General features: G+C 34.0%; 98 protein-coding genes and 2 riboswitches (1 of these 100 running past the window's edge). Of the genes, 61 read left to right on the top strand and 37 right to left on the bottom strand.

Annotated elements, in window-relative coordinates; all coding sequences use genetic code 11:
• From ABD963_RS00490 to argH, 12 genes are all read left to right on the top strand, one after another.
• Positions 1–182 carry the 3' portion of a 3-keto-disaccharide hydrolase gene (locus tag ABD963_RS00490; RefSeq protein WP_345274977.1) on the top strand. It extends 553 nt beyond the left edge of the window, so only the last 182 of its 735 coding nucleotides appear in the window; its start codon lies beyond the left edge, outside the window; the stop codon is at positions 180–182.
• Between the two features lie 476 nt (positions 183–658).
• A complete protein-coding gene (locus ABD963_RS00485) occupies positions 659–1,276 on the top strand; it encodes a GNAT family N-acetyltransferase (protein ID WP_345274976.1) in 618 nt (205 codons plus the stop codon).
• 3 nt (positions 1,277–1,279) lie between these two features.
• The gene (locus ABD963_RS00480) at positions 1,280–2,467 is read left to right on the top strand and encodes an argininosuccinate synthase (protein WP_345274975.1); all 1,188 of its coding nucleotides are present in this window, start codon (positions 1,280–1,282) and stop codon (positions 2,465–2,467) included.
• Complete coding sequence (argC, locus tag ABD963_RS00475) at positions 2,460–3,437, top strand: N-acetyl-gamma-glutamyl-phosphate reductase (RefSeq protein WP_345274974.1); 978 nt, start codon at positions 2,460–2,462, stop codon at positions 3,435–3,437. Before ABD963_RS00480 ends, argC begins: the two co-directional genes overlap by 8 nt.
• 11 nt (positions 3,438–3,448) lie before the next feature.
• Positions 3,449–4,243 carry a pyrroline-5-carboxylate reductase gene (proC, locus tag ABD963_RS00470; protein WP_345274973.1) on the top strand — a complete coding sequence of 265 codons (795 nt, stop codon included), beginning with the start codon at positions 3,449–3,451 and terminating at the stop codon, positions 4,241–4,243.
• A gap of 1 nt (position 4,244) precedes the next feature.
• Positions 4,245–5,369, top strand: a complete 1,125-nt coding sequence (locus tag ABD963_RS00465; protein WP_345274972.1) for an aspartate aminotransferase family protein — start codon at positions 4,245–4,247, stop codon at positions 5,367–5,369.
• Between the two features lie 86 nt (positions 5,370–5,455).
• Positions 5,456–6,652 (top strand): glutamate-5-semialdehyde dehydrogenase, encoded by a 1,197-nt coding sequence (locus ABD963_RS00460; protein ID WP_345274971.1) that lies wholly within the window; start codon positions 5,456–5,458, stop codon positions 6,650–6,652.
• A 1-nt stretch (position 6,653) separates the two neighbouring features.
• On the top strand, positions 6,654–7,418 hold the full coding sequence (proB, locus tag ABD963_RS00455) for a glutamate 5-kinase (protein WP_345274970.1): 765 nt from the start codon (positions 6,654–6,656) through the stop codon (positions 7,416–7,418).
• A gap of 6 nt (positions 7,419–7,424) precedes the next feature.
• Entirely contained in the window at positions 7,425–8,363 is a 939-nt protein-coding gene (locus ABD963_RS00450; RefSeq protein ID WP_345274969.1) for an N-acetylornithine carbamoyltransferase, read from the top strand.
• On the top strand, positions 8,356–9,138 hold the full coding sequence (gene argB, locus ABD963_RS00445; protein ID WP_345274968.1) for an acetylglutamate kinase: 783 nt from the start codon (positions 8,356–8,358) through the stop codon (positions 9,136–9,138). Before ABD963_RS00450 ends, argB begins: the two co-directional genes overlap by 8 nt.
• Position 9,139: 1 nt before the next feature.
• Positions 9,140–10,207, top strand: a complete 1,068-nt coding sequence (locus tag ABD963_RS00440) for a M20 family metallo-hydrolase (protein ID WP_345275925.1) — start codon at positions 9,140–9,142, stop codon at positions 10,205–10,207.
• A 27-nt stretch (positions 10,208–10,234) separates the two neighbouring features.
• Positions 10,235–11,509 (top strand): argininosuccinate lyase, encoded by a 1,275-nt coding sequence (gene argH / locus ABD963_RS00435; protein ID WP_345274967.1) that lies wholly within the window; start codon positions 10,235–10,237, stop codon positions 11,507–11,509.
• A gap of 75 nt (positions 11,510–11,584) precedes the next feature.
• Here argH and leuB read toward each other — a convergent pair whose 3' ends face one another.
• Both leuB and ABD963_RS00425 read right to left on the bottom strand, forming a co-directional pair.
• The gene (gene leuB / locus ABD963_RS00430; RefSeq protein WP_345274966.1) at positions 11,585–12,703 is read right to left on the bottom strand and encodes a 3-isopropylmalate dehydrogenase; all 1,119 of its coding nucleotides are present in this window, start codon (positions 12,701–12,703) and stop codon (positions 11,585–11,587) included.
• A gap of 10 nt (positions 12,704–12,713) precedes the next feature.
• Positions 12,714–13,889, bottom strand: coding sequence for a 2-isopropylmalate synthase (locus ABD963_RS00425; RefSeq protein WP_345274965.1), 1,176 nt, complete (start codon positions 13,887–13,889; stop codon positions 12,714–12,716).
• Positions 13,890–14,037: 148 nt separating this feature from the next.
• Between ABD963_RS00425 and ABD963_RS00420 the strand changes: the two genes are divergently transcribed.
• From ABD963_RS00420 to ABD963_RS00325, 20 genes are all read left to right on the top strand, one after another.
• On the top strand, positions 14,038–15,588 hold the full coding sequence (locus ABD963_RS00420) for a hypothetical protein (protein ID WP_345274964.1): 1,551 nt from the start codon (positions 14,038–14,040) through the stop codon (positions 15,586–15,588).
• A gap of 90 nt (positions 15,589–15,678) precedes the next feature.
• A riboswitch (SAM riboswitch) is annotated at positions 15,679–15,796 on the top strand.
• A 120-nt stretch (positions 15,797–15,916) separates the two neighbouring features.
• Positions 15,917–17,194 (top strand): O-acetylhomoserine aminocarboxypropyltransferase/cysteine synthase family protein, encoded by a 1,278-nt coding sequence (locus tag ABD963_RS00415; RefSeq protein WP_345274963.1) that lies wholly within the window; start codon positions 15,917–15,919, stop codon positions 17,192–17,194.
• Between the two features lie 15 nt (positions 17,195–17,209).
• On the top strand, positions 17,210–20,611 hold the full coding sequence (thrA, locus tag ABD963_RS00410; protein ID WP_345274962.1) for a bifunctional aspartate kinase/homoserine dehydrogenase I: 3,402 nt from the start codon (positions 17,210–17,212) through the stop codon (positions 20,609–20,611).
• Between the two features lie 142 nt (positions 20,612–20,753).
• Positions 20,754–21,923 (top strand): trans-sulfuration enzyme family protein, encoded by a 1,170-nt coding sequence (locus ABD963_RS00405; RefSeq protein WP_345274961.1) that lies wholly within the window; start codon positions 20,754–20,756, stop codon positions 21,921–21,923.
• A gap of 125 nt (positions 21,924–22,048) precedes the next feature.
• Entirely contained in the window at positions 22,049–22,462 is a 414-nt protein-coding gene (locus ABD963_RS00400) for an RrF2 family transcriptional regulator (RefSeq protein WP_345274960.1), read from the top strand.
• A gap of 168 nt (positions 22,463–22,630) precedes the next feature.
• Entirely contained in the window at positions 22,631–22,909 is a 279-nt protein-coding gene (locus ABD963_RS00395) for a DUF2061 domain-containing protein (RefSeq protein ID WP_345274959.1), read from the top strand.
• 10 nt (positions 22,910–22,919) lie between these two features.
• A complete protein-coding gene (locus ABD963_RS00390; RefSeq protein ID WP_345274958.1) occupies positions 22,920–23,540 on the top strand; it encodes a phosphoadenosine phosphosulfate reductase domain-containing protein in 621 nt (206 codons plus the stop codon).
• A gap of 10 nt (positions 23,541–23,550) precedes the next feature.
• Positions 23,551–24,456 (top strand): sulfate adenylyltransferase subunit CysD, encoded by a 906-nt coding sequence (cysD, locus tag ABD963_RS00385; protein ID WP_345274957.1) that lies wholly within the window; start codon positions 23,551–23,553, stop codon positions 24,454–24,456.
• 49 nt (positions 24,457–24,505) lie between these two features.
• Positions 24,506–25,753 (top strand): sulfate adenylyltransferase subunit 1, encoded by a 1,248-nt coding sequence (locus ABD963_RS00380; protein WP_345274956.1) that lies wholly within the window; start codon positions 24,506–24,508, stop codon positions 25,751–25,753.
• A 6-nt stretch (positions 25,754–25,759) separates the two neighbouring features.
• The gene (locus tag ABD963_RS00375) at positions 25,760–27,862 is read left to right on the top strand and encodes a HEPN domain-containing protein (protein ID WP_345274955.1); all 2,103 of its coding nucleotides are present in this window, start codon (positions 25,760–25,762) and stop codon (positions 27,860–27,862) included.
• Between the two features lie 11 nt (positions 27,863–27,873).
• On the top strand, positions 27,874–28,635 hold the full coding sequence (gene cobA, locus ABD963_RS00370; RefSeq protein WP_345274954.1) for a uroporphyrinogen-III C-methyltransferase: 762 nt from the start codon (positions 27,874–27,876) through the stop codon (positions 28,633–28,635).
• 3 nt (positions 28,636–28,638) lie between these two features.
• Positions 28,639–29,223 (top strand): precorrin-2 dehydrogenase/sirohydrochlorin ferrochelatase family protein, encoded by a 585-nt coding sequence (locus ABD963_RS00365; protein ID WP_345274953.1) that lies wholly within the window; start codon positions 28,639–28,641, stop codon positions 29,221–29,223.
• Between the two features lies 1 nt (position 29,224).
• Positions 29,225–30,277, top strand: coding sequence for an NAD(P)/FAD-dependent oxidoreductase (locus tag ABD963_RS00360; protein ID WP_345274952.1), 1,053 nt, complete (start codon positions 29,225–29,227; stop codon positions 30,275–30,277).
• A 45-nt stretch (positions 30,278–30,322) separates the two neighbouring features.
• Positions 30,323–31,060 carry a serine O-acetyltransferase EpsC gene (epsC, locus tag ABD963_RS00355; RefSeq protein ID WP_345274951.1) on the top strand — a complete coding sequence of 246 codons (738 nt, stop codon included), beginning with the start codon at positions 30,323–30,325 and terminating at the stop codon, positions 31,058–31,060.
• Positions 31,050–31,940 (top strand): cysteine synthase CysM, encoded by an 891-nt coding sequence (gene cysM, locus ABD963_RS00350; protein ID WP_345274950.1) that lies wholly within the window; start codon positions 31,050–31,052, stop codon positions 31,938–31,940. The genes epsC and cysM overlap by 11 nt, the downstream gene beginning before the upstream one ends.
• A 46-nt stretch (positions 31,941–31,986) precedes the next feature.
• Positions 31,987–32,099, top strand: a riboswitch (SAM riboswitch).
• A gap of 49 nt (positions 32,100–32,148) precedes the next feature.
• Positions 32,149–33,153, top strand: coding sequence for a homocysteine S-methyltransferase family protein (locus ABD963_RS00345; protein ID WP_345274949.1), 1,005 nt, complete (start codon positions 32,149–32,151; stop codon positions 33,151–33,153).
• Entirely contained in the window at positions 33,153–35,828 is a 2,676-nt protein-coding gene (gene metH / locus ABD963_RS00340) for a methionine synthase (protein WP_345274948.1), read from the top strand. The genes ABD963_RS00345 and metH overlap by 1 nt, the downstream gene beginning before the upstream one ends.
• 122 nt (positions 35,829–35,950) lie before the next feature.
• Positions 35,951–36,907 carry a methylenetetrahydrofolate reductase [NAD(P)H] gene (metF, locus tag ABD963_RS00335; protein WP_345274947.1) on the top strand — a complete coding sequence of 319 codons (957 nt, stop codon included), beginning with the start codon at positions 35,951–35,953 and terminating at the stop codon, positions 36,905–36,907.
• Positions 36,908–36,940: 33 nt separating this feature from the next.
• Complete coding sequence (locus ABD963_RS00330) at positions 36,941–38,038, top strand: acyloxyacyl hydrolase (RefSeq protein WP_345274946.1); 1,098 nt, start codon at positions 36,941–36,943, stop codon at positions 38,036–38,038.
• Entirely contained in the window at positions 38,035–38,781 is a 747-nt protein-coding gene (locus ABD963_RS00325) for a head GIN domain-containing protein (protein ID WP_345274945.1), read from the top strand. The genes ABD963_RS00330 and ABD963_RS00325 overlap by 4 nt, the downstream gene beginning before the upstream one ends.
• Here the strand turns inward: ABD963_RS00325 and ABD963_RS00320 are convergent.
• From ABD963_RS00320 to gldA, 3 genes are all read right to left on the bottom strand, one after another.
• Positions 38,767–39,954 (bottom strand): acetate/propionate family kinase, encoded by a 1,188-nt coding sequence (locus tag ABD963_RS00320; RefSeq protein WP_345274944.1) that lies wholly within the window; start codon positions 39,952–39,954, stop codon positions 38,767–38,769. The genes ABD963_RS00325 and ABD963_RS00320 overlap by 15 nt on opposite strands.
• 93 nt (positions 39,955–40,047) lie before the next feature.
• Complete coding sequence (pta, locus tag ABD963_RS00315) at positions 40,048–42,135, bottom strand: phosphate acetyltransferase (protein ID WP_345274943.1); 2,088 nt, start codon at positions 42,133–42,135, stop codon at positions 40,048–40,050.
• Positions 42,136–42,316: 181 nt separating this feature from the next.
• On the bottom strand, positions 42,317–43,210 hold the full coding sequence (gldA, locus tag ABD963_RS00310; protein ID WP_345274942.1) for a gliding motility-associated ABC transporter ATP-binding subunit GldA: 894 nt from the start codon (positions 43,208–43,210) through the stop codon (positions 42,317–42,319).
• Positions 43,211–43,533: 323 nt separating this feature from the next.
• On the opposite strand from gldA, the gene ABD963_RS00305 reads away from it, so the two are divergent.
• The 4 genes from ABD963_RS00305 to ABD963_RS00290 are packed head-to-tail and all read left to right on the top strand — an operon-like array spanning position 43,534 to position 47,449.
• On the top strand, positions 43,534–44,361 hold the full coding sequence (locus tag ABD963_RS00305; protein WP_345274941.1) for a prephenate dehydratase: 828 nt from the start codon (positions 43,534–43,536) through the stop codon (positions 44,359–44,361).
• A complete protein-coding gene (locus tag ABD963_RS00300) occupies positions 44,358–45,503 on the top strand; it encodes a pyridoxal phosphate-dependent aminotransferase (RefSeq protein ID WP_345274940.1) in 1,146 nt (381 codons plus the stop codon). The genes ABD963_RS00305 and ABD963_RS00300 overlap by 4 nt, the downstream gene beginning before the upstream one ends.
• 1 nt (position 45,504) lies before the next feature.
• A complete protein-coding gene (locus ABD963_RS00295) occupies positions 45,505–46,356 on the top strand; it encodes a prephenate dehydrogenase (protein ID WP_345274939.1) in 852 nt (283 codons plus the stop codon).
• Between the two features lie 10 nt (positions 46,357–46,366).
• Positions 46,367–47,449 carry a chorismate mutase gene (locus ABD963_RS00290; RefSeq protein WP_345274938.1) on the top strand — a complete coding sequence of 361 codons (1,083 nt, stop codon included), beginning with the start codon at positions 46,367–46,369 and terminating at the stop codon, positions 47,447–47,449.
• 40 nt (positions 47,450–47,489) lie between these two features.
• Here ABD963_RS00290 and ABD963_RS00285 read toward each other — a convergent pair whose 3' ends face one another.
• Positions 47,490–47,942 carry a hypothetical protein gene (locus tag ABD963_RS00285; protein WP_345274937.1) on the bottom strand — a complete coding sequence of 151 codons (453 nt, stop codon included), beginning with the start codon at positions 47,940–47,942 and terminating at the stop codon, positions 47,490–47,492.
• A gap of 85 nt (positions 47,943–48,027) precedes the next feature.
• Here ABD963_RS00285 and rsgA point away from each other — a divergent pair, with 85 nt between their 5' ends.
• The 8 genes from rsgA (at position 48,028) to ctlX (ending at position 55,428) form a co-directional block, all read left to right on the top strand.
• The gene (rsgA, locus tag ABD963_RS00280) at positions 48,028–48,978 is read left to right on the top strand and encodes a ribosome small subunit-dependent GTPase A (RefSeq protein WP_345274936.1); all 951 of its coding nucleotides are present in this window, start codon (positions 48,028–48,030) and stop codon (positions 48,976–48,978) included.
• Positions 48,975–49,427, top strand: a complete 453-nt coding sequence (dtd, locus tag ABD963_RS00275; RefSeq protein WP_345274935.1) for a D-aminoacyl-tRNA deacylase — start codon at positions 48,975–48,977, stop codon at positions 49,425–49,427. Before rsgA ends, dtd begins: the two co-directional genes overlap by 4 nt.
• Positions 49,427–49,753, top strand: a complete 327-nt coding sequence (locus ABD963_RS00270; protein ID WP_345274934.1) for a nucleotide pyrophosphohydrolase — start codon at positions 49,427–49,429, stop codon at positions 49,751–49,753. The genes dtd and ABD963_RS00270 overlap by 1 nt, the downstream gene beginning before the upstream one ends.
• A 53-nt stretch (positions 49,754–49,806) precedes the next feature.
• Positions 49,807–51,030, top strand: coding sequence for a 3-phosphoshikimate 1-carboxyvinyltransferase (locus ABD963_RS00265; RefSeq protein WP_345274933.1), 1,224 nt, complete (start codon positions 49,807–49,809; stop codon positions 51,028–51,030).
• An 85-nt stretch (positions 51,031–51,115) separates the two neighbouring features.
• A complete protein-coding gene (queA, locus tag ABD963_RS00260; RefSeq protein ID WP_345274932.1) occupies positions 51,116–52,165 on the top strand; it encodes a tRNA preQ1(34) S-adenosylmethionine ribosyltransferase-isomerase QueA in 1,050 nt (349 codons plus the stop codon).
• Positions 52,166–52,388: 223 nt separating this feature from the next.
• Entirely contained in the window at positions 52,389–53,429 is a 1,041-nt protein-coding gene (rlmN, locus tag ABD963_RS00255; protein WP_345274931.1) for a dual-specificity RNA methyltransferase RlmN, read from the top strand.
• A gap of 9 nt (positions 53,430–53,438) precedes the next feature.
• Positions 53,439–54,416 carry a polyprenyl synthetase family protein gene (locus ABD963_RS00250; RefSeq protein WP_345274930.1) on the top strand — a complete coding sequence of 326 codons (978 nt, stop codon included), beginning with the start codon at positions 53,439–53,441 and terminating at the stop codon, positions 54,414–54,416.
• Between the two features lie 73 nt (positions 54,417–54,489).
• A complete protein-coding gene (gene ctlX, locus ABD963_RS00245; RefSeq protein ID WP_345274929.1) occupies positions 54,490–55,428 on the top strand; it encodes a citrulline utilization hydrolase CtlX in 939 nt (312 codons plus the stop codon).
• Between the two features lie 87 nt (positions 55,429–55,515).
• Here the strand turns inward: ctlX and ABD963_RS00240 are convergent, their stop codons facing one another.
• The gene (locus ABD963_RS00240) at positions 55,516–57,555 is read right to left on the bottom strand and encodes a tetratricopeptide repeat-containing sensor histidine kinase (protein ID WP_345274928.1); all 2,040 of its coding nucleotides are present in this window, start codon (positions 57,553–57,555) and stop codon (positions 55,516–55,518) included.
• A 453-nt stretch (positions 57,556–58,008) separates the two neighbouring features.
• On the opposite strand from ABD963_RS00240, the gene argS reads away from it, so the two are divergent.
• Positions 58,009–59,793: an arginine--tRNA ligase gene (gene argS, locus ABD963_RS00235; RefSeq protein ID WP_345274927.1), complete on the top strand. Its 1,785-nt coding sequence runs from the start codon at positions 58,009–58,011 to the stop codon at positions 59,791–59,793.
• Between the two features lie 9 nt (positions 59,794–59,802).
• On the opposite strand, the gene ABD963_RS00230 is transcribed toward argS, so the two are convergent.
• The 5 genes from ABD963_RS00230 to ABD963_RS00210 form a co-directional block, all read right to left on the bottom strand.
• Entirely contained in the window at positions 59,803–61,437 is a 1,635-nt protein-coding gene (locus tag ABD963_RS00230; RefSeq protein ID WP_345274926.1) for a DUF1501 domain-containing protein, read from the bottom strand.
• A gap of 12 nt (positions 61,438–61,449) precedes the next feature.
• Positions 61,450–63,090, bottom strand: a complete 1,641-nt coding sequence (locus ABD963_RS00225; protein ID WP_345274925.1) for a DUF1800 family protein — start codon at positions 63,088–63,090, stop codon at positions 61,450–61,452.
• Between the two features lie 102 nt (positions 63,091–63,192).
• Positions 63,193–65,511, bottom strand: coding sequence for a TonB-dependent receptor plug domain-containing protein (locus tag ABD963_RS00220; protein WP_345274924.1), 2,319 nt, complete (start codon positions 65,509–65,511; stop codon positions 63,193–63,195).
• The gene (locus tag ABD963_RS00215; RefSeq protein ID WP_345274923.1) at positions 65,504–66,403 is read right to left on the bottom strand and encodes a FecR family protein; all 900 of its coding nucleotides are present in this window, start codon (positions 66,401–66,403) and stop codon (positions 65,504–65,506) included. Before ABD963_RS00215 ends, ABD963_RS00220 begins: the two co-directional genes overlap by 8 nt.
• 173 nt (positions 66,404–66,576) lie before the next feature.
• Entirely contained in the window at positions 66,577–67,092 is a 516-nt protein-coding gene (locus ABD963_RS00210; protein ID WP_345274922.1) for an RNA polymerase sigma factor, read from the bottom strand.
• A 113-nt stretch (positions 67,093–67,205) separates the two neighbouring features.
• Here ABD963_RS00210 and ABD963_RS00205 point away from each other — a divergent pair, with 113 nt between their 5' ends.
• The 4 genes from ABD963_RS00205 to ABD963_RS00190 all read left to right on the top strand — a co-directional run bounded on the left by ABD963_RS00205 (position 67,206) and on the right by ABD963_RS00190 (position 73,443).
• Positions 67,206–68,948, top strand: coding sequence for a hypothetical protein (locus tag ABD963_RS00205; protein WP_345274921.1), 1,743 nt, complete (start codon positions 67,206–67,208; stop codon positions 68,946–68,948).
• 277 nt (positions 68,949–69,225) lie between these two features.
• Positions 69,226–70,554: a signal recognition particle protein gene (gene ffh, locus ABD963_RS00200; RefSeq protein ID WP_345274920.1), complete on the top strand. Its 1,329-nt coding sequence runs from the start codon at positions 69,226–69,228 to the stop codon at positions 70,552–70,554.
• Positions 70,555–70,594: 40 nt separating this feature from the next.
• On the top strand, positions 70,595–71,473 hold the full coding sequence (locus ABD963_RS00195) for a bifunctional 5,10-methylenetetrahydrofolate dehydrogenase/5,10-methenyltetrahydrofolate cyclohydrolase (RefSeq protein ID WP_345274919.1): 879 nt from the start codon (positions 70,595–70,597) through the stop codon (positions 71,471–71,473).
• Between the two features lie 230 nt (positions 71,474–71,703).
• Positions 71,704–73,443 carry an alpha/beta hydrolase-fold protein gene (locus ABD963_RS00190; protein WP_345274918.1) on the top strand — a complete coding sequence of 580 codons (1,740 nt, stop codon included), beginning with the start codon at positions 71,704–71,706 and terminating at the stop codon, positions 73,441–73,443.
• 2 nt (positions 73,444–73,445) lie between these two features.
• Here the strand turns inward: ABD963_RS00190 and ABD963_RS00185 are convergent, their stop codons facing one another.
• The 8 genes from ABD963_RS00185 to ABD963_RS00150 all read right to left on the bottom strand — a co-directional run bounded on the left by ABD963_RS00185 (position 73,446) and on the right by ABD963_RS00150 (position 79,785).
• The gene (locus ABD963_RS00185; protein ID WP_345274917.1) at positions 73,446–73,871 is read right to left on the bottom strand and encodes a VOC family protein; all 426 of its coding nucleotides are present in this window, start codon (positions 73,869–73,871) and stop codon (positions 73,446–73,448) included.
• Between the two features lie 4 nt (positions 73,872–73,875).
• Positions 73,876–74,631 carry a 23S rRNA pseudouridine(2604) synthase RluF gene (gene rluF, locus ABD963_RS00180; RefSeq protein WP_345274916.1) on the bottom strand — a complete coding sequence of 252 codons (756 nt, stop codon included), beginning with the start codon at positions 74,629–74,631 and terminating at the stop codon, positions 73,876–73,878.
• Between the two features lie 20 nt (positions 74,632–74,651).
• Positions 74,652–75,479: an alpha/beta fold hydrolase gene (locus ABD963_RS00175; protein ID WP_345274915.1), complete on the bottom strand. Its 828-nt coding sequence runs from the start codon at positions 75,477–75,479 to the stop codon at positions 74,652–74,654.
• A gap of 1 nt (position 75,480) precedes the next feature.
• Positions 75,481–75,849: a cupin domain-containing protein gene (locus ABD963_RS00170; RefSeq protein ID WP_345274914.1), complete on the bottom strand. Its 369-nt coding sequence runs from the start codon at positions 75,847–75,849 to the stop codon at positions 75,481–75,483.
• Positions 75,850–75,862: 13 nt separating this feature from the next.
• On the bottom strand, positions 75,863–76,846 hold the full coding sequence (locus tag ABD963_RS00165) for a YitT family protein (protein ID WP_345274913.1): 984 nt from the start codon (positions 76,844–76,846) through the stop codon (positions 75,863–75,865).
• Positions 76,847–76,855: 9 nt separating this feature from the next.
• On the bottom strand, positions 76,856–77,413 hold the full coding sequence (locus ABD963_RS00160; RefSeq protein WP_345274912.1) for a hypothetical protein: 558 nt from the start codon (positions 77,411–77,413) through the stop codon (positions 76,856–76,858).
• A 42-nt stretch (positions 77,414–77,455) separates the two neighbouring features.
• Positions 77,456–78,997 carry a helicase HerA-like domain-containing protein gene (locus tag ABD963_RS00155; RefSeq protein ID WP_345274911.1) on the bottom strand — a complete coding sequence of 514 codons (1,542 nt, stop codon included), beginning with the start codon at positions 78,995–78,997 and terminating at the stop codon, positions 77,456–77,458.
• 71 nt (positions 78,998–79,068) lie between these two features.
• Positions 79,069–79,785, bottom strand: coding sequence for a hypothetical protein (locus tag ABD963_RS00150; protein WP_345274910.1), 717 nt, complete (start codon positions 79,783–79,785; stop codon positions 79,069–79,071).
• A gap of 123 nt (positions 79,786–79,908) precedes the next feature.
• On the opposite strand from ABD963_RS00150, the gene ABD963_RS00145 reads away from it, so the two are divergent.
• Entirely contained in the window at positions 79,909–80,538 is a 630-nt protein-coding gene (locus ABD963_RS00145; RefSeq protein WP_345274909.1) for a 7-carboxy-7-deazaguanine synthase QueE, read from the top strand.
• A 49-nt stretch (positions 80,539–80,587) separates the two neighbouring features.
• Here ABD963_RS00145 and ABD963_RS00140 read toward each other — a convergent pair whose 3' ends face one another.
• The 5 genes from ABD963_RS00140 to ABD963_RS00120 all read right to left on the bottom strand — a co-directional run bounded on the left by ABD963_RS00140 (position 80,588) and on the right by ABD963_RS00120 (position 88,276).
• Positions 80,588–81,112, bottom strand: coding sequence for a DUF2911 domain-containing protein (locus ABD963_RS00140; protein ID WP_345274908.1), 525 nt, complete (start codon positions 81,110–81,112; stop codon positions 80,588–80,590).
• A 251-nt stretch (positions 81,113–81,363) separates the two neighbouring features.
• Positions 81,364–83,022, bottom strand: a complete 1,659-nt coding sequence (locus tag ABD963_RS00135) for a glycoside hydrolase family 183 protein (protein WP_345274907.1) — start codon at positions 83,020–83,022, stop codon at positions 81,364–81,366.
• 246 nt (positions 83,023–83,268) lie between these two features.
• Complete coding sequence (gene gatB/aspS, locus ABD963_RS00130; RefSeq protein ID WP_345274906.1) at positions 83,269–86,604, bottom strand: bifunctional amidotransferase subunit GatB/aspartate--tRNA ligase AspS; 3,336 nt, start codon at positions 86,602–86,604, stop codon at positions 83,269–83,271.
• Positions 86,604–88,004, bottom strand: coding sequence for an amidase family protein (locus tag ABD963_RS00125; RefSeq protein WP_345274905.1), 1,401 nt, complete (start codon positions 88,002–88,004; stop codon positions 86,604–86,606). The genes gatB/aspS and ABD963_RS00125 overlap by 1 nt, the downstream gene beginning before the upstream one ends.
• A gap of 2 nt (positions 88,005–88,006) precedes the next feature.
• The gene (locus ABD963_RS00120; RefSeq protein ID WP_345274904.1) at positions 88,007–88,276 is read right to left on the bottom strand and encodes an Asp-tRNA(Asn)/Glu-tRNA(Gln) amidotransferase subunit GatC; all 270 of its coding nucleotides are present in this window, start codon (positions 88,274–88,276) and stop codon (positions 88,007–88,009) included.
• A 607-nt stretch (positions 88,277–88,883) separates the two neighbouring features.
• Here ABD963_RS00120 and gyrB point away from each other — a divergent pair.
• The 6 genes from gyrB (at position 88,884) to dnaG (ending at position 99,061) form a co-directional block, all read left to right on the top strand.
• Positions 88,884–90,833, top strand: coding sequence for a DNA topoisomerase (ATP-hydrolyzing) subunit B (gene gyrB, locus ABD963_RS00115; RefSeq protein ID WP_345274903.1), 1,950 nt, complete (start codon positions 88,884–88,886; stop codon positions 90,831–90,833).
• Positions 90,834–90,987: 154 nt separating this feature from the next.
• Positions 90,988–92,004, top strand: a complete 1,017-nt coding sequence (locus ABD963_RS00110; protein ID WP_345274902.1) for a DUF6588 family protein — start codon at positions 90,988–90,990, stop codon at positions 92,002–92,004.
• Between the two features lie 189 nt (positions 92,005–92,193).
• Positions 92,194–93,120: a malate dehydrogenase gene (mdh, locus tag ABD963_RS00105; RefSeq protein ID WP_345274901.1), complete on the top strand. Its 927-nt coding sequence runs from the start codon at positions 92,194–92,196 to the stop codon at positions 93,118–93,120.
• A gap of 71 nt (positions 93,121–93,191) precedes the next feature.
• Positions 93,192–93,806 (top strand): hypothetical protein, encoded by a 615-nt coding sequence (locus tag ABD963_RS00100; protein ID WP_345274900.1) that lies wholly within the window; start codon positions 93,192–93,194, stop codon positions 93,804–93,806.
• A 144-nt stretch (positions 93,807–93,950) separates the two neighbouring features.
• Positions 93,951–96,944, top strand: a complete 2,994-nt coding sequence (gene secDF, locus ABD963_RS00095; protein ID WP_345274899.1) for a protein translocase subunit SecDF — start codon at positions 93,951–93,953, stop codon at positions 96,942–96,944.
• A 158-nt stretch (positions 96,945–97,102) separates the two neighbouring features.
• A complete protein-coding gene (gene dnaG, locus ABD963_RS00090; protein ID WP_345274898.1) occupies positions 97,103–99,061 on the top strand; it encodes a DNA primase in 1,959 nt (652 codons plus the stop codon).
• On the opposite strand, the gene ABD963_RS00085 is transcribed toward dnaG, so the two are convergent.
• On the bottom strand, positions 99,056–99,685 hold the full coding sequence (locus ABD963_RS00085; protein ID WP_345274897.1) for a response regulator: 630 nt from the start codon (positions 99,683–99,685) through the stop codon (positions 99,056–99,058). The genes dnaG and ABD963_RS00085 overlap by 6 nt on opposite strands.
• Before the next feature lie 98 nt (positions 99,686–99,783).
• Positions 99,784–100,572 carry an NAD(+) synthase gene (nadE, locus tag ABD963_RS00080; RefSeq protein WP_345274896.1) on the bottom strand — a complete coding sequence of 263 codons (789 nt, stop codon included), beginning with the start codon at positions 100,570–100,572 and terminating at the stop codon, positions 99,784–99,786.
• 92 nt (positions 100,573–100,664) lie between these two features.
• On the opposite strand from nadE, the gene gldB reads away from it, so the two are divergent.
• Positions 100,665–101,624: a gliding motility lipoprotein GldB gene (gldB, locus tag ABD963_RS00075; protein WP_345274895.1), complete on the top strand. Its 960-nt coding sequence runs from the start codon at positions 100,665–100,667 to the stop codon at positions 101,622–101,624.
• Entirely contained in the window at positions 101,624–101,959 is a 336-nt protein-coding gene (gene gldC / locus ABD963_RS00070; protein ID WP_345274894.1) for a gliding motility protein GldC, read from the top strand. Before gldB ends, gldC begins: the two co-directional genes overlap by 1 nt.
• A gap of 11 nt (positions 101,960–101,970) precedes the next feature.
• Here gldC and ABD963_RS00065 read toward each other — a convergent pair whose 3' ends face one another.
• From ABD963_RS00065 to rsfS, 6 genes are all read right to left on the bottom strand, one after another.
• Positions 101,971–102,237: an acyl-CoA-binding protein gene (locus ABD963_RS00065; RefSeq protein ID WP_345274893.1), complete on the bottom strand. Its 267-nt coding sequence runs from the start codon at positions 102,235–102,237 to the stop codon at positions 101,971–101,973.
• Positions 102,227–102,886, bottom strand: a complete 660-nt coding sequence (locus ABD963_RS00060) for a phosphatidylserine decarboxylase family protein (protein WP_345274892.1) — start codon at positions 102,884–102,886, stop codon at positions 102,227–102,229. Before ABD963_RS00060 ends, ABD963_RS00065 begins: the two co-directional genes overlap by 11 nt.
• Entirely contained in the window at positions 102,876–103,697 is an 822-nt protein-coding gene (locus tag ABD963_RS00055) for a phosphatidate cytidylyltransferase (protein ID WP_345274891.1), read from the bottom strand. Before ABD963_RS00055 ends, ABD963_RS00060 begins: the two co-directional genes overlap by 11 nt.
• A 1-nt stretch (position 103,698) precedes the next feature.
• Entirely contained in the window at positions 103,699–104,307 is a 609-nt protein-coding gene (locus ABD963_RS00050; RefSeq protein ID WP_345274890.1) for an LUD domain-containing protein, read from the bottom strand.
• A 116-nt stretch (positions 104,308–104,423) separates the two neighbouring features.
• The gene (gene ftsH, locus ABD963_RS00045; protein WP_345274889.1) at positions 104,424–106,367 is read right to left on the bottom strand and encodes an ATP-dependent zinc metalloprotease FtsH; all 1,944 of its coding nucleotides are present in this window, start codon (positions 106,365–106,367) and stop codon (positions 104,424–104,426) included.
• 9 nt (positions 106,368–106,376) lie between these two features.
• Positions 106,377–106,748, bottom strand: a complete 372-nt coding sequence (gene rsfS / locus ABD963_RS00040; RefSeq protein WP_345274888.1) for a ribosome silencing factor — start codon at positions 106,746–106,748, stop codon at positions 106,377–106,379.
• A gap of 93 nt (positions 106,749–106,841) precedes the next feature.
• Here rsfS and ABD963_RS00035 point away from each other — a divergent pair, with 93 nt between their 5' ends.
• Complete coding sequence (locus ABD963_RS00035) at positions 106,842–107,570, top strand: biotin--[acetyl-CoA-carboxylase] ligase (RefSeq protein ID WP_345274887.1); 729 nt, start codon at positions 106,842–106,844, stop codon at positions 107,568–107,570.
• Here ABD963_RS00035 and ABD963_RS00030 read toward each other — a convergent pair.
• Together ABD963_RS00030 and pyrE are read right to left on the bottom strand one after the other, a co-directional pair.
• Positions 107,567–107,962 (bottom strand): SRPBCC domain-containing protein, encoded by a 396-nt coding sequence (locus tag ABD963_RS00030; protein ID WP_345274886.1) that lies wholly within the window; start codon positions 107,960–107,962, stop codon positions 107,567–107,569. The two genes, ABD963_RS00035 and ABD963_RS00030, sit on opposite strands and share 4 nt — an antisense overlap.
• 20 nt (positions 107,963–107,982) lie before the next feature.
• Positions 107,983–108,627, bottom strand: coding sequence for an orotate phosphoribosyltransferase (gene pyrE, locus ABD963_RS00025; protein ID WP_345274885.1), 645 nt, complete (start codon positions 108,625–108,627; stop codon positions 107,983–107,985).
• 132 nt (positions 108,628–108,759) lie between these two features.
• Here pyrE and ABD963_RS00020 point away from each other — a divergent pair, with 132 nt between their 5' ends.
• Positions 108,760–109,341, top strand: a complete 582-nt coding sequence (locus ABD963_RS00020) for an NUDIX hydrolase (protein WP_345274884.1) — start codon at positions 108,760–108,762, stop codon at positions 109,339–109,341.
• A gap of 499 nt (positions 109,342–109,840) precedes the next feature.
• On the opposite strand, the gene ABD963_RS00015 is transcribed toward ABD963_RS00020, so the two are convergent.
• Together ABD963_RS00015 and ABD963_RS00010 are read right to left on the bottom strand one after the other, a co-directional pair.
• On the bottom strand, positions 109,841–112,270 hold the full coding sequence (locus tag ABD963_RS00015) for a ribonuclease HII (protein WP_345274883.1): 2,430 nt from the start codon (positions 112,268–112,270) through the stop codon (positions 109,841–109,843).
• A 32-nt stretch (positions 112,271–112,302) separates the two neighbouring features.
• Complete coding sequence (locus ABD963_RS00010) at positions 112,303–112,902, bottom strand: ribonuclease HII (RefSeq protein ID WP_345274882.1); 600 nt, start codon at positions 112,900–112,902, stop codon at positions 112,303–112,305.
• Between the two features lie 143 nt (positions 112,903–113,045).
• Between ABD963_RS00010 and ABD963_RS00005 the strand changes: the two genes are divergently transcribed.
• The gene (locus ABD963_RS00005; RefSeq protein WP_345274881.1) at positions 113,046–115,037 is read left to right on the top strand and encodes a putative porin; all 1,992 of its coding nucleotides are present in this window, start codon (positions 113,046–113,048) and stop codon (positions 115,035–115,037) included.
• Positions 115,038–115,343 lie beyond the last annotated feature (306 nt).

The following is a 115,343-nucleotide window of genomic DNA, read 5'->3' as shown; positions in this document are numbered from 1 at the left end:
TAAAACTTAATGGAACTAAAATTGTAAGTTTTCCTCTTCATGGGGAAGCTTGGGACACGATGGTTGAAAATTCCAAATTTAAAGGTTGGGAGCATTTCGGTAAACATCATACGGGACATATTGGCCTTCAGGACCATGGAGACAAAGTATGGTTTAGAAATATAAAAATTAAAAAGCTTTAAAAATTTTCGGCTCATATAGTTAAGTAAAAAAGGGGTTCAGCTATTGAGCTCCTTTTTTTATTCTAAATACCTTGCTAATTATTAGCATTATTTATAAAAAATATCTCCATTTTGTTAAATATTAATAATTTTTTAAAAAAAATATTGGTTTTTATCACATGTATAAAATAAAATTATAGCTTTACATTATGAAAAATTTAAATAAAATACGTTATGTGTTTCGCAGGTTGCCCGCTAGCAACCCCCGTAGCCGCTTTTAATCTTCTAAAGAAAGCATCAATAAACGTAATTTTAATTTTTCAAAGTGCCTAGAATTTTTTTCATATCATTTCAAAATTTAGTTAATTTAAATAATAGCCATAATCTCATGCGTCATAAATTTTCTCTTCGTCCTTAGTGGTGTGTTAACATTTATTGAATTAGGTGAGTCCAGTTCAGCCATCAAAAAAAATAATTATTACTTATAAAATTATGAAATGAAGGTAGTAATAGCCGATAAATCACATATAAAATACGCAGAAATTATTTGCGAAACCATTGCAGAATCTGCAGCGGTTAGAGGTACAGGAATTGCAAGAAGAACTCCAGAGTATATAGCTACAAAAATGGAAAATGGTAACGCTGTTATCGCTTTAGATGGCGATAAATTTGCTGGATTTTGTTATATAGAAAAATGGGGTCATGGTAAATTTGTAGCTAATTCAGGATTAATTGTTCACCCAGATTATAGAGGTGGTGGATTAGCTAGACAAATTAAACACAAAGTATTTGAGCATTCTAGAACCAAATTTCCAGATGCTAAAGTATTCAGTATCACCACTGGTTTAGCAGTAATGAAAATGAATACAGAATTAGGCTATAAACCAGTGCCATTCTCCGAATTAACAGATGATCCTACTTTTTGGGATGGTTGTCAAACCTGCAGAAACTATGATGTTTTAACACGAACAAACAGAAAAATGTGCCTTTGTACAGGTATGTTGTACGACCCAGAAAAGCAGGATAAAAAAGATACAAAAAAAGTAAAAGAGAAGGTTTTCAATAGGTTGAAACACATCAAAGAAGCCATGTTTTTAAAAAAAGATAAAAAGTAAAAAATGAAAAAATTAGTTATAGCTTATAGTGGCGGATTAGACACCTCGTATTGTGCAGTTAGCTTATCAAAAAAATATGAGGTACATGCTGTTAGTGTTAATACTGGGGGTTTTACGAAAGCTGAAATTGATAAAATTGAAACGAATGCTTATAAAATGGGTGTTTCAACCTATAAGAATATTGATGCAGTGGCAACTTTTTACAATAAAGTAGTTAAGTATTTAATATTTGGAAATGTACTTAAAAACAATACGTATCCTTTATCGGTAAGTGCAGAGCGTATCATTCAAGCTATTGAAATTATCGAATATGCAAAAAGTATTGATGCCGAATATATAGCTCACGGTAGTACGGGTGCCGGAAATGACCAAGTACGTTTTGATATGATTTTCCAAACATTGGCACCAAATATTAAAATTATCACACCCATTAGAGACGAAAAATTAACTAGGCAACAAGAGATAGATTACCTGAAAACAAATGGTATCGATATGTCTTGGGAAAAAGCTAAATATTCTGTCAATAAAGGGTTGTGGGGCACGAGTGTTGGAGGCTCTGAAACATTAACTTCGGATAAACCTTTACCAGAAGAAGCTTACCCTTCTCAGGTTAAGCATGCTGAAGAGGAAAAAGTTAAATTAACTTTTAAAAAAGGTGAACTAGTTGCAGTAAATGGTGTTGAAAATGAACCAGAAATCAATATTGAGACCCTAAATAATTTAGCTTCAGCATATGCCATAGGTAGAGATATTCATGTGGGCGACACCATTGTAGGCATAAAAGGTCGTGTTGGTTTTGAGGCACCGGCGGCATTAATCACCATTAAAGCACATCATCTTTTAGAGAAACATACCCTAACCAAATGGCAATTACAACATAAGGAATACATAGCCAGTTTTTACGGTATGCATTTGCATGAAGGGCAGTATTTGGATCCTGTAATGCGAAACATGGAAGCCTTTTTGCAAAGTAGCCAAGATAAAGTTTCTGGAGATGTAACAGTCACTTTAAAACCTTACCACTTTAGTTTGGATGGTATTTCATCAAAACACGATTTAATGAGTGCGAAGTTTGGAAGCTATGGTGAAGAAAATAAAGGTTGGACTGCAGATGAAGCAAAAGGGTTTATTAAAATTTTCGGAAACCAAAATAAAATATACCAACAAGTAAATTCAAATAGCGATGATTAAAGTTGGCATTATAGGTGGTGCAGGTTACACAGCAGGCGAATTGATAAGACTTTTGATTAACCACCCTGAAGCTAAAATAGATTTTGTTTACAGTACCAGTAACGCTGGGAACAAAATTAGTAAGGTGCATCAAGACTTGATAGGTAGTTTGGATTTAAAGTTTACCAATAAAGTAAATCAAGATGTTGATGTGCTGTTTTTGTGTTTAGGACATGGTAACTCGATTAAATTTTTGTCTGGTAATACCTTTTCAGATAACACCAATATCATTGATTTAGGGAACGACTTTAGACTAGAAAAAGATAAAGTTTTTAATGGGAAAACCTTTACCTACGGATTACCGGAATTGCATAAGGAATCCATAAAAAAAGCTAATTATATAGCTAATCCAGGTTGTTTTGCAACAGCTATTCAGTTGGCCTTGTTACCATTGGCTCATTCAAATTTATTGAAAAAAGATGTACATGTAAATGCCGTAACGGGGGCAACTGGGGCAGGAACTTCATTGTCTGAAACCTCTCATTTTCCTTGGCGTGATAATAATTTTTCATATTACAAACCTTTCACGCATCAGCATTTAGGGGAAATCAATCAATCGGTTAAGCATTTGCAAAAAAGCTATTCCTCAGAAATCCTTTTTATGCCCAATCGAGGTAATTTTTCAAGAGGTATTTTTGCAACGCTTTATACTGATTTTGATGGTTCTTTGGACCAAGCCAATTCTATTTACAAGGCATTTTACAAAGACGCTAAATTCACATTTGTTTCAGATGAAGTACTGCATTTAAAGCAAGTGGTAAACACCAATAATTGTTTAATTCATTTACATAAGCATCATGGTAAATTACTAATAACCAGTATTATTGATAATTTATTAAAAGGAGCGTCTGGTCAGGCTATTCAAAATATGAATTTAATGTTTGGTCTAGATGAAACAACAGGATTGCAATTAAAGGCAACATATTTTTAAAAACAAGGGAAATGAAAATAGCCATCATAGGAACCGGCAACTTAGGAAGTTCTATCGCCAAAGGACTCATAAAAAACAAGACATTTACATCATTGTATCTAACCGATAAAAATACATCGGCACTCAGTATGTTTAATGATGAAGAGTATGTCACCATCACTAACGATAATGTTTTGGCAGTTAAAGAATCTGATATTTTAATTTTTGCTTTACAGCCTAGGCATATTGAAAAGGTTTTAGAAACGGTTTCTCCAAGTATTATAGATCAACATGTTGTTATGTCGGTAGCAGCAGGTTTTGAGATCTCTAAAATTGAAAGCATCATTGGAAGTGATAAAAACATAATACGCGTTATGCCCAATACAGCCATTTCCATTGGAAAATCCATGACCTGTTTAGCAGCCAATACCAAGGGAGAGAGTAAGATGGATTTAGCCAAAAAAATATTTAATCAGTTGGGAACTACCATGGTAATTCCGGAAGAACACATCCAAGCGGCTACCGTAATTTGCGCTAGTGGTATTGCCTTTTGGATGCGCCTTGTACGTGCAACAACTCAAGGGGCTATCCAATTAGGTTTTGAAGCCCATGAAGCTCATCAATTGGCTACTCAAACGTGTTTTGGTGCTGCCAGTTTATTGATAGAATCTGGAAGACATCCAGAACAGGAAATAGACCGTGTAACCACGCCAAGTGGATGCACCATTGAAGGATTAAATGCTATGGAACATCAAGGTTTAAGCTCTGCTTTGATTCAAGGATTAGTGGCTTCTTTCGAGAAAATAAATCAAATTAAAAAAACTTAAAATGCCATTATTTGACGTTTATCCATTATATAATGTAACTCCAGTTTCTGGTAAAGATGTTCATGTTTACGACGAACTAGGTACAGAATATTTAGACCTTTATGGAGGTCATGCTGTAATTTCCATTGGGCATGCACATCCAAACTACGTAGAGGCGGTTACAAGTCAAGTTAAAGCTTTGGGTTTTTATTCCAATGCTATTCAAAACCCTTTACAGGTTGAGTTAGCTGATAAAATTGAATCGCTTTCTGGATGTCATGGTTTTGAATTATTCTTGTGCAATTCAGGTGCTGAAGCAAATGAAAATGCATTGAAATTAGCATCGTTTAAAACGGGAAAAGCGCGGGTTGTAGCTTTTAAAAATAGTTTTCATGGACGTACTTCGGCGGCGGTTGCTGTTACCGATAATCCTAATATTGTGGCACCCATCAATGCTCAACAAAAAGTTACTATTTTAGAGCTTAATGATATTTTAGGCGTAAAAGCAGAATTGGAGAAAGGCGATGTTTGTGCTGTAATTGTAGAGTTTATTCAAGGTGTTGGTGGGCTGGACCAAGGTACAAAGGACTTTTTTGAACAAGTATATGCGCTGTGTAAAGCAAACAACACCATGTTTGTTGCCGATGAGGTGCAAGCAGGCTACGGGCGTTCGGGCAAATTCTTTGCGTTTCAGCATTACAACGTAACCCCTGATATTATTTCCATTGCCAAAGGAATGGGTAATGGTTTTCCTATTGGCGGCATTTTAATTCATCCTGACATTGAAGCAAAACATGGTATGTTGGGGACTACATTCGGTGGTAATCATTTGGCCTGCGCTGCGGGTTTAGCGGTTTTAAATACCATTGAAGAAGAAAAATTAATGGATAACGTCAATGAAATGTCTGAATATTTCATTTCAAAAGCTAAAACCATTCCACAGATAAAAAATATCAAGGGTAGAGGTTTAATGCTAGGCTTGGAATTCGATTTTGAAGTGGGAGACCTCAGAAAAAAACTCATTTACGAGCATCATATTTTTACAGGTGGTGCTTCAAATAAGAAACTCATAAGGATTTTACCGCCATTAACCTTAAAAAAAGAACATATCGATCAGTTTTTTGATGCTTTAAAACAAGTACTCTAAAAGTTTAGGATAAAATTATAAATTCATAATCGGGTATGAACTTAATAGTTTGTTGAGTAACCATTATGTATATAACAACAAGAAAAATGAACACTTTACTATCTATTGAAAAACGAAATGCCGTGTTACTAAAAATGGCATCACTTTTACAAAAAGAAAGGAAAGCCATTATTGAAATTAATAAAAAGGATTTAGAAGCTTACAAAGGCGATGACATATCTATGTACGACCGATTGAAAGTTGATAATTCCAAAGTGGATGAGATGATAAAGTCTGTGACACATCTAGCATCACAAAACGATCCTATTGGTGTAGAACTTTTTAGTTTTAAACACGACAATGGTTTACAGGTTTACAACAAAACCTCTTCCTTTGGAACGGTATTAATCATTTATGAATCAAGACCCGATGTAACGGTAGAAGCTGCTGGAATTGCTTTTAAATCTGGTAATAAAATTTTGTTGAAGGGCGGTAAGGAATCTTTGTGCTCCAACTTAAAAATTGTGGAGTTATGGCACCAAGCTTTAAAAGAAGAAAATGCCTCAACTAGTTGGGTGGAATATTTGCAGTTTAACCGAACCGAAACCCAAGAATTTTTGGAAAACCCAACCCAAAAAGTAGATTTAATAGTGCCTCGTGGTGGTGAACAATTAATTGCTTTTGTAAAGCAGCATGCCAATTGCCCCGTAATAGTCAGTGGTCGTGGTAATAACTTTGTGTTTATTGAAAAAGAAGCCGATTTAGAGATGGCCTTGAAAGTGATTATCAATGCCAAAACAGCGAAAATTTCAGCGTGTAATGCCTTGGATAAAGTGTTGATTGATAAAAATCTTCCTAACAAAGAAGATTTTATAAACACGTTGATTTCAAATTTAAAAGCACATAATGTAGAAATTTTAGGAGATGAAACCATCTCTAAGAACTATTATATTGAAGCCATCAAATCCGATGACATTTGGTATGAAGAGTTTTTAGACTACAAAATTGTAGTTGGTGAAGTTGATTCAACTCAAGATGCCATCACAAAAATCAATAAATATTCAGGAGGGCATTCGGCATCCATCATTACAAAAAATGATACGGAGGCAAAATCCTTTATGGAAAATGTTGATTCTGCCGCAGTTTACCAAAATGCATCCACGCGATTTACCGACGGAAGTCAACTAGGTTTGGGTGGCGAATTGGCCATTAGTACTGATAAATTGCATCAACGGGGACCTATTGGGTTACAACATTTGGTAACCAATAAATGGTATGTTTATGGTAACGGACAAATAAGATAACATGCAAAGAAAAAAACGCATATTACTAAAAGTTGGCTCCAATACACTTACCAAGGAAACTGATAATATTTCCAGAGGTAAAATTGAAGATATTGCCAACCAAATAGCAAAACTTAAAGACACTTGCGAGTTTATTATTGTAAGTTCTGGTGCTATTGCGGTGGCAAAACAGTTTGTAAAGTTGGAAAGCAAGCAAGAAGATGTATTTGTTAAACAAGCCCTGGCTTCTATAGGTCAACCACACTTAATACGTATCTATCAAGAAATTTTTAGGGAGTACGGTTTATTGACTTCGCAGTGTTTATTGTCTTATTCCGATTTTGAAAAAGAGGAAAGTAAAACCAATATTGTAAATACCATTAATGTTTTGGTAAACAACAATTACATTCCTATAATTAATGAAAACGATACGGTGGCTACCGATGAAATAAAATTTGGTGATAATGATAAACTTGGAGCACTTACAGCATCACTTCTAAAAGCCGATTTATTCATTATTGCAACCAACACAAATGGTATTTATACCAAAGAATCTATGGAGAATGGTTTTCCAAGAACCATTGAAATTGTTGAAGATTTCAATACATTGAAAGAGCAAATAGTCAATTCTAAATCATCACATGGTAGCGGTGGTATGCAATCAAAAATAGAAGCAGCATCATTAGCAAAAAACGCCCATATTGAAACTTGGATTGTGAACGGTTTGGAAGATCATTTCATTTTAAATGCTTTTGAAAACAAACAACCCTACACTAGAATAAAATAGAAATAAATGGATCATTATATTTCAATAAACGATATAGATAATATTAATTCTTGGATTGAAGAAGCTAAGGAATTAAAGAAAAATCCACTGAAATATATTGAATTAGGAAGAAATAAAACCCTAGGGTTGTTATTTTTTAATTCAAGCTTACGTACCCGTTTGAGTACTCAAAAAGCCGCATTGAATTTAGGTATGAATCCTATTGTGATGAATGTTTCAGGAGATGCTTGGGGCATCGAGTTTGGTGATGGTACGGTTATGAACGGGAATACTGCAGAACATATTAAAGAAGCCGCCGCAGTGGTTTCGCAATATTGTGATATTATAGCGGTTAGGGCATTTCCAACCTTAAACGATAAAGCTAAAGACGAAAGTGAACAGGTATTGATGTCGTTCAAAAAATATGCTTCGGTGCCTATTGTTAATATGGAAAGTGCCACTGGTCACCCATTACAGGGGCTAACCGATGCGATTACCATTTCAGAACATGCAAAAACCAGAAAACCAAAAGTGGTTTTAAGTTGGGCACCACACATCAAGGCTTTACCGCATGCAGTTGCCAATAGTTTTACCCAAGCCATGCAAAAAATGGATGTTGAGTTTGTGATTACCAACCCTGAATGCTATAATTTGAACCCGGAGATAACCGGAAAAACGTCAATAATACACAATCAAGAAGAAGCATTTAAAAATGCCGATTTTGTTTATGTAAAAAACTGGAGCTCTTATGAAAGCTACGGGCAAATATTAAATACCGACCCCAATTGGATGATTACCAAAGAAAAATTGGGGAATGCCAAGTTTATGCATTGTTTACCTGTAAGACGTAATGTAATTGTTGAAGATGCGGTTCTAGACAGTGATAGTTCGATAGTTATTCAACAGGCCAATAATAGAACATTCGCAGCGCAATTGGTGTTGAAAAAAATATTAGAAAATGCTTAAAGAAAAACTTTCCATAGTAAAAATTGGAGGAAACATCATCGAAGATGATACCGCGTTGGATGATTTTCTTAAGTTGTTTTCAAATTTAGATGGCAAGAAAATTTTGGTGCATGGAGGTGGAAAGCGAGCTACTGCCATAGCTTCAAAATTGGGCATAGAATCCCATATGGTGAATGGCAGACGCATTACCGATGCCGAAACCTTAGAGGTAATAACGATGGTTTATGGTGGCTTGGTAAATAAAAATATAGTGGCAAAACTGCAAGCATTACACATTGATGCCATTGGTTTAACGGGTGCAGATGCCAATAGTATCCTTTCTGATAAACGACCAGTAAAAGATATCGATTTCGGTTTTGTGGGTGATGTAAAAGAAGTAGCTAACAAATCAATCAACAAATTGCTTGATGCTAATTTTATCCCTGTATTTTGTGCAATAACACATGATGGTAAAGGACAATTGTTAAACACTAACGCAGATACGGTTACTTCGCAATTAGCTATAGGGATGAGTGAAATTTACGAAACGTCCATTTATTATTGCTTTGAATTACATGGGGTTTTAAAAGATATTAAAAACAAAAATTCAGTTGTAAAGCACATCAATTCAAAACTATACAAGGAATTATTGGACGAGGGCATCATAGCTGATGGTATGTTGCCTAAATTAGAAAACTGTTTTGATGCGCTGAAAAATGGAGTAAAAACAATTAATATGGGAAATATATCCATGTTGACCCAAGAAAATGATAATTTTACCAGAATTACACTCTAAAATGACGCTAGAACAACTAACAAACGATGCTATTTCTCTATTAAAAAAATTAATAGAAACTCCCTCTTTTTCATCAGAAGAAGATAAAACAGCATCTATTATTGAAGCTTGGATGAAGCGTTATCTTATTGATTATAAACGCACTAAAAACAATGTATGGGCAGTAAATAAGCATTTTGATGAAAACAACCCCACATTACTTTTGAACTCCCATCACGATACCGTAAAACCAAATAGCGCTTATTCGAAAGACCCTTTTAAAGCAATTATTGAAGATGGTAAATTATATGGTTTAGGTAGTAATGATGCAGGAGGTTGTTTAGTATCATTAATAGCAACTTTCACATACTTTTATAATCAAGAAAACTTGAAATATAATCTGGTTTTGGTCGCTTCCGCAGAAGAGGAAAGTAGTGGCCCCAATGGTTTAAATAGCATGCTATCCATCATTCCCAAAATAGATGTTGCTATTGTGGGTGAGCCAACACTAATGAATTTAGCAGTTGCCGAAAAAGGGTTGGTGGTTTTTGATGCCAAAGTTGTAGGCACTCCAAGTCATGCGGCGCATCCTAACGATAATAATTGTATTTACAATACAATAAAAGTACTGCAATGGTTTAAGGATTTTAAGTTTGAAAAAACATCCGATGTTTTAGGCGATGTCAAGTTAACGGTTACACAGATTAAAGCTGGTACACAACACAATGCAGTTCCCGCCGATGTGGATTTGGTTATTGATGTTCGGGTGAATGATGCTTATACCAATGCTGAAATCGCAAAAATTTTACAAGAAAAATCGCCTTGCGACAGTATTACACCAAGAAGTTTACGTTTAAATTCATCGTCAATTCCTTTAAATCACGATTTGGTAAAAGCAGGAATAGCTATGGGAAGAGAAACCTATGGCTCGCCAACATTATCTGATCAAGCGGTTTTAACATGCTCTAGTTTAAAATTAGGACCTGGCAATAGCACACGTTCGCATTCAGCAGATGAATTTATATATCTCAATGAAATTGAAGAAGGCATAAAAATTTATGTTGAATTGTTAAACAGAGTCATTGTGTAAACGACTCTAAGCATAAACATTAAAGAAATGAAACTCTGGGACAAAGGTTTATCAATTGATAAAAAAATAGAACATTTTACCGTTGGAAACGATAGGGAAATTGATATTCACATAGCAAAATATGATATAATTGCTTCTAAAGCGCATGCTAAAATGCTTCAAAAAATTGGCATTTTGAGTACCAATGAATTGGTTGAGCTCTTAGGAGGATTAAAAGTTTTAGAAAAACAAATTGAAAATGGAACTTTTAGCATTGAAGAGCAATTTGAAGATGTACACTCTAAAATTGAATTTGAACTCATAAAATCCTTAGGAGAGGTAGGTAAAAAAATCCATACAGCCCGTTCTAGAAATGATCAAGTTTTAGTAGCACTTCACCTTTATTACAAAGACAATTTAAACATAGTAAAGTATAAAACAAGGACGTTATTCGATACGCTTTTAAATTTAGCAGAAACTCATAAAAATAAAGTTTTACCTGGTTATACACATTTACAAGTAGCCATGCCGTCATCATTTGGCCTATGGTTTTCAGCTTATGCAGAACTCATGATTGATGATGTTTATTTATTACATGCTGCATTAAAAACTGTCGACCAAAACCCGTTGGGATCGGCTGCAGGTTATGGTAGCTCGTTTCCAATCGACAGAGAATTGACAACTAAAGAAATGGGCTTTACAACATTAAAGTATAATGTGGTAGCTGCCCAAATGGGACGCGGTAAAAATGAACGAACTATAGCGGCAGCATTAGGTGGATTGAGTAATACTTTGGCTCGGTTTGCAATGGATGTGTGTTTATATATGAGCCAGAATTTTGGGTTCATTTCCTTCCCTGATGCGCTAACTACAGGAAGTAGCATCATGCCGCATAAAAAAAACCCAGATGTTTTTGAGTTAATTAGGGGGAAATCAAATAAAATTCAAGCCTTACAAACAGAAATGATTTTAATAACCAATAATTTGCCAAGTGGTTATCACCGAGATTTTCAATTGCTAAAAGAAAATATGGTTAGTGCCTTTGAAGATATGAAGGATATTTTGGATATTTTTAATTATTCTATTCAACAAATTATTGTCAATGATATCGACGTCCAAGACGATAAATATAAATATCTATTCACAGTTGATAATATAAACACCTTGGTTGAAAAAGGCATAAGTTTTAGAGAAGCTTATCAAAAAATTGGTGGTCAGGTTCAAGAAGGCTCCTATAAACCAGATACTTCAAAAAAACATACACATGTAGGCAGTATTCATAATTTGTGTTTGGATAAGATTCGATTAAAGTTTCCTGAATAAAAAAAGCACATTTCATAAATGCGCTTTTTTGCAAATCCGTTGTTCAATTTGTATTGGTGACTAACTCAAAAATAATTAAATAATAGTGGATTGTCCTAAATGTATGTTGGTAAAATTTAAGTTGGTTTCATCTGGATGATTTATAAAATCTTCAATGAAATCACCAACTTTAGTGGTGCTTATATTATCGTATTTATTGTTTAAATCAGGGGTGGTAATATGCAGTTTTAATGATTTGTCAACCCCCTCTCTAATTAAGGCAGCTTCATCGTCTAAGCCAAAATGATCTAGTAACATAGCTGCAGATAAAATAGACGCAATGGGATTAGCAATGCCCTTGTTAGTGGCTCGGGTATAAGCACCATGAATGGGTTCGAACATGGCGTGGTTTTTTCCTATTGATGCAGATGCCAATAAACCTATAGACCCAACAATAACACTGGCTTCTTCAGATAGGATATCACCAAACATATTTTCTGTTAAAATAACATCAAACTGTTTTGGGTTTATAATCAATTCCATGGCGGCCTTATCAACGTACATGTAATTAGTTTTTACATCTGGATATTGTGGTTCCATCTTTTGGATAACTCTGCGCCAAAGTCTTGAACTTTCCAAAACATTGGCCTTGTCAACTAGGGTGAGTTTTCGCTTTCTTGAATGGGCCGCTTTAAAAGCTAAGTGTGCAATGCGCTCAATTTCGTCTTGGGTGTACTCGCAAATATCAGATGCTTTTTTACCGTCATCACTTAATTTCTTTTCACCAAAATAAATGCCACTTGTAAGTTCTCTATAAATAAGAATATTGGTGTCTTTTATTTGACTTTTCTTTAAAGAAGACTTGTTAAGTATTTCTTCATAGGCAATTACTGGACGTATATTAGCAAATAAATCTAAAGTTTTACGTAACCCTAAAAGCCCCTGCTCAGGTCGAATTTTTGCGTCTGGGTTTAAATCGTAAGAAGTGTTGCCAATGGCTCCAAATAAAATAGCATCTGCTTTTTTGCAAATGCTAATGGTTTCTTCAGGTAAAGGATTTCCAGTTTTTTCAATGGCCGAAGCACCCACAAGCCCATAATTAAAAGTAAAAATATGGTTAAACTCCATAGCTATCGCTTTCAAGACCTTAACGGCTTGGGCTGTAACTTCAGGACCTATACCATCGCCTGGTAAAACGGCAATATTTAATTTCATTTTACTTTATTTAAGCAGAAGTAATTTCCTTATATACTTTACTGTTTTCTATTATTTGATGGATATCATTATCATCCACTTCTTTTTTATTATCGGCAAAATCTAAAAAGTTTGTGTAGATTTCATCCAATTGAAGTTTAGTCAATTCATATCCAATATTTTTTGCTCTGTAAGCCAATGCTGCACGGCCGCTTCTTGCTGTTAATACAATGGCAGATTCAGTAACACCAACATCTTTAGGGTCTATAATTTCGTATGTTTCACGGTTTTTAATCACACCATCTTGGTGGATTCCAGAACTATGGGCAAAAGCATTGGCCCCTACTATGGCTTTGTTAGGTTGCGTGTAAATACCCATGCTATCTGATACTAATTGACTCATACCATAAAGCATCTCAGATTTAATATTGGTATCTAAATTCAAATAAGGATGTTGTCTTAAAATCATGACCACTTCTTCTAAAGCTGTATTACCAGCACGTTCACCAATACCATTTATGGTACATTCAATTTGGCGAGCACCGTTTATAACACCTTCAATGGAGTTGGCAGTTGCCAGACCTAAATCGTTATGGCAATGGCATGATAAAATGGCTTTTTCTATACCTTTTACATTTTCTTTAAGGTATTTAATTTTGGCACCATATTCATGTGGTAAACAGTAACCAGTGGTATCTGGGATATTCAAAACGGTAGCACCAGCTTTAATAACCGCTTCACAAACTCTGGCTAAATAGTCATTGTCCGTTCTTCCAGCATCTTCAGCATAAAACTCAACATCCTCTACGAAAGATTTAGCATAAGTAACCGCTTTCACAGCGCGTTCAATAATAGCCTCTCTGTTAGATTTAAATTTGTGTTTTATGTGAGAATCTGAAGTTCCAATGCCTGTATGTATTCGTGCAGTTTTAGCATATTTTAATGCCTCTGCCGCTACTTTTATATCGTTTTCTACAGAGCGCGTTAAACCACAAACCGTTGCATGCTTCACGATTTTTGAAATTTCCTCAACCGATTTAAAATCTCCGGGACTTGATACCGGGAAACCGGCTTCTATAATATCAACGCCTAGATTATCGAGCTGTTCTGCAATAATTAATTTCTGTTCAGTATTCAACTTACAACCAGGTACTTGCTCGCCATCTCTCAGCGTTGTATCAAAAATTTGAACTTTATTATCAGACATTTATTAAAATATATTTTCTTATTGTATTACGAATGTATATTTTGGTTTCTTAAAAACAGAATTGAACACCAAATTATTACGATGTTTAACTCTAAAATAAGTGTATTAAATAACTGAAAATCAATATTTTAATATTGTTTTTGTAACTATGACGAAAGAACAAAAAGATAATTTGTTTGTGTTAGTAAAGTCATTGTCTAAATCTGAAAAGCGACAATTTAAGCTTTACGTAGGGAGATTAGGGGTAAATGAAGACTCCAAATTTCTCACATTGTTTAATATTCTTGATAAACTTTCAGTTTATGATGAAAGTGCTATCTTAAAAAAAGGTATTGTAAAGAAGCAACAATTATCAAATCTGAAAGCGCATTTATACAAACAAATTCTAATAAGCTTACGTTTAAACCCATCCCACCAAAACATCCGTATTCAAATTCGTGAACAATTAGATTTTGCTACTATTTTGTATCACAAAGGATTATACAAGCAAAGTTTGAAAATTCTGGATAAAGCTAAAAGTTTAGCTATTGCCAATGAAGAAAAAAATATTGCTTATGAAATTGTTGAATTGGAAAAGGTTATTGAATCTCAATACATTACAAGAAGCTTAAGTAATCGTGCAGACGAACTAACCATTCAAGCTAAAGAGTTGAGTTTACAAAACGTTTTAGCTAGTAAATTATCTAATTTATCGCTTCAATTGTATGGGTTATTTTTAAAGACTGGTTATGTAAAAAATGATGAAGAACATCAAGTAATAACAAAATATTTTAACGACAGGCTACCAAAATATGACATCAACAAATTAGGTTTTCGGGAAAAACTTTGGCTATACAAATCCTATTTGTGGTACAGTTTTTTAACGGTAGACTTTTTGTCTTGTTACAAATATGCATCAAAATGGGTTAGCTTATTTTACGAAAATAAAGATCAAATTATTTTAAATCCAGTTTTCTTTTTAAGAGGCAATCATTATCTGCTAGAAACACTATTCTACTTAAGGCAATATGAAAAATTTAAAGAAACATTGCTGCAACTGGAATCAATAACCAAAGAAAAATGGTTTCCTTTGGATGACAATAACGAAAGTCTAGCCTTTTTATACATTTTTAACAATAAGTTCAACCTTCACTTTATGGAAGGTAGCTTTAAAAAGGGGTTGCCGTTGATTGATGAAGTTTTGGAGCGCTTAAAAGACTATAAAGATCGTATTGACGAGCATCACATTATGGTATTCTATTACAAGATTGCCAGTATGTATTTTGGGGCTGGTGAGAATAAAAAATGTATCAAATATTTAGAAAAAATAATTAGTAACAAATCCCTTCAAATGCGAGAAGATTTGTTGTGTTTTTCCAGAATATTGAATCTGGTGGCTCACTATGAAGCGGGGCTTGATTACAACTTAGATGTCTTGATTAAGAGCACCTATAAGTTCTTGATTAAAATGGAAGATTTGTATGAAGTACAAAAAGAGTTTATCAAATTTTTAAGAGGTTTAGGCGAAATTTATCCACATGAAGTCAGGGACGAATTTATCAAACTTCACAAAAAATTAAAGGAATTTGAAGATGACCCTTACCAAAGCCGTGCTTTTTTATATTTAGATATTATCTCTTGGTTGGAGTCTAAAATTCAAAACAAACCCATAGATGTCATAATAAGACAAAAGTTTGAAGAAACCCAGGAAGGAAAATAGTTTTTTTAAAAATTTACAGCCAAAAATTTGGATTTTAACTTTTTCTAAACGAATATTTGCAATCACAAAGTTCAAAAACTTACTGAAATGTTATCAAGAAAGGTGGAGGGATTAGACCCTGTGAAGCCTTAGCAACCCTTTACCCGTAAAGAAGGTGCTAAATTCTACCCTGTTTCGAATTTATATTTGAAAAATTATGGATAGATAACCCAAAAATTACAAAATGTAATTTTAATAATTTCTTTTTAACATTTTTCTATTAAGTATGTCTTTTACAGGACATTTGACTTTTGATTTAATCAATTTATTAACTCAAAAAATTAGAAAAATGAGTACACATCAATTAGCAACTAACGCATTACATGCCGGACATGATTTTAAGGCCAATGGAGGAACACGCGCCGTTCCAATTTATCAAACCACATCCTATGTATTTAATAACTCGGATCATGCAGCCAATTTATTTTCATTACAAGAATTAGGTTTTATTTACACACGTTTAAACAATCCAACCAATCAAATTTTACAAGAACGTTTAGCAGCCATTGAAGGCGGTATTGGAGCTGTGGTTTTTGCATCGGGTACATCTGCTATTTCAACAGGATTGCTTACTTTATTGAAAGCAGGCGACCACATTGTAGCATCAAGTAGTTTGTATGGAGGAACATACAATTTATTAAAAGTCACATTACCAAGATTAGGTATAACAACTACCTTTGTAGATGCCGATAACCCAGATAATTTCGCCAAGGCAGTTCAAGATAATACCCGAGCATTTTTTGTGGAATCTCTTGGAAACCCAAAATTGGATGTTTTAGATTTAGAAGCCATTTCAGAACATTCAAAAGCTGCAGGCGTCCCTTTTATAGTGGACAACACAGTGGCAACCCCAGCTTTGTTGAACCCTATAAATCATGGGGCAAATATAGTCATCCATTCGTTGACAAAATATATTGGCGGACAAGGAAACTCATTAGGAGGTGCCATTATTGATGCCGGTACTTTTGATTGGTCAAATGGGAAATTTCCAGAATTTACAGAGCCTTCTGCAGGTTACCACGGATTGAAATATCACGAAACTTTAGGTGCCGCATCTTATACGTTTAAATTAATTTTAGAAGGTTTGCGCGATTTTGGAGGTGCTTTGAGTCCAACCAATGCTTTTAATATTATACAAGGCTTGGAAACTTTACCAGTTAGAATCCAGCAACATAGCAAAAACGCATTAGCTTTGGCAACATGGTTAGAGCAGCAAGATGAGGTAGCATGGGTAAATTATCCTGGTTTGGAAAGCAGTAAATATAAAGCATTAGCGAAAAAGTATTTACCTAACGGACAAAGCGGTATTGTTACCTTTGGGGCAAAAGGAGGTTTTGAAGCCGCCAAAGCGATTGCAGATAACACCAAATTATTTTCGTTGTTAGCCAATATTGGTGATACCAAATCATTAATTATTCATCCTGCAAGTACTACCCATCAACAATTAAATGAAGCTGAACAAGCATCTGCAGGTGTATCAAGGGATTTAATTCGTTTATCCGTTGGTATTGAGGATCTAGAGGATTTAAAAAATGATTTGAAAGAGGCTTTCAAAACCATAAAATAATTAGAAATTTTTCCATTGAAAGATAACTTGCAACATATCATCATTTACAATTTTAAAACCGAGGGTCAAGTTTTGATTCCTGAGATAAAACTCAGCTATCAAACCTTTGGTAAAGCATTGGGTTCAGCACCTATTGTGTTAGTGAATCACGCTTTAACAGGAAATAGCAACGTATCTGGTAAAGATGGTTGGTGGAAAGATTTAGTGGATGATGATAAAGTTATCGACACCAAACTTTACACTGTTTTGGCATTCAATATACCAGGGAATGGGTTTGATGGTTTCGTCATAGAAAATTATAAAGATTTTGTTGCCAGAGACATAGCCAAACTGTTTTTAATAGGGCTCAAAGAACTAAAAACAAGCAAATTGTATGCAGCAATTGGGGGTTCTTTAGGAGGTGGAATTTTATGGGAAATGGCGGTTTTAGAGCCCAATTTTACCCAGCATTTGATACCTGTCGCTACCGATTGGAAATCGACTGATTGGTTGATTGCCAATTGCCAAATTCAAGAACAGTTTCTATTAAATTCTAAAAATCCTGTGCATGATGCTCGTATGCATGCTATGTTGTGCTATCGCACACCAGAATCTTTTAAAGAGCGTTTTCAGCGCTCCAAAAATGAGGATTTAGAGATTTTTAACGTAGAGAGTTGGCTATTACACCATGGTAAAAAATTACAAGAAAGGTTTCAGTTGTCAGCCTATAAGTTGATGAATCAATTGTTAAAAACCATTGATGTTACCAAAGGACGTCCCGAAGCCTTTAAGGTGTTGGATAATATTGAGGCCAATATTCACATTATTGGTGTGGATTCCGATTTATTTTTTACCGCTGAGGAAAATAGGCAAACACATAAACAGTTAGCTTTGACCCATGCCAATGTAACATATAATGAAATCCAATCGGTACATGGGCACGATGCCTTTTTAATGGAGTATGAGCAATTAGAAAAAATTATAGAAGGCATTTTTGTGCCAAATTCTAAAAGAAAAAGAATGAAAGTATTAAAGTTTGGAGGAAAGTCTCTAGCGAATGGTGAAGGATTGGAAAAAGTCATTTCCATTATTGAAAACAAGGTAAAAACGGATGAAAAAATAACCGTAGTAGTTTCGGCACGGGGTAATGCTACAGACGAACTTGAGGATATTTTAAATAAAGCCCACAAAGGGAAAGATTATAAACAAGATTTTGAAGCTTTTAAAAATTATCAAGGTGAACCATTGCAGAATATTGATTTTTCGCAAGAATTTTCAACCCTAGAAAAACTGTTTGAAGGCGTTAGTTTGTTGCGCGATTATAGCAAAAAAACAAAAGACGAGATTTTAGCCCAAGGAGAATTGTTATCGGTGAAATTAATTTCAGAATTATTGAATCAAAGAAGCATCAAGGCTAAAGCAACAGATGCCAGACAACTCATTAAAACTGATGACAATTTTGGGAATGCAAAACCTATTTCGCAAATTTCAAAAGATAACATTAAAAAGTATTTCAAACAACATAACGCTGATACGGTTCATATTGTTACTGGGTTCATAGCCTCCAATTCTAATAATGAAACCACTACTTTAGGGCGCAATGGCAGTAACTACACAGCAGCTTTATTAGCTAATTATTTAGATGCTGAAGAGTTGCAAAACTATACGCATGTTAGTGGTCTTTATACTGCAAACCCAGATTTGGTGGAGGATGCTCAAAAAATTAGGGAACTCTCATTTAGTGAGGCCAACGAATTGGCCAATTTTGGCACCACGGTATTACACGCCAAAACCATCATTCCGTTAGTTGAGAAAAATATCAACTTACGTATTTTAAATACGTTCAATGCTGATGATGAGGGCACTTTGATTACAGCAAAACCAAACTCCAAAGAAGTAACCTCACTATCGGTTTTAGATAATGTAGCGTTGTTGAATTTAGAAGGTCGTGGTTTGCTTGGAAAAAGCGGGGTGGATGCTAGAATTTTTGGCGCGTTGGCCAATAAAGATATCAGTGTGAGTATCATTTCCCAAGGCTCATCAGAGCGAGGCATCGGGCTAATCATTGATGCCGACCAAGCCACCCAAGCGGTTATCGCTCTGGAACGTGAATTCGAAAAAGATTTCTATGCTCAGGATGTTAATAAAATTGATGTGGTTGATGATGTATCGGTCATTTCCATTATTGGGATAGAATTAAGTTCGTTCCATAAACCGTTTAACGCCCTCATTAAAAACCAAATTACACCGTTGTTATTCAATAATACGGTTACCGGAAGAAACGTGAGTTTGGTAGTTAAAAAGAGCCAATTACATAAAGCGATGAATGTGATTCATGGGGAGATTTTTGGAATTTCCAAAAAGATAAACATCGCTATTTTTGGTCATGGAGGTGTTGGTGGGGCATTAATCAATCAAATTTTAAAATCTAAAGATGAGATCGAAAAACGAAAAGGTATCAATTTGAATGTGTTTGCTATTGCCAATTCTAAACGCCTGCTTTTAAATAAAAAAGGCGTAACAACTAATTGGGCAACAGAGATAAAATCATCTGACTTTAAAAGTTCGGTGGAGGATATCATCATTTACGCCAAAACCCTTCATTTAGAAAATTTGATAGCGGTTGATAATACTTCAAGTAGTAATTTTCATGAAAATTACATCTCGTTGGTTGAAGCTGGTTTCGATTTGGTGTCATCCAATAAAATCGCCAATACCATTTCGCATGAGTTTTATAAATCGTTACGTATTCACCTAAAAGAACACAACAAGCAATATCTTTATGAAACAACGGTTGGCGCAGGTTTGCCGTTAATTGACACCATTAAATTATTGCATGAATCGGGAGAAAATATTACTCGAATTCGTGGCGTGTTTTCTGGAACGCTGAGTTATTTGTTCAACAATTTTTCGGTTCAGGATAAACCTTTCAGTACCATTGTTCAAGAAACCATTGATAAAGGATTTACCGAACCCGACCCAAGAGAGGATTTTTCAGGAAATGATGTGGCTAGAAAGTTGTTAATTTTAGCAAGAGAGTTAGATTTGCAAAATGAATTTGAGAATGTTTCCGTGCAAAATTTAATTCCTGAAGCCTATCAAAATATTTCTGTTGAAGAATTTTTAAGTCAATTAGATGTTTTAGATGCGAAATATCAACAAATTAAAGACAATCAAAAACCAGGTCATGTGTTGCGATATGTGGGAGATTTATCAGGCGATTTATCAAAAGACAAAGGAAATTTGGAAGTAAAATTGGTATCTATCCCAGAAGATAGTACTTTAGGTCATGTAAAAGGTAGTGATGCTATTTTTGAAATATTTACCGAGAGTTACGGCGAGCAACCTATCGTCATTCAAGGTGCTGGAGCGGGAGCAGAAGTTACCGCACGAGGTGTTTTTGGGGATATTTTAAGATTGTCAAAACATATAAATTAAAAAACTGTCATTCCTCCAAAGCAGGAATCCATTATTAAAATTAAATTGCCACCAATACACGAATTAAAATGAAGATAATGAGTGAATTCATGGCCAAATATAAATGTCAGGTTGAGCGCTGTCGAAACCTAAAAAATATAAAATGAGTAACAAAAAACAGTTTGAAACCGAAGCCATACGCACACAACTAGAACGTACTGATTTTTTAGAACACAGCACTCCGTTGTATTTAACCTCAAGTTTTGTGTTTGAAGATGCCGAGGACATGCGCGCCTCGTTTTCCGAAGAAAAAGAGCGTAATATTTACAGCCGTTTTACTAACCCCAATACCAGCGAGTTTGTAGAGAAAATTTGCAAAATGGAAGGAGGCGAAAGTGGTTATGCTTTCGCAACAGGAATGGCAGCGGTTTTTTCAACGTTTGCAGCCTTATTAAATAGTGGTGACCATATCGTTTCTGCCCGTTCGGTATTTGGCTCTACACATAGTATGTTCACCAAGTTTTTGCCCAAATGGAATATCACTACGAGTTATTTCGATATTAACAAACCTGAGAACATTGAAAGCTTTATAAAACCTGAAACCAAAATTTTATATGCCGAATCGCCCACCAACCCAGGTATTGACATCATCGATTTGCAATTGTTGGGAGACATTGCCAAAAAACATCATCTTATTTTAATTATTGATAACTGTTTTGCAACGCCTTATATACAGCAACCTATAAAATATGGTGCCCATTTGGTTATTCATTCGGCAACGAAACTTATCGACGGACAGGGGCGTGTTTTGGGTGGTGTAACCGTTGGGAATGCCGATTTAATACGTGAGATTTATTTGTTTTCACGCAATACAGGTCCTGCGATGTCGCCATTTAATGCTTGGGTACTTTCGAAAAGTTTGGAAACACTGGCGGTTCGGGTTGAAAAACATTGTGAAAACGCTCTAAAAGTAGCCGAGTTTTTAGAAAATCATCCGAAAGTAAATTGGGTAAAATACCCTTTTTTAAAATCGCATCCCCAGTACGAAGTTGCCAAAAAGCAAATGAAATTGGGTGGCAATATTGTTGCTTTTGAGGTTAAGGGAGGTATTGATGAAGGACGAAAATTTATCAATGCTATTAAGATGTGTTCGCTATCTGCTAACTTAGGCGATACCCGAACCATTGTAACGCATCCAGCATCCTCCACGCATCATAGTTTAGGCGAGGAAGCCCGATTGGAAGTTAACATTACCGATGGTTTAGTGCGCGTGTCTGTTGGTTTGGAACATGTAGATGATATTATTTCGGATTTGGAGCAGGCGTTGGGGTAGGCTATTTAGGATTTTTTTATTTGATTTCTTTAATAATTAACTCCTTAATATTCTTTTTGTTATATATAATTATCATTTTAATATTGGAATATTTATCCTTCTACTAAAATCCCTATCTTAGCAATATGCTATCCAAAAAAACTAAATACGGCTTAAAAGCGCTAACCTATATTGCCAGAAGCGAAAGCGATATACCGGTACAAGTAGGTGCAATTGCAAAACACGAGCAAATACCCCAAAAGTTTTTGGAAAGCATTTTACTCACGTTACGTAAATCGGGGTTTTTGGGTTCCAAAAAGGGAAAACACGGGGGCTATTATTTACGAAAAGACCCTAAAGATATTTTAATGACCGAAGTGATGCGCGTTTTAGAGGGCCCCATTGCCATGGTGCCTTGTGTGAGTTTAAACTTTTACGAAAAGTGCGACGACTGCCCTGATGAAGACGCGTGTAGCGTTCATAAACTTATGATTCAGGTTCGAGATAGCACTCTAAATGTGTTTAGAAATACAACGCTTGCCGATTTATCGAGTAAATAACTTTGAGAATTTATTAAAATAATCGCTAATTCTTGATTATTTTCTTTGTTTCAACTTAATAATTTTTCATTATTCTAAAAAATAGGTGATTGCCTTTTTTGTTTCATGATATGTTTTATATTTGTAATTCCTATTAAATCGATAGGATTAATATAAAATTTAATTAAAATGATTATTGATAGCGTTTTAAGCAGAAATACCAAAGAGGAAAAAGTTGTAGAAGTTAACAGTGGCACTGCGGATAATTCAACCGAAAAAGTAAAGCGCAGTCTTGCTAAAACAATCAGTTGGAGAATAGTAGGTACGTTAGACACCGTTTTAATTTCATGGCTAATTACAGGCACATTGTCTTTGGCATTTTCAATAGGGTTGGTTGAATTAGTTACCAAAATGGTGCTGTATTTCTTTCACGAACGCGCTTGGAACAATATAAAATGGGGAAGATAGAAACTGAATTATGATACCACAAAAGCAAGTAGACCAACTCAATAACCAATTTAAAGACAAAACGCCTTACGAAATCATCAAAAAGGCATTTGAACTAAGTAATAAAGCGGTTATAACAACTAATTTTCGCCCATATGAAGCAGCTATTTTACAAGCTGTAAGTTCGGTTAATGCAAACATTCCTGTTATTTGGTGCGATACGGGCTACAATACCCCGCAAACCTATCGTCATGCAGAACAGGTAATTAAAGATTTAAACTTGAATATTTTTTTATATGTGCCGAATCAAACCACCGCACATCGCGATGTGGTTTTAGGCATACCTAGTATAGATGCACCTGAACATGCATTATTTACCGAACAAGTAAAATTGGAACCTTTTAGAAGGGCCATGGAAGAGCACCAACCTAAAGTTTGGTTTACCAACTTACGTCAAGGTCAAACGGCTTTTAGAGACAGTATTGGGATTTTTAGCGTTAGTAAAGATGGTGTCTTAAAAGTGAGCCCTTTTTACTATTGGTCTGATTCTGATTTGGATAATTACCTAATTGAAAACAACCTGCCCAACGAATTTAAATATTTCGATCCAACAAAAGCATTAGAAAATAGAGAGTGTGGTTTACACGCTTAAAAAAATGATTATGAACAAAGATACATCACATATCAATTCACTAGAAAACGAAGCCATATATATTATCAGGGAAGTAGCAGCACAATTTGAAAAACCGGTGTTGTTATTTTCAGGAGGAAAAGATTCCATCACGTTGGTACGATTGGCAGTAAAGGCCTTTTATCCCGCAAAAGTACCATTTCCTTTAATGCATATTGATACAGGGCATAATTTCCCTGAAACTATAGAATTTAGAGATCGTTTGGTAAAGGAACTCGGTTTGGAATTAATTGTTAGAAACGTACAAGATTCCATTGACGAAGGCAAAGTAAAGGAAGAATCGGGTAGGTATGCTAGCAGGAATATGCTGCAAACCACTACGCTTTTAGACGCTATTGAAGAATTTAAATTCGATGCTTGTATAGGAGGTGCACGTCGTGATGAAGAAAAAGCCAGAGCCAAGGAACGTATTTTCTCTGTTCGAGATGATTTTGGACAATGGGATGAAAAAAACCAACGTCCGGAATTGTTCGATATGTTAAACGGACAAATTGAACATGGTCAAAACGTACGTGTTTTCCCAATTTCAAACTGGACAGAACTGGATGTGTGGTCTTACATAGAAAGAGAAAACATCGAAATTCCTTCCATTTATTTTGCGCATACCAGAGCTACTTTCTTACGCGATGGTTTGATTTGGTCTGCAGATGATGAGGTGGTTTATAGAGACGAACATGAAGCCGTTGAAGAACGTTTAGTGCGTTTTAGAACCGTTGGCGATATGAGTTGTACAGCAGCAGTTTTGTCTGATGCCACAACCATTTCCAAAGTGGTAGAGGAAATTAGGGAAAGTACTATTTCTGAGCGTGGTGCCAGAATAGACGACAAACGCTCAGAAGCAGCCATGGAGAAACGGAAACAACAAGGTTATTTCTAGAATCATTTATTAATTAAAAAAAACCTCTCAAAAGAGGTCATTATATAAAATGGAAGTATTAAAAATTGCAACAGCAGGAAGTGTAGATGATGGTAAAAGCACCTTAATAGGGCGCATTCTTTATGATACTAAATCATTAACTACCGATAAATTGGAAGCTATTGAAAAAACCAGTAAACAACGTGGTTACGACTATTTGGATTTTTCATTGGCAACCGATGGATTGGTAGCCGAAAGAGAACAAGGTATTACTATTGATGTGGCCCATATTTACTTTTCAACCCAAAAGAAAAGTTACATTATTGCCGACACACCTGGTCATATAGAATATACAAGAAACATGGTTACAGGTGCTTCAACATCGCAAGCAGCCATTATTTTAATTGATGCCAGAAAAGGAGTTATTGAGCAAACCAATCGTCATTTTTTCATCAATAATTTATTGAGAATTAAAGACATCGTAGTAGCTATCAATAAAATGGATTTGGTTAATTATTCCGAAGAGACTTATAACAAAATCAAAGCTGATTTTTCAGAATTGATGAGTAAAAGAGATTATCAAGATCAAAAAATAACCTTTATACCTGTTAGTGCCTTAAAAGGCGATAATGTCGTGAATAGGTCGAAAAATATGCCTTGGTACACAGGTGAATCTTTGCTAGAACATCTAGAACAATTGGATAAAAAGGATATTTATAATATTGGAACACCGCGTTTCCCAGTGCAGTATGTAATTCGTCCAAAAACAGAAGACTTCCATGATTTTAGAGGCTATGCAGGAAAAGTGTATGGAGGTGAGTTAAGTGTGGGTGATGACATTATGGTATTACCCTCAAAAACAAAATCTAAAATTAAAGAGATTTATTTCTACGACCAGAAATATCAAACGGCTTCCAGAAGGTCGTCAGTAACCATAACATTGGAGGATGATATTAACGTGAGTCGTGGTGATATGATTGTAAAGGAAAACGATTTACCAACCATAGATAAACAATTTACGGCTAATATATGTTGGATGGATTCAGATGAATTGAAACCTGGAGGTAAATATGTGGTCCAGCACGGTATCAATAAGGTGTTGGCAAAAGTGGATAAAATCCATTATAAAATTCATCCAGATTATTCGGGTACCGATACCAATGTTACAGGATTGGGGATGAATGATATTGCTTCTGTAACCTTCAAGTTAAATAAACCAATCTTCTATGATCAATTTAAAAACCATAGAACCAATGGATCATTCATTTTAATAGACACACAAAACAATAACACGGTAGGAGCTGGTTTTATTCAATAAAAAAAGATGCAGAGTTTTAGAACAGAAATAGAAAACCCAATTGTTGAAAGAGATATTATTGAATTAGCCAATAAAATTGAACTGTTCAATAATGGGAAAATAGATGAGGAAAAATTTCGAAGCTTACGTTTAGCACGCGGTGTTTACGGCCAGCGTCAAGAGGGCGTGCAAATGATACGTATCAAATTGCCTTACGGAAAAGTAAAAAGCAATCAGTTACGAAGAATTGCTGAGGTTTCCGATGAATATTCCAGAGGAAGATTACACATAACCACACGTCAAGATATACAAATTCATTACGTCGATTTAAACAGAACTCCAGAACTTTGGGCGGAATTGGAACGTGATGACGTCACGCTTCGTGAAGCTTGTGGTAATACTGTGCGCAACATCACAGCATCAGAGCTTGCAGGAATTGATGTTAACGAACCATTTGATGTGTCGCCCTATGCCGATGCGATGTTTCGTTTTTTCTTGAGAAATCCTATATGCCAAGAGATGGGACGAAAATTTAAAGTGTCATTTTCTTCTTCAGATGATGATACAGGCTTATCATATATGCATGATTTAGGGTTTATAGCTAAAATTAAAAATGGTGTTCGTGGTTTCAAAGTGATGATTGGTGGTGGATTGGGCTCGCAACCTCGACATGCTGATGTGTTATATGAGTTTTTGCCTTCAGATAAAATTATTCCAGTCATGGAAGGCGTTTTAAGAATTTTCGATCGCCATGGTGAGCGCAAAAGTCGTGCTAAAGCACGTATGAAATTTCTAATTAAAGACATCGGTTTAGAGGCTTTCAAAGAATTAGTCACTTCTGAACAAAATGCTATAGAATTTAAATCTGTTCCCATTGATGCTCAAGCTTATGAAGCCTCTAAACCGATAACTATCACGGCTATTCCAAAAGTTGAAATAAAAGACCAAAAAGCTTTTGAAACTTGGAAATCAACTAACCTAATTCCCCAAAAACAAGAAGGTTATGTGGCGATTGGGATTAAAGTATTGTTGGGCGATTTTTACACTGATAAAGCTCGTTTGTTAGCTGATTTAGTTGAAAATTATGCAGCGGGCGAGTTGCGTTTAACCCTGCGTCAAAACATCGTGATTCCTTTTGTAAAGCATGATTTAATACCTTTTTTCTACCAAGAATTAGAAAAGTTAGGGTTTGTGGAGGCGGGCTATAATAAGGCAGTCGATATTACAGCTTGTCCAGGAACTGACACCTGTAACTTAGGTATTGCAAGTAGCACAGGAATTGCCGCTGAGTTGGAACGCGTTATTAAAGCCGAATATCCACAGTACTTAAATAACCAAGATTTAGTTATAAAAATAAGTGGTTGTATGAATGCCTGCGGTCAACATAATATGGCAAATATTGGCTTTCAAGGAATGACGGTTCGTACCCCAGATAAATTGGTGGCACCAGCATTACAAGTTTTGTTGGGTGGTGGAAACTTAGGTGATGGTAATGGGTTGTTTGCTGATAAAGTAGCCAAAGTACCCAGTAAAAGAGGCCCTGAAGCATTGCGTAGAATTTTAGACGATTATGAGGCTAATGCCAATGGAAAAAAATTCGTCGACTATTACAAAGTAACAGGCGAACGTTATTTCTATGATTTGTTAAATGATTTACAAGATGTTACCAATTTAACACAAAACGATTTTATCGATTGGGGTAACGATCAGGAATATGTAAAGGAAATAGGTATTGGTGAATGTGCAGGCGTCGTGATTGATTTAATCTCAACGTTGTTTTTAGAGAGTGAAGAAAAAATTGAGAATGCCAAAGAAGCATTTAACCATAAAGTCTATTCAAGTGCTATTTATCATGCGTATAGTTCTATGGTGAATTCTGCAAAAGCATTATTACTTGCTGAAGATAAAAAAACCAACATACACGCCGGTATCATAAGCCAGTTTGATGAATTTTTTGTAGAAAACGGATTGATAAATTTAGGAGTTTCATTTTCAGAATTGATTTATCAAATTAATAAACAGTCGCCATCCAAGGAGTTTGCGTCCAAGTACATAGAAAACGCTACCGATTTTTTACAAAAAGTAAGAACTTACAGGGAAGCTGAAACGCTTTCAGGAAAAGCAGTTTAAAAACCTGAAAAATGAGTTTGATAATTCCAAAATTAACAGTGGTTGGAGCAGGACCAGGTGATGTAGATTTAATTACACTCAAAGCTATTAAAGCCATTAAATCTGCTGATGTTATTCTTTATGATGCTCTAATAAACGAAGAATTACTTGAATACACCTCACCAAAAACCGAATGCATTTTTGTTGGCAAGCGTAAAGGATGTTATGCATATCAACAAGAGCAAATCAATGAGCTTATAGTTATTAAGGCCAAAGAAAAGGGGCATGTGGTGCGTCTAAAAGGTGGCGACCCGTTTATTTTTGGACGAGGTGCTGAAGAAATCGATTATGTGCGCCCATTTGGATTGGAAACTTATGTGGTTCCAGGTATTTCATCGGCTAGTGCGGTACCAGCATATCAAGGTATTCCGTTAACTAAGCGAGGTGCTTCAGAGAGTTTTTGGGTAGTAACAGCAACCACGAAAAATCATCAATTATCAACCGATATTGCCTTGGCAGCAAAATCAACGGCAACGGTTGTTATTTTAATGGGTATGCATAAATTAGATGAGATTGTAAAGGTGTTTTCAGAGGAAAATAAGCAGGATACTTCAGTAGCAATCATACAAAATGGAACAACAACAAATGAAAATGTAGGTATTGGCACCATAAGTAACATACAGCGAATTGTTGAAGAAAAGCAGTTGTCATCTCCAGCTATCATCATCATTGGTGAAGTTGTTAAACAAAGAGCTGAATTAGGGCCTATTGTTAAAGCGGTAGCTACAGCATAAGTTATGGAGCGAAACAATTTATACCCCATTTTTTTAAAGGTTAAAAGCCTGAATATTCTTATAGTTGGAGGAGGTTTTGTGGCAGAAGAGAAATTAAGGTTTCTTTTAAAATCAAGTCCAGATGCTTCTGTGACCATGGTATCGCCTATGTTTAGAGAAGATACTTTATCTTTGTCAAAAAAAGGGAATGTTACTTTAATTAATGACGTTTACAAAAAAGAATATTTACAAGGCAAGCATATGGTTGTTGCAACGACTGATGTCCCAGAAGTAAATATTCAAGTGTGGAAGGATTGTAGAGCCGAATCAAAATTGGTTAATGTAGCTGATAACCCACCGTATTGCGATTTTTATATGGGCGGTATAGTAACTAAGGGTAACGTAAAATTGGCTATTTCAACGAATGGAAAATCACCTACCACAGCCAAACGTTTGCGACAGTTTTTTGAGGACGTTATTCCTGAAAATATTGACGATTTGGTTAATAATTTAAATGAATATAGAAAAACAATAAAAGGTAATTTTGAAGAAAAAGTGGAAACACTTAATGAATTTACTAAAGGATTAATTGCAAAGAAAGAATCTTAACATGATTAAAACCGATATACTTATTATAGGCGCAGGACCAACTGGATTATTCACTGTTTTTGAAGCAGGATTATTGAAATTGAAATGCCATTTAATTGATGCATTGCCGCAACCAGGGGGACAATGTTCAGAGATATATCCAAAAAAACCTATTTATGATATTCCTGGATTCCCTGAAATTTTAGCAGGCGATTTAACTAAAAACCTTTTGGAACAAGGTAAACAATTTGAACCTGGTTTCACTTTGGGAGAACGTGCAGAAACTATTGAAAAGCAAGAAGATGGCTCCTTTATAGTAACCACGAACAAAGGCACCAAACATCAAGCCCCAGTAGTTGCCATTGCAGGAGGGTTAGGATCTTTCGAACCTAGAAAACCAGCTATTGATGGTATTGAGGATTATGAGGACAAAGGGTTGGAATATTTTATTAAAGACCCTGAGGTTTACAGAAATAAAAAAGTAGTTATTTCAGGAGGAGGTGATTCTGCTTTAGATTGGAGTATTTTTCTAGCCGATGTAGCCTCGTCCGTAACCTTAATTCATAGAAGAAATGAGTTTAGAGGTGCCCTTGATTCCGTTGAAAAAGTTAGAGAATTAACCCTTCTGAACAAGATAAAATTAATTACACCCGCCGAGGTTACAGGGATTCAAGGTAATGGGAAAGTGGAAAGTGTTACCGTTGTAAAAGATGGCGAAGAATCCATTCTTGAAACCGATCATTTTATTCCTTTATTTGGCTTATCGCCTAAACTTGGGCCCATTGGAAACTGGGGATTGGAGATTGAAAAAAATGCCATAAAAGTGGATAATTCTTTAAACTACCAAACCAATATACCCGGTATTTTTGCGATTGGTGATGTGAATACCTATCCTGAAAAATTAAAATTGATACTTTGTGGATTTCATGAAGCGACGTTAATGTGTCAAGCGGCTTACAGAATTATCAATCCTGGAAAAAAGTATGTATTGAAATACACGACAGTAAGTGGTATTGATGGATTTGACGGCACGCGTAAAGAAGCTCCCAAAGCAGTTATTCAATCTATTAATTAGAATTTTTTTTATGTAAATTGCGCAAATATTTGCGACCAATTGCCCATGAAAAGTTACAACGTTTGCCTAAAAGATACCGTAAAAACGTTTACCAAAAAGTTATTTTATTCCTTATTTGATTGTGAACATGAAGAAAATAACAAACTGTATCTAGAAAAAACATTTCTCAAAATACTGTCAAAATTAGAGATTGAAAATGGTAAGGATATTTGGGTAGATTTCAAATCGCAATTACCTGAAATTAGAAGAAAGTTAGATTTAGATGCGGTAGCATTTGAAAGTAACGACCCAGCATCTTACAATTTAGATGAAATTTATATGGCATATCCTGGGTTTCACGCCATTTCAATTTACAGGTTGAGTCATTCGCTCCATAAATTAAGCGTGCCTATTTTACCCAGAATGATGAGCGAGTATATTCACGGTATAACAGGTATCGATATTCATCCAGGAGCAACCATTGGTGAATCGTTTTATATCGATCATGGTACGGGAATTGTAATCGGCGAAACATCCATCATTAAGAATAATGTTAAAATTTATCAAGGTGTCACTTTGGGAGGTATTCAGGTTTCAAAAGATTTAGCAAAAGTAAAAAGACATCCAACTATTGAGGATAATGTTTGTATTTATGCTAATGCAACCATTTTAGGTGGCGATATCGTGATTGGCGCTAACACTACCATAGGTGCCAATGTATGGATTACACAATCGGTACCAGAAAACTCACTGGTAACCTATCAAACAGAAATAAAAATAAGACCAAAAAAGAATGGAATTTAACAATAGCATCATTGGTCAAATAGGCAATACACCTTTGGTTGAGGCAACACATCTGATATCAAAAAAAGGGGTACGTTTGTTTTTAAAATTGGAAGGTAATAACCCAGGTGGAAGTGTCAAAGATCGCCCTGCTTTTAATATGATTAATGAAGCCTTAAAACGGGGTGATATCAAAAAAGGCGGTACTTTAGTAGAGGCAACTAGCGGAAACACAGGAATTGCCCTCGCATTTATTTCCAAATTATTAGGACTAAATATGGTATTAATCATGCCCGAAAATTCTACTGAAGAACGGGTTAAAACGATGCGTGCTTATGGAGCTGAAGTTATTTTAACAGCAGCAGATATTGGTATTGAAGGCTCTCGAGATTTAGCTTTTAAATTACGGGATGAAAAAGGTTATACCCTATTAAACCAATTTGAAAACGATGATAACTGGAAGGCACATTATAAAACCACAGGCCCTGAAATTTGGAGAGATACCCAAGGAAAAATCACTCACTTTGTAGCTACCATGGGAACAACCGGAACCATAATGGGAAGTTCTACGTATTTAAAGGAAAAAAATAAAGACATTACCATTGTTGGTGCCCAACCAGCAGATGGTGCTAGAATACCTGGGATTAGAAAATGGTCGCCAGATTATGTGCCTAAGTTTTTCAATCCCAATAAAGTAGATATTGTTATCGATGTTACAGAGGAAAACGCTAAAACAACCACCCAAAAACTCGCTAAAGAAGAAGGTGTTTTTGCAGGCATGAGTAGCGGTGGTTCGGTATATTGTGCATTAAAAGTAGCAGAACAAATTCAAGAAGGTGTAATTGTAGCCATTATTTGTGATAGAGGCGATAGATATTTATCTTCCACTTTGTTTGAATAACAAAAATATAGTTCTATTTTTGTTCACTAGTTCATAAACGTATTACAAGTTATCAAGAAAGGTAGAGGGACTAGACCCGCTGAAGCCTTGGCAACCCTTTAACTTTAAAGAAGGTGCTAAATTCTACTAATAATTTAAAAATTATTAGAAAGATAACGAAAAGTGTTTCCCTACTTTTCTTGATGACATACAGATAAATAAACATCGAATGTCAAACATAAAACAAGCTTTACAAAAACGTATTTTGGTGCTAGATGGTGCTATGGGTACCATGTTACAGGCTTATAAATTTACCGAAGCAGATTTTAGAGGAGAGCGCTTCAAAGATTACCCAACCTCTTTACAGGGCAATAACGATTTATTATCTATTACACAGCCCCAAGCCATCAAAGAAATACATGCAAAATATTTTGAAGCGGGAGCAGACATTGTAGAAACCAATACATTTTCGGGAACAACCATAGCGATGGCAGATTATCAAATGGAAAATTTGGTATATGAGTTGAATTACCAATCCGCTAAAATCGCCAAAGAAGTTGCGAATGAGTTTACGTTAAAAGAACCACATAAACCACGTTTTGTAGCAGGTTCCATTGGTCCAACAAACCGAACAGCTAGCATGTCGCCTGATGTTAATGATCCGGGATATAGAGCGGTTACATTTGATGAGTTACGTATCGCCTACAAACAACAAGTAGAAGCTTTAATTGATGGTGGTGTGGATATATTATTGGTTGAAACGGTTTTTGATACGTTGAATGCTAAAGCAGCTTTATTCGCGATTGAAGAAGTTAAAGAAGAACGCAATATAGATGTTCCTATTATGTTGAGTGGCACTATTACAGATGCTTCAGGTAGAACACTTTCTGGTCAAACAGCCGAGGCTTTTTTAATTTCAGTATCTCATATTCCTTTGCTGTCTATTGGGTTTAATTGTGCTTTAGGGGCCAATTTATTACAGCCACATCTAGAGGCTATTTCCAGTAAAACGAATTTTGCAATTTCAGCACACCCCAATGCAGGATTGCCAAATGCTTTTGGTGCTTATGATGAATCTCCAGAGGACATGGGAGAGCAAATTGAGGAATATTTTAAAAAGAATTTAATAAATATTATAGGCGGCTGTTGTGGTACCACACCCGAACATATCAAAGTAATAGCCCATATAGCTGCAAAATATAAACCAAGAAAAGCTTTAGAATTAGTAGATTAATGAAAGTGAAGCAGACAAAATACATGCGCTTATCTGGTTTGGAGCCTTTGGTTTTGAACGAAAATAGCAATTTTATCAATGTAGGAGAGCGCACCAATGTGGCGGGTTCTCGTAAATTTTTGAGACTCATTAAAGAAGAAAAATTTGATGAAGCCTTAGATATAGCAAGACATCAAGTAGATGGTGGTGCGCAAATTATCGATATCAATATGGACGACGGATTGATTGATGGTAAGGAAGCTATGGTTCGTTTTTTAAACCTCATTGCTGCCGAACCAGATATTTGTCGCGTACCTATTATGATTGATAGCTCTAAATGGGAAATTATTGAAGCTGGTCTGCAAGTCGTTCAAGGGAAATGTGTAGTGAATTCCATTTCATTAAAAGAAGGTAAAGAGAAATTTATCTGGGAAGCGAAACAAATAAAACGTTATGGAGCCGCTGTGATTGTGATGGCTTTTGATGAGGTTGGGCAAGCTGATAATTATGACCGTCGTATTGAAATTGCCAAACGTTCTTACGATATTTTAGTTAACAAAGTAAACTTTCCTTCAGAGGATATCATTTTTGATTTAAACATATTTCCTGTTGCTACAGGAATGGAAGAACATCGAAGAAATGCTGTCGATTTTATTGAAGCCACCCGTTGGGTACGGCAAAACTTGCCAAATGTAAGCGTAAGTGGTGGTGTAAGTAATGTGTCGTTTTCTTTTCGAGGAAATGATGGGGTTCGAGAAGCGATGCATTCGGTTTTTTTATATCATGCCATCCAGGCAGGTATGAATATGGGTATTGTGAATCCTGCACTTTTGGAAGTGTATGATGATATTCCAAAAGATTTATTGGAACATGTTGAAGATGTTATTTTAGATAGACGAGACGATGCTACTGAACGACTTCTAGATTTTGCTGAAACGGTGAAAGGTTCAAAAATTGAAAAAGGGGTCGATTTGTCATGGCGAGAAAATTCCATCCAAGAGCGAATTACGCATGCGCTAGTAAAAGGTATTGATGCCTTCATTATTGAAGATGTGGAAGCAGCCAGATTGCAAGCCGAAAAGCCCATTGATGTTATTGAAGGCCATTTAATGATCGGGATGAATGTGGTAGGCGATTTATTTGGTTCCGGTAAAATGTTTTTGCCACAAGTGGTTAAATCGGCGCGTGTTATGAAAAAAGCAGTGGCCTATTTAAACCCTTTTATTGAAGCAGAAAAAACAGATAAGCAAGAACCTGTTGGTAAAATTTTAATGGCAACAGTAAAAGGTGATGTTCATGATATCGGTAAAAATATTGTAAGTGTTGTATTAGCCTGTAACAACTACGAAATAGTCGATTTAGGGGTTATGGTACCACCAGAAAAAATAATTGAAACGGCTATCAAAGAGCGTGTGGATGCTATTGGTTTATCTGGTTTAATAACGCCATCCCTTGATGAAATGGTGTATTTGGCTAAAGAAATGCAGCGTCAAAATTTTGAAATTCCATTGCTCATTGGTGGGGCTACAACCTCCAAGGCGCATACTGCTGTTAAGATAGATACACAATATAAAAACGCTGTAGTTCATGTAAATGATGCCTCTAGGGCGGTAACAGTTGTTGGCGATTTGCTTAATAAAAAAACAACCCATGAATATACGGCTAAATTAAAAGCTGATTATGATGATTTTAGAACCAAGTTTTTAAAACGAGGAAAGGAAAAATCGTATATATCTATTATTGAAGCCCGTAAACGTAAATATAAAATTGATTGGAATACATCAGAAATAATAAAGCCTAAAGAACTAGGTATTCAGGTTTTAAAACAATTAAGTTTAAAAGAATTAGAACCTTTTATCGATTGGAGTCCGTTTTTTAGAAGTTGGGATTTACATGGCAAATACCCAGAGATTTTGAACGATGAGGTTGTTGGTGAACAGGCAACTCAACTTTTTGAGGATGCCCAAGCAATGATAAAACACATCATTGCTAAACAATTATTAAAACCCAAAGGTATATTTGGTTTGTTTGAAGCAAATACAATTAATCATGATGACATTTCTGTTCAGAAAAAAGGTGAAGAAATATTTGTTTTTAGAACCCTACGCCAACAATTAAAAAAGCGTGATAGTATTCCAAATATAGCGTTATCAGATTTTGTTGCCCCAAAGCAAACAGGTAAAATCGATTATATTGGAGCATTTTGCGTTGCTATTTTTGGAGCCCAGGAATTAGCCGATAGTTACAGAAAAAAGGAGGATGACTACAATGGTATTATGGCGCAGGCTATAGCTGATAGATTTGCTGAAGCTTTTGCTGAATATTTGCACAAGCAAGTGAGAATCAAGCATTGGGGTTATGTTGAGAATGAAAATTTAAGTAACGATGATTTAATTAAAGAAAGTTACAAAGGAATCCGTCCAGCACCAGGTTATCCTGCGTGTCCAGATCATTTAGAAAAAGAAACCATTTGGGAATTATTGGAAGTTGAAAAAAACATAGGCGTTAAATTAACCGAAAGTTTAGCAATGTGGCCAGCAGCAGCAGTATCGGGGTATTATTTTGCTAATCCTGAAGCCAAGTATTTTGGATTGGGTAAAATTACCGACGACCAAGTGGTTGATTATGCCAATAGAAAAGGCATCTCTAAAGAAAAAGCTAGAAAATGGTTGCACCCAAATATAGCAGAAGAGTAAAAAGGCCCCAACTAACCTCTCCAAATGGGAGGAATCAGTATTGGCAGAAAATAAATAACTACAAAAACATTTAACTTGCCCAAGTAAGTGTTCCCCTTTTGGGGGTTTAATGGGCTTTAGTAATGAAAGTAACAGACCATATTAAAAAAGCGAACGGAAAAACCTTGTTTTCGTTTGAAATTATACCACCACAAAAAGGGAGAAATATTCAGGAACTCTATGATAACATAGACCCGTTAATGGAATTTAATCCGCCATTTATTGATGTAACTACATCGCGTGAAGAGTATGTGTACATTGATAAGGGCGACGGGCTTTTAGACAGAAAAATTACCCGTATGCGCCCCGGAACGGTTGGTATTTGTGCTTCTATTCAACATAAATACAATGTGGATGCCATACCACACGTATTGTGTGGAGGGTTTACAAAAGAGGAAACCGAATATTTGTTGGTAGATTGTCATTACCTTGGTATTCAAAATGTGATGGCCTTACGAGGTGATGCGATGAGTCATCAAAAATATTTTGAACCTTCAAAAGGAGGTCATCAATTTGCAAGCGATTTGGTGGCTCAAATCCAAAATTTAAATACCGGTAAATATTTACACGATGTTATTGAATCTGAACATAAATCAGACTTTTGTATTGGTGTTGCAGGTTACCCAGAAAAGCACATGGAAGCACCATCGTTGCAATCGGATTTAAAACGCCTTAAAGAAAAAGTAGATGCAGGCGCCGATTATGTGGTAACACAGATGTTTTTCGATAATGAAAAATTCTTTGATTTTGTTGATAAAGTAAAGGAAGCGGGTATTAATGTGCCTATTATTCCGGGTATAAAACCCATAGCAGTTAAACGTCATTTACAATTGTTGCCACAGGTTTTTAAAATAGACTTACCGGAAGCTTTGATAAATGAAGTTGAAAAATGTAAGGACAATGCCCAAGTGCGGGAAGTCGGTATTGAGTGGGCAATCAAACAATCGGAAGAACTCAAAAGAGCTGGTGTCCCTGTGTTACATTACTATTCTATGGGTAAAAGCGATAATATAAAAGCCATCGCATCTAAGTTGTTTTAAATATTACGTTATTTTTGCTCCGTAATTCTTATTATGAGGCATTTTCTTTTGTGCATTTTTTACTTGTATAGTTGTTTTTCTTTTTCACAAGACAAAACGCAAACCTCTTATATGGAGGTTAATTATTTTAAAGGGAATATAGCACTTCACAACAACGATATTTTGCATTTAATAAATGGACATCCCGAAGGTATTATTCTAGCTTGGAATAAAAAAACCTACGGATTTAATGACTGGGAACAGCGTTTTAATTACCCAGATTATGGGGTTTCTTTTATTTACCAAAACCTTAAAAATGAAGTTTTAGGTAACAATGCGGCCCTTTATGCACATTATAATTTTTATTTTTTTAAACGGAATTTAATGTTCCGTATTGGTCAAGGTTTAGGTTACAATGCAAATCCCTATGACAAAGAAAAGAACTTTAAAAATATTGCATTTGGGACTCATTTATTAAGTAGCACTTATATGATGCTCAATTATAAAAAAGAACGCATTTTTCATCATTTTGGGTTACAGGCAGGGCTATCTTTTATCCATTATTCAAACGCCAATATAAAAGCACCTAATGCTAGTATAAATTCCATAACGTTTAATTTGGGAATAATATATAATTTAGACGATGAGGAGCTGGAATTCCAAAATACTTTGGGTGAAAGGGACAAAGTTTTTTCAGAGCCTTTGAAGTATAATTTGGTTTTTAGAACAGGCATTAATGAAAGTGATATCGTGGCAAGTGGTCAATTTCCTTTTTACATCTTTTCGGGGTATGTTGATAAGCGAATCAACAGAAAAAGTGCTTTACAATTGGGAACCGATGTGTTTTTTTCAAACTTTTTAAAAGAATTGATTTTTTATAAAAGTGTCTCATTTCCTGAAGAGGATGTTAGAGGTGATGAAGACTATAAGCGTGTTGGAGTTTTTGCCGGACATGAACTGTTTATAAATAAAACCTCATTGGAAACTCAAGTAGGATATTATGTATATTATCCTTATGATTTTGAAGGGCGAACCTATTTTAGGATTGGGTTAAAACGTTATTTTTCTAAGAAATGGTTTGGAGCCCTAACATTAAAATCACACCTTGCAAAAGCGGAAGCAGTCGAATTTGGTTTAGGTGTAAGATTATGAAAAACGTAATTTACATAGTTTGTTTATTTCTAATAATAGCCTGTGATAGTGAAAGTGCTGTTGATTGTTTTCAAAAATCAGGACCTATTATTCGAAAGGAAATCACCGTTGGAACTTTTAACAAAATTCTGGTCAATCGAGATATCGAATTAATAGTTGAAGAAGGTTTAGAACAAAAGATAATTATTGAAACGGGTAAAAACCTGATGAATGACGTAACTGCCACGGTTATAGATGAGAGATTAACGTTAACCGATCAAAACACCTGTAATTATGTTCGGGATTATGGTATTACCAAAGTGTATATAACCTCACCAAACATTACGGAGATTAGGAGTTCTACCCAGTACACTGTAAGCTCTAAAGGGGTTTTAACGTATCCGAGTTTGCGTATTTTGTCTGAAGATTTTAGCTTACCAAATTCCTTTATTAGTGGTGATTTCAACTTAAAAATTAATAACAATAGTTTTAGTTTGGTGTTTAACGGAATTTCAAATTGTTTTATCTCTGGACAAACCAATAACATGGATATAACCTTCGCAGCAGGCACAAGTCGCTTTGAAGGACGAGATTTAATTGCTCAAAATGTAACGATTTGGAATAGAAGTTCTAATGATATGATAGTAAATCCACAACAATCCATTACGGGTAAAATTTTAGGAACCGGAAATGTCATAGCTGTAAACCAACCACCTCAAGTGAATGTTGAAGAACTATATAAAGGGCGATTAATATTCGAATAGCTTAACGGATTGTTTTGCGATTTCTAATTCTTCGTTTGTAGGAATTACTAATATTTTAACTTTTGACTTTTCCGTATTTACAACCTTAATATTCTCCGATTTTTCCTGATTTTTCTCCTCATCAAGTTCAATTCCTAAATAATTTAAATCGTTACAAACCATTTGTCTCATTAAACTTGAATTTTCTCCAATACCAGCAGTAAAAATTATGGCATCTAATCCATTTAAAACGGCGGTATAACTTCCAATATATTTTTTAATACGGTAAGCATTCATCTGCAGGGCCAGTTGGCATGCTTTATTGCCTTTTTCAGCTTCTTTTTGAATATCTCTTAAATCACTAAATCCTGTTAAACCTAACATTCCACTTTTCTTTTGTAAAATATTGCTTATGTCGTTTAAGCTGTAACCAAGTTTATCGACTAAATAAAAAATTATGGACGAGTCAATATCACCAGAACGTGTTCCCATAATTAATCCATTATTTGGCGAAAACCCTAATGAATGATCCATACTTTTCCCATTCTTAATGGCTGTCATGCTACAACCATTTCCTAAATGGATACTAATTAATTTTGAGCTTTTTAAGGATAAAAATTCAATGGCTTTTTCAGAAACGAATTTGTGGCTTGTACCGTGAAATCCATATAAACGAATGTGATGTTTGTTCGTTAAATCAACAGGGATAGCATAATTATAGGCATATTCTGGAATAGACTGATGAAATGCTGTATCAAAAACAGCTACTTGTTTTGCTTTGGTAAAAATGGCTTCAGCAACTTCAATGCCTTCCAGGTTTGCAGAATTATGTAGCGGTGCTAAACTAGAAAGGGCTTCAATTTTTTCTTTAACCTCTTTTGTGACCTCCGTAGTTTTACTAAAGTAATTTCCACCATGAACCACCCGATGCCCAACAATATCAATAGCATCAGAGGATTTAATTAAGTTATTTTTACTATTTAATAGTTGCTCAGAAACAAGCTCTAGACCTATTTTATGATTTGGAATGGCAGTTACTATTTCAATGGAATTGTTCTTAGATTTAAATGTAAATTTTGCGTCCTCAAAACCAATTCGTTCAATTAAACCAGAACATAAAACAAGTGCTTCTGGCATCGAAAATAATTGAAATTTTAACGACGAACTTCCAGAGTTTAAAACAAGTACTTTCATCTGTTAATATTTAATTGTTTTTAATTGGTCAGATGCCATACCTAGATTATCATATAACTGGGTTAGCAATTTTGTTAATGAGCATTTCATAGTTTAAACGTCTTGGGCTTGAATAGCTGTAATGATAACCGTACTGTAAATATCATCTACGGTACAGCCCCTGCTTAAATCATTAACTGGTTTGTTTAATCCCTGTAAAACAGGGCCAATAGCTAAAGCTCCAGTTTCTCGTTGCACCGCTTTGTAGGTGTTGTTCCCTGTATTTAAATCGGGAAAAATAAGCACACTAGCATGCCCAGCAACTTCAGAATCTGGTAATTTGCTTTTCCCAATGCGCATATCAACTGCCGCATCATACTGAATGGGGCCTTCAATTTTAATATGGGGTGCTTGTTTTTTAACAATTTCAGTAGCTTCTCTAACTTTTTCAACGTCGGCTCCTTTTCCAGAAGCACCAGAGGAATATGAAAGCATGGCTACTTTAGGTTCGATTCCAAAATCCTTAGCGGTTTTAGCTGAGGATATGGCAATTTCTGCTAACTCTACAGCATTTGGATTAGGGTTAATAGCACAGTCTCCAAAAACGGATATTCTATCTTCTAAGCACATAAAGAAAATAGAGGACACTATATTTACACCTGGTTTGGTTTTAATGAATTGAAGTGCAGGTCGAAGCGTGTGTTGCGTGGTATGCACAGCACCAGAAACCATGCCGTCAGCATGTCCTTTATGTATCATCATGGTGCCAAAATACGACACATCTGATATCATATCTCGAGCCATTTCCATGTTTACATTTTTATGTTTTCTTAGCTCATAAAGAGTTTTTACGTAATCATCAAAATGTGGCGATTTTGTTGGTGATACAATGTTTACTTTATTTATGTTAAGTGGAATATCTAGTTTTTCTAAAAGCTCTTTAATTTGGTCTTTTTCACCTAACAATGTGAGTTCTACAACATGTGCATCAATTAATCTGGCGGCTGCTCTTAAAACACGTTCATCATAACCTTCAGGTAAAACAATGTGTTTTTTGTTTTTTAAAGCACGTTGTAACAAATTATATTGGAACATTCTTGGAGTAAAAATATCCGATTCAAAAGTTATTAAATCATTGGAAAGCTTATCCGTATCTACATGTTTTTCAAAGGTTGTTATGGAAGTATTTATTTTTTCTATGTTTTCAGCATATATTTTAGGCTTAATAGTGCCTATACTATTGGTTACAGAATAAGTGCCACCAGCTACGCTTATAATTGGAACAACACTTGAGAGCCCTTCTATTAATTTTAAAATAGGTTCTTCTGGTATAAGACCACCAGTTAAAATAATCCCTGAAATTTTAGGATAGTTCTTCGAGATATTGGCTTGTAGTGCTCCTAATATAATATCAGCTCTATCTCCAGGAGTAATTACTAAAGCATTTTCTTTTAAATAGGTTAAGTAGTTGCGAAGTTGCATAGCGCCAACACTAAAATTTTCTGAGAGATTATTTAGCATATCTTTCCCAAAAAGCACTCTCCCATCTAATGATTTTACAATCTCTTTTATGGTTGGGCTTGATAAACTATGAATAATTGGAATAACAGTAATATCTGTATTTTTAATGCGTTCTTTTAATAAACTTTTTAGGTCTTTTAGGTTTTCTTTATTTACTTTATTGGTCATTATAGAAAGCACATCTACCTCTTGTTTAAAAGTATCAAAAGCTAATTGCACATTATCAACAATGGTTTTAAGATCTCCTTTATCTCCTCTTGTAACAATGATAACAGGAAGCCCTAAGTTTTTTGAAATTAAGAGATTTAAATCTAATTCTATACTAGAATTTTCATGAGAGAAATCTGTACCTTCAACCAAGACAATGTCAAATTGACCTTCTAAGTATTTGTATTTTTTAATAATTTCATCAATAACTTCTCCTGATTTACCCTGGTTGTATAAATTGAGAACTTCATTTCTGGTATAAGCAAAAGACTTTTTATAATTGATATTTATTTCAAAATGTGAAAGTACGGTGCTAATATGATTATCTAATTCACCGTCATCAAGATCATCTATAATAGGTCTGAAATACCCAACCTTTGCCGTTTTGCCCAAAAGCATGCGCATTAAACCAAGAACTACAATAGATTTTCCGCTATTAGGCTCAATGGTTGCTACATAAATTCCTTTACTCATTGCTATTTTTTTGGTTTAATACAAAGATACTTTGTTAACTTTTTTTATTGTTTTAAATGAGAATAATTTTTGAAATAACTTATGGCAAATTTAAGGTCTTCTATTTCTTGTAAAGATGATATTTGTCATGGTTAATATGAAAATGTAAAAACCAAATAAAAATGAAAAATATCTAGGGGTTTTATGAAGTTAGTTCTCTAAAAAGAGATTCTAAACTCGCATTTTTTTGATTAAGTTGAAGAATTTTTAATTGATTGTCATGTGCAAAATCAAATACATGAGAACGCATGTCTTCAGAAGTCTTAAAGGTAATTTCATAAACAAAATCATAAGTATTTACAACGCTTTTTACTTTAGGCAACTTCAATAAGAAAGTATCTTCAACACGATAATCAAACTCAACAATAACGGTTTGTTCTTTTTCATCACGTAAATCTTTCAGTTTTTTATCGGCAACAATTTCTCCTTTATTAATAATAATAACGCGTTCACACATAGCTTCAACTTCCTGCATAATGTGAGTTGAAAGAAATACCGTTTTGGTTTTTCCAATGGTTTTTATCAAATTTCTAATATCTACTAATTGGTTGGGGTCTAATCCCGTGGTAGGTTCATCTAAAATCAAAACATCAGGATCGTGCAACAAGGCATTTGCTAAGCCAACACGTTGGCGATAGCCTTTAGAGAGTTGACCAATTTTTTTATGAGCCTCAGGGGTTAAACCTGTTATTTCAATAACTTCATCGACTCTATTTTTATCAGCCTTATAAATATGGGCATTAAATGAAAGATATTCTTTTACAAACATATCTAAATACAAGGGGTTATGCTCTGGTAAATAACCTACACTTTGTTGAACTTTCTGGGTGTTTTCATTTACATCAAATCCATTTACTTTGGCAATCCCGTCATTGGCACTTAAATACGTAGTTAAAATTTTCATCATGGTTGATTTTCCAGCCCCATTGGGTCCTAAAAAACCAACAATTTCAGGTTTTTCAACCTTGAATGACACATTATTCAATGCTTTTTGATGACCGTAAAGTTTTGAAATTCCTGTTACCTCAATAGACATATTTGAAATTATTTGTTCAAAAATAATTGATTATACAATGTAAAGGAAGTTTTGCTATAAAATCTTTAAAACTTTTAAATAAAGAAAAAAAAAGATTTTATTGTATTTTGATTTCTTAAATAATTAACTACTTTAGCGACATAATTAAGACAATGACAGTACATTATACATATTTTAACAATTGGTTTTATTTCTTTTTTAGTAAAAGGAACGAGACCTTGTATGTATAATTTATAACAATAAATTTAATATGAGTCTCGATGAAAATCGAGACTTTTTTTTGTTCAACAATTGATTGAGTGTATAAAAAATGAATTTGAATTTTGATTAACACAGTAGCCATACAGGGAGTAAAAGGGTCTTTTCATCATATTGTGTCACAGCAATTTTTTGATAAACCCGTTGATGTTATCGAATGTTTAACATTCGATATCGTGGTTGATTCCTTAATTTCAGAATCTTGTGATGCCGCTATTATGGCTTTAGAGAATTCTATTGCAGGTTCCATCATTCCCAATTATGCTTTAATTGATAAATATAAACTGCACATTGTTGGCGAGCATTATTTGGATATTCAGCATAATTTAATGGCGTTGCCAAATCAAAATATATCCGATATTGAAGAAGTCTATTCGCATCCTATGGCACTATTGCAGTGTAAAGAGTTTTTCAAGCTGTACCCTCATATTAAGTTAATTGAAGATAAAGACACTGCTGAAGTGGCCCAACGTATCCACGAAAAGAAATTAAAAGGAATAGGAGCTATTGCCAGTATTATGGCTGCTGAAATTTTTGAATTGGATATTTTGGCACATAGTATTCAAACGATAAAACACAACGAAACCCGTTTCGCCATCGTAAAACGCACTAATTCTGAAGTTCCAGAAAATGAAATCAATAAGGCTTCGGTTAAGTTTGAAACCGACCATAAGCGTGGTAGCTTAGCGGCTATTTTGAATGTTATGAGCGATTGTAAATTGAATTTAACTAAAATTCAATCGTTACCAATAGTGGAAACGCCTTGGAAATATGCCTTTTTTGTGGATGTGACTTTTGAAAAATACATCGATTTTAAAAAAGCAAAATCTATTATTGACATTATGGGTGAAGGCTTTAAAGTATTAGGTGAATATAAAAACGCAAAGCTATGATAGAAGTAGCAAACCGATTGCATACTGTTGAAGAATACTACTTCTCGAAAAAATTACGAGAAGTTAATGTCATGATTGCCAATGGCAAACCTGTCATTAATTTGGGTATAGGAAGTCCTGATTTACAACCACCACAAAAAGTGGTTGATGCCATTGCTGAAAGCTTTAAAAACCCCAATGCACACAAATACCAAAGTTACCAAGGGTTGCCTGAGTTAAGGGATGCTATGGCTAAATTTTACAAGGAGCATTTTTCAGTAAATCTAAGTTCATCAACAGAAATTTTACCCCTCATGGGCAGTAAGGAAGGTATTATGCATATTTCGATGGCATTTCTGAATGAAGGCGATGAAGTTTTGATACCAAATCCTGGTTATCCAACCTATCAGTCGGTTACAAATTTAGTTGGAGCGAAAGGTGTTTTGTATGATTTAAATGAAGCAAATAACTGGCTGCCAGATTTTGATGCTTTAGAAAAATCAGATTTAAGCAAAGTGAAACTCATGTGGGTAAATTACCCGCATATGCCAACTGGAGCCCAGCCAACCAAGTATGTGTTTGAAAAGTTGGTCGCCTTTGCAAAACGCCACAATATTTTAGTGGTTAATGATAATCCATATAGTTTTATTTTAAATGATAACCCCAAAAGCATATTAAGTGTAAAAGGTGCTAAAGAAGTTTGTTTGGAGCTCAATTCGTTGAGTAAAACCTTCAATATGGCAGGCTGGCGGGTTGGTATGGTAGTTGGCGATAGCGAGCTTTTAAACAGTATTTTAAAGGTAAAAAGCAATATGGATTCTGGAATGTTTTTTGGTATTCAAAAAGGGGCTATTGAAGCTTTAAAATGTTCAAAAATGTGGTTTGCAACATTAAACAATGTATACCGGGAACGTAGAAACTTGGTTTGGCAATTGGCCGATGCCTTAAATTGTACTTATGATAAAGAAGCGACAGGATTATTTGTATGGGCAAAATTACCAGCAAATGTAAAATCTGAGGAGTTTATCGATATAATATTGAATGAAAAATATGTTTTCATTACACCGGGAACTATTTTTGGAACCCAAGGAGAGGGTTATATACGCTTTTCTTTATGTGCATCAACCGAAGTTTTAGAAGAGGCAATTACTAGAGTTCAATAACATGAAAAATATATACATCATAGGCGTTGGTTTAATAGGAGGTAGTTTGGCTATCGATATCAAAAAGAATGATCCTGAGACAGTTATTTATGGTATCAGCAGGAAAGAAACCACGCTTGATGAAGCTTTGTCGCTTAAATTAATTGACAAAAAGGCTACAATGGATGATATTGAAAATGCCGATTTAGTTATCATTGCTATTCCTGTAGATGCAACGGTGAAATTGCTACCCAATATTTTAGACAAAATTCCGGAATCTGGTTTGGTAGTCGATGCAGGTTCCACCAAAGTAGACATCTGTAAAGTGGTTGAAAACCACCCAAAACGCAGAAATTTTCTAGCAATGCATCCTATAGCAGGCACCGAATACTCAGGGCCAAGTGCTGCCATTCCAGGTTTGTTTCAAGGAAAAACCAATATTGTTTGTGAAGTGGAAAAAACAACATTCAAACTTCAAGAGAAAGCATTAAAACTGTTTACAGATATCGGCATGCGCATTCGTTATATGAATCCTGAAGCTCATGACAAGCATATTGCATATATGTCGCATTTGTCGCATATCAGTTCGTTTATGTTGGGAAAAACAGTGATTGAAAAAGAAAAAAACGAACGCGACATTTTTGATATGGCGGGAAGTGGTTTCGCATCAACGGTGCGTTTGGCAAAAAGTTCACCAGCTATGTGGACGCCTATTTTCAAACAAAATAAAATTAATGTTATAGAAACTTTGGAAGAGTATATTTCAAACCTTACGCATTTTAAGGAGCTGATGAAACAAGACGATTTTGATGCCATTTTTAACGAAATGGAAAACACCAATCATATAAAAGATATTTTAAAAGGAATTAGTTAAGAGTAAAATTATGGAAAACAAGAAAGAAATGAGAACCTGGTTAGATGATTTAAAATTAGATCATCCTTTGGTAATAGCAGGGCCATGTAGTGCAGAAACTGAAGAACAAGTATTAAAAATTGCACATGACCTAAAAGATACAGATGTTAACTTTTTTAGAGCTGGTATCTGGAAACCAAGAACCCGACCAGGCATGTTTGAAGGCGTAGGTGCGTTGGGTTTAAAATGGTTACAAAAAGTTAAGGCTGAAACCGGTATGAAAATTACTACCGAAGTAGCTAATGCTACCCATGTAAAACTAGCTTTAGAACATGATGTGGATATGTTATGGATTGGAGCGCGCTCTACGGTGAGTCCTTTTATCATGCAAGAAATAGCCGATGCATTGGAAGGTACAGATAAACCAGTTCTGGTAAAGAATCCTGTAAACCCAGATTTAGCTTTATGGTTGGGTGGTATTGAACGGATTTACGCATCGGGCGTTAAAAATATTGGGGCTATTCATAGAGGATTTTCAACCTATGAAAAAACAAAGTACAGAAACAATCCAGAATGGCAATTAGCCATCGAGTTTCAAAATAAATATCCAGATATTCCTTTAATTAATGATCCCTCACATATTACAGGTAAGCGTGATATGATTTTTGATGTATCGCAAACTGCTTTGGATTTGAATTTTGACGGTTTAATGATTGAAACCCATTTTGATCCGGACAATGCATGGAGTGATGCTGCACAGCAAGTAACACCAAAAGCCTTGGTACAAATCATGAAAGATTTAAAAATTAGAAAAGAAACTGATTTAGAAGCAGATTACAACAAATCATTGGATAATTTAAGAGCACAAATAGATGTTGTAGATAATCAAATAATTGAGTTGTTAGGAAAACGCATGAAAGCTGCTGACGGTATTGGAGCACTAAAAAAGTCTAAAAATGTTGCGGTTTTACAATCTAAACGGTGGAACGAAATTTTAGGAAAAATGGTACTGGAAGGCGAACAGAAAGGCTTAAGTGAAGAGTTTATTTTAAAAATGTTTAAAGCCATTCATCAGGAATCCATCAATCATCAGGAGAAGATTATTAATGGATAAAAAAAAGCCTCGCATTGCGAGGCTTTTTTTGTGGAGTAAATTATTGTTTGTTTCTTTTAAAGATAAATCGTGTAATAAAAATGCCCTGTCCATCGCCTTTACCAGCCTCACTTTCTACGGCACTCGTTACAAAAGCCAGTTCCCAACCTTCCTCAATCATAGTATTGATTTTTGATTCAATTAAGGCATCATTGGCAGCAATGTTTTGAAAACGTATACCACCTAAATTATAGAAGTTTAGTAATTTAGTTTCATCAAATTCTTTAACTCTAATTTCGCTTCTGTCAGATTTGTTTCTCGTATTATCTTCCTCTGTTTGAGTACTTGTAAAATCTTTGTAATTTTTTTGTTCATTGGCACTAATCATTCTGGAACGTCCTAATCCGTTTGGCACAATGGACTCTACGGTAGTAACAACTTTATACTCTACTTGGGCCTGAGTTTCAATAAAAGCAAATAATGAAATGCTCAATACAATTAAAATTTTTTTCATGTTGTTGTTGGTTTTTTATATTAAGCTTCTAATATAGCCTTTTTCTTAAAATGAAAAGTTGTTAATTTGCATATAATTATTATTGATGACAGGAAGCGTTTATAAATCTACAGGAAGTTGGTATACTGTAAAAACCGATTTAGGGCATACCTACGAATGTCGCATTAAAGGGAAATTCCGTATTAAAGGCATTAAAAGTACCAACCCCATTGCGGTTGGTGATGTTGTGGATTTTGAATTGGAAACTGATAATGATTTAGAAACTGGGGTCATTTACAACATACATGATCGAACCAATTACATCGTACGCAAATCGGTAAATCTATCGAAACAAACCCACATTATTGCTGCCAATTTAGATCAGGTATTTTTAATGATTACCATTAACAATCCACCAACATTAACCAGTTTCATAGATCGATTTTTAGTAACAGCCGAAGCCTATTCCATAAAAACAGTATTGTTATTCAATAAAATAGATACTTATGATGAGGAGACCTTAAATGAGGTAAAATATTTAGCACATGTTTACAGAAAAATAGGTTATGAGTGCATTGGAGTTTCGGCAAAAACAAGCAAAAATATTGAGAAGGTAAAGGTACTCATGTATGAAAAAACAAGTATGTTTTCAGGGCATTCAGGTGTTGGTAAATCCACTTTGGTTAATGCTATTGAGCCTTCACTAAACTTAAAAACCAAGGAAATTTCAACTTTGCACATGCAAGGGCAGCATACCACCACTTTTGCAGAAATGTTCGATTTAAGTTTTGGTGCCAAAATTATTGACACTCCAGGTATAAAGGGTTTTGGTGTGGTAGATATGGATAAAGAAGAAGTAGGTGATTATTTTCCTGAAATCTTTAAATTGAAACAAAATTGTAAGTTTAATAATTGTTTGCATATTCAAGAACCTAATTGTGCTGTAAAAATGGCATTGGATAATGATGATATTGCTTTTTCGCGTTACCGCAGTTATTTGCAAATTGTAGAAGGTGAAGATGAGCATTACAGAACCGATAACTGGGATAAAGAATGAAAGTAGTTATCCAAAGGGTATCTAAAGCAAGTGTTACTATTGAAGGCACAAAAGTGGCTTCCATTGCAAACGGACTCTTAATCTTTTTAGGAATTGTAAATGATGATGCTCCAAAAGATATTGATTGGCTTTCAAATAAAATAATTAATCTTCGCATTTTTGGAGATGAAAATGGCGTAATGAATCAATCCCTTTTGGAAGTTGAAGGAGACGCTCTTGTGGTTAGTCAGTTTACCTTGCATGCTTTAACCAAAAAGGGAAATCGCCCAAGCTATATTAAAGCAGCAAAACCCGAGGTGGCCATTCCTTTATATGATGCTTTTGTAAAAAAAATGGAAATGGATTTAGGTAAACCCATCCAAACTGGCCAGTTTGGAGCCGATATGAAAGTGGAATTGCTTAATGATGGACCTGTAACTATAATTATTGATACTAAAAATAGAGAATAATGAATATTCAAAACGCCCAAAAAATAGTTGATGATTGGATTAACGAACATGGTGTTCGTTATTTCAACGAGCTTACCAATATGGCACAACTTACCGAGGAAGTTGGTGAAGTGGCTCGTATTATAGCGCGTCGGTATGGCGAACAGAGTGAAAAAGAAAGTGATAAAGATAAAGATTTAGGTGAGGAACTCGCCGATGTACTTTTTGTGATACTGTGTTTGGCAAACCAAACAGGGGTTGATTTGCAAAAAGCATTTGATAAAAGAATGGAAAAGAAAGCAAAGCGCGACCACGATAGGCACCATAATAACCAGAAATTAAAATAATTTATAAGTATATTTGAGCGCTTCTTTTCAGAAGCGTTTTTTAATACTTAATAATGAATATTACTCTTCAAAAATCTAAAATAGCTAAACAATCTTCAGTTCAAATAACGGGCTCTAAAAGTGAATCTAACCGTTTGTTATTACTACAAGCATTATATCCTGAATTCGAACTTAAGAATGTTTCTAATTCTGATGACAGTCATTTAATGACCAAGGCATTAAATTCAACATCCAACATCATTGACATCCATCATGCAGGAACAGCTATGCGATTTTTAACGGCTTATTTCTCTATTCAAGAAGGGCGCGAAGTTATTCTTACGGGCTCCCAACGAATGAAAGAACGCCCCATTAAAATACTTGTTGAGGCGCTTCAAGATTTGGGAGCAGACATTACTTACCAAGCGAATGAAGGATTTCCGCCTATTAGAATTAAAGGAAAAAAACTAACCAAACACCAAGTTTCCTTAAAGGCCAATGTGAGCAGTCAGTATATTTCAGCATTATTATTAATCGCCTCAAAGTTGGAAAATGGTTTAGAGTTAACACTAGAGGGCAACATAACATCCGTTCCCTACATAAACATGACCTTGAGTTTATTGAATGAAACTGGGCTTGAAACCTCATTTGTTGAAAATACAATCACCGTTAAACCACATGTAAAAAGCCTCGAACCAAAAACCTTGGTTGTAGAGTCTGATTGGTCTTCGGCTTCCTATTACTTTAGCATAGTGGCTTTAAGTGATATTGGAACTGAAATTACCTTGACTTCTTACAAAGAAAACTCTTTACAAGGCGATTCGGTTTTAGTTGAAATTTATAAACATTTTGGCGTTGCCACAAAGTTTGAATCCAATACTATAGTATTAACCAAAAAAAACCAAAACCTCGAGCCCAAAGCCTTTAATCTGGTAAATGCACCAGATATTGCACAAACCATAGCAGTTACTTGTTTTGCTCTAGGAATTTCATGTGATTTAACGGGCCTTCACACCCTTAAAATCAAAGAAACCGATAGATTGGTAGCCTTAAAAACCGAAATTGAAAAGTTAGGTGGAGAGGTTAACATCACTGATGAATCACTGCATTTGTCTGCTTCCAAGATAATTAAAGAATCAGTTTCAATTGCAACTTATAACGACCATAGAATGGCTATGGCGTTTGCACCTTTAGCACTTAAAGTCCCTGTTATTATCGAAGATTCTGGAGTGGTTTCAAAATCGTATCCAACCTTTTGGGATGATTTAAAATCTATTGGGTTTGAAATAACCCAATAATAATTAGTCATTTACTTGACAACCCCTATTCTCAGATTGTATATTTGCAGCCTTGTTGTAAAAATTTTAAAAAACTTAATAATACATGAAATTATCACACTTCGGTTTTAATTTACCAGACGAACTATTAGCAGAATACCCAGCAGAGAACAGAGATGAATCTCGCTTAATGGTGTTAGATAGAAAAAAACAAACTATCGAGCATAAAATGTTTAAGGATATTATCAATTATTTTGATGAAGATGATGTTTTAATTTTAAATAACACAAAGGTTTTTCCCGCAAGATTATATGGTAATAAAGAAAAAACTGGTGCAAGAATTGAAGTATTTTTATTAAGAGAATTAAATCAAGAACAACGCCTGTGGGATGTTTTAGTAGATCCAGCTCGTAAAATAAGAATTGGTAACAAACTATATTTTGGTGACGACGATACGTTGGTAGCAGAAGTTATTGATAATACAACCTCTAGAGGCCGTACCCTACGTTTCTTATACGATGGATCCTATAGAGAATTTCGTTTAAAATTAAACGAGTTAGGAGAAACACCACTTCCTAAGTATATAAAAAGAACAGTAGAGCCAGAAGATGAAGAGCGTTATCAAACTATTTACGCTAAAAAAGAAGGTGCTGTAGCGGCTCCAACTGCAGGGCTTCACTTCTCTAAACACCTATTAAAACGTTTAGAAATTAAGGGTATTAATTTTGCAGAAGTAACCTTACACGTTGGTTTAGGTACTTTTAATCCTGTAGAGGTTGAAGACCTATCTAAACATAAAATGGATAGTGAAGAGCTTACTATTGATGAGAAAGCTGTAGAAATAGTAAATAAAGGTATTAAAAACAAAAAACGTGTTTGTGCCGTTGGTACCACCGTAATGCGCGCTATAGAAAGCTCTGTATCTTCAAATGGGATGTTAAATGAAATTGATGGATGGACCAATAAATTCATCTTCCCTCCATATGACTTTAGTATAGCAAATTGTATGATTACCAATTTCCATACACCTAAATCAACCCTTTTAATGATGGTTTCGGCGTTTGCAGGACATGATTTTATAAAACGCGCTTATGATGAAGCTGTGAAAGAAGGTTATAAATTTTACAGTTATGGCGATGCCATGTTAATATTATAAATTTCAAAGCCTCTTTTTTTAGAGGCTTTTTTTATTGTTTAAATTTAAGCTTTGGGCATTTCATTTTGTTCCAAAATGTCGGGCTTTCGGCAGTCGCTTCCCAATTTATAATTGGGAGAGCTTCAACAAATGCCTCAATCCCTAATGCAAATTCAAACGTAATCTCATTATTCCTGAATCAAAATCGTAAATCGGAAATCCTTTCACTATTTTTGCATCACTTATGGCAACAGTTAAAAAAGACATTCGCGCATTAACCAAAGAGCAATTACGAGATTTCTTTGTAAAACAAGGCGATAAAGCTTTTAGAGGTAATCAAGTTTACGAATGGCTTTGGCAAAAATCTGCACACACTTTTGAAGATATGACCAATATTTCAAAAGAAACACGGCAAATGCTAGAAGATAATTTTGTTATCAATCATATAAAGGTTGATACTATGCAACGCAGCAATGACGGTACCATAAAAAATGCGGTAAGGTTACACGACGGTTTAATAGTAGAATCTGTTTTAATACCAACCGCTACCAGAAGTACCGCTTGTGTTTCAAGTCAAGTAGGTTGCAGTTTAGATTGTAAATTCTGTGCCACAGCACGTTTAAAGCGCATGCGAAATCTAAACCCCGATGAAATTTATGATCAAGTGGTAGCTATTGATAATGAAAGTAGGCTTTATTTTAACAGACCGCTAAGTAATATTGTTTTTATGGGTATGGGCGAGCCACTTATGAATTACAATAACGTTTTAAAAGCCATTGATAAGATTACCTCTGACGAGGGTTTAGGGATGTCACCAAAGCGAATAACCGTTTCAACATCAGGGGTTCCAAAAATGATTAAGAAAATGGCTGATGATGCTGTTAAATTTAATTTAGCAGTATCACTACACTCGGCCATCGATGAAGTTCGAACTTCCATAATGCCATTTAATGACAACTTTCCTTTAGATGATTTAAGAGAATCACTTGAATATTGGTACCAAAAAACAAAACGAAAAATAAGTTACGAATATGTGGTTTGGAAAGGTATAAATGATAGCCAAAAAGACATTGATGCCCTAGTTAACTTTTGTAAATATGTTCCTTGTAAAGTAAATATTATAGAGTATAACCCTATTGATGATGGTGAGTTTCAGCAAGCAAATAATGAAGCTTTAGAGCATTATATTAATACATTAGAGAAAAATAGAATTGTAGTTAATGTTCGTAGAAGTAGAGGCAAAGATATTGATGCTGCTTGTGGGCAATTGGCTAATAAAAGCTAACTTTAATTAGTGAAAATAGTAGAACAAATAAAGCAACCTATAGCATACGAAATGGATCTTTTCGAACAAAAGTTCCAGCTTTCTATGTCCAGCAAAGTCGCTTTACTTAATAGAATTACGCACTATATAGTAAACCGCAAGGGCAAACAAATGCGACCAATGTTTGTGTTTTTAGTGGCTAAAATGGTTTCAAATGGCGAGGTGAGTGAGCGCACCTATAGAGGCGCCTCAGTTATTGAACTCATTCATACAGCAACTTTAGTTCACGACGACGTTGTTGATGATAGTAACCGAAGACGTGGATTCTTTTCTATAAATGCGCTTTGGAAAAATAAAATAGCCGTTCTCATTGGCGATTTTTTACTCTCAAAAGGACTTTTGTTATCTATTGACAATAATGATTTTGATTTGCTAAAAATAATTTCAATTGCTGTTAGGGAGATGAGTGAGGGCGAGTTACTTCAAATTGAAAAAGCCCGTAAACTTGATATCACGGAAGCGGTATATTACGAAATTATCAGGCAAAAAACGGCCACTTTAATTGCTGCTTGTTGCAGTCTAGGGGCCGCATCTGTAAAACCAGAATCCCAACATGTGGAAATCATGCGAAAATTTGGAGAACTTATAGGTATGGCGTTTCAAATTAAAGACGATTTATTTGATTATACCGATGACCAAATTGGAAAACCAACTGGTATCGATATCAAAGAGCAAAAAATGACCTTACCTTTGATTTATGTCTTAAATCAAGCTTCAAAAAATGATAAAAGTTGGTTGATTAATTCAATTAAAAACCATAACAAAGATTCTAAGCGTGTAAAGGAAGTGATTGCATATGTAAAAAATCATGGTGGTTTAGAGTATGCCATTAAAAAAATGAAAGAATTTCAAGAAGAAGCTATCGAAATTCTTAAAACTTATCCAGAATCAGACTTTAAAAAATCACTCATACTTATGGTAAATTATGTGATTGATAGGAAGAAGTAGTTTTCTTAGTGCCAGTGAAAAATTATTTTTTGTAATATAATTAAACCTATTTTTGTCATTTAATTTTAAATAAATGCAACAAACTACAAATACCATTTTGATGGTTCGTCCGGTGAGTTTTAGGATGAATGAGCAAACCGCTGTGAACAATTATTTCCAAGAGGATTTAGATATAAAAAATAAAGAAATTAATCTTCTTGCACAGAAAGAATTTGATGTGTTTGTAGAAAAACTGAGAGCTATTGGCGTTCATGTGATTGTTGTGAATGATATTAAAGAAACGGATACACCGGATTCAATTTTTCCAAATAATTGGGTGTCTTTTCATGAAAATGGCAATGTAGGGCTATACCCTATGTTTGCTAAAAATAGACGTTTAGAACGCAGGGAAGATATTCTTGAAACCATTGAGGAAGAGGGCTTTTTGATTAATAATATAATTGATTATACTAGTGCTGAGGAAGAAGGTTTTTTTCTTGAAGGAACAGGGAGTATAATTTTAGATAGAATCCATAGAAAAGCATATTGTGCTTTATCGGCAAGAGCAGATGAAGATTTATTTATTGAATTTTGTGAAGATTTTGAATTTACGCCTGTAATTTTTGGAGCTTACCAAACGGTGGATGGTTTACGGAAACCTATTTACCATACCAATGTCATGATGTGCTTAGGCAAGTCTTTTGTAGTCATTTGTTTAAGTTCTATTGATGATAAAAAAGAACGTAAAAATGTGGTGTCACATTTAAAAGAGGATGGTAAAGAAATCATCGATATTACAGAAGCGCAAATGAATCATTTCGCTGGTAATATGTTGGAAGTTAAAGGAGCTGATAATACGAGTTATTTGATAATGAGTCAAGCGGCATATGACTCTTTAACAGATAAGCAAATAAAATCTTTAGAGAAGCATGCAAAAATAGTATTTAGCTCTCTGGAGACCATCGAAACCTGTGGTGGTGGAAGTGCACGTTGTATGATGGCTGAAATATTTTTACCAAAACGGGAATTTTAAATTTAACGCTTTCAACTAATTCATGGCACAGACAATCATTTTTTGTAGCAATACACCTGAAGTGAAAGGTAAGGCCCTATTTAAATACTAGGATGGTCTGGATTTTGGCAACTGTACATAAAATGTACTGCCCACACCTTGGGTACTTTCTACCCAAATTTTACCTTTGTTAAGTTCTACCAATTCTTTACAAATAGAGAGGCCCAAGCCAGTACCCTTTTCATTGTTAGTACCCATGGTAGTAAAAGAAATGTTTTTGAAAAGTTTTTCAATATTTGGTTTGGAAATACCTATACCTGTATCTGCTACAGTGATAATACAACTGCCGTTGCTAATATGGTTTGATATGGTTATTTTATCCCCAGATTTACTGAATTTTAAGGCATTGGCTAGTAAATTTTGTATAACAATTTCGATCATACTCCTATCTGCATAGGCAAAGTCTCTTAATGTGTGATCTACTATTTTAATATTTTTACTTTGTGCTCGTTGTTCAATGAGCTTTAATTTTTCTTCAAAAACCTCTTGAATATCAAATAATGTAGGGTTGGCTTCTAAAGATTGCATTTGGGATTTCGACCAATTAAGCAAATTGAACAATAATAGTGAAGCGTTATTCGCATTCTCACTTAATTCAGGAATTAAATTATCAAACTCCTCTCTAGATAAAGACCCATCTTTTAATAAATCTATAAAGCCATTAATAGAGGAAAGAGAGTCTTTTAAATCGTGTGAAACTATAGAGAAGAGTTTGTCTTTTACATTGTTTACATTTTCAAGATGCTTGGTTTGCTCTAAAAATGCTTTATTTTGTAATTCTATTTTTATGTTTTTCTCCTCAAGTTCTTGCACGTATTTAATATTGCTATTACGCTTTAAATACACTAAAATTAAAAACGTAGAAACCATGGCTAGAGCACCAAGGAGGCCATAAAAAATAAGCTTGAATTTATTAAGTCTATCATTAGCATCTGAAAGGTCAGTAAGCGTTTCCAGTTCGTTATTTGAAGGGCTATTGACTTTGTCAAAGCTAGTGTCTATATCAAGTTGGTTTTGGTAATTAGGATTGGTATTAACAGAGACTTGATTTTTATTTAGGCTTTCGTTAAGTTGATAATATTCTCGTTGCCAGATAAAAGCTCGATCATAGCGATTTCTGGTAGAGTCTAGTGTCTTCATTAAATCGTAGTGCCTTAATAACTCTTTTTTGTCGTTTAAGCTTTTGGCTATTTCTCCAGCTTCCAATAATTGCTTTTCAGCAATAACCAATCGGTTTTGTTGTATGTTTAAATCTCCCAGATTATTTAAGACAATTAATAAATCTGCCTTATCATCTTTGCGAATATTGATATTGTAACCTTGAATTAGATATTTTGATGCTTTATCATAATCACGAAACTTTAAATACTCACCTCCTAGTTTTGGATATATTTTTCCGCGAACAGAATCGTTTTTTGATTCATTACTTACTAAAACTTTTTCATAATAATCAATAGCTTTTCTATGTTCTTTTTTTCTAGAATAAAGTTCAGCAAGTTTGACGCTAGATTCATTAATTCCGGCAACATCATTTAATTTATCCTGAATTTCTAATGCTTTTGAATAAAATTCGATGGCTTTTTCTTCGGCATTAATATTAAAATAGGCTTTGGCCAGGGTACTGTAAGCCAATTCCAGTTCGTTTATTAAATTTCTATTTTCTAATACGTTAATAGCCGAAAGGGAATATTGAAGTCCTCTGGTGTAATTTCCTCTTTGTATTTCAATTAAACCAATACTGCTATTCACTTTTGCAACATTAAGTGTGTCTTTAAGCGATTGGAATAATGCTTTAGATTTTTTATAACCACTTATGGCATTTATGTAATCGCCTTTTTGGGCATAAATTAAGGCTTTGTAGAAAGTGATTTCTGCGATACCTTTTTTATATTTTATAGTGTTTGAAAGCTTTTCACTTTCAATAATATATTTCAAGGCTCTATCGTATTCCTTAACTTTAAAAAGTGATTTAATAAGTTCTAAGGAGGTTTCTATTTTTAGACTATCCTGATTTTCAAAAGCAAGTTCTAGGGTGAGGCTATCTATCTCATTGGTTTGGGAAAAACCAGTGAAAATCGATAAATTCATAAATAATAAAATAATTATTCTCCTCATATAACATTTAAATTACAAGCACATAATAAAGCATTTACCAATGGTATCTTCTAGTTGAGGGAAACTAAGATGCTTTATTAGATTGTAATTATTTGTTAGTGTTACTTTTATCCAAGTGAATGGATTTATTAATAGCTTTACCAAGCAAATGTTGGAAAAAGCAACTTCAAAATCTAATTTCTGCGTCTTAATACCAATAAATTAGATAAAATGACTCATGAAAAATCTCTTAAAAATCGACGAATAGACAAACGGTAAAAATCATAGAAAAACAGCGTTTTTATCGATGAAATGTGTCTTCTTTTTAATCTTAGTTTATATTATTAAAACTCCTTACTTGCCATAAATTAAACAATCAAGCTTTTGCTAATTAATGGTAATACATAAAAAACTTGTTATCTTTGCAAGCCTATAAAAACCTGGAAAATGAATCTTGAGGATATATTATCAAATTACGTTAAACAAGCAGTAAAATCAAGTTTTAATGTAGAATTAGAAGCAGTGGAATTTCAAGCGACCAGAAAAGAGTTTCCAGGAGATATTACAGTGGTTATTTTCCCAATGTTGCGCTTCATTAAAGGCAATCCAGTTATAGTTGGTGAAACTATAGGAAATTATTTAGTTGAAAAAGTAACGAGTGTTCAGGCATTTAATGTTGTTAAAGGCTTTTTGAATATTGAAATAAGCGATTCTCATTACCTGGATTTTTTCAATAAAAACAAAAACAACAAAACTTTTGGTCTGAATTCTCCCAAGGATGATGAAAAGGCCGTTATGGTTGAGTATTCCTCACCTAATACCAATAAACCATTGCATTTGGGTCACATAAGAAACAATCTTTTAGGGTATAGTGTTGCCGAAATATTAAAGGCTTCAGGCAAAAAGGTTTACAAAACCCAAATTATAAACGACAGAGGCATTCATATTTGTAAAAGTATGTTGGCCTGGAAACGTTATGGAAATGGGGAAACACCAAATGGCACAGGTTTAAAAGGTGATAAATTGGTTGGTAATTACTATGTAAAGTTTGACCAAGAGTATAAAAAAGAAATCCAAGATTTGATAGCTGAAGGTAATGCAGAGGAAGAAGCTAAAAAAAATGCACCTATTCTGTTGGAGGCTCAAAGAATGCTACAAAAATGGGAATCAGGAGATGAAGAAACCGTCGCGCTTTGGAAGATGATGAATGGTTGGGTTTATGAAGGGTTTAACGAGACTTATAAAAATTTGGGAGTTGATTTCGATACACTTTATTATGAAAGTGATACCTATTTATTAGGAAAAGAATTTGTTTCCGAAGGTTTAAAATCTGGTGTTTTTATAAAGGAAGAAGATGGCTCGGTTTGGTGTGATTTAACCGAAGATGGACTCGATAAAAAAATAGTACAGCGTGCCGATGGTACTGCGGTATATATGACGCAAGATATTGGCACAGCCATTCAACGTATCAAGGACTTTCCAGATGTAGGCGGTATGGTTTATACCGTAGGTAACGAGCAAGATTATCACTTTCAAGTATTGTTTTTAATTTTGAAGAAATTAGGCTTTGATTGGGCAAAAAATCTTTACCATTTAAGTTATGGTATGGTTGATTTACCTAGTGGGAAAATGAAGAGTAGAGAAGGAACCGTTGTAGATGCCGATGATTTAATTGCGGATATGGCATCAACAGCCGAAGAAATATCGAATGAATTAGGGAAATTGGATGGTTACTCAGATGGTGAGAAGAAAGAGCTTTACAAAATCATTGGTTTAGGTGCTTTAAAATATTACATCTTAAAAGTAGATCCCAAAAAGAGAATCTTATTCGACCCAAAAGAATCTATTGATTTTCAAGGGAATACAGGTCCTTTCATACAATATACTTATGCTAGAATTCAAGCGATTTTACGAAAAACAGATTTAGATGCCATTTCTTCCAAAATTATTACTGAAATGTCTCTGCATCCAAAGGAAAAAGAATTGATAAAACAAATTCAATTGTTTCCGGACGTGGTTCAAAATGCTGCGGAAAACCACAGTCCAGCATTAATAGCAAATTATACTTATGACTTGGTTAAAGAATTTAATTCGTTCTACCAGAATGTATCTATTCTTGGAGCTGATAATGAAGAAGATAAGACCTTAAGAGTGCAACTTTCAAATATGGTAGCAAATACCATAAAAAATAGTTTTAGCCTATTGGGAATTAATGTTCCTGAGCGTATGTAATTGAGTGATTTATATTTTAATTACTTTGTGAATTTCCTTTTTATTTGGAGTGTTAATTTGAAAAATGTATAGGCCGCTTGAGAGGCGTTTTAAATTAAGTTCTAATTTTCCATCTTTTAGATTTTCAGTGTTATCAATCAACATGACGCCAGAAGAATTAAACAGTCTGTAAGAAATAGAGGTTGTGTGCTCTATAGCAGTTGAAAAAGTAATTAAATCTGTAAAAGGATTAGGGTGGATTGCCCATTTTTTAGATTTTTCTTCTGGGTTTTCACCAGAAAGACTAGTGCAATTTGTTGCTATAGAATACTGATCTTTCAAAATCTCACCAATTTTTAAATTATTAAAACTATCGTTTATGGTATGGTTAAAAAAAGTCGCGTCAATAATGGTATTATCGGCTCCTAAAAAGTCTTGTAATAAAGTGGCAAAGGTTTGGCGGTAATCGTATTGAACGGTTTGGATTTGAAAATTATTATTATTTGTTGCTTCAGTTAAATCAGGATTGGTGCCAGAAACGCCACCAGCTACAGGTTTTCCAAAAACAAACATGGGAGCAATTTCTCCATGATCTGTTCCAAAACTACCATTTTCTTTAGCCTTTCTGCCAAATTCGGAAAACGTTAAACCAACAACATCTTCATCTAAATTCTGACTTTTTAAATCAGCCATAAAGGCTTTTATGGCTTCAGATAGTTCTGTTAATAATTCATGATGCCTTCCCGTTACATCACCAATGCCTTGGACTTGTGCGTTATGGGTATCAAAACCAGAAATGCGAACCATAAATACTTTGGATCTTAAATCACCACTAATTAATCTTGCGACTGTTTTTAGTTGGTTAGATAAGTCAGAATCTGGATAGCTTACATCATTTTTGCCTCCATTAAATGCAGTGGAAATGGCATTGGCATAAGTATTTGATAAAGCATCTGTATTGTTTATAAACTGTAATTGTTTACCATAATCTGAATTGGGTATATTAGCTGGCGGAACACCTCCTAAACCATTTAAAACAGAATAGAAACCAGCAGGGTCTTGCCCAGTTATATTTAACGATAACCCGTGGGCTTCTTCAGCATGAAAGCCTAATGAAGTTTTGTTAGAACCTATTTCTACAGCTAAAGGAAAAGTCTCCAATAGTAAATCGGCATAATAGAGTTCCATAAACCGCCCTATCCACCCGGTATCTGATCCGTTTAATAAACTATTCCCATCGTTTCCAGTTAAATACAAATCGGTAGATTTAAAGTGGCTTTTATTTTGCGATGGATAGCCCACCGATTGTATGATTCTAAAAACACCTTCATCATATAACGATTTAAAACCAATTAATGCAGGGTTTAAACCTAATTGTTGGTTGTTAGGCAAAGAAGCATCAAGTGTAATATATTTATTTACTCCTGTTTCTGGAACTTTTATTGTTGGTCTTAAGTTGCTATATGTATCGTATTGATTTAGTGGTATAATAGTGTTTAAACCATCATTGGCGCCCGCTAAATTTATAAGTATTAATTTTCGGTTAGAAATATCTGGACAGTTCGCAAATGGTAAAAATGATTTTAAGGCTGCCTGTAATTCAAAAGGGGTAAGAGCAACTGCAGAAGCAGCAGACGATAATTTAATAAATTGTCTCCTTCTCATAATTAAGGTTATTTACATTAATTGAAATTCTGCAGCATTAACCATGGCTATAATTAATGCATTTAAACGCGTTCTTACTGTGGTGTCATCACCATCATTTAAATACTGAGACCAAGTTCCAGACCAATAATAATCAGGAAAACCTTCATCAACTAAAAAACTTTTAAAATAATTTATTCGATCACTATCAATACTTTCTGGATATAATAAATCGGCAATTTCAGAAACTAAAAGGTTAGGATCTGTTGGATTGTCAATTTTATTTTTCACAAACTGTACCGCGTCTAACTTAGCGTAAATATTCCCACCAGTAATCGTGTTTTTACCTTCAATCAAACTTTCAATAAGTTTATACCTTCCTATGAGTGTATTTGATGAAAACCAGTTTCTATCAAAGCTAGGTTCTTGATAATACGCAGGGTAACCAGCTACAGAATCAGGATTGTGTAATTCCATACCTGCAGCTTTGAAATAGGAATTATGTATAAAATTAAAAAAGAAATTGCTGTAAAATCTCAGTGGGTCTGAATTAGGATTTGGATATGTTACACTAAAAATTGAACATATTTCTGAAAGTAGTTGTAACGGGCTTTTTATTATACTACCAATAATATTATCAGTAGCATCGCCATCATCAGCATCATAAAAATGTTCACTGGAAAGTAAGGTTTTTATAACTGGTAATAGTTCGTAATTATTATCCATAAGTATTTGTGCTAGCGGTGTAATGATATCTGTTTCCACCTCTTGATCCCATTCACTTTTCACAAAGTAGCGATATAATTTTCTACAATAAGCTTTGGCAGTTTCTGGTTGAGCAAAAACCATTTCAACAAAGTCGTCAAGCTCTTCAAAAGCTCCAGTTTCAGTTGTTTTTCCAGTTATTACTTGATTGTTAAAGGCATTACTAAAGGTTTTATAGTTTAAATCATGTTGATTAATATTAATATATCCCATAGGGATATTCGTATCAGGGTCAATATCACTTCTGTCATTTCTTTTTTTAAACCCAGAAAACACTTTGGCAGCCTGTTGTATGTCTATTTCGGTATAGTTTGTATAATTACCCTCACCTACTTGTTGACCTTTTAGAATTGTAAACAATTCTAAAAATTCTCTTGCATAATTTTCGTTTGGGTTATTTTTATTATTCTGGGTATTGTCCAAATAATCTAACATCCCATTATCTAAAGTGATTTTTTTAGCTAGGGTCTTTATATTTCCTAAAGCGTAAAAATCCAATAAATTTAAATGGTCGAAAAAATAGGTTGCAGCCCCAACACCAGAATCCTTACCAACTGTAAAGCTTGTATGTAAAAAAAAAGATAATTTGTGTTTTAAGGTTAGCGATTGCATAGCATTATACCACCACCAAGCCGAAACGAAGCCTCGTTTTCTTCCTTGGCCAAGGAATGAGTTAGGTAGTTCGGTAGAGGAAGTCCAAAACCCATCAGGATTGCTGGTAGGTAGTGGGTCGTAAGGTTCAACAAGAACATTGGTTGTATCTTTAATTAAAAGGTTCACAGCTTCACTTGCAGCTATCCCAACAAAAGTATTTAATTGCTCTCTAGTTAAACTAAAAGAAGCACGCCGGAGAAGGTGTTTAGCCTTTCTTAAATCTAGATTTGGACCTAACGGATTTAGAGATGCCATTCATTTTTTTTTGATTAAAGTATAAAAATTTATGATTGCTTAATTAAAATTCTTTTTTTTTCGTTAAAAATCAATCAATGATGATGAATTGATGTATTTCGTCTAGAATTTTAATCTAAAACTAACATTTGGCGTAATACCTAGAGATTCATTTTCGATTTTATTAATGGCATTATCACTATCTAATGTGTAGTAGGCATTTATAATATTTCTTTTATTTAAAATATTCCAAACAGAAGTTCCAATAGTAGCTTTTACATTATCAGACACATTAAAGTCATAGTTAGTAGAAAAATCCAATCGTAAATAGTCATTTAGGTTGCTGCCATTAGGGCTAGCATAAGTGATCACTTCGTCATTAGGAACGTCGTTTATACTTGGTTCCGTATTGGGAATACCCGAATGCCAATTCAATCCAACAGCCAATTTAATATTGTTTTTTGTGTAAGTACTGGCGAAGGTTACTGCATGCTGGATATCAGCATTATTAGGAAAAGGTTCACCATTATTGAGTTCATCAAAAGTGTAATTATTTGTGCTGTATGAGTATGAAACCCATGTGCTAATAATATCATTGAATTGCTTATTTAGTAAAAAATCTATGCCTTTAATTTGATAGCTTCCAATGGCATTAACAAACTGATATTGGTTTTGAAAACCTTGACTTCTTGTTGTAATGCCGTTAACATTTTTTATATAGGCTTCTGCACTTATTAAAAATTTATTTTTATTGAAATGTATACCGCCAGATAGTTGTTTGCTTTTTACGACAGGTATAGTACTGTTGTTTGATAGTATCCATCTTCTATTTTCAATACCTAAAAAATCGTTTTGTAAATCAATAATTTGCGAGGTGGTTTGACTTTTAAACTCTCCTAAAATTTCAAATCTAAAATGATTTAAAAATCGCTGACTAAAACTTAATCTCGGTTCTGCAAAAAGCATATCAAACTTTTTTATGTAGTTTAATCTGCCTCCTAAATTTAATCTGGTTTTGGCATTATTAGATAAAAAATTTATTTCGCCATAAACGGCATGACTTCTAACAACTTCTTTAATATAACTTCTAAAATCTGGATTATTAACATCTTCTAAATTACTAATACCAACCTCGGTAAATTGATAACCACCATTGATTTTAAGTTGTTGATTAGGGTTGTAAATAGCGTCGATTTTAGCTGAGCCATCAAATACTTCATTCTCTTGAATTAAACGTTGATTATTCAAAACATCAAAATTGATGGCATCTAAGTCATAGTTTGAAACATAAATTTGAGAGGTTGTTGAGAACTTACTGGTCCAATCTCGAATATAAGTTACTCCAATAGCAGTATTTCGCTGGGTTAGTTTGCTATTTAAAGCTTCATTTCTATCATTGATAGTAGATTGCTCATCATAGTTTAATTCATTACTCACATGGTAAAAGTGAACTCTAAGCTTATCTTTTTTTGTTATATCATATAAAAACTTAGCAGTTACATCATAAAAATAAAACGATTCGTTTTGAGAAATCGAGTTGTCACTACTTTTTGATTTGGTAAAATCTGAATCTTGAAAAATCCTTTTAAAATATTGGTTGTAAGTTGATGTGTTTATTAAATCTGTTATGGATCGCCGTGTGGAAATTTGCAATTCGGTCTTTTTAGAAAGCGGTATTTTAGCAAACCCATCAGCATTTATTAAATTAAAACCTAAACCAGCTTTAAATTCGTTATCAATAGTATCAGGTAACTGCATTTCTATGACGCTTGAAATACCATCGCCATACTTTGCATGCGTGCCATTTTTATAAAGATTTACACGTTTAGTGGTATAAGGATTAAATGCTGAAATTAAGCCAAAAAAGTGACCAGATTGATACATTTTTATACCATCCCAAAGGATTAAATTTTGGTCGTGTGTGCCTCCGCGAACATTAATGTTTGATACAGTTTCATCAACACTTAAAACACCAGGTAGTGCTTGTATGGTTTGTAAAACGTCGGGTTCTATTAATCCAGGTAAAATACCAAAGGTTTCAGGTTTAATGGTTAAAGAGCCGTCATTAAGTTTAGTAATACCAGAGGTTAAATAATTATTAATTACAACTTCTTCAAGCCTCTGAGTATTAAATAGTCCATCGCTTTTTTGAGCTTTTTTTATGGCTACAAAACGGTTGTTTAATAACTCAAAATCTAAATTGGTTTCAAGTTTTAAAAACTCCAGAGCTTGTTCTAAAGTTAAATCGTCGGTTATTGGTGTTGCTTTTTTATTTTTGATGCTTTCATCGGCATAAGAAAAACTAATATTATATTTTTCTTCGAGTGCTTTTAAAATGGTAATAAGAAGTTGCTTATCCTTTTGAATGGTTTGCGCTTTGAGATTTGCAACATTCAAAAAAAGTGGTAAAAAAAAGATAGAAAGTAGGCTAGCTTTACTCACCTCTTAATGTTATAGTATTTTTAGTTTTACTATAGGTTACATGTAAAGGTAGGGTAATTGATTTTAATGCCACATCTAAATTATTGTGTGTAAAATTACCTGTAAATAATTGAGTGGAATCAATTCCAAGTAAGGTAATATCAACATTGTATTGTCTTTCAAATTCAGCAATAACAGTTTTGTAAGGCATGCTTTTAAAAGTACTTTCGTTATTTAGCCACGAAGGTGTTGAGCGGTTTTCTTTTTCTTTAGCAATAGTTTTCCCATCGATAATTAAAAAACTGTCTCCAGGTTTTAATTTAGTTTCTATGGAATTGTAAGTAACCCCAACTAATCCTTCGTAGCAAATAACCTCAAAATAATTGTCCCGTTGTTTTACATTAAATTGAGTACCATAAACCGTTACGGTTCCTGATGTTGTTTCAACGTTGAATGAAGATCCTTTTGCGACTATAAAAAAGGCTTCACCATCCAATCGTACACTTCGATTCTTTTTCCAACTGTTTTTATTAAATTCTAATATAGATTTAGCGTTGAGGGAAACCCTAGATTCGTCTGGTAACTCCACAGTGGTTTTTTGTGCAAACTCGGTTGTAATAGTAGTATCTAAAGTAGTTGTATAATAATATAGACTAAAACAAACGGCAAGTATCGCAGCAACGCGCATGAGTGGTTTAAACCAATGTGTATTTGGTTGCACCTTTTTAGTTTTTATTGCAGATAAAACGGTTTCCAGCTCTTTGGAAGTATCGTAATCATCAGCTTTAAAAGCCTGTAAGTTGGTGTTTAACTTTACCAAATCATCATAATCTTCAAGCCTTTTAAAGGCTTCAAGTTCTTGTGGATTTAGGTTGTTATCTAACCATTTTGATATGAGTTCTTCTCTGTTCATTTTATGCGTATTCAATTATATAACAGTTAAGTTTTATTTTTTCCTACCCTAATATTTAATTTTTTTCAAAAACTTAAATTTCAGTATTCAGTATTCAGTATTCAGTATTCAGTATTCAGTATTCAGTATCAGGATTGCTTTTTTTATACGAGCTTCCATATTCCAACTTAAATTTACAACTCCTTAATATCCTGTCTCAATTTTTCCAATGCGCCATAAATACGTTTTTCAACCGCTTTAGTTGAGATATCCAAAATTTCGGCAATTTCTTTAAAACGTTTCCCTTCCACACGGTTCATCATAAAAGCCTCCCGTTGTGCATCGGTTAAATTACTCAACGCTTTTTGCAGTTTTTCGTTATACTCAGCTTCCTGCATTAAAAACTCTGGGCTTTCATTGGTACTCATTTTCGGTTTGGTTTGTTGGTGCTTTAAAACAACTTTCTGGTGTGCCGCTTCATTCAACATTAAATTATTAGCGGTGGTAAACACAAAACTCTTTGCTTTATCGGGAGATACTTTGGCGCAGTTTTCCCAAAGCTTAATAAAAGCTTCCTGAACTTTGTCTTTTGGGTTTAGCAACTCGCCAAACTTGTAGTATAAAAAGTTATGTAAATCTTTGGCGTGTTTATTAAAAATGGATGAAAAAAGATGCTCTTCGCAAATATTATCATGTAATTGTTTCCCCATTATTATTGGTAGTTTAGCCACTAAAATAAAAAAAAAGGGAACACAGGGTAGGAATTTTTAAAGTTATCCTGTTTTATAATTAAAAAGCTATGTGTAACCTAAAATCAATTACCATGAAAACTAAAATGAAATTACTATTATTATTGCCTTTTTTTGCCCTTTTAATGTTTACGTCTTGTCAGGATGAAGTGTTAGATATAACCCCTATAGATGAGACGCAGACTCTAGTAGCCGAATCTCAATTAACCAGTTTAATTAGTGCCACATCAAAAAATGATGGCTCTAAAGACAATATTATTGACGGTACAACTTGTATATCTGTTAAACTGCCTGTTATTGTAAAAGTTCGTGGCATAGAGATTAGAATTGACTCTGAAGCAGACTACATTAAGATCAAAAGACTTTACGACGAGTTTGAAGATGATATAGACCGTTTAGATATTATTTTTCCTATAACCATTATAACTGGAAATCATGAGGAAATTACCATCGAAAATGCTGAACAATTATCAGAAATAATTGCTGCGTGTAATGATGATGATGATGAAGATGAAGAGGAAAGAGAAATAAGATGTATCGATTTTCAATTTCCTATCGCATTTTCTGTGTACAATAGAGATTTCTCGGTAATAGATGTTGTAAATATTGAAAACAGAAGACAACTTTACCTTTTTATGAAGCGTGTTAAAAATTCTGAAGTTATTGCCAGCTTAAATTTCCCAGTAACTATGGTGCTAAAAAACGGTACGACCTTAACAGCTGAAAATAATGAACAGTTAAGACGTATTATTGAAGCGGCAAAAGATAATTGCGAGGTAGAAGATTTCTCAAAAGAGCGTTTAGAAAATTACTTAAAAAAATGCCCTTGGGTTGTCTATGAATTCAAAAGAGATAATCAAGATAATACCTCAGAATTTGAGCAATATGCAATCAATTTCAAAGAAGATGGTGTTGTTATAATGCGCTCTAGAAATGGTGATATGTTAACTGGAACTTGGGGATTAAGACCAACAAGACGAGGCGTACTTTTAAAAATGGAGTTTGATAATTTAGCAGATTTTACTTTAGAATGGTTATTGTATGATTATGAAGACGGAAAAATTAAAGTTTACGAAGAAGGTGGCAACAAAATAGTACTCAAAAGAAACTGTGAGGTAGTTGTGAATATAACAAAAGAACGGGTAGAAAATTTCTTGAAAGAATGTTTGTGGCGAGTAGTAGAATTAGATATTGAAGGTGTTGATGATGTAGAGGATAATTATATCGGTACACCATTAAAATTTTTCGAAAATAATGTGGTTAAAATTAGAGTAAATGGTGAATTAATCGAAGGAACTTATCAAGTTTTGGTAAGAAATGCTGGAATTGGTTTGGAAATAACTCTAGATGGAAGACCTGAATTAAAGTTACAATGGGTAATAAACTTCTTAGGGGAAAATAAGATAGAACTAAAGAATGAAAATAATGAAATGGTTTTAAGAAGACATTGTCCAGATAATGATGGAGACTTAAACTACATTCTAGATGTTCTAGTAAGTAGCTCATGGGAAGTATCGCTTTATAAAGATGACGGAATTGATGAAACTCAGGATTATTTCATGTACACTTTAGACTTTATAGAAACAGGTAGGGTTAAAGTTACAGATCCAAACAACGGTATCTTTGGGGGTTCTTGGTTAGCCTTTAGAAATGACGGTTATTTAAAATTAGCACTTAATTTTGGAACCCAAATACCTTTTGATGAGTTTAACGATAGATGGAAAATAGTAAGCATAACACCAAACCGAATAGAACTTTTAGATATAAGCGGTAGTGATGGTACAGAAGATATTTTAGTCTTGGAAAAGAAAAGTTAGTTAAAATAAACCTCGGGACTTGTCTCGAGGTTTCCATTCAAATTTCATTCCTTGAAACAGGGAATCCAATACTAAATTTTTTAAATAATAATTATGTTTTTGGTTAAAAGGAAACCCCCATTTTCGATTGGTTAGGTTAATTATCAAGTTAAGTTTCCTTTATAAAGGCTGTCAAAAAAAGTTTGACGGCCTTTTTTTTATTCACTTTGTGACATCTAGCTTCATTAATACACATCAAATCATTAAATTTGCATTTCTTAAAATTTCAATAAAAATTATGTTCAATAATTTAAGCGATAAGTTAGATAAAGCTTTACATGTATTAAAAGGTCATGGTAGTATCACCGAGGTAAATGTTGCGGAAACTTTAAAAGAAGTACGTCGTGCACTGCTTGATGCCGATGTTAACTTCAAAATAGCCAAGGATTTTACAACCAAAGTAAAGGAAAAGGCACTGGGGCAAAATGTTTTGACAACGTTACAACCTGGCCAATTAATGGTTAAAATAGTTAAAGATGAGTTGACCGAACTCATGGGTGGTGATGCCGAAGGTATTAATTTATCAGGAAATCCCAGCGTCATATTAATGTCTGGATTACAAGGTTCTGGTAAAACAACTTTTTCTGGTAAATTGGCCAATTATCTTAAAAATAAAAAAACCAAAAAACCGCTCTTAGTAGCCTGCGACGTGTATCGTCCTGCTGCGATAGACCAATTACATGTGGTTGGAGATCAAATAGGTGTTGAGGTTTTTAGTGATAGAGGAAATAACGATCCGGTGGCTATTTCAAAAGCAGGAATAGCGCATGCAAAAGCAAACGGTTTTAATGTAGTTATCATAGATACCGCTGGTCGTTTAGCGGTTGATGAGGTTATGATGAATGAAATTTCTAATATTCATAGAGCCATTCAACCACAAGAAACGTTGTTTGTTGTAGATTCTATGACAGGACAAGATGCTGTGAACACCGCAAAAGCTTTCAACGATGTATTGAATTTTGATGGCGTAATCTTAACAAAATTAGATGGTGATACACGTGGTGGTGCAGCCATATCCATTAAATCGGTAGTCAATAAACCTATCAAGTTTATAGGTACAGGAGAGAAAATGGAGGCTATTGATGTATTCTATCCTGCTCGTATGGCAGATCGTATTTTAGGGATGGGAGATGTCGTGTCTTTAGTGGAGCGAGCCCAAGAGCAATTTGATGAAGAAGAAGCTAGAAAACTCCAAAAGAAAATAGCCAAAAACCAATTTGGGTTTGATGATTTCTTAAAGCAAATTCAGCAAATTAAAAAAATGGGAAACATGAAAGACCTCATGGGGATGATTCCTGGGGCAGGAAAAATGTTAAAAGATGTTGATATTGATGATGATGCTTTTAAAGGGATTGAAGCCATAATTCATTCGATGACTCCCCATGAGCGCAGCAATCCATCCATATTAAATTCAAGTAGAAAAATAAGAATAGGAAAAGGGTCAGGCACTTCTGTTCAACAAGTAAATCAGCTTTTAAAACAGTTCAACCAAATGAGTAAAATGATGAAGATGATGCAAGGAGGTGGCGGTAAAAAGATGATGCAAATGATGAAAGGCATGCGTTGATTTATTTTTAATTAAAAGTAAAATTTCACCAATAACCATTATGACCATTTTAGACGGTAAAAAAGTAAGTAACGATATAAAAGAAGAAATTGCTGAACATGTAAAAGCAATAATTTCTAAAGGAGAGAAAGTACCTCATCTTGCAGCTATTTTAGTTGGTTCAGACGGTGCCAGTATGACCTATGTGAATGCTAAAGTAAAAGCCTGTGAACGTATTGGTTTTAAATCCACTCTTATTGAATTACCCGAATATACTTCTGAAGAAGAATTACTTAATAAAATCCATGAATTAAATACAAATGATGATATTGATGGTTTTATTGTGCAATTGCCTTTGCCTAAACAAATAGATGAGCAGAAGGTTTTAATGGCTGTTGACCCCAATAAGGATGTAGATGGTTTTCATCCAACAAATGTTGGGAAAATGGCTTTAGACTTACCTACCTTTTTACCGGCAACACCTTATGGTATCATAGAACTTCTGGAAAGATATCAGATTGAAACATCGGGAAAAAATGTGGTTGTTATGGGCAGAAGCCATATCGTTGGTCGTCCTATAAGTATTTTAATGAGCCAAAAACGTAAAGCAGGAGATGCTACTGTAACCTTGGTTCATAGTCGTTCTAAAAATTTATTAGATATTACCAAAAATGCAGATATAATTGTGGCTGCCATAGGGATTTCAGAATTTTTAACAGGTGATATGGTAAAAGAAGATGTGGTTATTATTGATGTTGGTATCACTCGTGTTCCTGATGCCACTAAAAAGAATGGATACCGACTTGCAGGTGATGTACACTTTGAAAGTGTTAGCAAAAAAGCTAGCTTTATAACACCTGTTCCTGGTGGAGTAGGCCCAATGACTATCGCTATGTTGTTAAAAAACACTTTATTAGCAAGAGACAGGCATAACTCGTAATTTATACCTATCGTTATCTTAAATTCAATATTGTAAAGTTTAAGGCCTTTTTAAATAGCTTTTAACCAATTTAATTATTCCTCTATATTCTGTTTTAGTAATTTTCTATTTAGCAGGACGTATCTTACTATTTAGCAGGGAGAAACTTAAAAGCTTTCATCAATATTAAAATAGCACTTGTCACACCCGTTTTTTTAAAGAATTTCATATCTTTTAAGAATAATTTAGTTATGAAATCATTTAAATACCTAACTGTTCTTTTTTTAATATTTTTATTTAATTGTAATTCAGAATCAAAAAAAGCAGATAATAAAATTGCCATCAATATATCTTATTTAGAATCTCTTTCTAAGAAAAATTTAGATGGCAGACTTCTTTTAATTTTTGCAGATAATAATCAATCTGAACCGCGGTTTCAAGTGAGTGAAGGCTTAAATGCACAACCCATTTTTGGAGTAAATATTGAAGGGTTTAATCCAAATCAGATAGTTACTTTTACTGAGGATGTTTTTGGGTTCCCTTATGAAAGTTTAGCGGATTTAAAACCCGGAGATTATTATGTTCAAGCAGTTTTGCATATCTATGAAACCTTTAACCTTTCAACAGGGCAAACCGTTAAACTGCCTATGGATGATGGTGAAGGGCAACACTGGAATACCTCACCGGGAAATCCCTATAGTTTCCCTTTAAAAATCCATGTTCCTGAACATGGTATTGAGAAATTAGATATTGTCTTAGACCAAGTTATACCAGAAATTAAGGAACCCGAAGATACCGATTGGATTAAACATGTAAAAATGAAATCTGACTTGCTATCTAAATTTTGGGGCAGAGATATATATCTTGGTGCTCATGTACTTTTGCCAAAAGGCTTTGATGAGCATCCAGAAGCTAAGTACCCTTTGATGGTTTTTCAAGGTCATTTCCCTTCAGATTTTGGTGGTTTTAGAACCACACCACCAGATGGAAACCTAGAACCAGATTATTCTGACAGATTTGATGTTAAAGGTTACAATATCATTCAACAACAAGAAGCGTATAATTTTTATAAACGCTGGAATGAACCAGATTTTCCTAGATTTTTAATTATTGAGATTCAGCATCCAACTCCTTATTATGACGATTCCTATGCTGTTAATTCTGCCAACCAAGGGCCTTATGGGGATGCTATAACCTATGAATTGATTCCGTACATTGAAAAGATGTTCAGAGGTCAAGGCGAAGGTTGGTCACGTTTTTTATATGGTGGCTCTACAGGTGGTTGGGAAGCTTTAGCGGTACAGGTAAAATATCCTGATGAGTATAATGGTTGTTTTGCTGCTTGCCCAGACCCTATTGATTTTAGAGCGTATTGTTTAACCAATATCTATGAGGATGAAAATGCCTATTATGCGAAGAGTAACCATAAAACAATAGAAGTTCCTGCGCACAGAGATTATTTAGGAAATGTAAGTTCCACAGTGAGGGAATCCAATTATTTGGAATTAGTTTTAGGTGATAAATCTAGGTCTGGTGGACAATTTGATATTTGGGAAGCTACGTATTCTCCACAAGGAGATGATGGCTATCCTGTTAGGTTATGGGATAAAAAATCAGGAGTCATAAATCATGATGTTGCTCAATATTGGAAAGAAAACTATGATTTGAGATATATTTTGGAACGCGATTGGGATAAGTTAGGTGAGAAGTTAAGAGGAAAAATTCACATTTATTGTGGGGATATGGATAATTATTATTTAAATAACGCGGTTTATTTAATGGAAGATTTTCTAGAAAGTACTACGGATCCCTACTATGAGGGTGAAGTCGATTATGGAGATAGAGCTGAACATTGCTGGAATGGCGACCAAGAAAACCCAAACCATATTTCAAGGTTGCGCTACAACAGTATGTATGTGCCTAAAATAATGAAACGCATCATGGAGTCTGCACCTAAAGATGCCGATTTAACAAGTTGGAGATATAAATAGCATCATTTAGCAAACAGTTGCCCCATATCTTTAAAAGCTTTAAACTCTAAAGCATTACCAGAAGGGTCGTAAAAAAACATGGTAGCCTGTTCGCCTACCAAACCTTCAAATCGGATATATGGTTCAATAACAAATTTGATATTTTTTTGTTTTAAATCCTCAGCAAAAGCATGAAAAACGTCCCAAGGCAAAACCACTCCAAAATGAGGAACTGGGACATCTTTTCCATCAACGGGATTGGTGTGCAACACTTCATCCGATTTTGGCTTGTAATGAATTACCAATTGATGTCCAAAAAAGTTAAAGTCTACCCAATGATCACTGCTTCGGCCTTCTTCACATCCTAAAACATCGCGATAAAAAGTTCTACATTCATTTAGATTAAAAACAGGAATGGCTAAATGGAAAGGGGATACGTTTATGCTCATAATATTATTTTTTTTGTCTTTTAATAGGTTTATGTTCTTTAGAAGACTTACTTATTAAAGTATTCAATTCTTTAAACTCTTCTTGGGTTAATTCACGATACTCACCAACTGGAATATCTAATTTTATATTCATAATCCTTACACGTTTCAAGGTTTGTACCTCGTAGTTTAAATAATCGCACATTCTGCGAATTTGCCTATTCAAACCTTGTGTTAAAATTATTTTGAATGCATAAGTGCTTAACTTTTCTACTTGACATTTTTTGGTAGTTTGTTTTAAATCTTCCAAATAAATACCGCCTGCCATGCGTTCAACAAAAGTTTGCGAAATCGGTTTATCAACCGTTACAATATATTCTTTTTCGTGATTGTTACTGGCACGAAGAATTTTATTTACAATATCACCATCATCTGTTAAAAGGATAAGACCTTCACTCGGTTTGTCTAATCTACCAATAGGAAAAATGCGTTTAGGATAGTTTATAAAATCTATGATGTTGTCTTTTTCAACCGATGTATCTGTAGTGCAAACAATGCCAATGGGCTTGTTAAAAGCGAGGTAAACAAAAGTTTCTTTGGTGTTTTTTATGTTTTTTCCATCAACAGCAACTACATCATTAGCAGTAATTTTTGTACCCATTTCAGGCACCATACCATTTATGGTAACCCTACCAGCTTCAATAAGTTTATCGGCTTCTCTGCGAGAGCAATAGCCAACTTCACTTAAATATTTATTGATGCGTTTTAACTCTTCTGCCATAATTCAAAAGTACAATAAACTTAAGTGTTTAAAAATTCTATCATATGATTATATATTTCATCAGATTTTAACCCATGGCCAAAACCTTCAGTAGTAATTAGTTCTGCGTTAGAGTAGTGTTTTTCATAATCAAGCGCATCATTATAAGGTATAATACTATCCTTTTTGTCGTGGATGATAAGTCCTTTTGAAGTAATTTCTCCTGAAAATTTTGCTGCTGAAAAATACTCAGGTAAATGGTCGAATTTTTTTAAAACATATTGATTCATCGCTTCAACCACTTTTTTATTGTATTTCATCATTTTTGAATACCTATCAAAAACACCTTCGAAGTTTGAAGGCGCACCTAAAAGAACTAATTTTTTTACGGAAGGCAATTGATATTTGTGTTGAAAAAACACTGAGGCCATACCTCCAACGGAGTGGCCTATAACTGCGTTTACATTAAACGCTTTGGCTACCACATGAATGCATTCTGAAAACAATAAGGCATTAAATATTTTGCCAGATGTACGGCCATGGGCAGGGGCATCTAATGCGATAACTTTATAATCTAAGCGGGTTAATATTTTAATGAACTCCTTCCATCTGTTAGAGTTGCTTTCCCAGCCATGCGCTAATAAAAGTGTATCTTTTTTGCCTTCCCAATGATAAGTCATGATGGCTATATTCTCATAATTCAACGTTTGCTTTTTGGCTGATTTTAAAAATTTGGAGTCCAGGTCCTTTAGCTTTCCTTTTTGAGGTGTTGAGAATAAGTAAATGGCAATTTTTGCAGCCAATTTTGGTGAAATAAGACTCATAAAATTTAAAATAGAGCCTATGGCCTTAATAAGGTTTTGCTTCATTTTAACTTTCCCTGTTTACTAAATCCATTGAAAAAGCTGGTGTGCAAATAGCAAGATATTCACAGACTTCTGTAAACGGATTGGAATATTGTACTCTGGTGTTTTTTTGAATTTTAATGGATTGTCCTGCTTCTAGAACAATGGTTTCACCCTCAATGATAAATTGTTTTTTACCTTTAATGATGAAAGTGAACTCATCAAACGTTGGTGTTTGGAAAGGTTCACTCCAACCAGCTGGAGCTTTCATGTGGGCAATACTTATTTGTGAATTTCCATCGGAAGCTAAACCAAAGTGTTCTTTAATTGTTTTTCCATCATTTGTTGGTACAACGAATGGATTATCTTGTATTGTGTATTTCTTTTTACTCATTTTAAGCGATAGTTTAATGCTTATCTTTAAGTGGTTTTTTCTTAATCATCCCGCCCTTTAGATCTTTTACAACCCCCATTATGATAAAAGCGTTTCTATCAATTTTATCTATTTCGGTTTGTAATTTAGCCAGTTCCAAACGGGTAATTACAGTGTAAATAATATCCTTATCGTAACTTTCTCCGGTAGAACCATAACCTCCTTTTCCAGCATAAATAGTACAGGCCCGTCGTAATTTTTTAGTGAGCATGATTCTCAATTTTTCATGTTGGTTAGAAATGATGGTTACACCCACATATTCTTCAACACCATCAACTATGAAATCAACTGTTTTTGCCGCAGCTAAATAAGTTAATATGGCATATAAAGCGGTTTCAATAGATAAAATATAAGCGCCAACCGAGAAGATCAAAATATTAATAAGCAATAAAACATCACCAATGGTAAGCGATAATTTTCTGCTCAAGAAAATGGCCAAAACTTCCGTGCCATCAATAACACTACCCCCTCGCATAGACATACCAATACCTAATCCTAAAAAGAAACCGCCAAAAACGGCAATTAACAGTTTGTCTTCCGTAATGGTGGGATATTCTATAAAATGTACCACGAAGGCTAAAAGCGTAATGGCTGCTATACTACGAAGTGCAAATTTAACACCTATGGTTCTAGAGGCCAATACTAAAAATGGTATGTTTATTAAAACGAGCAATAGCCCTAAATTTAGAGATGTTGTGTATTCTAGCAATAAAGAAATACCGGTGGCGCCACCATCAATAAAATCATTGGGTAATAAAAAGCCTTTTAATCCAAAACCAGCAGAAAATACCCCAACAATTATAAAAACATATTCCTTTATGGCATGGGCTATTTCAACTTGAAAATTTCTAACCAAGGGTACAATTTCCTTTTTGCTTACAGGACCTGAGCCGTCTTGTTTTGCTCTTAACCTTTTTCTTGCAATATCAATTAGTACTTTGGCTAAAAATGGATTCATGGTTTAAAGTTATTGGTCCCAGTGTATAAAAAAGTATTTTATCTTGGCATTGTCTGGTATATGGGTTTCCTCAATTTTTAATTTCATATCAAAACGCAGGTTTGCGGGTAATTCTTTTTTGTCGATTGCAAAACTGGCATTTAATTCGTTTACAGTGATTAAAACGGAATTAATCAAGTTGCTGATTTTCGATATTTTATAAGTTGATGCGATATCCTTAAATGTGCTTAATGTGGATATGTTTTTAGATGTTTTATAGCGAGGGTCTATTATTTGAATACTTTCAATAACCGATGTAGAATCCAGTGCTTGTTTTGGCGTTAAACTTAAGAGCTTTTTACCACCTTTTTCAAAAATATCAATATTGTTTTTACTTCCTGCAAACTCATCTCCAGCAATAAACTGTGCAATGGAATCAGTTGCAAAAATGGTTTCTAGGTCTTTAACCTGGGTGGAGTCAGTTAAAAAACCGATGTGCTGTTTACCAATTTCAAAAGGGTCTTGGTCTTTTTTACAGCTAACAAACAATATAGCGGAGGCAAGTAAGCCTAAAAATGTATTTCGCATTAATAAAAATGTATTTATAAATTAGTTATTTTTTTTCGAGACTTACTTCTTCATCACTTTTGTTAAAATACCAAAAACACTACGTATAAAGGTGGCACTGGTAAGTACTTTTACAACAGGATTCATTCTGGTGCTTCGGCTTCTTGATGAACTAGTCCTGTTTTTGGCTTCTGCCTTTTTAAGGGCTTCACGCTCTTGTCGTGCTTTTTCCTTGGCTTCTTCCGCTTCGGCTTTTTCTATTTTTTCGTTCAGCATTTCATAAGCGCTTTCCCTATCAATAGTTTCATTGTATTTTTTAACCATTTTCGATTTAGAAAGTAGTGAACTTAATTCTGTCTCAGTTAGTACATCCATTCTACTCATAGGAGCTCGCATCATGGTGGCCGCTAAGGGTGTTGGGCGACCTTTTTCGTCTAAAGCCGAAACTAAGGCTTCACCAATCCCTAATGATGTTAACACTTCGGTAGTATCGTAATAATCAGAATCTGGATAGTTTTGTGCGGTTAACTTTATGGCTTTTCTATCATTTGCCGTAAAAGCTCTTAAAGCATGCTGTATTTTTAAACCCAATTGCCCTAAAACAGCTTCGGGCACATCGGTTGGGTTTTGGGTCACAAAATATAAACCAACCCCTTTGCTGCGAATGAGTTTTACTATGCTTTCAATTTGATTTAAAAGGGCTTTGGAAGCTTCATTAAAAATTAAATGGGCTTCATCAATAAACATAACCAGTTCAGGTCTGTCGCTATCGCCTTGTTCTGGGAATGTGGAATATATTTCGGCCAATAAACTCAACATAAACGTTGAAAACAATTTAGGTCTGTCTTGAATATCGGTTAACCGGATAATGTTGATGTAACCACGCCCGTCATCATCCACTCGCAATAAATCTTGTACATCAAACGATTCTTCACCAAAAAATAAATCGGCTCCTTGCTGCACCAGTTCAACCACTTTACGTAAAATCGCACCTGTAGAGGCAGTAGATATTCTCCCATAAGCATCATCAAATTCAGCTTTTCCCTCTTGGGTAGCGTATTGTAAAATCTTTTTAAAATCTTTTAAATCCAATAAAGGTAATTTATTATCGTCGCAGTATTGAAAAATAACAGCCACCACGCCCGATTGTGCTTCAGATAAATCTAAAATCCTGGATAATAATACAGGTCCAAACTCGCTAACAGTGGCCCTAAGACGCACGCCATCTTGTTCAGAAAGGGTTAAAATTTCAACAGGAAATGATTTGGCTTCAAAGGGTAGCCCTATTTTTTCATGGCGTTCATCAATTTTTGGGTGACCGGGACTTGATTTTGCCAAACCACTTAAATCACCTTTAATATCCATTAGTAAAACTGGGATGCCTTTATCACTTAAATTTTCAGCTAAAACCTGTAATGATTTTGTTTTCCCAGTACCTGTAGCTCCTGCAATTAATCCATGGCGATTTAAGGTTTTTAGGGGTATTTTTACATGGGCTCCGGTTATGGTTTCACCATCTAACATGGCAGCTCCAACAGGAATAAAATCGCCTTTGGTTGTATTGCCCTCTACGATATAATTTAAAAAGGTTTCCTTCCTATCCATTTGCTTTTATTTCGGATAAAAATACAGGAAAAATAAAGAAGAAAAAAATATGACTTTATAGTAATTTACTTTTATATTTTCTCAATATAAATATTTGAAGAACCAACAGTTCTTAAGGTAACTACTCCGGCATTGGCGGTTCTTACAATGGCTACTGAAACAATATCACCCGAGTTTAGATTGAATACCTCGGTAATATGCAGTGAACTTTCTTCATGGTTATTATTAATTCTAATATAACCAGTAGATCCAAATGTGCCTCGTTGAGTTCCATTGATTTCCAACCACATTTCCGGAGTAAAACGAGCCCCGTTTACAGTAGTAATAAGAGAAACATTTACAGTTATTCTATAACGTCCCGTTTGGTTTATTGTAATCGTATTATTAACGGTGTCTACATTATAAATAGAAATGTCATCATTCCAATTAAGGGAACCCATAATTGGGGCATTAATAGCTGCATTATTGTTAACATCAGTTGTAGTGTCTGTATTGCTGCATTTTACTGATAATTTTCGAGATGTTCTCAGCCAATTAGGAGTAACTGTAGAACCGTAATTAAATTGAAAAATGTTCAAATCGGTGTTGTAAACCAATAATCCGTTGGCTGGATTCGGAATAGAAGCAATTTGAGTAGAGGATAATCTAGGTATGAGTAAGCCTCCATTGTTTGATTCGATATCTAAGATAGAAGAGGGGTCGGGTGAGGTAGTGCCAATACCAACTTGAGAGTAGCAATGATAATTTATGCCAAACAGCAAAATTACCATACATAAAATGTATTTCATTTATTGAGAGATTGAGAGAGAAAAGCAATTTACAATTAATTAATCCAATGCGAATTTAGCCAAATTGAATTGAAATTCAAAATTGGTTAGTCTGAATGCCGAAAACATGTATCTTTGCCATCTATGAAAAATGAGCTGAAAATATTAGTCGATAAAGGTGAAATGCTACCTTTAATGGAGGAATTTTATACCATTCAGGGCGAAGGTTACCACAAAGGAACGGCAGCATATTTTATACGTATTGGTGGGTGTGATGTGGGATGCCATTGGTGTGATGTAAAAGAGAGTTGGAATGCCAATTTGCATCCACCAACCGAAGTGTCTAAAATAGTAGAAAACGCAAAAAAATATAGTGATACTATTGTAATTACTGGCGGCGAGCCTTTAATGTGGGATATGATGCCGATAACCTCACTGTTGAAGAAGGAAGGTTTGCAAATTCACATTGAAACCTCGGGAGCCTATAAATTAACTGGTATTTGGGATTGGATTTGTTTATCACCCAAAAAAATGAAATTGCCTACTAAAGACGTTTATTTAAAAGCAAACGAATTAAAAGTGATTGTTTACAACAAAGACGATTTTCGTTTTGCCGAAGAACAAGCGGCCCAGGTAAATAATAATTGTATTTTATATATGCAACCCGAGTGGAGCAAACGCGATAAGGTTATTCCGGAAATTGTGGATTATGTAATGAAAAACCCCAAGTGGAAAGTCTCTTTACAAACACATAAATATTTAAATATACCATAAAAAAAGCCTTGAGATATCAAGGCTTTTTTTATGAGATCGATTATATTTTTTATTTAACGGAAACAGCCACTCTAGTAGTATCCCAAGCTAAATACATATTTCCATTATCAAAAGCAATAGAAAACGCTTCAACAGCTTCCCCAGAACTAACAGGTGCTTTTACTCGTAAAACATCTTTGTCTTCCTTGTAACCGTAAGCTCCCCAAACATCCAAAACGGTATTCAGTATAATGGTCCATTCGGTTTTACCCGGGATAGTGAATAATGAATAAGTGCCAGCCTTTACTGGTTTACCTCCAAATGTCATGTCTTGAAAAAACTGAATCTCGGTAGCTTCATTGGCCCCAGTACGCCATACCTTTCCTTCAGGGGCTAAAGTACTCATAGAACGACCGTTTAATTGAGGTCTGCTATAAATTACTTTTACCATAGGTGGTGCATATCTATCGGTTTTGTAGTAGGCTATATCAAGCGGGCTCTTGTCAAGTCCTGCAAATTTTTGGGCATTAACGTTGGTTGATAAAAGCAATACAAAAGCAAAGGCAATAGTCGCAAAAATGGTTGATTTTTTCATGTTGAAATTTTTAAGTTTTTGAATTTTTAAAGTTAAGTTTTAATACTCTTAAAGTTTTTATAAAAGTCGGAAGTTAATGTTAAAGTTTACAACAAGCCAAGTGTCTGGAATTTTAACAGTCTTGAATATGGTGCGTTTGGCATTTCAACAACCCAACTTTTCGAGATATTACTATATTTATTAATTACTGCCATTTTCATTTTTAACACTATGTGGCAAACACACTATATTTTTTGTCATCGGTTGCCATTCTAATTCAATTGAATCCTAATAACCTTTGGAGTGTAAATTTTCGGATTTGCATTTATTTTGGAAAAATCCGGATTGTTGATATCGTATGTAAGAAGCATTACATGCTTTTTCGAATCGTAGTTTTGGATACATTCTCTGGGCAGATAACAAAAATTTGATTCAGTATAAGAAGAATTACCTGTTGTTACTTCAGGTATTTCATAGATATCAATTTCATCCGACCATGGACCAGTCAATGCCGACGCTGTGCGCATTTTTATTTTATTGTCCAAGAATTTAATATCACAAATCATTACCCATTGTTTCATTTCAGGATGATAGTTAACCGTGGTGTTTCTAAATCCATTTACAATGGTATCCATATCATTGGTGTCTAACCCTTCTTTCCATGTTTTATTCAGGGCAAAATATTCGAATGGTTTTTCAGAAATATCAATAAAATCAAGTTGTTTTCTTACAAGAACTTGTGCTTTATCATGTCGGCTAATAAAGAAATAAATATAATTTTCCAGCTTTACATGGGCACCTATTCCCAAAGATGGATTTCCAAAGTCAGGTATGGGAATGTATTCAATGTTCCATCTATCTGGGACAACAGCAGGATTGCTGATTTTGGCTAGCGTATATCCTAAAAGTGAAAAATTAAAAATTTCAGTTGGAGAAGCACCAAGCTTAGTTCCAACTTTTTCCAGTAGCACATATAAATTATCATTTATCATAAATGCACCAGACACCCAATATTTATATCGCTTGGTAAAGCTTTTAAAAATTGGTTCTGGATTCTCAGAATGCATATTATTCCAGAAGTATTTTACATCGGTTTCTCCACTTGGCAAACAAGTTTCAACAGCAACAGAGTTAGAGACCATTTTCATGCCTGGCTCCATTCTACTTTGCTGGTTTTTAGTACCAACCCAGGTATCACTAAAAATAAATAAGGTGGTAGTTGCATTTATCGGAACTGACACATCACCATCCCCGCCAAACCAGCCGTCCTTTAAAGGAAATTGAGGACTACATGTTTGTGAAATAACGGTTGAGGATTTAGCCTCTGAAGCATGATTAATCAATTTTGATTTTTCCGTTACATCAAGATGATTACTAATTAATGTTAAAGGATTTTCAAAAATTCCTGGCTCGTTATTGTGTTTAGCAATAAATGATTGTAATTCATCTGTATTGTAAGTCAACAGCATAGCATTTTTAACCCATTCGTATTTGAAAAGCATGATATTTTTTATTGCATAATTGAAAAACCATGAGTAATTGGTTTCATAAAGTTGTAAAGTGTCTTTGTTCAAGCGGATTTTGTATAGTGAATGAGTCGTAAGGAATGTATTTCTGTAATCTTCATCACCTATTGAATGAGACATTACACCGTTAAGATCAAGATATAGTTCATTCTTAATCTTTACAAAGACGGCTTCAAATGTAGATGGATTTTTTTCACTACCATATTTCAATATATAGAAATTGTCTCCTTTCTTAAGAAATGAAATGGTCATATTAAAAGCAGGAATATTCCACTTACCTTCCAGATTAGGAATCAACACAGCATCCTTTTCGGTAAAGAGTGGGTGAAGCGATAATACTTTTTGAGAATATGCTATTGAAAAAATACAAAATAAACAAATGCAAAGTAAAAATTTAATATTCATGCTTTTAATTTTATTATTTGCATGGTGTGACGCACATGGTTGCCGATAACTCGTTAAATACCAATTTTTTTCCTTTTATCCCTTAATTATAATGTTATATAAAAAGTTTTGGTTTCAATGATTCCTATAAATATAGTCATATTTGTTAAAAAAAATCCTAACAAATTTTGTCAGGATTTTTATTGAGTTCTAGATACGATTTCAGTACAAATCGAAACCACTCGAATGATATCTTATTAGGAGCTATTATTTTCTCATTACTTTCACGTTCATCTCTTCCACTTTTTTGTCCGATAACATGGAAGGTGCACCAAATAATAAATCTTCGCTCGTGCCTGTTTTTGGGAATGCCATAACCTCACGAATAGAGTTTTTCTTTTCTAAAATCATCATCAGTCTATCCACACCCCAAGCAATACCACCATGCGGTGGCGCACCGTAATGGAACGCTTTATACATAGTACCCACACTCTTCAGCATCTCTTCTTTATTGTAACCCATATTTCGGTAAGTAGCTTCTAAAATTTCAGGTTTGTGAGCACGCACTGAGCCGCCTCCAATTTCATAACCATTCAATATTAAATCGTATTGTTGGGCAATGATACTTCCAATTTCTTCCTCTTTTCCGTTCATGTGCTTTTCAATATCATATACGGCAGGCATGGAAAATGGGTTGTGTGTAAAGGTCCAATGGCCGTCATCGGTTTTTTCAAACATTGGAAAATCAATCACCCAAGCTGGACGTAATTCTTTGGGGTTTATTAAACGTAACATACTACCCAACTCTTGGCGCACAGCATCCAATGCTTTATTGGCAGTAGCATAATCTGACGCTGAAAAAAATACAATATCTCCAACTTGCGCCTGGGTTGTTTTTATAATATTTTCTGCAATATCTTCACCTAAAAACTTAATAATGGGCGATTGTAAATCGTTTTCATTAACAATAATGTAAGCTAAACCACCCAAACCTAATTGTTGGGCAATCTCGGTTAGCTTTTCAATTTGACCTTTCGATAAACGCTTTTTTCCTTGTTCCTCAGCCGAAACCTTGATGCATTTTACAATACCGCCCTCATCAATAGGCTTGCTAAAAACTTGAAAGGTTGTTTCCTTAACAATATCGGTGATATCCTGAAGTTGTAAACCGAATCGTAAATCGGGCCGGTCGCAGCCGTATTTATCCATGGCGTCTTGATAGGTAATCACTTCAAAAGGATGTAAAATCCATTTGTTACCGTAAATTTTTGTAACCACTTCATTAAACATTTTGGTGTTTAAATCCATAATTTGTTGCATACTGGCGTATGCCATTTCTAAATCCAATTGCGTAAATTCTGGTTGGCGATCACCCCGGGAATCTTCATCCCTAAAGCAACGCGCAATCTGGAAATATTTCTCGTAACCACTCACCATCAACATTTGCTTAAATTGCTGCGGCGCTTGTGGTAAGGTATAAAACGCACCGGCTTGTTTTCGCGATGGTACAATAAATTCGCGCGCGCCCTCATCGGTTCCGGCACTTAAAATAGGGGTTTCAATTTCAAGGAAATTTTGTTCATCCAAAATATCGCGAAGCAGTTTAATCACTTTATGGCGATTTATAATTACACGACGCACATCATCATTCCTATGGTCCAGAAATTTATATTGAAAACGAGTGTTTTCATTAGTTTTTGTGGCACGTTTTATTTCAAAAGGTAAGGTTCGGGATAGGTTTAAAATATCCAATTCTTTAGCTTCTAATTCGATTTTTCCAGTTCGTAAACTTGGATTGTAATCGTCTTCTTTACGTTGAACAATGGTTCCAGAAACCGAAATAACCGATTCTGGTTTCAGTTTTACCAATTCATCCAGATTCGGGAATGATTCCCTGCTTAAACGTACTTGGAACACTTCGGCACTGGAGTCGCGCAAATCAATAAAAATCAATTCACCATGGTCGCGCACACTGGCAACCCAACCTGCAAAAGTTACCAGTATTGAAATATCGCTATCTGAAATATCAGTTATTAAATGTGTTCTGTATTTCTCTTTTATAATAAGGGGTATTGCAGGAAGTTTTTCTTCTTCTTTGGCTTCTACCTTTTGGTTTTTTGTTTTTTGTTTTTCATTGCTTCCTGTTTCTGTTTTTTGTTTTACAACCTCCCCGGCCAACGACGCCAAAATCCCTTCACGAATGACTTTTCCCGAAGCACCTTTGCCAATTAAAGCGATTACTTTTCCAACTAAAATCCCAGCTTTTCCTTGATTTCCTGCTTTAATGTCATTGGCCACAGCTTCATTTTCAGAGATGACTTTAGCAATGGCATCGTTTATTTTTTCTTCGGAAATAGTATGGTTTTCAAAATAGGTTTTGTAGTCGAATTTTGCATTTTCCAACACCGATTTTATGGCATTTTGGGCCAAAACTGGTGTTGCTTTTTCAGCTTTTAGGAATTTGAAAATTTCAATAATATCTGAGACATTCTTAATGTTTATATAGTCTTCAGGTTTGATGTTGTTGGTTAATGTTTTAGCAACAAAAGAAGGATCATTAAGCTCATTATTTATAGCTATAAAGGTTTCAGAACGCAAAGAATCTGCGGTAAAAAACTTAGCGTCTTGAGGTAATACGCCACCTTTTATAAGAATAGATTCTACGGCAAAGGGTAGCGAACTCACATCTACATCAATGGACTCCACAACATCTTTAATGCAAACAAAAGGTAAATCGGGTTCAGAAATAAAGCGGTAATCGGCTTCATACTCCTTTTTACGCATGGTTTTGGTTTGCTTTAAATCGGCATCAAAAAGTACGGTGGTTTGGTCTGGCCTAAATTCCTTATGTTCCAGATAGTAGTTGAGCTGTTTTTCAACTTCTTCCTTTAAAGCTTCCACCATAAACTTAAACGAGTTTAGGTTTTTTATTTCTGTACGTGGATTTAAATTATAACTATGTTTTTTTCGTAACGATACCGAAACATCCGATTTAAACTCACCCTTTTCGAGATTGGCTTCAGAGATTTTTAAATTCTGAACAATGCGCTGTATGTATTGTGCATAAGTTGAAGCATCTTCAATATGACGAATGCATGGCGTGGTAACAATTTCAATAAGAGGGACACCGGCTTTGTTAAAATCTACTAAAGACACATTTTTTTCGTGCATCAATTTTGCTGCATCCTCTTCTATATGTACCTGGGACAAGTTTACAGTGAACTGGCTTCCATCATTTCTAAAACACGATACTTGCCCATCGGGAATTATGGGGTTGTGAAACTGCGTAATTTGTATGTTTTTAGGGTTGTCTGGGTATTCATAATGTTTTCTATCCCATGAAATAACTTCATTTTCAAAAGTAGATTTTACTGCTTTTCCAAAGTAAATAGCCTTTTTAATAGCCTCTTTGTTTATAGCAGGAAGTACGCCCATTTGTCCCGTGCAAACCGAACATATGTTGTGGTTTGGGGTGTCAATTTCTTCATTTGGGCAAGAACAAAACAATTTGGTTTTGGTGTTTAACCGAACGTGAGTTTCCAAACCGATAACCAATTCTAACTCATGTGCTTTTAATGCTGCGTCTAGCTCTTTTAATTCCATTATATCAAATCTTTTAAGAAGTTAGCAAACTGTAAAACAAGTCCGTCATTGTTTTTGGCGGCTGTAATTTGCAAGCCAGTTTCTGTCCCTTGAGGTATGGTTAAAGTAGGGAGTTGTCCTAAGCTAAAGCCCACGGTGTAGGCGTCACTTAAATACATGGCGTGTGGGTCTTTTAAACTATCGCCAATTTTTGGTGGCGCACTTGGAGTTACTGGCGAAATAATGATGTCCACTTCCTTAAAATCGTTTTCAAAATTCTCTGAAATGGCATCACGCAAGGCCAGTCCTTTTAAATAAATTTCATCTGAAAATCCTTGAGAGAGTACTTGATTGCCTCCAACTATGCGTCGTTTGGTCTCTTCTGAAAAATTCTCTGAACGGGTTATGGCATAGGATTCCTTTAAGTTTTTGTCTTCGATGCGATTGCCGTAGTTGGAGCCATCCAATCGAGATAGGTTAGAGGCCGTTTCGGCCATGGCCAACGTATAATATGTGGAAACCAGAATATCAGATTTAAAGAAATCCAGTTCTTTTATTTCAATACCTTTTGCTTTTATTTTTTCAATGGATGCTAAAAAATCATTTTTGATTTTTGGGTTAATGGCATCACTTTCCATAAAATTTTTAAAGTAACCTATGGTTTTGATGCCGATAACTTTTGAAATGCTTTCTTCGCTTATTTCTTTGGAAACATAAGTAGTTTGATCTTTTATGTCTTTACCACTCATCACATTTAATAGGATGCGAATATCTTCAATGGTATTAGCTATAGGCCCTACACAATCTGTTGATGAGGCATAAGCCATCAAGCCAAAGCGAGATATACGGCCATAAGTTGGTTTAAAGCCATAAACATGGTTATAGCCCGCGGGTTGGCGCACCGAACCCCCAGTATCACCACCAATGGAGAAAACCGTATAATCTAAAGCTACATTAACAGCAGAACCACCACTTGAACCTCCAGCAACTAAATTTTGATTCACAGCATTTTTAACGGCACCAAAAATCGTGTTTTCACTAGAAGATCCATGGCCAAAACTGTCGCAGTTTTCTTTCACGATTGGAATAGCCCCTGCATCGAGAAGTTTTTGAATAGCGGAAGCTGTGTATGCCGATTTATAATTTTTTAACAAGTTAGAACTTGCTGTCGTAACAGTACCTTGAAGCATAAATACGTCTTTAATTCCAAACGGAATACCTTCCAATACCCCAATGGTTTCTCCATTTTCAATCTTAGCATCCACTTTAGCGGCTAAATCCAAGGCTAATGAATCCAATAAAGTGTTAACCGTTTGATGGGTGTTTGGTTTTAGTAAATCTAATTTCCCTTTCACCAAATCGGTACAAGATATTTCCTTGTTCATCAATTGCTGATGAATTTTAAGTATTTGCGATTCCATCACTATTCTTCTATTATTTTCGAAACTACCAAATACCCGTTTTTCTCTTTTGGAAAATTTTCAATAATGATTTGTTTTTCCAAAGTAGAACTTTCAATCACCACATCGTCCCTTAAGGAGTCTAAAGACAAACAATTATTATAATCCATATTAAAGGAGTTATTATTTGTTGGTTGTGCATTTTTAATCACATCAAACAATTTGTTCACGGCCTCACTGGGCTGTGCACCTTTAATGCTCGACAAGATGTCGACAGTCATAATTTTACTCATGTCTAAAATTTTAAATTAAAAAAAGCCTTCCGGTACAGGAAGGCTTCACATATTTTTAAACAATAACCTTCCTGTCCTAAAAATTAGGATTATTGAAATTGTTATTGTTATTATTTTTTCTCATAAATCTTTTACGTGTTCAAATATATGTAGATTTACTGTACTAAGCACTATTTTTTTACATAACCTGTTTCGTATTATTGAATTATTAAAAAAGTAGGGGTTAATTTGATGCTTTTGTAAATTAATTGAAGTTATGGTTAAATTAGTTCTCTTTGAAGTTCCAAAAGTGTTTTTGAAATCTAAAATCAGTTTTTTAATGTATTTGTTAAAAAATAAAATCACCAAAATTTTAGATTTAAGCAACTTTGGGGTTTTTGGTCAAATTCTAAACACTAAAATATCTTAAAAATCAATTTTAAGGTGCTTTTTAGACGATTTAAGCCACTTTTAAATAATTAACAAATGTTGATAATTTTATAAATGAGTCGATAAAATGCTTTTTAAAAGGGTGGTAATTTCGTATATTTGTTTGTATTCACAAGGATGCTTTAAGGCATCTTTTTTTGTGATAATAGCGAAACTAAAATTTAAGATAAAATAGAACATGAGCGAACCAAAAGAAGAATTTAACAAGCACAATTATTCTGCAGACAGTATTCAGGCTTTAGAAGGCATGGAGCATGTGCGTATGCGTCCATCTATGTATATCGGTGATGTTGGAACAAGAGGGTTACATCATCTTGTGTATGAGGTGGTGGATAATTCCATTGATGAAGCATTGGCAGGACATTGTAATAATATTTCGGTTATCATAAATGAAGACAACTCTATAACTACCGAGGATGATGGCCGTGGAATTCCAGTAGATTTACATAAAAAAGAAGGGGTTTCAGCACTACAAGTAGTAATGACTAAAATAGGTGCCGGAGGAAAGTTTGATAAAGATTCTTATAAAGTATCAGGAGGCTTACATGGGGTAGGTGTGAGTTGTGTAAATGCTTTATCAGAGCATTTAAGAGCTACTGTTTACAGAGACGGTAAAATATACGAGCAAGAATATGAGCGTGGTAAAGCTATGTACCCAGTTAAGCAAATTGGCGAAACCGATAAAAGAGGAACGACTGTAACCTTTAAGCCAGATTCAACCATTTTCACACAAACAGTAGAATATAGTTACGATACTTTAGCAAGCAGATTACGAGAACTATCCTATTTAAACAAGGGAATTACTATCCATTTAGTAGATAGAAGAACTAGAAAAACGGATGGTACTTTTGAAGGCGAAACATTCCATTCTGATGAAGGATTGAAAGAGTTTATCAAGTTTTTAGATGGTAACCGGGAGCCTTTGATGAAAGATGTGATTGCTTTTGAAGGTGAAAAAAATGGTGTGCCAGTGGAGGTAGCTATGGTTTATAATACCTCTTATGCTGAAAATTTGCATTCTTACGTAAACAATATCAATACCCATGAAGGAGGTACGCATTTATCGGGTTTTAGACGTGGTTTAACACATACTCTTAAAAAGTATGCCGATGAATCTGGTTTGCTTAAAAACCTTAAGTTTGAAATAGCAGGTGATGATTTCCGTGAAGGCTTAACAGCTATTATATCGGTAAAAGTTCAAGAACCACAATTTGAGGGTCAAACCAAAACCAAATTAGGAAACCGCGAAGTTTCTGCATCGGTAAGTCAAGCAGTTTCAGAAATGTTAACCGATTATTTGGAAGAACATCCAGATGATGCCAAAACCATAGTTCAAAAGGTAATATTGGCAGCACAAGCGCGTCATGCAGCCCAAAAAGCTCGTGAAATGGTGCAGCGTAAAACTGTTATGAGTATTGGTGGTTTACCTGGAAAATTAAGTGATTGTTCTGAACAAGACCCATCAAAATGCGAAGTGTTTTTGGTTGAGGGAGATTCGGCAGGTGGAACGGCTAAACAAGGTCGCGATAGAGCATTTCAAGCGATACTTCCACTTCGTGGTAAAATATTGAATGTTGAAAAAGCAATGACCCATAAGGTTTTTGAAAACGAAGAGATAAAAAATATTTTTACTGCCTTAGGTGTTACCATTGGTACCGAAGAAGATAGTAAAGCGCTAAATCTTTCAAAATTACGTTATCACAAAATAGTTATCATGTGTGATGCCGATATTGATGGATCTCACATTGCCACTTTAATACTAACATTTTTCTTCAGATATATGAAGGAACTTATTGAAGAAGGGCATGTGTATATTGCAACACCACCTTTGTATTTAGTTAAAAAGGGTAATAAAAAACAATATGCGTGGAATGATAAAGAACGTGATATTATTGCAGAAGAATTTGGAGGAAGTGTCAGTATACAACGTTACAAAGGTCTGGGAGAAATGAATGCAGAACAACTTTGGGATACTACCATGAACCCTGAGTTTAGAACCTTAAGACTCGTGCAAATTGATAATGGCACTGAGGCCGATAGAATTTTCTCAATGTTAATGGGTGATGAAGTACCACCCCGTAGAGATTTTATTGAAAAGAACGCTATTTACGCCAATATAGACGCATAAAACAGCTTTTAATAATATTTTAAATGGTCTTAACTTTTTTGTTAAGACTATTTTTTTGATAAAAATTACGATGAAATGCATTTTTTTACGATAAAGTGTTGTTTATTGTATTTTTTTTCCTATGTTTGTCAAACCAAATTGAAATTAACTACTTATGAAAAAGATAATTTTGTTGATGTTGCTGGCCTTATCGGCAACTGTTTTGAAAGCCCAAAGTGATATAGATGCCCTTCTTGCGGCGGGTGTAGATGATGCACAACGTTTTGCCAATGATTATTTAGCACCAGGCACCAATGGCTTAATGCACAGCATGAATGCCAACTGGTTTAATACCGCGGATGCAAAGCCTCTTGGAGGTTTTGAAATTTCTGTTGTGGTTAATGCTGCTCAAGTTAAGAACGATAGTAAAATGTTCAATTTGAATACTGCAGACTACAATAACGTGCAATTTGTTCAAGGTCCAAGTTCACAAATGGTCTCAACTGTCTTAGGTGAAAACAATCCAATAATTTTCGTTGAGCTAGAATATGAAGATCCTATTTTCGGGAATCAAACAGAACAAATAGAATTGCCAGATGGTATAGGTTCAGAAAATATTAATCTTTTGCCAACGGCTTTTATTCAAGGAGCATTAGGGTTAAGCAAAGGAATAGAATTAAAAGCACGATTTGTCCCTAAAATTGATACTGATGAAGTGTCCTTAAGTATGTTTGGAGCTGGTTTGCAGGTAGAATTTACCAAATGGTTACCAGCAGATAAATTATTACCAGTGGCCATATCAGGCTTGGTAGCTTACACAAGTTTGGATGGTTCTTATGATTTATCAGGTTCCTCAACCGTAAGCGGGGAAAATCAAAGGGTGGAATCGGATGTAAACACTTGGTTATTTCAATTAATTGCTTCTACAAAACTACCTGTAATTAATTTTTATGGTGGTTTGGGTTATATCCAAGGAACATCAGAATCTGATTTATTGGGAACCTATCGAGTAACCAATGGAGTTTTGACTTCTCAAGATATTGTGGATCCATTTTCAGTAAAAAGTGAAATATCATCCGTAAGAGGAACTTTAGGTTTCAAATTAAAATTAGGTTTTTTCAGACTTAACGGAGAATATCATCTATCGGAATTTAATGCATATTCCTTAGGTATCAATTTTGGATTTAGATAATAAAATATAATTGTTTAGTTTTAGTTAGTTTATATTTAATTTTTGTTTAAAAAGCACTGGATAAAATCCAGTGCTTTTTTCGTTTACAGTATTTTAATTCGTAATTTCGCATGACTAAAATCATACAAATTATGCTTTTAATGTATGATTTTTGTATTGTGTAACATAATTATTAAAAAATATAAAAAAATGAAAATAACAGTTGTAGGAGCAGGAGCGGTTGGTGCCAGTTGTGCAGAATATATCGCCATCAAAAATTTCGCTTCGGAAGTTGTATTGTTAGATATCAAAGAAGGTTATGCTGAAGGAAAAGCGATGGATTTAATGCAATGTGCATCATTAAACGGGTTTGATACCAAAATAACTGGAATCACCAATGATTACAGTAAAACAGCAAATAGTAATATATGCGTCATTACCTCAGGAATTCCTAGAAAACCAGGAATGACCCGAGAAGAGTTGATCGGCATCAATGCAGGTATAGTAAAAGCAGTATCTTCAAGTTTAATTGAATATTCTCCAAACACGGTTCTTATTGTTGTGAGTAATCCTATGGATACTATGACGTATTTGGCACACAAATCAACCAACTTACCAAAAAACAGAATCATCGGTATGGGTGGTGCTTTGGATTCTGCACGTTTTAAATATCGTTTAGCAGAAGCTTTAGAAGCGCCTATAAGTGATGTTGATGGTATGGTAATTGGAGGACATAGCGATACTGGTATGGTACCATTAATTTCCCATGCTACGAGAAATAGCGTAAAGGTATCCGAGTTTTTAAGTGAAGAACGTTTACAACAAGTGGCTGAAGACACCAAAGTTGGAGGCGCTACGCTAACCAAATTATTGGGCACTTCTGCGTGGTATGCACCTGGGGCCGCTGTTAGTGCCTTGGTTCAAGCGATAGCTTGCGACCAAAAGAAAATGTTCCCATGTTCAACGATGTTGGATGGAGAATATGGTTTAAGTGATATTTGTATAGGCGTGCCTGTTATTTTAGGCAAAAATGGTATCGAACGCATTGTGGATATTGAATTAACTGATGCTGAAAAAGCACATATGAAAGCAAGTGCAGAAGGCGTTAGAAAAACGAATGATTTACTAGAGGTTTAGTAACCTAAACACTAATCACATAATTTTAGAAAGACTGTAGAAATACAGTCTTTATTTTTTATATTTGGCGCATGTTAAAAAAATGGTACATAAGTACTTTAGTTATTGTATTAGCTTTGTTTGGGATTTTCTCCCAACAACAAGTTGTTCTTCCTAATCAGGAAATTGTAATACAATTTACAAACGCAGAAGTAACTACGGAAGACGTTCAAAATACCACAGACAATATAAAAAAGCAGCTGCAAGACTTAGGTGTAGACAATATACAGGTCAAGCAATTTGAAAACGGCAACTTAAAAATAACCTATTTCAGTGATGCTAATGTTGCTAGTATCAAAGAGATGTTTTCAAAGGAAGAAAATCTTGCTTTAGATTTTAATACGCCCCATCAAAATTCAAATGAATTCCCATCGAATGAAGATACGATTGCATATAATCTTGATGTTTATGAAATTCAAGATGGGAATGATGTTGATTGGAATTTAAACGGCATCAACATTGTTAAAATTGACACTAAAAGTGATCGTTTTTTTGAACCAAATTCTTATTTACACATAAGTAATATAGAATATACAAATGATGATATTTTGAGAAAACAAGCTTATGAAGCTTACAAAAATATTGCCTTTACCTTAAACCATACCTCTAAAAGTATTCCCGAAGTTAGAGCTGGACCTATCTGTTAATTGGGTTTTGTAATCAGCTTAAAATCCAAAGAACTTCATCAATAGAAAAACATAAAAATTTAATTCAACTTAAAAATTGTCAGATTCTAAGGTAAATTCTATATTTGCCCGTTTTAAAAATTTGACTTAAAAAAAAACATAAAAATGCAAAATAAAGGACTAGTTAAGTTATTTGCGCTTTTGTTTGGTTTGGTAAGTATTTATCAACTTTCATTCACATTCAAGGCAAATCAAATAGAAAAACAGGCTGAGGAAATAGCCATGAGTAAAATAGCCGATACTGAAGATGATTATCGTGCGAAACGCAGCCAGGAAGAGGCTAACTATTTACAATCTATTGCTACCGATACAGTTTTTAATATTGGTATTGCAAAATTCACTTACAACGAAGTGAAAGCTAAAGCGATGAATTTAGGTTTGGATCTTAAAGGAGGTATAAACGTAATTCTTCAGGTAAGTGTAAAGGACATTTTAAAAGGACTGGCTAATAACACTAAAGATCCTGTTTTTAATAAAGCTTTGGAAGATGCTACGGAACTTCAAAAAAATAGCCAGAATACCTATTTAGAAGATTTTTTTATTGCTTTTGATAAAATTAAAGGGGATACCAAATTGGCATCACCTGATATATTTTACACGAAAGAATTAGATGGCGAAATTGATGGCAGCATGAGTGATGATGAGGTAAAAAGCATCATTTCAACAAAAATTGATGAGTCAATTGTTTCAGCTTTTGAAGTATTACGTAAGCGTATTGATGAGTTTGGTGTAACCTCACCAAACATTCAACGTTTAGGGACCTCTGGTCGTATTTTGGTAGAATTACCAGGTGTTAAAGACGTTGAAAGAGCAACAGGATTGCTGCAAAGTACAGCGCAATTAGAGTTTTGGGATGCTTACAAAGGTGAGCAATTCTTCCCGTTTTTATCTCAAGCAAATGAAGTTTTAAAAGACATTGTTGATACCAAACCAGAAGTAGAAGAAGTCGAATCTCAAGATGAGGAAAATGCTACAGATTCTCAAATTGACGATTTATTAGGAGATGCTGAAACAGACTCTACAGCTGTTGCAACTGTAAATCCAATTTTCGATTTGATAAGAGGTCAAGGCTATCCTGGTGGACCAGTTATTGCCAAATTTGAAATTAAAGATAAACAAACAGTACTTGATTATTTAAACATGCCCGAAGTAAGGTCATTACTTCCAGCTGAACAACGTTATACCAAGTTTGTTTTTGGTAAACCTGAAAGAGATAGTGAATTAGTTGATTTGTATGCTTTAGTAGGAAATAGAGATAATACACCTCAATTAAGTGGCGCAGTAGTAACCGATGCTCGTAATCAATTTGGGCCAACAGGAAAATCGGAAGTATCGATGCAAATGAATGCCAAAGGCGCTAAGATTTGGGAAGAAATGACTGGCAAAGCTTTCACTCAGGGTAGTCAGATAGCGATTGTATTAGATGATGTGGTGTATTCAGCACCTGGTGTAACAACAGGGCCAATTGCTGGTGGAAGTTCATCTATCTCAGGAGATTTCACGTTAAATGAGGCGATAGATTTAGCAAACGTCTTACGTGCAGGTAAATTGCCCGCATCAGCCGACATTATTCAAAGTGAAGTTGTTGGACCATCGTTAGGTCAAGAAGCCATTGATAGTGGAACCATGTCCTTTATGATAGCTTTAGTATTGGTATTATTTTGGATGATTTTTTATTACGGAAAAGCAGGTGGTTTTGCTGATATAGCAATGGTATTGAATATCCTGTTAATCTTTGGTATTTTATCAGGATTGGGAGCGGTGTTAACCTTACCCGGAATTGCAGGTATTGTTTTAACCATTGGTATGTCGGTAGATGCTAACGTCATCATTTTTGAACGTATACGAGAAGAGATAGCCAAAGGCAAGGGGCAAAAGGAAGCCATTCAAGATGGATTTAGTAATGCTTTGTCTTCCATTTTAGATGCTAATATTACAACTGGTTTAACAGCCTTAATATTATTCATTTTTGGTACAGGACCCATCAAAGGATTTGCAACAACCTTGTTAATAGGTATTGGCACATCGTTGTTCACTGCTATTTTCATAACCAGATTATTAATTGATTGGTATGTAAACAGAGGTGGTAAATTAGATTTTTCAACAGCTATTACTAAAAATCTATTTAGAAATATCAACATACAATTTTTAAGAAAACGTAAAGCAGCTTATATCATTTCTGGAACGTTAATTTTGATAAGTTTAATATCCTTGTTCACAAATAGTTTAGATCAAGGTGTTGATTTTGTTGGAGGAAGAACGTATCAAGTACGTTTTACACAAGATGTTAGTGCTGCGGAAATTACGAATGTATTATCCCAGCCAGATGTTTTTGGAAGCGCCGATGCTAAAACATTTGGAGATGCCAATCAATTGAAGATTACAACCAAGTTTAGAGTAAACGAAACAGGTGCAGAGGTTGATGAAGATATTAGAAAACAACTTTACACAGCTTTACAATCTCATTTAGATGGTGTTTCTTACGAAGATTTTATTAGTGATGCCGACACCAAAACAGTTGGTTTAATGAAGTATTATAAAGTGAGTCCAACAATTGCTGATGATATTAAGCAAGCATCATTTTGGGCTATATTAGGATCGTTGATTGTGGTCTTCTTGTACATCTTATTTCGTTTCAAAAAATGGCAATTCTCATTGGGTGCTGTGGCTGCCGTGTTCCATGACGTATTAATTGTATTGGGTGTATTCTCATTAACATATAAGTTCATGCCATTTAGTATGGAAATAGATCAAGCATTTATTGCAGCCATATTAACAGTAATTGGTTACTCATTAAACGATACCGTAATTGTTTTTGATAGAATTAGAGAATACTTAAACGAGCATACTAGTTGGAATTTTGAACGTGTAGTGGATGTATCATTAAGTAGTACTTTAGGGCGTACTTTGAACACTTCTTCAACCACATTGGTTGTGTTATTAGCCATATTTATTTTTGGTGGAGAATCTATCAGAGGTTTTATGTTTGCTTTAATCGTAGGTATTATAGTAGGTACTTATTCATCGTTATTTATTGCAACCCCCTTAATGTATGATTCCATACAAAAACTAGAAGATAAAAAGAAGAGAAAAGACTAACTCAAATTTTTTATTTTTAAAAAGCCTGTCATTTTTGACAGGCTTTTTTTTTAAAGATCAAATACAAACGATATGATTAAACGAATCGTTTTTGGTTTAAGGATTAATTTCAAAAAATCAATAGTTTGTGTTACATTTACATTGAATAAAGTTCGACATTGATATCACCAGTAACTATAGACCAAGTTTTTGAAACCGCCCGAGTTGAGGAGGTTATTGGCGATTTTGTTCAACTTAAAAAATCGGGCAGTAATTTTAAAGGTTTAAGCCCCTTTACCGATGAGCGCTCCCCAAGTTTTATGGTGTCGCCAGTAAAACAAATCTGGAAAGATTTTAGTAGTGGGAAAGGAGGTAATGTGGTTGCTTTTTTAATGGAACACGAACATTTTACGTATCCAGAAGCTATAAAATACCTTGCCAAAAAATACAACATAGAAGTTGAAGAAACCGAGCAAAGTAATGAGCAAAAAGAACAAGCTAACGAGCGTGAAAGCTTGTATTTAGTCAGTGAATTTGCGAACAAATATTTTCAAAAAATACTTCATCACACCGACCAAGGTAAATCCATCGGTTTAGGCTATTTCAAAGAACGAGGTTTTACTGAAGAAACTATTAAATCTTTTGATTTGGGTTATTCGCTTAATGAGTGGCAAGCCTTTACTGATGAAGCCTTAAAACAAGGTTATAACCTCGATTATCTAGAGAAAACAGGTTTGACTATAGTTAAGGAAGACAAACGCTTTGATAGGTTTAAAGGGCGTGTGATGTTTCCCATAAAAAGTATGAGTGGTCGCGTTTTGGGTTTTGGCGGACGTATTTTAATTAACGACAAAAAAGCTGCTAAGTATGTAAACTCGCCTGAGAGTGACATTTACCATAAAAGCAAGGTGCTTTACGGCATCTATCATGCCAAGCAAAGCATCGCCAAGGAGGATAATTGTTATTTAGTTGAAGGGTATACCGATGTGATTCAATTTCATCAAACCGGTATTAAAAATGTGGTATCCTCATCAGGTACGGCCCTGACCTCTGAGCAAATAAGACTTATTAATCGACTTACTAAAAACATTACGGTACTTTTCGATGGAGATGCAGCCGGTATGCGTGCTTCATTACGAGGAATCGATTTAATTTTGGAGCAAGGTATGAATGTAAAGGTTTGTACGTTTCCAGAAGGTGAAGATCCTGATAGTTTTGCAAAACAGAATACCCTTGAAGAATTGTCTATGTATTTAGAGGAAAATGCTAAAGATTTCATTCAGTTTAAAGCTTCGGTGTTATTTGAAGAGTCAAAAAATGACCCCATTAAAAAAGCTGAAACTGTACGTGATATTGTAAACAGTATATCTAAAATTCCAGATAGAATTAAAAAGGAAATCTATGTACAGGAATGTGCTAGAATTATGGATATTAGTGAGGAAGTTCTATTCAGTACTTTGGCACAAATCAATAAAAAAGAATTTCAAGAAGAAAATAAAAAGTATCAAACAGAGCAAAAAGCCTTTGAGGTAATTAAACACCAAAAGCCTATAACGAAGGTAGATGTTCAATATGTTTTAGAACGAAAAATCATTGAAGTATTGCTCCTTTATGGAAATAAAACTGAGGATTTCGAAGATTTGGTTTTAAAGGAAAACGAAAAAGGCGAATTGGTTTTAGAGCCTGTTATTCATCAAGCCAAAGTTTTTGAAAAGGTATTTTTGGATTTACAAGATGATGAAATGGAATTTTCAAACCCACATTTCAAGACTTTGTACTACACTATTATTGATACTTTAAACCAGAATCCGGATTTTGAACTAAAAAACTTTATAAATATTGTAAGCAGTGAAATGGCAACAGAGATTACAACCATTTTGATGGAAGACGAACGCTATGCTTTAGATAACTGGAATAGAATGAATATTTTTCCAAAAGAAAAATCACACAACATAGCACAGTTAGTAAGCGAAACAATTTTAAGCTTACGATGTTTTTTAATAGATCAAAAAGTTAAGGAATTTCAAGAAGAAACTTTAAAAAATAAAATAGATACGAATAAAAATATACTAGAAGAAGTAAAAGATTATTCGGGTCTAAAAATGTTGTTATCCAGAAAATTAAACAGAGTGTTATAACTCTTGGTTAAGTTTAGCTTGGTTTACTAAGTCCACTAAGTTAGTAACTTTAAGCTTTCGCATTAAACGTGCTTTGTAAGTACTAACGGTTTTTTCGTTAATATCCAATTCTTGGGAAATTTCTTTGTTTTTTTTACCAATAGTTAAAAGTTTTAAAACTTCAGATTCCCTGGTAGATAATTTTTTGTAGTAAGCACCATTTTTGTTGGCTCTGACACCAAAGGCTAATTGTTCAGTAAGTTTATTACTTAGATAAGTTCCTCCATCATTTACTTTTAGAACAGCTTCATTAATGGTAATAACATTTACCGATTTATGCATGTAACCAGCAGCTCCAGCTTTTAGTGCATTAATGGCGTAAACATCCTCTGGTTGAGCACTAAAAATAATAGTTTTAATATCAGGAAAATCATTTTTTAAGTGGCGTAAAACAGTCAAACCATTCAATTTAGGAAAATCGATTTCTGTTAAAACAATATCCACAGGATTTTTTTTAACAAACTCCAAGATATCTTCCCCATCATCAACACTGCCAACAATTTTTATGTCTGCTGAGGCTGAAAAAAGCACTTCTAACCCTTTTCTTGTAATAGGGTGATTGTCGGCTATTAGTAATTTTATCATAATTGATTACGCTTTAGTTATTAATTACTTTTATAGTAATTATTTTGAGAGATTAAGCTAATAGTAAAAGTAATACTTTTTTGAGTATTTTACAATATTTACATTAAATTCTTAGGAATTTCGCAAATTGGAATAGGAATCATTTTGTGTTTGTTTGAATTATTAAAACGCTTATATATTTTAAAAACCTCCAATTCCCTTCCAGAAAAATCATTAATTGTTTTCCCTTCATCATCCATTTTCATAGCCCATTCAAGTTCGGGATATGAGGCTCCAATTTGGTCTTCATCGGTTCTGTCATCACCCCAAAGGCCATCGGTAGGGGCAGCGTCAATAATTTCTTGATTAATACCTAAATATTTAGCTACCGTATAAACTTCGGTTTTCAATAAATCGGCAATAGGGCTTAAATCAACACCACCATCGCCATATTTGGTGTAAAAGCCAACTCCAAAATCTTCAACTTTGTTGCCAGTACCTGCGACTAAATATTTTTCAAGAGCAGCAAAATAGTATAACGCTGTCATGCGCAACCTGGCACGGGTGTTGGCTAATGACATAAATCGGTTTTCTTCATCATCAACAGCAGGTAAAGCTTCTATGAGGCTATCAAAAACAGGAGTTAAATTAACCTGAGTCATACTAACTTGACTAAATTTGGATTTTAACCATTTAATATGATTAAGTGCTCTGCTCACTTGAGAAGGCGATTGATGTATAGGCATTTCTAAACATAAAAGAGGTAAACCAGTCTTAGCACAAAGTGTTGAGGTAACTGCAGAATCAATACCACCAGAGACACCAATTACAAAACCTTTCATTCCTGCATTAGTGGCATAATCTTTTAACCAATCAACTATATGATCTACTACTTTTTCTGTTTGCATTTTAAATAAATTTAAATCTAAGAATAGTACCTTTGCAAACAAAAATAAGCTATACACTCAATTTATAAAAATTTATGTCGTTTAAGTTTTGTATGAAATCTAAAATACTATTGTTCATTTTAATAGTGGTCGTTTCTTGTAAAAAAGAAAACACTTTAGAAAAAGATATAGCAAATATAAATGCCGATATTAAGGTTGAACGTTTTGAAAAATTATTTGCTAACGTTACTCCTGAAAACTTACCAAAATTGAAAACGGCGTATCCTTTTATGTTTCCAGAGAAGTATACAGATTCTTTTTGGTTGGCTAAAAAGGAGGATACTCTACAAATACTTTTATTTAATGAAGTAGATAAAACATTTGAAGATTTTAAAGAAACAGAAGCAGAAATTGAGTCTTTGTTCAATCATTTAAAGTATTATTTTTCTGAGTTCCATCCACCAAGGGTTATTACCACAACTAATGATGTTGATTATAGGAATAAAGTGGTAGTAACAGATACTATTGATGTTATTGCTTTAGATAATTACTTGGGAAGTGAGCATGAATTTTACATTAATATTCCAAAATACTTAGCAGCAAATTTTAAAAAAGAACAATTGGTAGTAGATGTGGCTAAGGCTTATGCTGAAAAATATATTTATCATCCTCAACGTAAAACTTTATTGGATGAGATGATTTATTATGGAAAGCAGTTGTATTTTGAAGATGTTGTTATTCCCTTTAAAACGGAAGCGCAGCGAATTGGTTATACAGAGGCTCAATTGGATTGGGCTAACAGAAATGAGGCTTACATTTGGAGATATTTTGTTGAGCGTGAATTATTATACAGTACAGATTCAAAATTACTAGGTAGGTTCATCATTGATGCCCCTTTTTCAAAATTTTATCTTGAGGATATTGATACTGATTCCCCTGGCCGTTTAGGACAATACATAGGTTGGCAAATTGTGCGAGCTTATATGAAAGAAAATGAGGTTTCCTTAAAAGATATGCTCATAAAAAGCACCGAAGATATTTTTAATAATTCAAAATTTAAACCCAGAAAATAATGTCAAAAACAATTAGCTCTAAAATAGAATTAAATGTCGAGTTGGATGAAAACCGTGTGCCCGAAAAATTACATTGGACAGCTCTTGATGGAGGCATAACCAATGAAGAGGCAAAGGCCATGATGCTTGCTGTTTGGGACTCTAAAGCTAAGGAAACCTTGCGAATAGATTTGTGGACTAAAGATATGCCTGTTGACGAGATGAAAGTTTTTTTTCATCAAACCCTAGTAGCCATGAGTGATACTTTTAACAGAGCCACCCAAGATGAAAAAATGACTGCTACCATGAAAGATTTCTGCGATTATTTTGCTGAAAAACTGGAGATTAACAAATAGTTCTTTAAACTTTATCTTCTATACAGAAAGTAATTATTAACCAAATTGATATAAGCACGTTTAGCTTCATCTTCGCTTATATCTTTAGCCTGAAACAAGGCGTTAGTTTTGAAGGCGTTAATAATGGCTTTTTTACTACTAGGCCTACTATAATTGTTAGTAGCTTTTTTGTAATAAGCATATAGCTTTAATAAGGTGTCAGCAGGAAATGGATCGGTATGTTCATTTACCCGAGCCACTGCTTGCTGAAACTCTATGTCTAAATCATCATCTTTCATTAAGTTCTGCGATAATAGTTTCGCCGCCTTTAACTTTTTGGTTGAGTTGAACCTTTATTTTTGTATTTAAAGGTAGAAATAAATCTACCCTTGAACCAAATTTTATAAAACCAGATTCTCCTCCTTGTAAAACTTTATCATTCAATTTGGCATAATTCACAATACGTTTAGCCAGCGCTCCAGCAATTTGTCTGTGTAGTACTTTTCCGTAAGTTTCGTTTTCTACAACGACCGTTGTGCGCTCATTTTCCTCACTTGCTTTAGGATGCCAAGCCACTAAATATTTTCCAGGATGGTATTTACTAAAGATTACATTACCGCCAATAGGGTAACGCGTTACATGAACATTTATTGGAGACATAAAAACACTTACTTGCAGGCGTTTGTCTTTAAAGTATTCGTTCTCAAAAACTTCTTCAATAACAACTACTTTGCCATCAACAGGAGATATCACCTGTTTATCGTTTAACAATGTTTTCCGTTTTGGATTTCTGAAAAATTGAAGTATCAATATTAAAAAGCCCAATAAAACAATCATGATAATGGTTCTTAACCACTGTGTATCAATAAGGCTGTCTACCAGTAAAAAACAGGCAACAATAAAAACAAATGTTAGGAATATAATTTTATGACCTTCTCTATGAAACATAATTTAAAATTCTTAAGAACAAATATATAAAAGGTGCGGCAAAAATGATACTATCTAAACGATCTAATAATCCACCATGCCCAGGCATAATACCACCACTATCCTTTACGCTTGCCTGTCTTTTGAATTTAGACTCTATTAAATCTCCTAATGTACCAAAAACACTTACTATAATACTTAAAATTAGCCAGCTATTAAAATCTAACGTGTTTGTATAGGTAGCAATAAAATAGCTCGCAATACATGAAAAAAACAAACCACCCAAAAAGCCTTCTACTGTTTTTTTTGGGGAAATTTTTTCGAATAGTTTTTGTTTGCCAAAGTTTTTGCCAATTAAGTACGCAAAAGAATCATTCACCCATACCAAAATGAAAGAGCCTAGTAATATGCTTGGATTGTAATTTTGATGGTAATTAGTAATCAATATTAAAAACACAAAGGCACTTGATAGATAAAATGTAGTAAGTATAAAGCGTTTACTTGCAAATAGTGGAATAGTTTTTCCTGAGAACAAATCTTTAATTAAAAATAATTCAACAAATATGGAGAGTACTATAAGTATTTGTGTAGCTTCGTTTAAACCAGTATTAGTATTTAAAACTATTTGCCAATAACCAAAAACAGCATAAAGTAGAATGAAAATGATGTAGGGAATTTTACTCTTAAGTTGGATAAGTTTTTTGAATTCACCCATGCAAATCAAACCAAAAACAAAAAAAAGAGCTATCAATAATTGTTCAAATTTTAAACAAATAATTAATAACGACACATATAGTAAACCCGAAAGTGACCTAATAAGTATTTCTTTCATACTATAAATCTTCTAAAAGTAGTAGGTACAAATTTTTAGCACTACTACCATAACTTAGAAAATCTTTTTCATCACCAGATTTAAAGTGTTTTATGGTTGTAATATTTGTGGGGATTTTTTGTCTGTTTTTAGACTTTATACCTCTTAAGCCTTCGCCAATATTTTCCACAATTTGACTAGTTGTTGCAAAAACAATAAAATTAATAGGCAATTCTGGAAGTTTTTTTTCGAAAATTTGTTTAGATGAGATGAGCAAAGACCCATCATTGGCAATTAAATTCTCGCAGGTTGTTAAAAAAAAAGTAGAATCACTTACTTTTCTTGTTGGTTTAAGGTTAGAATTACCAAACTTATTTTCTAAATTTTCATCAAGTAGTAAAACCTTTTTGTCTTCCCACTTGTTCTCGGAAATAATATTATCTATGTTTTTGAATATTTCATCTAAATTTTCGCAATATAAAAACTTGCCTCCATTAGCCTTAAAGTTTATGGTAAACCTTTCATCTATCGGTAGTTTAATTTCAGGCATATATTTGCCCCTGTCATCGGATTTTAATTCTTCAGCCGAACGCTCAGATTTATTACCAAAAATTTTTCTAAAAAGACTCATTTAGTATATAGCTATTAACAGAATTCTTTTGAGGTTTACCAAATATAAAAAATCTTAAATTAACCGTACGGTTAATTTAAGATTTTTAATAAAGCTTAGCAAAATTAACAGCTTCACTAGTCTTTAATTTCTTGTTCTTTTCTGGTTATCTGCTCCTCTTTTTCAAAAGCTCGTTTACCAAATATTTTTTCAAGGTTATCTTTAAAAATAACTTCTTTTTCAAGAAGTACTTCTGCGAGTTCAGTCAATTTATCTTTATGGTCTTCAAGTAGTTTAATAGCTCGTTTATATTGAGTTTCGATAATATCTGAAATTTCCTTGTCTATTAATTCGGCAGTTTGCTCACTGTAAGGTTTGGTAAAACCGTATTCGTTTTGACCCGATGAATCATAATAGGTTAAGTTTCCTATTTTATCGCTTAATCCATAAACGGTAACCATGGCTCTGGCCTGTTTGGTAACTTTTTCCAGGTCGCTTAAAGCTCCAGTAGATATTTTATTGAAAATAACTTTTTCTGCAGCACGACCACCAAGAGCGGCACACATTTCATCAAGCATTTGCTCTGGACGCACAATTAATCGCTCTTCTGGTAAATACCATGCGGCCCCTAAGGAACGGCCACGAGGTACTATTGTTACCTTAACTAATGGTGCAGCATGCTCAAGCATCCAACTTACGGTGGCATGCCCAGCTTCATGGTAAGCCACAGCTTTTTTCTCACTTGGCGTAATAATTTTATTTTTCTTCTCTAAACCACCAATGATTCTATCCACTGCATCCAAGAAATCTTGTTTATCCACTTCTTTTTTACCGTTTCTGGCTGCAATTAAAGCTGATTCATTACAAACATTGGCAATATCGGCACCGGAAAAACCTGGGGTTTGTTTAGATAGAAAATCCAAATCTAAATCTTTGGCCTTTTTAAGAGGTCGCAAGTGAACTTCAAAAATTTCTTTACGCTCGCGAACATCAGGTAAATCAACAAAAATTTGTCTATCAAAACGCCCTGCTCGCATTAAAGCCTTATCTAATATATCGGCTCTATTGGTTGCAGCAATTACGATAACGTTCGTATTGCTACCGAAACCATCCATTTCCGTTAATAACTGGTTAAGCGTATTTTCACGCTCATCATTGCTTCCGGACATGGCATTTTTTCCTCTGGCACGACCAATGGCATCAATTTCATCAATGAAAATAATTGAAGGTGATTTTTCTTTAGCTTGTTTGAACAAATCCCTAACCCTGGAAGCTCCTACACCCACGAACATTTCAACAAAGTCTGAACCAGAGAGAGAGAAGAAAGGCACTTTAGCTTCTCCTGCCACAGCTTTTGCTAACAATGTTTTTCCTGTTCCTGGAGGCCCTACTAATAAAGCTCCTTTTGGTATTTTACCACCAAGGGAGGTGTACTTTTCAGGGAATTTAAGGAAATCAACAATTTCTTGAACTTCTTCTTTAGCACCTTCTAAACCAGCAACATCTTTAAAGGTTGTTTTAACCTCTGTATTTTGGTCAAATAATTTTGCTTTAGATTTTCCTATGTTGAAAATCTGACCACCAGCACCACCTCCAGCACCACCAGACATGCGTCGCATAATAAATATCCAAACTCCAATTAAAAGGATAAAGGGAAGAATACTCATAAGTAGGTTTCCCCAGACATTATCATCGGTTTTTAAACTGTATATATCGTACTTGCCTATGGCTTTTAAATCATTTTCAAAATTTTGCAGGTCCCCAATTTCAAATTTATAGTTGGGTAATTTAGTAGCACTAGGAATGAAAGTTTGTGGTATCGATTTTTTATGGATTTCTTTATTTTCAGCCTCATTTGTTAGATAAACATTGGCTATACGCCTGTTTATAACAACTACTTTTTCAACATCATTGTCTTTTGCATACTCAAAAAACTCGGATGTGGTTATGTTTTTAGCGTTTTCAAATTCACTAGAGCTGAATAATTGAAAGCCTAAGAAAACGGCTATCAATATACCATAAATCCAATATGGACTAAATTTCGGTTTATTTTCTTTTATGTTTTTTTTATCGTTTGCCATTTTGTTTTTTTAGTAACTAGTTTCTATAAGTGTTGTTTTCGCATCTCCCCAAAGGCTTTCTATATCATAATATTCCCTTATTTGTTTTTGGAAAACATGCACAACTACATTAACATAATCCATTAAAACCCATTCTGCATTATCAACCCCTTCTATATGCCAAGGATGGTCTTTTAAAGTTTTGCTTACTTTTTTTTGAACGGAATTAACTATGGCGTTTACTTGTGTATTTGAAGTGCCCTCGCAGATTATAAAGTAATCGCAAACAGTGTTTTCAATATCTCTTAAATCTAGAATATTTATTTCTTTTCCTTTAACGTCTTCAATGCCACTTATTATTACTGATATGAGTTGATCTGCGCTTATATTTTCTTTCGCCATTAATTTTATTTAATTTGTGCAAAGTTATTATTTTTTTAGTTCTTTATAGTTTAAAATAATCATAAGATTTTTAAGTATTTAAATAACTCCTTAATGCAATTAATCAAACTTGATGCCATCGACTCCACAAATTCATTTTTAAGAGAAATGATTTATAATGGTATGGTTACTGATTATACGGTTGTTGTTACAAAACATCAAACAAACGGACGGGGACAAATGGGTACGGTATGGAATTCTGAACAGGGTAAAAACCTTATGTTTAGTATGTTTAAGGATTTAAGTATACATGATGTTGAGTTTCCTTTTTATATCAGTATGGCCATGTCTTTGGCAATTTTAAAAACTTTAAAAACTTTAAATATCCCATATTTAAGTATTAAATGGCCTAACGACATTTTGTCAGAAGACAAGAAGGTTTGTGGGATTTTAATTGAGAATGTCATAAAAAACAGACTAAACTCTACCATTATTGGCGTTGGGCTTAATGTAAATCAAACTCGTTTTATAGATCTTCCCAAAGCATCCTCCTTGAAAAATATTACTGGAATTCACTACGATTTAGATGAAATTTTACATAGTATTGTCGCTAATGCAAGGATGTATTCTAAACTTTTACAACAAGGATACTACGACAAGGTTAAAAAAGAATATGAGGCTAATTTGTTCAGAATAGATAAACCTTCAACTTTTGAAAATGCTAAAGGAGAATTATTTTCTGGATTTATAAAAGGGGTCACCAAATACGGAAAACTAATGGTACATCTTGAAGATAGGATGGTTAAAAAATTTGATCTTAAAGAAATTACACTAAGGTATTAAATGGCATTTGGAATATTGGTGGCCAGAGTTTCAATGAATTTATTGATAGGACCTTTTATCATCATAGACATCATAGGATTAAAATCACCAGTAAATTCTAATTGTACTTCACTTGAATTTTCATCAACTTGAATGATATTTCCAGTTAACGAAAAATCGATTTTTCCCCCGGCTGCACCTAGAACAATTTTATTAGGAGGCGTAACTTCTTTTTTCTTAAGAATAATTTCTGGCATACCTTTAAGAGCAAAAAGGAATTTATCTTCATCTAAAACTTCAAATTTACTAATGTTTTCAGGCATTAAAGACTCGAAATTTTTGATGTCTGATAAAAAATTAAAAACCTCTTCAGGAGTTTTTTCAACGCTAATTTTTGGGGATTCTAAATTCATATTTGTTTTATTGATTTATATCAATTAACATCCCATTCACTTGGGTTGTTGTTCCACTCAGATAATGTTTTTAATTCTTTTTCAGTAATGTATTTGGTTTCCAGAGCCTTTTCCAATAAATTTTCATAACTGCTCAAAGTGTGCAAAAGGATGTTTTCTTTTTTAAAATTTTCAACAGCAACATCAAAACCATAAGTAAAAATAGCTACCATGCCTTTAACATTGACGCCAGCTTCTCTTAAAGCTTTAACCGCATTCAAACTGCTTTTGCCGGTACTTATTAAATCCTCAACCACCACAACATTTTGTCCGCCTTCAACAAAACCTTCTATTTGGTTTTTGCGTCCGTGCCCTTTAGCATCTGGTCTTACATAGATGAAGGGTAAACCCAAATATTCAGCAACCAACATGCCAATACCTATAGCACCAGTGGCAACGCCGGCTATAACGTCAGGTTTTCCGTATTGTCTTTCTATATGCTTACCCATTGTTTCACGAATGTAATTTCGAATGGTAGGGAAAGACAGGATTATACGGTTGTCGCAGTATATTGGGGATTTCCATCCAGAAGCCCAGGTAAAAGGTTCTTTAGGGCTAAGCTTTATGGCGTTTACTTGCAATAAAACCTCGGCAGTTTTTTTAGCGGTTTCTTTATTAAAAATCATAATGGTAAAATTACAATAAATTTAATTTTATGTTATACTCATTCATGAATAAAAATATTTTTTTTCAGAATGCCTGCATTCTTACTAAAAATGATATTTTTACCACATAAAAAATATCTATTATAGTTTAGTATGTACAAAGTTTTTGTTGGTGATAAGCCAATAATTTTAACTACGGAAGTAGAAAAAGAAACTAACTTTAAAAATTATTTGCTCAATTCAGTGAATATTAAAAAAGTTATAAGAAAACTTGGTACAAATAATTTAAATGAAGTTAGGCTAATCCATAAAAAGCAAGACAAACTTTTAAAAAAATTTCTCAAAAAACTTCCTAATGTTATAGCGGGTGGTGGTAAAGTTTATAATGATAAAGGTGATATTTTATTTATTTACCGAAATGATAAATGGGACTTACCAAAAGGGAAAGTTGAAGGCAAAGAAACCATCGAAAATACTGCTTTAAGAGAAGTGGCCGAAGAAACTGGGGTTGCTGGGTTAGAAATTACTAAACCTTTGGAAACCACATATCACATATTCAAACGAAACGGACGATATAAAATAAAAATAACGTATTGGTTTGAAATGAAAACTAGTTTTAAAGGAAATTTATATGCACAAGAGGACGAGGGGATTACCAAAGTGGAATGGTTAAATAGTAACCAAGTAAAAGAAGCTCTCGATAATTCGTATGCCAATATTAAGTTGTTAGTCTAGCGTTTTTTATATTCATTTAAGATTATATGGTTTTTGCATCTAAATGGCGAGACTAAAAAAATGAAATTATTTTTTGATTTTTTTGTGGTAGGATCTATTAGTTATTACTGAATTCATGTGATTTAAAACGCCTCTATCGTTATGTTATAAAGTGCATTTAATGTATATTATTTTTTTTAATTTGTATAAAGAATTAATTCATTGCATTAAATGAATATTGTGTTTGGACAGTTTTGTCTTTAATTTTAAAAAAAGAGCGCCAAAGTTTATCACTTTGACGCCCCATTAGATTCGAGGACTTGCGATTTGGTTATCGTTATATTTTTGTAGCACCGTTGCTTCAAATAAAGTGTTACACTAAAAGAAAAATTACTAAAATTAATTACGGGAGTTTTTGTAAATATTTGATTAATAGCTGCCTAAATATAGAGATTACTTTCTGTTTACAAAAGGCATGTGAAATTTATTTATTAAATAAACAATGTTAAAAACTATATATTTAATTTATTTGATATAGGATTATTGAGTTACTTTCTCCTTTTGTAACAAATTCCAAATTTCTGTCTTTATCCATATTATCCAATTCTATGGATGAGTTTCCATAAACCGGGAAATTATCTAGTAATTTTGACTGGCTATCAAAAAGATAAATTTTATGGGATTGTAAATCGGTAATTGATACATATATTTTATCATTTTTATAGAACAATTTACAATTGGAATATTCCCCATAATCCAGATCGGTAGTTTTATTTTTTATGGATAATTTATTTTCACTCAAAGTTACCAGTGTTTTACTACTAGTATCAATATAATGTTTTTCTGAGAGGTTTAGAGTTTTAGTGGATACGTTCCCTTTGGTATCAACCATAACTAATTCACCATTTAAGCTAGTGGTAGTAAATGTATTCTCAAATAAGAAAATGGGTTGATTAGAATAACTATACTGCGTTTTGGGAGTTATTCTATTTCGCCCCGTTCTATCTAAAATATAAAGTTTGTTTTCTGTTTTAAGGCAGATGTAATCTTTGTTGCCCATTCTAAAATGTTTGGGTTGACTAATAATATTAGCATTAGCAGTTTTAAAAGTAAAACCATTAACAGGTTTTGCGTTTACGTTGTACATTAAAATATTTTTACCTTGAGTGACTAGAAGCCTGTAGTTTTTGTTTTTATCATAATCAAAAACCGATAGGGGTTGTGTGATTTCATCATTAAACTTCCCAGGAAATGGTGCTACATCGTTTCCATTTCTGTCAATTACATAAATCCTTTTTGGGGTTGCAAACACCAATTGTAATCTGCCATTTTTATAAATATCTATTTGTTCAATGCTCCCCAAAATTGGACCTTGAAGTGTTTTTTTCCATAGAATTTCTCCTTTATTGGAAATTAAATAAAGATTGTTGTTTACATCCTGCACTACAATTTCTTTTTCTTTAGTGATATGATTAGTAACTAATTGCGGGTTATTCAGTAGATCCTTATCAAGCTTGATATTTAGTATTTCTGAAACCGAATTTGTTGAGGTTTTAGATGTATTCTTTTTTATGATGGCATTAATATGTGCAAAATTAGTATCGAATATAAATTGAATCGCAGACAACATATAGTTGTCAAAATTAAAGTTGTATTGGTCTTCAAAATTTTTATTAAAAATAGTTTTTAACGTTTTTGGGTTAGTAACTTGCAATAAAGAAGAAGCGCCACTAAGATTTTCATAAATATTTTTAAAGTTAAAGCTATTATTAAGAGTTGTTTTATTTTGATAATTAGCAATAATGTTCTGAAGTATTTCTAAATCATCAGTAAAAACAAAGAAGTTGTCTAAATTACAATACATGTTTACATTTTTGTATGTTATTAAAGGCGAAAACATGTTTGCAAATAAGTTGGGATTACTAAAGCTATTTATATCAACTTCTCTAAATGAATTTTCAAGAGTTTGTTCGCCTAATAGAGCATCTTTAGTTGCAATAATATCAATAGAATTTAAAATTATAGCGCGCTTTTCATCCTCATAAATTACGCCTAATTCTCTCACGTCATCAAAAAGAGCAGTAGGGTTTATTATGGAATCTGTTGTCTTAAATTTTGATAAATTACTTTTAAAAGTTTTAAAATCATCAAAGGTTAAACTCAAAAAACCATCACAGTTTGATGGCGCTATTTCTTGAATTTGATTTACCTGAGGGATTGTATTTTTAAAAATATTTAAAAGGCTTGAAGAATCCTTAGCTTTTGTCACTCCATTTATTGTAATACTGTTTTGCTTAATATCAATATCCAAAGCTATATCATTAGTGAACCTTTTAAAAAAGAGAGAATCCTCAATAAAAAATGATTGAATTAAGGATTTGTCCGATTTTAATATCATAGAACACGTCTTATCACCATTAATCGTTCGATACATTTTTTCCAATTCTTTATCAATATCAGATTTTTCATAAATGGTTTCGATAATGTCTTTTGATGATGAAGCAATAAAGATGCTGTCAACCAAAGTGCTATAAAAAACGTTGCTGTTTATTGTTGATTTTGTAACGGTTATGTTTTTGTTTTCAACTGTTTCTTTGCTATAATTAGGCAAAGAATCGGTTACAAATAATGTCTTGCCATATTTCGTGATTATGGAGTACTGTAAACTGTCATTTTGGTCCTTGGAAAAACAAATTAAAACATCATTTAAAGGATTTAAATAAGATATACTTTCAAGTTTGTTTTCTAAATCCTTATAGGAATTTGTTCCGGATAATTCTTGCAGAAAATTATTATTATGGAGGCTGCTTTTTAAACCTTCTATATTAGAAGATTTTATAATGATAGAGGTGTTTTTAGGTACATAATTAATAAGTTGAGTTCGGGATGTTTCGGAGGTGTTACAATTAAAAAAAAGGATGGATATGAGGGCTAAATAAAAAAATCGCATAATGTGAATTAATTTTCCACAAATATAAAAACTTATAAGTCTAACTTCAGTTGCTCGGTCAATAATCTAAATGTTTTTCTGTGGTATTTTGTAATGCCATACTTCTTTATGGCTTCTCTGTGTTCTTTCGTGGGATAGCCTTTATTTTGCCTCCAGTTGTACATAGGGTATTCTTCATGAATGCTATTCATGTATAGGTCTCGATAAGTCTTAGCCAAAATAGAAGCAGCAGCTATACTTAAATATTTACAATCACCTTTTATAATGGTTTCAAAAGGGATGTTTTTATATGGTTTAAATTTGTTACCATCAACAATGATAAATTCGGGGGTAGTATTTAATTCAGCAATAGATTTATGCATTGCTAAAATAGAGGCATTTAAGATATTAATGGTATCAATTTCTTCCTGAAATACATGAGCAACTCCAAAATGTAAAGCGTCGTTTTCAATAATTGGTTTTAGGAATTCACGCTTATTTTCACTAAGTTTTTTAGAATCGTTTAATAGAGAATTTTTAAAACTTTTAGGTAAAATAACTGCCGCAGCTGTTACAGGACCTGCAAGACAACCTCTGCCGGCTTCGTCGGTCCCACACTCTAAATTAAAATTTGAATGGGTTTTTAATAGCATGTAGCTAAAATATTGATAAACTTATAATTTGGTTTTAAAACATGCAATTTATTTTATTTCAAGAGGTAATGAACTTTCTTTGTTGAAATATTTATCTTCACTTTACGTTCAAATAATTACTTTTGCCTTTGGAATTTACATGTATGAATAAAATTATTGTTGTTTTACTTTTTGTATGGCTTTGTAATGGTTTGAATGCTCAAGATAAACGAACAAAGCCTACAATAGATGAATCTAGTTTACTTAAAGCAAAACAGGATACTACAATTATTAAACCTAAAACAACTCCTAGGAATTCAAAAGAAAAAGATACTCAGCCCAGAATACAAGATTACTTAATAATCTCTCATGAAAACGATACTACCTTTGTAGATACAACTTTAACAATACAAAAGGAATATAAATTTAATTATTTAAGAAGAGACAATTTTGGATTGATGCCTTTTTCAAATTTAGGGCAGACATACAACAGTTTAACTTTTAATTTTCAAAGTAGTAACATAATGCCAAGTTTTGGTGCCAGAGCAAGACATTTCAATTACATGGAAATTGAAGATATAAACTATTACCGTGTACCAACACCCTTGACTGAACTCTTTTTTAAGACAGCTTTTGAGCAAGGCCAATTAGCAGATTCTTTTTTTACAGTTAATACGTCTCCGCAATTTAATTTTTCAATTGCGTATAAAGGATTACGTTCTTTAGGAAAGTACCAGCACATTTTAACCAGTACAGGTAACTTCAGGTTTACATCAAATTACAGCACAAAAAATAAACGTTACAATGCCAGAGGACACATAGTAACTCAAGATTTGTTAAACCAAGAAAATGGAGGGCTTCAAGATGGAAGTGTTTTAAATTTTGAAAGTGGAGATCCCGAGTTCATTGATCGTTCTATTTTGGAAGTTAATTTTGAAAATGCGGAAAGCATTTTACGTGGAAAACGATTTCATTTAGAGCATAATTATAAAATCATAAGGGAAAAAGATACACTATCAAAAAACAAATTGAGTATCGGTCATATCATGTCTTTTGAGGATAAATATTTTCAGTACGACCAAACGAGCGCAACCACAAGTTTTTTTGGAAATGCTTTTAAAACGACAAATTTAAAAGATAGAGCAACACTTGAAAATTTTTATAATCAATTACAATTAAACTACAGTAATAATATATTAGGAAGTTTACAATTCAATATTAGTAACAACAATTATAATTATGGTTACGATAAATTGGTGATACTAAATGGGGTTACTATAATCAACAGATTGAAAGGAAATATATTATCGGCTGGTGGTAAATACCTTAAAGAGTATAAAAGCTTTACCTTAAAAGGTGAAGCAGGTTTAAATGTGTCGGGAGAATTTGATGGTAATTTTATTAAAGCTCAAGCAACGTTCAAATTAAACGAAGATATATCAGCAACGGCTTCTATTAACCACAACTCGCAAGCGCCAAATTATAATGCACTTCTTTACCAAAGTGACTACATCAATTATAATTGGAGAAATAATTTCACTAACACTGAAACCCAACAACTCGCATTTCAACTTAAATATAAAAAGTTGGCAAATATTACAGTAGATTTCAATACCATTAACGATTATGTTTATTTTAAGGAAGATATAAGTTTTACAGCTGGAAATTCTGTTTTGCCAGTTAGACCATTCCAAAACAATGCCACGATCACCTATCTTAGGGTTAAATTTGAAAATGAAATTAAATTTGGAAAATTTGCTCTAAACAATACTATATTATACCAAAACGTGCAAGATGATAATGAGGTTCTTAACGTTCCAGATTTAACAACCAGAAATACACTATATTATTCAAGTTATTTGTTCAAAAAAGCGATGTACCTGCAAACAGGAGTAACCTTAAATTATTTTACAAAATATTACATGAACAGTTACAATCCGTTATTAGCAGAATTTTATATCCAAAACGAAAGAGAATTTGGAGATTTTCCGCGTTTAGATTTCTTTTTAAACGCCAAAATACGTCAAACCCGTATCTATTTAAAAGCAGAGCATTTCAATTCATCACTAACGGGCTATAATTATTATTCTGCACCAACATACCCCTATCGTGATTTCACTATTCGTTTTGGTGTTGTTTGGAATTTCTTTCTTTAATGCATCAAACATATATTTCGAGTTAAATTTGGGTAAAATATTTGGGAGATTTTTTGTTAAGTATCAGGTTACAAGGTAATTGTGATTACAAAAAAAGGGGTTAAAAAAAAGTTTGAAAAAAGTTTGTTTAAAAAGTAAAAAGGGTTGTATGTTTGCAGCCGCTAAAACGGGTTTGCCTGTGATAGTAAAAAACGTTCATTCTCGGTATTAATTTAGGTTTTATTTTTTTTAAAAAATATTTTTCAAAAAAAGATCAAAAAAGTATTGTGGAAGAAAAAAAAGGGTTTTATATTTGCACCCGCTTAA

Origin of the sequence: Litoribaculum gwangyangense (assembly GCF_039543505.1) — a bacterium.
Taxonomy (GTDB): domain Bacteria; phylum Bacteroidota; class Bacteroidia; order Flavobacteriales; family Flavobacteriaceae; genus Litoribaculum; species Litoribaculum gwangyangense.
The sequence above is the reverse complement of the archived record's forward strand: the minus strand, read 5'-3'. Positions and strand labels throughout refer to the sequence as shown.

Bases quoted from the DNA above. Each gene is read 5' to 3' on its own strand.
- mdh (WP_345274901.1), top strand. From the start codon at position 92,194: ATGAAAATAACAGTTGTAGGAGCAGGAGCGGTTGGTGCCAGTTGTGCA.
- ABD963_RS00360 (WP_345274952.1), top strand. From the start codon at position 29,225: ATGATTAAAACCGATATACTTATTATAGGCGCAGGACCAACTGGATTA.
- ABD963_RS00325 (WP_345274945.1), top strand. From the start codon at position 38,035: ATGAAAAACGTAATTTACATAGTTTGTTTATTTCTAATAATAGCCTGT.
- ABD963_RS00230 (WP_345274926.1), bottom strand. From the start codon at position 61,437: ATGAGAAGGAGACAATTTATTAAATTATCGTCTGCTGCTTCTGCAGTT.
- ABD963_RS00185 (WP_345274917.1), bottom strand. From the start codon at position 73,871: ATGAGCATAAACGTATCCCCTTTCCATTTAGCCATTCCTGTTTTTAAT.
- ABD963_RS00015 (WP_345274883.1), bottom strand. From the start codon at position 112,270: ATGCGATTTTTTTATTTAGCCCTCATATCCATCCTTTTTTTTAATTGT.
- nadE (WP_345274896.1), bottom strand. From the start codon at position 100,572: ATGCAAACAGAAAAAGTAGTAGATCATATAGTTGATTGGTTAAAAGAT.
- rlmN (WP_345274931.1), top strand. From the start codon at position 52,389: ATGGCAACAGTTAAAAAAGACATTCGCGCATTAACCAAAGAGCAATTA.
- proB (WP_345274970.1), top strand. From the start codon at position 6,654: ATGCAAAGAAAAAAACGCATATTACTAAAAGTTGGCTCCAATACACTT.
- ABD963_RS00345 (WP_345274949.1), top strand. From the start codon at position 32,149: ATGTCAAACATAAAACAAGCTTTACAAAAACGTATTTTGGTGCTAGAT.
- ABD963_RS00150 (WP_345274910.1), bottom strand. From the start codon at position 79,785: ATGAAATACATTTTATGTATGGTAATTTTGCTGTTTGGCATAAATTAT.
- ABD963_RS00240 (WP_345274928.1), bottom strand. From the start codon at position 57,555: ATGAATTTATCGATTTTCACTGGTTTTTCCCAAACCAATGAGATAGAT.
- ABD963_RS00205 (WP_345274921.1), top strand. From the start codon at position 67,206: ATGAAAACTAAAATGAAATTACTATTATTATTGCCTTTTTTTGCCCTT.
- ABD963_RS00330 (WP_345274946.1), top strand. From the start codon at position 36,941: ATGAGGCATTTTCTTTTGTGCATTTTTTACTTGTATAGTTGTTTTTCT.
- ABD963_RS00265 (WP_345274933.1), top strand. From the start codon at position 49,807: ATGAATATTACTCTTCAAAAATCTAAAATAGCTAAACAATCTTCAGTT.
- ABD963_RS00405 (WP_345274961.1), top strand. From the start codon at position 20,754: ATGAGTAACAAAAAACAGTTTGAAACCGAAGCCATACGCACACAACTA.
- ABD963_RS00155 (WP_345274911.1), bottom strand. From the start codon at position 78,997: ATGGATAGGAAGGAAACCTTTTTAAATTATATCGTAGAGGGCAATACA.
- ABD963_RS00285 (WP_345274937.1), bottom strand. From the start codon at position 47,942: ATGAAAAAAATTTTAATTGTATTGAGCATTTCATTATTTGCTTTTATT.
- ABD963_RS00450 (WP_345274969.1), top strand. From the start codon at position 7,425: ATGGATCATTATATTTCAATAAACGATATAGATAATATTAATTCTTGG.
- ABD963_RS00485 (WP_345274976.1), top strand. From the start codon at position 659: ATGAAGGTAGTAATAGCCGATAAATCACATATAAAATACGCAGAAATT.
- ABD963_RS00295 (WP_345274939.1), top strand. From the start codon at position 45,505: ATGAAAAATATATACATCATAGGCGTTGGTTTAATAGGAGGTAGTTTG.
- cysD (WP_345274957.1), top strand. From the start codon at position 23,551: ATGAACAAAGATACATCACATATCAATTCACTAGAAAACGAAGCCATA.
- ABD963_RS00010 (WP_345274882.1), bottom strand. From the start codon at position 112,902: ATGCTATTAAAAACCCATTCAAATTTTAATTTAGAGTGTGGGACCGAC.
- argB (WP_345274968.1), top strand. From the start codon at position 8,356: ATGCTTAAAGAAAAACTTTCCATAGTAAAAATTGGAGGAAACATCATC.
- ABD963_RS00170 (WP_345274914.1), bottom strand. From the start codon at position 75,849: ATGAGTAAAAAGAAATACACAATACAAGATAATCCATTCGTTGTACCA.
- ABD963_RS00300 (WP_345274940.1), top strand. From the start codon at position 44,358: ATGATAGAAGTAGCAAACCGATTGCATACTGTTGAAGAATACTACTTC.
- ABD963_RS00145 (WP_345274909.1), top strand. From the start codon at position 79,909: ATGAAAAATGAGCTGAAAATATTAGTCGATAAAGGTGAAATGCTACCT.
- gldA (WP_345274942.1), bottom strand. From the start codon at position 43,210: ATGTCTATTGAGGTAACAGGAATTTCAAAACTTTACGGTCATCAAAAA.
- ABD963_RS00380 (WP_345274956.1), top strand. From the start codon at position 24,506: ATGGAAGTATTAAAAATTGCAACAGCAGGAAGTGTAGATGATGGTAAA.
- ABD963_RS00035 (WP_345274887.1), top strand. From the start codon at position 106,842: ATGCAATTAATCAAACTTGATGCCATCGACTCCACAAATTCATTTTTA.
- gldB (WP_345274895.1), top strand. From the start codon at position 100,665: ATGAAATCTAAAATACTATTGTTCATTTTAATAGTGGTCGTTTCTTGT.
- ABD963_RS00460 (WP_345274971.1), top strand. From the start codon at position 5,456: ATGAACACTTTACTATCTATTGAAAAACGAAATGCCGTGTTACTAAAA.
- rsgA (WP_345274936.1), top strand. From the start codon at position 48,028: ATGACAGGAAGCGTTTATAAATCTACAGGAAGTTGGTATACTGTAAAA.
- proC (WP_345274973.1), top strand. From the start codon at position 3,449: ATGAAAATAGCCATCATAGGAACCGGCAACTTAGGAAGTTCTATCGCC.
- ABD963_RS00030 (WP_345274886.1), bottom strand. From the start codon at position 107,962: ATGAATTTAGAATCCCCAAAAATTAGCGTTGAAAAAACTCCTGAAGAG.
- ABD963_RS00415 (WP_345274963.1), top strand. From the start codon at position 15,917: ATGAGTACACATCAATTAGCAACTAACGCATTACATGCCGGACATGAT.
- epsC (WP_345274951.1), top strand. From the start codon at position 30,323: ATGAAAAGTTACAACGTTTGCCTAAAAGATACCGTAAAAACGTTTACC.
- ABD963_RS00160 (WP_345274912.1), bottom strand. From the start codon at position 77,413: ATGCGAAATACATTTTTAGGCTTACTTGCCTCCGCTATATTGTTTGTT.
- ABD963_RS00290 (WP_345274938.1), top strand. From the start codon at position 46,367: ATGGAAAACAAGAAAGAAATGAGAACCTGGTTAGATGATTTAAAATTA.
- ABD963_RS00065 (WP_345274893.1), bottom strand. From the start codon at position 102,237: ATGAAAGATGATGATTTAGACATAGAGTTTCAGCAAGCAGTGGCTCGG.
- ABD963_RS00085 (WP_345274897.1), bottom strand. From the start codon at position 99,685: ATGATAAAATTACTAATAGCCGACAATCACCCTATTACAAGAAAAGGG.
- ABD963_RS00020 (WP_345274884.1), top strand. From the start codon at position 108,760: ATGTACAAAGTTTTTGTTGGTGATAAGCCAATAATTTTAACTACGGAA.
- ABD963_RS00395 (WP_345274959.1), top strand. From the start codon at position 22,631: ATGATTATTGATAGCGTTTTAAGCAGAAATACCAAAGAGGAAAAAGTT.
- ftsH (WP_345274889.1), bottom strand. From the start codon at position 106,367: ATGGCAAACGATAAAAAAAACATAAAAGAAAATAAACCGAAATTTAGT.
- ctlX (WP_345274929.1), top strand. From the start codon at position 54,490: ATGCAACAAACTACAAATACCATTTTGATGGTTCGTCCGGTGAGTTTT.
- queA (WP_345274932.1), top strand. From the start codon at position 51,116: ATGAAATTATCACACTTCGGTTTTAATTTACCAGACGAACTATTAGCA.
- dtd (WP_345274935.1), top strand. From the start codon at position 48,975: ATGAAAGTAGTTATCCAAAGGGTATCTAAAGCAAGTGTTACTATTGAA.
- cobA (WP_345274954.1), top strand. From the start codon at position 27,874: ATGAGTTTGATAATTCCAAAATTAACAGTGGTTGGAGCAGGACCAGGT.
- ABD963_RS00270 (WP_345274934.1), top strand. From the start codon at position 49,427: ATGAATATTCAAAACGCCCAAAAAATAGTTGATGATTGGATTAACGAA.
- gldC (WP_345274894.1), top strand. From the start codon at position 101,624: ATGTCAAAAACAATTAGCTCTAAAATAGAATTAAATGTCGAGTTGGAT.
- ABD963_RS00135 (WP_345274907.1), bottom strand. From the start codon at position 83,022: ATGAATATTAAATTTTTACTTTGCATTTGTTTATTTTGTATTTTTTCA.
- rsfS (WP_345274888.1), bottom strand. From the start codon at position 106,748: ATGGCGAAAGAAAATATAAGCGCAGATCAACTCATATCAGTAATAATA.
- pyrE (WP_345274885.1), bottom strand. From the start codon at position 108,627: ATGATTTTTAATAAAGAAACCGCTAAAAAAACTGCCGAGGTTTTATTG.
- ABD963_RS00320 (WP_345274944.1), bottom strand. From the start codon at position 39,954: ATGAAAGTACTTGTTTTAAACTCTGGAAGTTCGTCGTTAAAATTTCAA.
- ABD963_RS00140 (WP_345274908.1), bottom strand. From the start codon at position 81,112: ATGAAAAAATCAACCATTTTTGCGACTATTGCCTTTGCTTTTGTATTG.
- leuB (WP_345274966.1), bottom strand. From the start codon at position 12,703: ATGAAATTAAATATTGCCGTTTTACCAGGCGATGGTATAGGTCCTGAA.
- metF (WP_345274947.1), top strand. From the start codon at position 35,951: ATGAAAGTAACAGACCATATTAAAAAAGCGAACGGAAAAACCTTGTTT.
- ABD963_RS00120 (WP_345274904.1), bottom strand. From the start codon at position 88,276: ATGAGTAAAATTATGACTGTCGACATCTTGTCGAGCATTAAAGGTGCA.
- ABD963_RS00100 (WP_345274900.1), top strand. From the start codon at position 93,192: ATGTTAAAAAAATGGTACATAAGTACTTTAGTTATTGTATTAGCTTTG.
- ABD963_RS00375 (WP_345274955.1), top strand. From the start codon at position 25,760: ATGCAGAGTTTTAGAACAGAAATAGAAAACCCAATTGTTGAAAGAGAT.
- ABD963_RS00195 (WP_345274919.1), top strand. From the start codon at position 70,595: ATGACCATTTTAGACGGTAAAAAAGTAAGTAACGATATAAAAGAAGAA.
- ABD963_RS00420 (WP_345274964.1), top strand. From the start codon at position 14,038: ATGACGAAAGAACAAAAAGATAATTTGTTTGTGTTAGTAAAGTCATTG.
- ABD963_RS00365 (WP_345274953.1), top strand. From the start codon at position 28,639: ATGGAGCGAAACAATTTATACCCCATTTTTTTAAAGGTTAAAAGCCTG.
- ABD963_RS00390 (WP_345274958.1), top strand. From the start codon at position 22,920: ATGATACCACAAAAGCAAGTAGACCAACTCAATAACCAATTTAAAGAC.
- ABD963_RS00005 (WP_345274881.1), top strand. From the start codon at position 113,046: ATGAATAAAATTATTGTTGTTTTACTTTTTGTATGGCTTTGTAATGGT.
- ABD963_RS00110 (WP_345274902.1), top strand. From the start codon at position 90,988: ATGAAAAAGATAATTTTGTTGATGTTGCTGGCCTTATCGGCAACTGTT.
- ABD963_RS00480 (WP_345274975.1), top strand. From the start codon at position 1,280: ATGAAAAAATTAGTTATAGCTTATAGTGGCGGATTAGACACCTCGTAT.
- ABD963_RS00165 (WP_345274913.1), bottom strand. From the start codon at position 76,846: ATGAATCCATTTTTAGCCAAAGTACTAATTGATATTGCAAGAAAAAGG.
- ABD963_RS00400 (WP_345274960.1), top strand. From the start codon at position 22,049: ATGCTATCCAAAAAAACTAAATACGGCTTAAAAGCGCTAACCTATATT.
- ABD963_RS00125 (WP_345274905.1), bottom strand. From the start codon at position 88,004: ATGGAATCGCAAATACTTAAAATTCATCAGCAATTGATGAACAAGGAA.
- pta (WP_345274943.1), bottom strand. From the start codon at position 42,135: ATGAGTAAAGGAATTTATGTAGCAACCATTGAGCCTAATAGCGGAAAA.
- argS (WP_345274927.1), top strand. From the start codon at position 58,009: ATGAATCTTGAGGATATATTATCAAATTACGTTAAACAAGCAGTAAAA.
- metH (WP_345274948.1), top strand. From the start codon at position 33,153: ATGAAAGTGAAGCAGACAAAATACATGCGCTTATCTGGTTTGGAGCCT.
- secDF (WP_345274899.1), top strand. From the start codon at position 93,951: ATGCAAAATAAAGGACTAGTTAAGTTATTTGCGCTTTTGTTTGGTTTG.
- ABD963_RS00440 (WP_345275925.1), top strand. From the start codon at position 9,140: ATGACGCTAGAACAACTAACAAACGATGCTATTTCTCTATTAAAAAAA.
- argC (WP_345274974.1), top strand. From the start codon at position 2,460: ATGATTAAAGTTGGCATTATAGGTGGTGCAGGTTACACAGCAGGCGAA.
- ABD963_RS00210 (WP_345274922.1), bottom strand. From the start codon at position 67,092: ATGGGGAAACAATTACATGATAATATTTGCGAAGAGCATCTTTTTTCA.
- ABD963_RS00425 (WP_345274965.1), bottom strand. From the start codon at position 13,889: ATGTCTGATAATAAAGTTCAAATTTTTGATACAACGCTGAGAGATGGC.
- ABD963_RS00225 (WP_345274925.1), bottom strand. From the start codon at position 63,090: ATGGCATCTCTAAATCCGTTAGGTCCAAATCTAGATTTAAGAAAGGCT.
- gyrB (WP_345274903.1), top strand. From the start codon at position 88,884: ATGAGCGAACCAAAAGAAGAATTTAACAAGCACAATTATTCTGCAGAC.
- ABD963_RS00465 (WP_345274972.1), top strand. From the start codon at position 4,245: ATGCCATTATTTGACGTTTATCCATTATATAATGTAACTCCAGTTTCT.
- argH (WP_345274967.1), top strand. From the start codon at position 10,235: ATGAAACTCTGGGACAAAGGTTTATCAATTGATAAAAAAATAGAACAT.
- ABD963_RS00050 (WP_345274890.1), bottom strand. From the start codon at position 104,307: ATGAGTCTTTTTAGAAAAATTTTTGGTAATAAATCTGAGCGTTCGGCT.
- ABD963_RS00215 (WP_345274923.1), bottom strand. From the start codon at position 66,403: ATGAACAGAGAAGAACTCATATCAAAATGGTTAGATAACAACCTAAAT.
- ffh (WP_345274920.1), top strand. From the start codon at position 69,226: ATGTTCAATAATTTAAGCGATAAGTTAGATAAAGCTTTACATGTATTA.
- ABD963_RS00055 (WP_345274891.1), bottom strand. From the start codon at position 103,697: ATGAAAGAAATACTTATTAGGTCACTTTCGGGTTTACTATATGTGTCG.
- ABD963_RS00175 (WP_345274915.1), bottom strand. From the start codon at position 75,479: ATGAAGCAAAACCTTATTAAGGCCATAGGCTCTATTTTAAATTTTATG.
- ABD963_RS00190 (WP_345274918.1), top strand. From the start codon at position 71,704: ATGAAATCATTTAAATACCTAACTGTTCTTTTTTTAATATTTTTATTT.
- gatB/aspS (WP_345274906.1), bottom strand. From the start codon at position 86,604: ATGGAATTAAAAGAGCTAGACGCAGCATTAAAAGCACATGAGTTAGAA.
- ABD963_RS00060 (WP_345274892.1), bottom strand. From the start codon at position 102,886: ATGTTTCATAGAGAAGGTCATAAAATTATATTCCTAACATTTGTTTTT.
- rluF (WP_345274916.1), bottom strand. From the start codon at position 74,631: ATGGCAGAAGAGTTAAAACGCATCAATAAATATTTAAGTGAAGTTGGC.
- cysM (WP_345274950.1), top strand. From the start codon at position 31,050: ATGGAATTTAACAATAGCATCATTGGTCAAATAGGCAATACACCTTTG.